We start from the raw sequence: 109,619 nt of genomic DNA on the forward strand, positions 1-109,619 counted from the left end.
ACCACCCGTCTGAGCATGTCGACGAAGGAGCCCGACAGCGGCAGGTTCGACCACGAGGTATCGGCGGTGACGTGGAACAGCACCACCATGCCGGCGCCGCGCTTCTCGCCGGTGACCAGCGGCGTGCCGTCGGTGAGCGTTGCCCAGGTGCGGTTGGCGAGCAGGCCGTCCGGCTCGGCGAGCACCTGGCGGCCGACCGTGACGTCGTTCGGCACCGGCACGTCGCGGAACGGCCCGTCCGGCGAGAAGCCGCCAAGCGTCTGCGGCTGCTCCCAGGACAGCGAGCCGCCCAGCACCCGGCCGCCGCGGCGCAGCGTCACCGGCACCAGATCGTCCGACCCATTGGCGAGGCGCGGGCCGGCGAAGCGGATCAGCACGCCGCCGCCCTCGATCCAGCGCTCCAGCCGCTGATGCACCTCCGGCGGGATGGTGCCGACATCCGACAGCACGATGACCGGCAGGCGTTGGTCGATGAAGCGCGCCACGGCTTCCGGCGTGGCGGCGCCGTCTGCGGTGCGGATGTCGGCGAAGGGGCCGAGCGCGCGGGTGAGATAATAGGACGGGGACAGCAGCGGCTGGCGCTGATCGGCGGTGACGCCGGAGACCAGGCCGACGGTGCGCCGGCGCCAGCGCTTGTCGAGCAGCTGGACGGCACCGGCGGATTCGACGCCGGCGATATCAAGTCTCGCAACTTCGTTGCGGATCTCGACGGGCATGTCGAAGCGCGCCTCGGTCTCGCGGGCGCCGGGCTCGAAACTGAACGGCGCCTCGCCGAGGGGCAGGCCGCGCATGTCGAGGGCGCGCACGGTGCCGGCGCGCGGCAGCGTGTCGCGATCGGCGCGCACCACCTTCACGGTGAGGGCGCCGGCGGCGTTGTCGGCGGCGGCGAGCGCCAGCGGTTCCTCGACGCCATCAGCCAGGGTGGTCAGCGGATGTGTGCCGGCGATGGTCGCCAGTTCGGCGGCGAAGCCTTCGGTGCCGGCATTGGCGCCATCCAGGCGCACGCCGTCGGACAGATAGACGATGCCGGCCTCGGGCGCGGTCTCCAGCGCCTTGCGCAGGCTGGCGAGCGCGGTGGCACGGTCCGGCAGGTAAGGCTGCGGCGACAGGGTGCGCAGCCGCTCGCGCGCCTCGCTCGGGGTCATCAGGCGCGGTTCGAGCGGCGGCTCGCCGGTGGGGATCAGCACGATGCCGCGGCCGGCGAGATCGGCATCGGCGACGACGCCCTCGGCGCTGACGCGGCGCGCCTCCCAGGTGGAGGCGGCGGTCCAGCCGGAATCGATCAGCAGCACCACGGGGCCGGAAGAGGAGGGGCCGGCGACCGGCGGATTCCAGATGGGCCCGGCGGCGGCGAAAATGACGAGGGCGGCGAGCAGCAGCCGCAGCACGGTGAGCCACCACGGCGTGCGGGCCGGGGTCTCCTCCTTGGGCGGGATGTCGAGCAGCAGCCGGGTCGGCGCGAAGGCGATGCGGCGCGGGCGCGGCGGCACCAGGCGCAAGAGGAACCACAGCAGCGGCAGCGCGGCGAGCGCGGCGAGCAGCAGCGGCGTGGTGAAGGCGAGAGGCAGGCCGAAGAGGTTCATCAATGGCCTCCTGACGCCGTCGCGGCCGGCTCGTGGACTTCACCGGCATGGGCGCCGCGCTCGTCGGAGGCGTCCTCGATGTCGCCGGCGGCGGCGTGCATCGATGCCGTCCCCGCCGCGCCGGCGGTCATGCGGGCGTGCAAAGCGAGCAGCAATTCGCTGGCTGGCCGGTCGGTGCGGTGGATGATGAAGCTCCAGGTCCGGCGCTCGGCCTCGCGGCGGATGATGGCGCGGTGGCGGGCGACGCGCTCGACATAGTCCTCGCGCACCGTCTCGGCGCGGCCGATGGTGAGCAGCGTGCCGGTCTCCGGCTCGCGGAACTCGACGCGGCCGGAAAACGGGAAGGTCTCCTCCGCCGGATCGCACACCTGCACCACATGGCCGTGGGCACCGGAGGCGGCGAGGCCGGCGAGGCTTTCCACCACCTCCGGCGTCGGGCTCCACAGGTCGCCGAGCAGCACCACCTCGGCCAGCGGCGAGGGGGAGAAGGAGGGGGGCAGGCTCTGCGGCAGGCTGGCGGCGTGGACGAGGGATTCCGCCATCTTCTCGACGATGCGGCGCGAGGCGGAGGGGCGCATGACGCCGGGAATGCCGACGCGCTCCCCGCCCTTCACCAGCAGTTCCGCCAGCGCGAAGGCGACGATGAGGGCGCGGTCGCGCTTGGTCTCCCACACCAAGGGCGAGGCGAACACCATGGAGGCGGAGAGGTCCGGCCAGATCCACACGGTGTGGGCGGCCTCCCACTCGCGCTCGCGGACATAGAGATGGTCGTCGCGGGCCGAGCGGCGCCAATCGACGCGGGCGGAGGGCTCGCCATCGACGAAGCGGCGGTACTGCCAGAAGTTCTCGCCGGAGCCGGCACGGCGGCGGCCGTGCAGGCCGTGATAGACGCTGGCGGCGATCTTGCGCGCCTCCAGCACCAGTCGCGGCATGGCGGCGACGAGGCCGGCGGCATCCTGCGCCGCACTCCTCACGGCATTGTCGGCATCAAGTTCCATCAACCCGTCCCATGCCACGCCACGTCAGGCACTGCGTGTTCAGCCGATCTTCGCCGCCAGCTTGGCGACGAGACCCGGTACCGTCTCGCCGTCGGCGCGGGCGGCGAAAGTGAGCGCCATGCGGTGCTTCAGCACCGGCTCTGCCAGCGCCACCACGTCGTCGACGGAAGGGGCGTAGCGGCCGTCCAGCAGCGCGCGGGCGCGCACCGCCAGCATCAGCGACTGCGAGGCGCGGGGGCCAGGTCCCCAGGCGATGAATTTGGAGAAGGCGCCGGCGTCCGGCCCCGGACGCGCCGAACGAACCAAAGTGAGGATCGCCTCCACCACCGATTCGCCGACCGGCAGGCGGCGGACCAGCCGCTGGGCGGCGGCGAGATCGTCGGCGGTCATCACCGCCTTGGGCTTGGTCTCCTCGGCGCTGGTGGTGTCGAACAGGATCCGGCGCTCGGCATCGCGATTGGGGTAATCGACGTCGATTTCCATCAGGAAGCGGTCGAGCTGGGCTTCGGGGAGAGGATAGGTGCCCTCCTGCTCCAGCGGGTTCTGGGTCGCCAGCACGTGGAAGGGCTTCGGCAGATCGTGCCGCACGCCGGCGACGGTGACATGGCCTTCCTGCATCGATTGCAGCAGCGCCGACTGGGTGCGCGGCGAGGCGCGGTTGATCTCGTCCGCCATCAGCAATTGGGCGAAGACCGGGCCGGGAATGAAGCGGAAGGAGCGCCGGCCGCCGGCCCCTTCCTCCAGCACCTCGGCGCCGAGGATGTCGGAAGGCATCAGGTCCGGGGTGAACTGCACCCGCCTTGCGTCGAGGCCAAGAACGGTGCCGAGCGTTTCCACCAGCTTGGTCTTGGCGAGGCCGGGCACGCCGACCAGAAGGCCGTGGCCGCCGGACAGGATGGTGATGAGCGTGCGCTCCACCACCGCCTCCTGGCCGAAGATGACCTGGCCGATGCCGGCCTTGGCGGCGCGGACATTGGCCGCCGTCGCCTCCGCCGAGCGGACGATCATGGCGTCGAGGGATTCGAAATTCTCGCCGGTCGCGGACGTCATGTCGTGCTCCTTCAACCTTGCTGCGGTGCCGCTTCGCGGGTGCCGCCAACCTCGTAGCAAGCAAGGGGCCAGACGTGGCCTCATGCCGCTTTGCGCCGGCCCGGCCGGCATCCGTCCCCGCCGCCAATGCTTTGCCGGTTACGTTGCGCTGCAAAACAACCTATTGCAATGCACGCATTCCGTTACCGCCGGGAAGCGGCGCGGGCTTCCTGACGGTGAAGCTTACGCTATCTTCGCATTGGGTCGACTATCAGGCGGGGCATCACGACTGCGCGATTACGGCCGTGTGACAGAGAAACAATCATGGCTTCAGATACTTCCGGGCGACTTGACGATTTCATGAGGTTGGTCGCCTCGGCCAAGGGCGAGGGCGGGCCGCCGCTGGAGCGCTGGAATCCGCCCGATTGCGGCGATATCGACATCCGCATCGACCGCGAGGGGGGCTGGCACCATGACGGGCGGCCGATCGGCCGGCCGGCGCTGGTGCGGCTGTTCGCCTCGGTGATGCGGCGCGAGGGTGAGCGCCATGTGCTGGTGACGCCGGTGGAGAAGCTCGGCATCACGGTGGAGGACGCGCCGTTCCTGGCGGTGGAGATGCGGGCGGCGAAGCCGGAGAACACCCCGGCGCAGCTTGCCTTCCGCACCAATCTCGACGACTGGGTGACATGCGACGCGGCCCACCCGCTGCGCTTCGACCGCCAAGCGGACGGATCGGCGCGCCCCTATATATATGTGCGTCGCGGCCTGTGGGCGCGGCTGACGCGGGCGGTGTTCCTCGACCTGGTCGAACAGGGAGAGGAGAGGGAGGTCGAGGGGCGGCGGCTGTTCGGCGTCGTCTCGTCCGGGGCGTTCTTCCCCATTGCCCCCGTGGACCCGAGCGCCGCCGACGAGATGGATGAGAACCGATGACTGCCGCCTTGCCGCTGACCGCCCTGCCGCTGCCGGCCATTTCCGATGCCTTGCGGACCACCTCGCCGCTGGTGGAGGATTTCGTCGCCCGCGCCCATGCGCGGCTGCTGCGGGCGCCGGATCTCGACGGCGCGGCGACGCGCGGCGACCACGAGCTGACGCCAGAGTTCAAGACTCTGGTGGCCAATGTGCGGGCGGCGGCGGTGCTGATCCCGGTGGTCGCCCGCCCCGAGCCGACGGTGCTGCTCACCCTGCGCTCGGCGCATCTGCCGAGCCATGCCGGGCAGATCGCCTTTCCCGGCGGCAAGGTCGATCCGACCGACCCCGACCCGCTGCACGCCGCGCTGCGCGAGGCGGAGGAGGAGGTCGGGCTCGACCGCGCACTGGTGTCGCCGCTCGGCTATCTCGACAGCTACCTGGCGCGCACCGGCTATCGCATCGTGCCGGTGGTGGGGCTGGTGCGGCCGGATTTCGGCCTGACTCTCAATCCTGGCGAGGTCGACGAGGCCTTCGAGGTGCCGCTCGCCTTCCTGATGAGCCCGCTGAACCACCGGCAGGAAAGCCGCGAATGGCTCGGGCTGATGCGCACCTTCCACGCGATGACCTATGACAAGCGGCGCATCTGGGGCATCACCGCCGGCATTCTGCGCAGCCTCTATGACCGGGTGTATGGCGGATGATACGGGTCGCCATCACCAACATCCTGTTGTTTCTGACGCCCTTCGTGCTGTTCGCGCTGTATCTGCGCTTCGGCCGGCGGGTGGATGCGGCGCTGTCGGGCTGGTCGACGCGGGCGCTGGCGGGCTGCTTGCTGGCCGGGGTGGCGCTGGTGGCGGCGAGCCTGCTGCTGTTCGAGGCGGAAACCCGCGGGCCGACCACCGGGCGCTACGTGCCGCCGACCTGGGAAGGCGGCAAGCTGACGCCGGGCCATATCGAATGAGGCCCCAGGCCCATGCGCTGATCGCTGCGCGCCCCGGCCTCGCCCGGCTGCTCGACGTGCTCGACCGCGACGGCGAAGAAGCGCGCATCGTCGGCGGGGCGGTGCGCGACTGGCTGGTGGGGCGGGATGTCGGCTGGCCTGCGCGCGGCGATGTCGACATCGCCACCACCGCGGTGCCGGACGAAGTGACGCGCCGGGCGCAGGCGGCGGGCTTCCGGCCCATCCCGACCGGCATCGAGCACGGCACGGTGACGGTGATCGCCGAAGGCCAGCCCTATGAGGTGACGACGCTGCGCGACGACGTGGCGACCGACGGGCGGCGGGCGCAGGTGGCGTTCGGCCGCGACTGGCGGGCGGATGCGGCGCGGCGCGATTTCACCATGAACGCGCTGTACCTGACGCGCGGCGGCGAACTGATCGACTTCACCGGCGGCGAGGCGGACGCCCGCGCGGGACGGGTGCGCTTCATCGGCGATGCCGACCAGCGCATCGCCGAAGACTATCTGCGCATACTCAGGCTGTTCCGCTTCCATGCCGGCTACGGCCATGGCCCGGTGGAACGCGAGGCGCTGGCGGCGGCGATACGCGGCAGGGACGGGCTGGCGCGGCTCTCCCGCGAGCGGGTGCGGGCGGAACTGATGAAACTGCTGGTCGCCGCGCGCGCCGGCGAAACCCTGAGGGAGATGGACGCCGCCGGGTTGCTGGAGCCGGTGCTCGGCGCGACCGGCGACGTGACGGCGTTCGCCCGGCTGGCCGCGATCGAGGCGGCGCTCGGCCTCGCCCCCGACGCGGTGCGCCGGCTCGGCGCGCTCGCCGTGCGCGAGGAGGCCGACGCGGCGGCTCTGGCGGAACGGCTGCGGCTGTCGCGCGCGGAAGCGTCGCGGCTGGCGGCGCTGGCCGGCCCGGCGCCGACGCCGGCCCTGTGCGAGAAGGGCCAGAAGGCGTTTCTCTACCGGATGGGGCGCGAGCGCTTCACCGACCGGGCGCTGATCGCCTTCGCCCGCTCCGGTGCGGCCATGGACGATGAAGGCTGGCGGGCGCTGCTGGCGATCGCGCTGGACTGGCCCATGCCGGCTTTTCCGTTGAAGGCGGCGGATTTCCTCGCGCGCGGGCTCGCGCCCGGCCCGGCGCTGGGCACGGCGATGAAGCGGGCGGAGGACGCCTGGATCGAGGCCGGCTTCCCGCAGGATCCGGCCGATCTCGACGCACTCCTCGAGGCGGTACTCGCCGACGACCGCTGAACCGCAGCGCATGCGATAGTGTTCCCCTTACCCAAGGGGAGGATTACCCATGGCCAATGAGGGCCTTCATGTCGCCCGGCAGATCTTCGTCAACCTGCCGGTGAAGGATCTGAAGCGCTCGGTGGCGTTCTTCACCGCGCTCGGCTTCAGCTTCAACCTGCAATTCACTGACGACAACGCCACCTGCATGATCATCGGCGAGAATTTCTTCGCCATGCTGCTGGTTGAGCCGTTCTTCAAAAGCTTCACCCACAAGGAAATCGCCGACACCGCAAAGACCACCGAGGTGCTGGTGGCGCTGCAGGTCGACGACCGCGCGGCGGTGGATGCGCTCGTGGCCAAGGCGCGGGCCGCCGGCGGCGCGGTGCCGCGCGCGCCGCAGGATCTCGGCTTCATGTATTCGCACGGCTTCGAGGATCCCGACGGACATACCTGGGAGGTGTTTCACATGAGCGAGATGCCGCCAGCCTGAGCCCCCGCGCCTCTGGCCGGCGCCGGTGAAGGGTGGTTGAATGGCACCCTTGCCGTCGTTTCGGGTGATGCCATGGTCGCCGCATGGGTGCGGGCTTTGTGGTTCGGTCTGCTGGCGGTGCCGCTGCTTCTGGCCGGCGCCGAAGCGGTGCGGGCCGACGAGGCGGAATGGCCGATCGAGGGCCGGCTTTTCGGCAAGCTGGAGCCGGGCGGCAACGGCAAGAAGCTCGATTTCAAGACCGCGCGCGACATTAGCGGCATTGCCTGCGAGGACGGCACGGCGCTGCCGCGCCTGTGCCTGATCGCCGACGACGAGGCGCAGGGCGTGCAGATCGTGATGGCGCGGCGGTATGAGGGCGAGGCCGGCGCCTTCATCCCGCTGATCACCGACCGCCTCGGCGGCGAGCCGCTGTCGCTCGACGCCGAGGGCGTTGCCTACGCCGATGGCGCCTTCTACGTCATCGGCTCGCATGGCCGGCCGCGCCGCGAGAGCGACCCGGCGGCAGCCAGCATCCGGGCCAAGGCGACCTGGCGGGTGTTCCGCATCCGCTTCGTGCCGGGCTCGGTGAACCGCAGCGGCGACATAAGGGGACCGCGCCCGACGGTGGAGGTTTCCACCGACCTGCCGGCCTTCCTGCGCTCGGTGCCGCAGTTGGCCGGCGCCTTCGACGCCAAGCTCTCCGAGCACGGGCTCAACCTCGAAGGCGTGGCGGTGCATGAGGGCCGGCTGTTCGCCGGCTTGCGGGCGCCGGTGGTGGAGGGACGGGCCGCGGTGGTTGCGGTGCCGCTTGCCGCGCTGTTCGGCGGCGAGGCGGGCAAGGCGGAGCTGATCACCTATGATCTCGGCAAGGACACGCTCGGCGCGCCGCGCGGCATTCGCGACCTGATCGCCTTCGGCGGTGGCTTCCTCATCCTCGCCGGGCCGCAGCTCGACCCGCCGGCCGGCCGGGCAGTGGCCTATGGCGACTACGCGGTCTACCGCGCCGCCACGGCCGGCGCCGGCGCGACGCTGGTGGCGAACCTGCCGGCCTTCGGCGGCGAGGGAAAGCCCGAGGCGCTGTTGCCGCTGAAGCACGAGGGTGGCGCGCTCAGGGCGGTGCTGCTGTTCGACGGGCCGCGCGAGGGTGGCGGCCGGATCGTGAGCTTCGAAATCCGCTAGCCGGCGCCGCCGGCTGCCTGAGGCCTGACGCCTGCTGCCCGGGGGCGCGGGCTCGCCTTCCGCGAGGCGATCGGGGCTTCTCGCGGGGGCGGCCGCGGCCGGGCATCGCGGTCACCGGGCCCGGCCGCCGGCTTGACCTCCGGACGGGTGGAGCCTAGCTTCCGCTCGGTTACGAAGGGGCGGTCGCAGCGGAATGTCGATTACATTCGTCGGGCTGACGCGGTTCAGCCTGGTCACCCAGGATTCGTTGACCTGGTTCGAATCCACGCGCTACCTCTCGCTGGAGGATGCCAAGAAACTGGTGTTCGACCAGGGCCGGCTGATGCTGCGGCTGGAGATTTTCCGCCGCTATGCCCTGCCGACCTATGCGGTGCTGACCAAGCAGCCGCAATCCTATGCGCTCATCATCATCAACGCGGACCTGCCGGCCTTCTGCCAGAAGCGGCTGCGGGAGATGATCGCGCCCTATCCCAATATCCGCATCGTCCAGGTGCGCGGGGGACAGAGCTTCAAGACGCCGCCGAAGCGGGTGTCGGTGGAACTCGCGGCCGGCGGGCGCCTGTTTTCCTACCGGTTCGACGACGACGATGCGCTGCCGCCCTCCTATATCGACATGATCCGCAGCCATGCCGAGACGCTCGCCGACGGCACGGTGATCTCCCCGATCAATGGCTGGACGATCGCGCCGGCGCCGGACGACGGCATCCAGATGCAGAGCAGCGAACTGCCCTGCCTGGCGCTGGGGCTGGGCGTGATCTCGTCGGCCGAGCGCTATCTGAGCGCCTTCCAGCTCGGCAACCACATGACGGTGCACAAGCGGTTTCCGGTGCACCTCATCTCGTCCGAGCGACCGCTCTGGCTGCGGACGCGGCACGGCTACAATGACAGCGTGAAGCGCCGGCCCGGCCCGCCGCCGGAAGACAAGCCGATGCTGGAGGCCTCCCTCGCGCTGAAGAAGGATTTTCCCTTCATCAACCTCGCCTCGCTGCGGGTGCTACATCAGCCGCCGGCAGCGTCGCCGGCCGCGGAACCGCGCCAGCTGGAGCCTTCATCCGAAGCCGGCACCCGAGCGCCGGGCATCGGCGGCGGCACCTGAGGGGCGCCCGGCTCCCGAGGTTTCGGCGAGACGGTCAGCCGGCCGTCACGGCCACTTCACCACCGGCGGCATGGAAGACAGGATCGATTCCACATTGCCGCCGGTCTTCAGCCCGAACACCGTGCCGCGATCGTGCAGCAGGTTGAATTCGACATAGCGGCCGCGGCGAATCAGCTGTTCCTCGCGCTCGGCCTCGGTCCACGGCGTTCCGAGGTTGGCGCGCACCAGGCGCGGATAGATATCGAGGAAGGCGAGGCCGACATCGCGGGTGAAGGCGAAATCGGCGTCGCGGTCGCCACTGTCCAGCCAATCGTAGAAGATGCCGCCGATGCCGCGCGGCTCCTGGCGGTGCGGCAGCCAGAAATACTCGTCGCACCAGGCCTTCAGCCGGCCATGATCGGCGACGGCATGGCCATCGCAGGCGGTCCGCATGGCGGCATGGAAGGCGAGGGCATCGGGATCTTCCTGCGAGCGGCGGCGGTCGAGCACCGGGGTGAGGTCGGCGCCGCCGCCGAACCACGCGCGCGAGGTGACGACCAGCCGCGTGTTCATATGCACCGCCGGCACATGCGGATTCGCCAGATGGGCGATCAGCGAGATGCCGGTGGCGTGGAAGCGCGGATCGGCCTCGGCGCCGGGAATCTGCTTGCGGAATTCCGGGGCGAATTCGCCGTAGACGGTGGAGCAGTGGACGCCGACCTTCTCGAAGAGCCGGCCGCGCATCATCGACATCACGCCGCCGCCGCCGCCGGCGCCGGAATGATCGGTGCGGGTCCACGGCTTGCGCTCGAAGCGGCCGGGTGCGCCGGGATAAAGCGCGGCGGGCGCCTCGTCCTCGAGCGCCTCGAAGGCGGCGCAGATGCGGTCGCGCAGCGTCTCGAACCAGTCGCGGGCGGCCGCCTTCAGCGGCTCCACCCGCGCCGGATCGAGCGGCGTGCCGGGGGCGTTGCGGGCGGCGTCGGCGATATTCGAGGCGGACATCGACAGGCTTCCTCTCTGCGCCGACGCTTCTAGAGTGTTTTGCGCTTTCGCGAAATGGCGTGCCGGCGCCGGGTTTCTTCGCGCGGCAGAGCCGCAGGCGCGGCGGGGACAACCCATCGATGCTGGCGGAGCGGCGGCGACTCGTGTTTGTTCCCGATTAGTTCGCACGTGTTCCCGATCGACATACTGCCGCCGCATCGAAGGCGGAAAAGGCTGCTCATGCTGACGCGTCTGCTTGTCTGGTTCGAGAACCGCCTCGACCCCTTCCGTCCCATGCCGCTGGCCCGCCCTCCCGAGGGGCTGTGGGCGTTCTACTGGCATTTCGTGCGACAGAGCGGGCCGATCTTCGTGCTGGCGCTGGCGGCGGCCTTCCTGGTGGCCATCGTCGAGGTGTCGCTGTTCCGCTATGTCGGGCAGATCGTCGACCTGCTGCAATCCTCCTCGCCCGGCGCGATCTTCGCCGACCATGGCGGGCTGCTGCTGTGGATGGCCTTCGTGGTGATGATCGCCCGGCCGGCGACGCAGGCGCTGCACGATCTGCTGGTGCGGCAATCGATCAACGCCAATTTCTCCAGCCTGATCCGCTGGCAATCCTATCGCTGGGTGGTGCGGCAGAGCCTCTCGTATTTTCAAAGCGACTTCGCCGGGCGCGTCGCCACCCGCGTCCTGCAGGCCGGGCCGGCGGTCCGCGGCTCGGTGGTCGAGGTGATCGACGCGCTTTGGTACGTCTCGGTCTACGCGATAAGCGCGGTGATCCTGTTCGCCGAGGCCGACTGGCGGCTGGCGGTGCCGATCGTCGCCTGGATCGTGCTCTATGTCGCGGCGCTGTCCTATTTCATTCCGCGGGTGCGGGCGCTGTCCAAGGCGATGTCGGAGACCAACTCCGCGCTGACCGGCCGCATCGTCGACAGCTACACCAACATCATGACGGTGAAGCTGTTCGCCCATGCCGACCGCGAGGACGCCTATGTCCGCGAGGCGACCGGCGCCCACAACGACGCCTTCCGCGCCCAGCAGCGCAAGATCACGGCCATGGCGATGAGCGTCAGCTGGCTGAACAGCCTGATGCTCGGCGCCATCGGCGGGCTCGGCGTGTGGCTGTGGTCGACCGGGGCGATCAATCTCGGCGCCATCGCGCTGTCGACCGGCCTCGCCATCCGCATCACGAACATGTCCGGCTGGATCATGTGGGTGGTGACCGGCGTGTTCGAGAATGTCGGCACCGTGCAGGAGGCGATCCTCACCATCGCCCGGCCGCATACGGTGGTCGACAAGCCGGGCGCTCCCGCCCTCGCCGTGCCGCGCGGCGAGATCCGCTTCGAGGATATCAGCTTCCATTACGGCAAGGGCTCCGGGGTGATCGAGAAGCTCGACCTCATGGTGAAGCCGGGCGAGCGCATCGGCCTCGTCGGCCCGTCGGGCGCGGGCAAGTCGACGCTGATGAACCTGCTGCTGCGCTTCTACGACCTCGAAGGCGGACGCATCCTGATCGACGGTCAGGACATTGCCGGCGTCGCGCAGGAAAGCCTGCGCGGCCATATCGGCGTGGTGACGCAGGACACCTCGCTGATGCACCGCTCGGTGCGCGACAATATCCGCTACGGCCATCCCGAGGCGGACGAGGAGGCGATCTGGCAGGCGGCGCGGCGGGCGCATGCGGCCGAGTTCATCGACGGGCTCGCCGACCCGCAGGGCCGCAGGGGCCTCGACGCGCATGTCGGCGAGCGCGGGGTGAAGCTGTCGGGCGGCCAGCGCCAGCGCGTCGCCATCGCGCGGGTGCTGCTGAAGGACGCGCCGATCCTGGTGCTGGACGAGGCGACCTCGGCGCTCGATTCGGAGATCGAGGCGGCGATCCAGTCCAACCTCGACGAGCTGATGCGGGGCAAGACCGTCATCGCCATCGCCCACCGGCTGTCCACCATCGCGCGGATGGACCGGCTGGTGGTGATGGACCATGGCCGCATCGTCGAGATGGGCAGCCACACCGAGCTGATCGCCCGCCGCGGCCTCTATGCCCGGCTGTGGCAGCGCCAGTCAGGCGGCTTCATCGACATGGAAGAAGATGTTGCGCAGAAGGATGTGGCGCAGAAGGATGTGGCGCAGAAGGAATTGGCGGCGGAGTGAGCCTCACCCTGCCGCCGCGCCGGCCGGGAAGTCCCTGAGCTGGCGCAGCGCCTCGCCGGCGATCATCGCGCCGGCGATCGCCACATTGAGCGAACGGGCCCCCGCCGCCAGCGGGATGAGCAGGCGCGCATCCGCCGCCGCGTGCACCGGCTCGGGCACGCCGGCGCTTTCGCGGCCGAGCAGCAGCACGTCCCCCGCCGCGAATCGGAAGTCGACATAGGGTATGGCGCCGCGCGTGGTGGCGAGCAGCAGCCGCGCCTGCCCGGCCAGCCGCCACGCCTCGAAGGCCTCGAAGCTCGCATGGCGCCTTATGGTCGCGCGGTCGAGATAATCCATGCCGGCGCGGCGGAATCCGGCATCGCCCACCGGAAAGCCGGCCGGCTCGATGATGTGCAACTCCAGCCCGAGGCAGGTGCCGAGCCGGGCGAGCGTGCCGGCATTCTGCGCGATGTCGGGCTGGTAGAGGGCGAGGCGGATCGACATGGCGGCGGTTCCGGACGGCTCCTGACCAAAGGGCGTCGGAAACGGCGGGATTGCGGCGACAGCATGGCAGCGACACGGCCGGGATGGACGAAGGGCACGGCAGGGGGCGGGGCGGACTGCCGCACTGCCGTCATCTGGACAAGGGGCTAGGAGGGTGCAATTAGAGGCAGTCGAAGGTAAGCCGACCGCGCGGTCGGCCGCACCGGCGTTACGTCATGCCGGGGCGGCGGCAGGCGGATCACGCAGCGGCGGCCAACCGTTCAGGCGGCGATCGGCTTCGGCGGCGACTGGCTCGGCGGATCGTGCATCGTTCGATGGGCGTGAGGGGAAAGGAAACACTCGTGGCATCAACCGAAACGGCGGAAACCACGCGCCGCGACTTCCTCTATATCGCGACCGGCGCCATGGGCGCGGTCGGGGCCGCCGCCCTGGTGTGGCCCTTCGTTTCGCAATTGCAGCCGGATGCCTCGGTGCTGGCGCTGTCCTCGACCGAGGTCGATCTCGGGCAGATCCAGGAAGGCCAGATCGTCACGGTGAAGTGGCGCGGCAAGCCTGTCTTCGTGTGGAACCGCACGCCGAAGGATATCGAGGAAGCCAAGGCGACCCAGCTTTCCGCGCTGCTCGATCCGGTGGCGCGCAACGCCAACCTGCCGGCCGACGCCCCCGCCACCGACGAGAACCGCGCCGCCAAGGACCAGGAGAAGTGGCTGGTCGTCATCGGCATCTGCACCCATCTCGGCTGCGTTCCCATCGGCCACATGGGCGAATATGACGGTTGGTTCTGTCCCTGCCACGGCTCGGAATATGACAGCGCCGGCCGGGTGCGCCGCGGTCCGGCGCCGGAAAATCTGGCCATTCCGCCGTATCATTTCGTGTCCGACACGAAGATCTCCATCGGCTGAGCCGAGCATCCGGGAAAGAGACAGATGAGCGGACACGCTACCTTCGAGCCGAAGAACCCGGCGCTCAAGTGGTTCGAGAGCCGGCTGCCCCTGGTCGGGCTGATCCATTCCTCCTTCATCGCCTATCCCACCCCGCGCAACCTGAACTACTGGTGGACCTTCGGCGGCATCCTGTCGCTGATGCTGGCCTGCCAGATCCTGTCGGGCGTGGTGCTGGTGATGCACTACACGCCGCATGTCACGCTCGCCTTCGATTCGGTCGAGCACATCATGCGCGACGTCTCCTATGGCTGGCTGCTGCGCTACATCCACGCCAACGGCGCCTCGATGTTCTTCATCGCCGTGTACATCCACATGTTCCGCGGCCTGTATTACGGGTCCTACAAGGCGCCGCGCGAGGTGCTGTGGATCCTCGGCTGCATCATCTACCTCCTGATGATGGCCACCGCCTTCATGGGCTATGTGCTGCCGTGGGGCCAGATGAGCTTCTGGGGCGCCACCGTCATCACCAACCTGTTCTCGGCCTTCCCGGTGGTCGGCCCGACTATCGTCGAGTGGCTGTGGGGCGGCTTCGCCGTCGACAACCCGACGCTCAACCGCTTCTTCTCGCTGCACTACCTGCTGCCGTTCATGATCGCCGGCGTGGTGGTGCTGCACATCTGGGCGCTGCACGTCGTCGGCCAGAACAACCCCACCGGCGTCGAGCCGAAGAGCCCGAAGGACACCGTGGCCTTCACCCCCTACGCGACCATCAAGGACGCGTTCGGCATGGTGTGCTTCCTGATCTTCTTCGCCTGGTTCCTGTTCTACATCCCGAACTATCTCGGCCATGCCGACAACTACATCCCGGCCAACCCGCTGGTGACGCCGGCCCATATCGTTCCCGAATGGTACTACCTGCCGTTCTACGCGATGCTGCGCGCGATCCCCTCCAAGCTCGGCGGCGTGCTGACCATGTTCAGCGCCATCATCGTGCTGTTCTTCGTGCCGTGGCTGGATACCTCGAAGGTGCGTTCCGGCGTCTACCGCCCGCTGTTCAAGCAGTTCTTCTGGATCTGGGTGGCGGTGTGCATCGGGCTCGGCTGGCTCGGTTCCAAGCCGGCCGAGGGCGGCTACATCGTCGCCGGCCGCATCCTGACCTTCTGGTACTTCGCGCACTTCCTGATCATCCTGCCGCTGCTCGGCCTGTTCGAGAAACCGAAGGCGGTGCCGGCCTCGATCACCGAGGCGGTGCTGGGCAAGTCCAAGGGGGGCGGCGTCCCCGTCGCGGCCGGCGCGAGCGCGCCGCAGACCAAGGGTTGAGCGGGAACCGAACGATGAACAAGCTGATATCCTCGCTCTCGATCTTCTCCTTCTCCCGCGCCTCGCTGCGGCGCGGCCTGATCGGCGCCGCCGTCACCGGCGCCGTGCTGGCCGGCAATGTGCTGGCCGGCGGCCCGGCCCCGGCGCTCGCCGCCGAGGGCGCGCCGAAGCCGCACCGCGAGAACTGGAGCTTCGCCGGCCCGTTCGGCAAGTTCGACCAGGCGCAGCTGCAGCGCGGCTTCCAGGTGTTCAAGGAGGTCTGCGCCTCCTGCCACTCCGCGCATCTGCTGGCCTTCCGCAACCTCGCCCAGCCGGGCGGGCCGCACTTCTCCGAGGAGCAGGCCAAGGTGGTGGCCGAAGGCTACCAGGTGCAAGACGGCCCGAACGATGCCGGCGACATGTTCGATCGCCCGGCGCGGCTGTCCGACCGCTGGCCTTCGCCCTTTCCGAACGAGCAGGCGGCGCGCGCCTCCAATGGCGGCGCCTATCCGCCGGACTTCTCGACGCTGGCCAAGGCCCGTACCTATGAGGTGGGCTTCCCCGGCTTCCTGATCGACATCTTCACCCAGTATCAGGAGCAGGGCCCGGACTACATCCACGCGCTGCTGAACGGCTATGTCGAGCCGCCGGAAGGCTTCACCGTGCCGGAGGGCGCGCATTACAACGCCTTCTTCCCCGGCCACGCCATCAAGATGCCGCAGCCGATCTCCGACGACCAGGTGACCTATACCGACGGCACGCCCCAGACCGTCGACCAGTATTCGCGCGACGTCACCGCCTTCATGATGTGGGTCGCCGAGCCGCATCTCGAAGCGCGCAAGCGCCTGGGCTTCCAGGTGATGATCTTCCTGATCGTGTTTGCCGGCCTGCTCTACTTCACCAAGAAGAAGGTGTGGAAAGCGGTCCACGATCACTGACCTGCCACGCCCGCTGCCATCGCGTCGAAGGGCCCCTTGCGGGGCCCTTTTACGTTGGGACATGTGGCGGCGGGTGTCAAAATGGAGGAGCCATCCGCCGCACTCCGAAGCCGTGCGGCGGTAGCTGGGCGGCGGCGGGATGCCGGGTTGACCGCGGCGAGGCGGCGGTGGCGCAGGCACAGTCCTTGGGGGCTCTAAGGTACCCGCCGGGCAAGCCGGACCACGAGGCCGATGTGATCGGAGATCCGGGCGCCGTCCGCCAGCGGATTGGGCGGCACGGCACTATCGAGCGGCGCCAGATCGCGGGTGACGGCCAGATGGTCGATGGACGCACCCGTCAGGCCGGGGATCTCGCCGCTGGTGACGACGGTGAACGACGGCCGCAGCGCGGCGGCGAGGGCGGTGGCCACGTCCTTCGGCGCCCGTGTGCGCGGGATGGCCTGATTGAATCGCCAAGCAGCAGCGTATCCGCGTGCGGCGTCTCGCGTTCCGGCAGGGCGCCCGGCGCGTGCGGGTGGCGGCGACGGTCTTCAAAAAGGCGCGCGGTTGCGCCGGCCGCACGCGACATGCGCCATCGACCAGGGGATGCAGACGCGGATGACGAGGAGCCGGCCCAGCGGCGTCGCGGTCAACCCGTGCACGAAGCGGCTGGAGGGCAGGCCGGGATGGCCGACATCGTCCGCCTGTTCCGAGCGGAGCCGGCTCCACAGCAGCACCTTGCGGCCACGGGCCTCATCGGCAGGCCGCCATCGGGATCGGCGGCGATGACGTGCCGGCCGGACGGCAGCTCGAGCGGCGCCTCGGTGCGGCAGGCAAGATCGGGAGCGTAGCGGGCGAGGAGATCGCGGCGCCGGCAGGCGAGGCGAGCCGGCGCCGGGCGACGCTCCACCGCCGCGCACGCAGCGTGCCGCCGGGGAGGGCGCTCACGCCTCGATCCGCTCGACGAAGATGCAGTCGTCCAGCGCGAACACCGCGCGGCCATATTGATCGGTGCCGGTCTCATGAGTGAACACCAGCCCCCATTCCGGGCGGCTGGTGCTGAGCTTCTTGGACGTCACTTCGCTGGTGAAGGTGACGGTGTCGCCGGCCAGCACCGGGCGCAGCCATTTGAGGTTCTTGAAGCCGGGGGAGGGGCCGATGCGCGGCGTCGGCTTGCCCTGGTCGCGCAGCACGGCGTGATGCCGGGCGATGGCCTGCGCGCGCAGCCGGGCGGCGACCGCGGCGGTGTGCCAGCCGGAGGCGGCGAGGCCGCCGAAATGCATGCGCGCGCCCACGGCGGCATCGAGGTGGAAGGGCTGCGGATCGAAGGCGCGGGCGAAGGCAATGATTTCGTCGGCGAAGAAGCTGTGCGCCCCGAGCGGGGTGGAGGTGCCGACGAGAATATCCTCGAAGAAGTCCATGCCCGCCTCCCTCACGCCGGCCGGAAACCGGGATTTCGCCGGCCGAACATGATCGGCCCGACGAGCTCGCAAACCGCATGGTTGTCGGCGTCGAGCAGCTCCAGCCGCATCTTGACGATCCCCATATCCGGCCGGCTCTTCGAGGAGCGGGTCTCCAATATGTGGCGGCGCAGCTTCAGCACCATGCCGGGGCGCACCGGGGCCAGAAAGCGCGTCTCCTCGATGCCCGGCGAGCCGAGGCAATCGGCATTGGCGAGCAGGCCGTCCACCAGCAGCCGCATGGCGATGGCGCATATGTGCCAGCCGGAGGCGCACAGCCCGCCGACGGCGCTTGCCTCGGCGGCGGCATCGTCGAGATGTAGCGGGTTGGGGTCGTATTTCCGCGCAAAGGCGACGATCTCCTCGCGCCCGACCACATAGCGCCCGCTTACCGCGACATGGCCCTCGTGGAAGTCTTCCCAAAAGAGCATCGGCGCCCGCTCCGTACCCGCGACTCTCGCCATTATGACAGGGGACGGGCGCCCCAAGGTCAAGCCATCCGGTCGAAATGAGCAGCCGGACCGGCGCGGCTCGACGGATATCAATCTGGCGCCGCAGCTCGATCGCCGCTTTGCGCTCTCGCCGATCCGGTTCGCCGTGCCCGGCTGGCGCGGGGCGGGGCGATGATTGGCGAGTTCGGCAAGCCGTTCGGCGGCAGCCGGGCGGCGATTTCCAGCACCTGAAGGTGCCGGAGGCGGCGGAGCTGATCGAGCCCGCACCGGTCTTCACCCTTACCCGCCTGTTCCAACGCCGCGCCGCTGGCCTCGGACGCATGGCCAGGATCGGACGGCGCGCCGGCCGGTTCGGTCCGAAGGGCGCCATCGCAGAGGTGCTGTCGCGGGAACTGCGGCCCGGCGGGGCGGCGGCTTGGCCGGATGGAGACGCCGAGGGTGAGGCCTTCCATTACCGCTTCGCCTGTCGCGGGATTTAGGCGCCGGAGCGGCTGCTCCGGATGCATTGCTTCGCCGAGCGGCGGGCGAGCGGCGGCGATTGCCGCCGTCGTCGCGCTCATGCAGGGTATGGATGCCGGCTGGAGCGGCAGCTTCGAGGGGCCGGACGAGAGGTTGGCGGCACCGGCGGGGTGAGCCGCCGGATCGCCGCCGCGGATCACCCGCCGATTCGATCGAGCGGTCGGATCGGCGGCAATGGCGGGGCAGCCCGGTGGTCCTGGGCGCCGCCGCCCTGCTCCGCCTCAGTTGGCGAAGCGGAAATGCAGCACGTCGCCATCGGCGACGACATAGTCCTTGCCTTCCAGCCGCAGCCGTCCGGCGTCGCGGGCGCCGGCCTCGCCCTTGCCCTTGACGTAGTCGTCATAGGCGATGGTCTCGGCGCGGATGAAGCCCTTCTCGAAATCCGAGTGGATCACGCCCGCCGCCGCCGGGGCCTTGGTGCCGGCGGTGATGGTCCAGGCGCGGGCTTCCTTCGGGCCGACGGTGAAATAGGTCACCAGCTTCAGCAATTCATAGCCGGTGCGGATGATGCGGTTGAGGCCGGGCTCCTCGAGGTCGATGGCCTCGAGATAGTCCTTCTGCTCCTCGGCGGGCAGCACGGCGATCTCGCTCTCGATCTTCGCCGAGACCACCACCGCCTTGGCGCCTTCCTCGGCGGCGCGGCCGAAGACTTCCGCCGACAGCGCGTTGCCGGCCTTGGCCGAGGCCTCCTCGACATTGCAGACGTAAAGCACCGGCTTGGACGAGAGCAGGCCGAGCATGCGGAAGGCCTTTTCCTCCTCCGGCTTGACGTCGACCAGACGGGCCGGCTTGCCGTCGCGCAGCAGCACGAGCGCACGGTTCATCAGCTCGAGCTGCTCCTTGGCGTCCTTGTCGCCGCCCTTCGCCTTCTTCTCCAGCGCGCCGGCACGCTTTTCCAGGCTTTCGAGATCGGCGAGCATCAGCTCGGTCTCGATGGTCTCGATGTCGGAGATGGGCGCGAGCTTGCCCTCGACATGGGTGACGTCGGAATCCTCGAAGCAGCGCACCACATGGGCGATGGCGTCGCATTCGCGGATATTGGCGAGGAACTGGTTGCCGAGGCCTTCACCCTTCGACGCGCCGCGCACCAGGCCGGCAATGTCGACGAAGGTGAGGCGGGTGGGGATGATCTGGGCCGAGCCGGCGATGGCGGCCAACGTCTCCAGCCGCGGATCGGGCACGGCGACGTCGCCGACATTCGGCTCGATGGTGCAGAACGGATAATTTGCCGCCTGCGCCGCCGCCGTCTGCGTGAGCGCGTTGAAGAGGGTCGACTTGCCGACGTTCGGCAGGCCGACGATGCCGCATTTGAAGCCCATGGTGCGATGCTCTTTAAGGATCTGGTCTGGTTGCCGATGTGGTTAGGCAAGCCGGAGCGCAAGCGCAAGCGCCGCGCTCATCAGCGGCCTATTTCGCCGGTGCGCCGGGCGGCTTGACGGTTCCGAAGCCCTGCGTGTCGAGGAGCAGGTGCAGCCGGCTCTGGAACTCGTCGATCCTGCCGGCGATCAGCAATTCGGCACAATCGGCGCAACCATCCGCCACCGCCTCCACCCATGCGCGCTCAGACTTGGCGAAATCGCCGAGCACGAAGGGCATGACCAGGGCCTTATCGCCGGGATGGCCGATGCCGAGGCGCACCCGGCCATAGTCGTTGCCGCAATGCGCGGTGATGGAACGCAGCCCGTTATGGCCGGCATTGCCGCCGCCGAACTTGGCGCGCACCTTGGCCGGCGGCAAATCGAGCTCGTCGTGAAAGACGAAGATGTTCTTGAGCTCGATCTTGTAGAAGCGGTGCGCCTCGGCGACCGCGCGGCCGCTTTCGTTCATGAAGGTCTCCGGCAGCAGCGCCAGCACCTTCGCGCCGCCGATCTCGCCTTCGCAGGCGGCACCCTGGAAGCGGCGGCGCCACGGCGAGAAGCGATGGCGGCGGGCGAGGGCGTCCACCACCATGAAGCCGATATTGTGCCGGTTGCCGGCATATTTCGGCCCGGGATTTCCGAGCCCGGCGAAGAGGAACATCTCTGGCCCCGTACCGCTGACACCAACGGCCGCTTAAACGCGAAGGAGCCGGAAGCGGGCTTCCGGCTCCAGATTCGGCCCCTCGCGCCCTGGTGGCGCGAAGAGGCGAGAGTTCGCCGCGGCCGATCAGGCCTTGGCAGCCTCGGCGGCAGCCGCGGCGGCCTCGTCGGCCTCGGCTTCCTTGAGGCCCGACGGCGCCACGATGGTGGCCAGCGTGTCGTCGCCATGGCCGGCCCAGGTCACACCGGCCGGCAGCGTGACGGTCGACAGGTGGATGGAATCGCCGAAAGCGGCGCCGGAGACATCGACCTCGATCGCCTCGGGAATGGCATCGGCCGGAACGTTCAGCGACACGGTGTGGGCGACGATGTTGAGGGTCGCGCCCTGCTTGAAGGCGGCGCCGGTGTCGGCACCGAGGAAATGCACGGGGACGTCGACGGTCAGGGTGGCGCCGACGGCGACACGCAGGAAGTCGATGTGCAGCGGGAAATCCTTCACCACGTCGAGCTGGTAGTCGCGCGGGATAACGCGGTGCTTCTCGCCGTCGATATCGACGTTGAACAGCGTGGTCAGGAAGTGGCCGGCATAGATGATCCGGTTGATCTCGACATGGTCGAGGGTGATGCCGACGGGGGCCTTCCCGTCGCCATAGATCACGGCGGGTACGCGACCGGCGCGACGCTCGGCACGGGCGGCCCCCTTGCCGCTCTTCGTGCGGGCCTGCGCCTTCAGTTCCTTGATGGCGGTCATGGCTAAAAGTCCTTGGTTGCAAAAGGAGAGGGCCGCTTGCGCGGCCCGGTCCCTTCAGGCTGGGTCTGATGGTGCCGCAGCGCGCCTCCAGGGGTGCGGAATGGCCACGGCGAGCGGGTCAATAGCAGCAAAAGCCTTCTGCAGCAATGCTTGCCTCACGCGGAAGCCGGCATGGAGGGCGCGGGCTGGATGCCGCGGCTCAGAACCTGCCGAGCACGCCGGCCTTCACCACGCCGCTGGCGTCGGCGCCGACCGGCGCCGAGCGCTGCACCGAGAGGAAACGTTCATAGCTGCCCATCGGCGCGCGCAGCTCCACGCCGGTGTTCACCGTCGAGGAACTGTCCATCTCCACCGTGGCGCCGAGCTTGTCGCCCTTGCCGAGACCGAGATTGTCGAGCGGCATGCTGTAGGTGCTGCCGACCGTGTAGCCGTCATACACCGAGGGCGTGCCGGTGGAGGCCGAGGCGCCGAGCTGACTGGTGCCGTAGACGGACAGATTGTCCATGGAATAGCCGACGCGGCCCTTCACCTCGCCACTGCCGCTGCCGGTCTGCCGGTTGGTCGGCGAGGAGACCGGCGCGCTCGCCGACATGCTGGTGGAGACGCCGATGCTGACCGGCCCGCGGTCGACGAACTGGACGCTGGTCGGCAGTTTGGCGGTCTTCGACGTCGCCACCGACTTGCGTTGGGGCAGCAGCGCATTCGGCGCCGGCTTCTCCGGCTCCAGCTCGGGCAGGCCGCCCAGGCCGAGATCGAGGCTCTCGTAGAGCGAGGGCGGAGTCCATTGCTCGATCGGGGTATCGGCGACCTGCGGTTCCGGCTCCGGCGCGTCGGCGGGACGCGGCGGCGGCACCGCCGTAGCGGCGGCTTCCGGCTCGTGCCGATCCTGCTGCGGGGTGACGATGACGGTCACGCCGGCCCAGGGATCGACCGGATCATAGGGCAGCGGGCCGCCCATCGACTGGGCTCCGGCCACCGCGGGGAACAGCAGCGCCGCAGCAGCGGCGCCGGCGAGCAGGCGAGTCGGCCTATGGCCGCGCAAGAAGGCGCGTAGCATCGGGTCGTCCCGTTTGATTCAACGAGCCCGACACATGCGGCTGAAAAGTGGAAGGAGCATGGCGCAGCGCGCACAGAATCGTGTGCGCTGCGGTAAGTGAGGGCGGAACCGACGAAAAATCGTCTCAGTTGAACAGGCTGGAGACGCTTTCCTCATGCGCGGTGCGCCCGATCGCCTCGGCCAGCAGGCTGGCGATGGAGATGACGCGGATGTTGCGCGCCACCCGGACCGCCTCGGTCGGCTGGATGGAATCGGTGATCACCAGCTCCTTGAGGTTGGAGGCGGTGACCCGGGCCACCGCGCCGCCGGACAGAACGCCGTGGCTGATATAGGCATGCACCTCGGTGGCGCCCCGCTCCAGCAGCGCGTCGGCGGCATTCACCAGCGTACCGCCGGAATCGATGATGTCGTCGACGAGGATGCAGCGCTTGCCGCGCACGTCGCCGATGACGTTCATCACCTCGCTCTCGCCCGGCCGCTCGCGGCGCTTGTCGACGATGGCGAGTTGGGCGTCGATGCGCTTGGCCAGCGCGCGGGCGCGCACCACGCCGCCGACATCCGGCGACACGACCGTGATGTCGTTGAGATCGAAACGCGACTTGACGTCCTGCACCATCACCGGGGCGGCGAACAGGTTGTCGGTCGGGATGTCGAAGAAACCCTGGATCTGCCCGGCATGCAGATCGACGGTGAGGACGCGGTCGGCACCGGCATGGGTGATCAGGTTGGCGACCAGCTTGGCGGAGATCGGCGTGCGGCCGGAGGAGCGGCGATCCTGCCTTGCATAGCCGAAATAGGGCAGCACCGCCGTGATGCGGCGCGCCGAGGAGCGGCGCAGCGCATCGATCATGATGAGCAATTCCATCAGGTGATCATTGGTCGGGAAGGAAGTGGACTGCAGCACGAACACGTCCTTGCCGCGCACATTCTCCTGGATCTCGACGAAGATCTCCATATCGGCGAAGCGCCGCACCACCGCCTTGGTCAGCGAGGTGGCGAGATAGGCGCCGATCGCTTCGGCGAGGGGGCGGTTGCTGTTGCCCGCGACCAGTTTGATCGACCCGTTATTGCTGGACATTCCGGCGCGCGCTCCAAGCCGTAGATTCACCGCGTAAGATCACCTCGCGGCCGTCTCACGGCCGTCGCGAGGTTCTGATAGGCGGGCCGGCCTGCCCTGTAAAGCCACACTGGCGCGGGATCTGGGCGAGGCCTGCACCCGGATGGCAAGGCGGTGATGCCTCCGCAGCATCGGGGTGGAGATCGTCCCGGCGACCGGGATCCGGGATTCGGCGAGCGGCCTTTGAAACGTCAGGGGCTGGCGGTGAGGGCGAGGGTCGAGGCGGATTCCGGCGCCGGCACCTCGTCGCCGGCCGCGGCAACCGGCGGGCCGTCATCGGTGCGCACCGGCTCATAGGGATCCTCGGTCGCAGCCGGCTCGGCCGCCGCCGCGGGCTCGCTGACCGGCTTGCGCGGCGCGGTCGGGTTCTCGGCGAGGCGGCTGGAAATCTCGGCCAGGCTTTGCGCGGCGATACGGTCCAGCATGGCCTGATCGACATTGGCCCAGACATCGCCGCCGGCCCCGGCGGGCTCGGCACCGGAGACGCGCAGCACCCGCTCGCGGTCCTTGTCATAGACGTCCCACGCCCAATCGACGCTGCCCTTGCCGTTCTCGACGACGGCGAGGAGATAGCCGCGCACCCGATAGGGCGCATTGCTGTCGCGGGAGGCGACCGGGATACGCCGGGCGCCGGCCTCGGCGGACAGGCTGGAGACCAGCTGGTCGAACACCGGCTCCGGAGGGCCATCGATCGATTCGAAGGCAAGCGCCTTGGCGCCGGCGGTGCGCGAGGCGACGGCGCGGGCCGGCTGCGCGCTTGAGGTCTCAGGGCTGGTGGCGCTCGCAACCGGCTTGCCGGCGCCGCCGGTCTGGCAGGCGGCCAGCCCAAGGGCGACGACGGTGGCCGCCGCTGCCGGCACGAGCTGACAAAACCGCCGGCCAAGCTGTTGGATCATCAAGCGCCGCCCCCTTGTGGGCCGGTCGCGGCGCATGACCGTACCGAAGCGATTCGGCGCGGCCGCGCCGTCGCCGGCACATCCGGCGCAAATCGTTAACGGGAATTAACGATAAGGTCCAGAGGGGCGCCCGTTAACGGCTCGTTACCGTTAACGGTGACGAGGAAGGTGCGGCCGAGGCACATGGCGGTTTCGGTCTCGCTGTCCATCAGGATCATGTGGGCGAACATGACCATGCCGGGCTCCAGCACCCAGGGATTGCCCTCGTAGAACATCGGCGGGTCCATCCAGGACGGGGTGAACTTGGCGCCGAGCGAATAGCCGCAGGCGGCCAGCCGGTGATCGGCGAGGCCGTGGCCGTCCATCACCTGCGCATGGGCGGCGAACACCTCGCCGGCGGTGCGGCCGGGCGCGATGGTGGCGGCGCAGGCCTCCAGCGCCAGCCGGGCGGCGTTGAACAGGTCGATGTGGCGGTCGCGGGGGCGACCCACGATCGCGGTTTCCATCATCGCCGCGTGATAATGACGGTAGGTGCCGGCCCATTCGAGGGTGATCTGGTCGCGCGCATCGAGGCGCCGGCGGCCGGACTTGTAGCGGCAGAGCAGGGCGTCGCGGGCGGAGCCGATGATGAACTCGTTGCCGGGGTAGTCGCCGCCCCCCTTGAAGACGGCGCCCTGCATGGCCGCGAGGATGTCGCCCTCGTCAGCACCGGCGCCGATCAGCTCGATGGCCGCCTGCCGGGCATCGAGCGCCAGCTGGCCGGCCTTGCGGACATAGAAGATCTCTTCCTCCGACTTCACCGCGCGCAGATAGTCGACGAGGCCGGACGCGTCGTCGAGGGCGGCGAAGCCGTCGAAGGCGGCGTCGAGCTTGCGGCCGTTGGCGGCGGTGAGGCCGTAGCTGTCATACTCGACGCCGATGCGGGCATGCGCGCCGCCGAGATCGGCCACCATGTCGCGCAATTGCTGCTGCGGCGTGGAGGTGGCGGAATCGCGCCAGATGCGGATGTCCTCGATGAGCGAGGTGTGCTGCGCCTGCCGAAGGTCCGCCGAGCGGGTGAGCAGGGCGAAGCGGCCGTCGGCGCCGAGCCAGAGCGACTGGAAGAAGCAGAAGCCGAACGTGTCGTAGCCGGTGAGCCAGTACATCGATTCCTGCTGGAACATCAGCATGCCGTCGAGCTGCCGCTCGGCCATCGCCGCCAGCAGGCGGTTCTTGCGGCGTTCGAATTCCAGTGTGGTGAAATGCAGGCTCATGGCTCAAGGCACCAGGGTGATGGCGGCGATCAGCCGGCCGTAATCGGGCTCGCCGCGATGGGTGGCGCGGCGATAGGAGTAGAAGCGGGTTTCGTCGGCATAGGTGTCGAGGCCGAGATCCTCGACCGTGCCGACGCCGAGGCGGGTCAGCCGGGCGGCGATGTAGCCGGGCAGGTCGAACATCGCGTGGCCGGCGCGCTCGGACGGTGCGAGGAAGCGGGTGTTCCCGGCCTCGAGGGCGGTGAGGTTGGCGACGAATTCGGGCCCGACCTCGTAGCTCGGCTGGCGGATCAGCGGGCCGATGGCGGCGACAACGCGCTCGCGCCGGGCACCGAGTTCCTCCATGCGGGCGAGGGTGGAATCGAGCACGCCGCCGACCGCGCCCTTCCAGCCGGCATGGGCGGCGCCGACGACGCCGGCCTGCGCATCGGCGAACAGAACCGGGCCGCAATCGGCGATGGCGATGCCGACCGCGACGCCGGGCGTATCGGTCGCCACCGCGTCGGCCTTGGGCCGCTCCTCCCACGGCGCGCGGGCCACGAGGCAGTCCGGCGAATGGATCTGCCAGGCGGTCAGCAGATGCGTCGGCGGCACGCCGAGCGCGGCGGCCATGCGGGCGCGGTTCTCGGCGACATTCTCCGCCGCATCGCCCGAGCCGGTGCCGCCATTGAGGCCGGCATACATGCCCTCCGACACGCCACCCTCGCGGGTGAAGAACGCGTGGCGGATGCCGGGCAGCGCCTTGAGGGCGGGGGATTCGACCTTCATGCGGTTTCGTCTCCGATGTTCCCGACGAACTCTTCGCCGGCCGCGAATCCGGCCGGGGTGCCGAGGGAAGGATGCACCAGCGCGAGCGCCTTGAAGAGGGCGCCCATGCCCTGTTCATGGGTGCCAGCGAGCCGAAGCGCGGCGGCATCGATGGCGGCGGCGGCTTCCGGGCCGGCATCGCGCTTGAGCCGCGCAGCGCGGGCAGGAAGGCCGAGGCGCTCCAGCCATTCGCCCTGGCCGACGGGGCCGAAGGCGCGGGCGCCGTTTTTCCGCGCGGCGACCGCCAGCGCGGCGAAGTCGACATGGGCGGTGAGATCGGCCGCGCCGGGATGGGCGAGCGGGTCGTCATAGACATGGGCACGCAGCGCCTGCAGCGTGTCGCCAAACCCGCCCAAGGGCTCGCGTTCACCCTTGTGGCCATAATCGACGAACAGCGCCGCGCCGCCGTCGCGCCCAAGGCGGGCGGCGACATGGGCGGCGACGCTCTGGCCGAGCGGGCAGATTTCCAGCACCGCGCCGGCCGGGGCGGCGAGCAGCCGCCGCTCGGCATCTGGCTCCAGCCGGGCGCCGGGGCGCAGGCCGAAGGCGAGGGCGCCGGCGCCGGGAGGGGAGGCCTCGTCGAGGCCGACCATGCGCTCGGCGATGCCCTCCGGGACCCGGACGAACTGGCGGATCGGCAGCGCGTCGACGAATTCATTGGCGAGGAGGATCAGCGGGCCGGCGGGCAGGTCCTCGACGCGGTCGGCCCATTCGACGGCGTGGCCGGCGAGGGCACGCTTCTGCACCTCGCGCAGGCGCGGGGACGCCTCGACCAGCACCAAGCGGGCGGCGTCGAGAAAGCCGGGGACGATGCGGGCGGCCCGCAAGGCGTCGGCCATCAAGGTGCCGCGGCCGGGGCCGAGTTCGGCGAGGGTGAAGGGCGCCGGGGAGCCGAGCCGCATCCAGCTATCGGCCGCCCACAGCCCGACGAGTTCGCCGAACATCTGGCTGATTTCCGGCGCGGTGACGAAGTCGCCACCCTGCCCGAACGGCTCGCGGGTGGAATAATAGCCGTGGCGGGGATGCAGCAGGCACGCGGCCATGTAATCGGCGATGGTGAGCGGCCCGTCCTCGACGATGCGGGCGGCGAGCTCATGCGCCAGCGGGGTCGACGCTCCGCTCATGCGGGTGCGCGCTCGTTCAGCGGCGGGCGGCGCGAGGAGTGCCAGGCGAGCCAGGCGCCGAACAGCACCATCGGCACCGAGAGCAGCATGCCCATGGTCAGCCAGCCGCCGGCGAGATAGCCGAGCTGCGGATCGGGCTCGCGCACGAATTCCACGACGATCCGCGAGAGGCCGTACAGCATGACGAACAGGCCGCCGACGATGCCAGGTCGCGCCAGTGCCTTGAAGCCATGGATCGCGACCTGGAGGATGACGAAGATGGCGACGCCCTCCAGCGCCGCCTCATAGAGCTGGCTCGGATGGCGCGGCTCGGGGCCGCCGGTCGGGAAGACGAAAGCCCAGGGCACGTCGGTGACGCGGCCCCACAGTTCCCCATTGATGAAATTGGCGAGCCGGCCGAGGAACAGGCCGATCGGCACCACGGCGGCGGCGATATCCAGCATCGACATCAGGGGCAGCCCGCGGCGCCGGCAGAACAGCGCCATGGCAAGGATGGAGCCGAGGAAGCCGCCATGGAAGGACATGCCGCCGTGCCAGACGGTGAGCGCCTCCATCGGGTGGGAAGCGTAATAAGGCAGGTTGTAGAACAACACATAGCCGAGCCGCCCGCCGAGGATGACGCCGAAGGCGATCCACACCACGGCGTCGTCGAACTCCTCCGGCGGAATGGCGGACGTGCCGCCCCACAGCGCCGGCGTGGCGCAGAACTTCTTCGCCAGCCACCAACCGATGAGCAGGCCGGCGACATAGGCAAGTGCGTACCAGCGGATGGCGAAGGGGCCGAGCTGGATCAGCACCGGATCGATGGCCGGGAAGGGCAGGACGAGAAGTGGGGGTGTCGCGATCAGCATGGAGCGTCCGGAATGCGGGACCGATGGCGGCGCGACCGGCCGCTGCACGACTCGTGCGGCGGCGACGCCGCCACGGTCTTGCCCCCCCGGCGTGACAGGATCAAGGCCGGAGATGCACCCGGGCCGCCCCCGCATGGCCGATCGAAGGCGCGTTTCACTGCCGCCGGGCATGTGGAACATGGGCGTGGGCGTCGCTGCGCCCTTGCGGTGCGGGCACTTGCGCCCCATTGTTGATCTTGAGGCGCCAAGCCGGGAGAAAATAGCCATGACCCAGACCACGAGCCGCATCTTCGATGATTTTGCGCGACTGATGAACGACGCCGCCGGCGTCGCCACCGGCGTGCGGCGCGAAGCCGAGACGGTGATGCGCGCTCAGGCTGAACGGGTCCTGCGCGAGCTCGACGTGGTGACGCGCGAGGAGTTCGACACGGTGAAGGATCTCGCTGCCGCCGCCCGCGAGGAAAACGAGAAGCTCGAGGCACGGCTGGCGGCGCTGGAAGCCCGGCTCGCCAAGCTCGAAACACCCGAGTGAGAGCTGTTGTGGACGCCGGGCCGCAATGCTTGCGGCGCCCGGCGAATCCCTGACACCTTCAATCTATTGATTGTCGAGAGGCGATCACCCACGAACGGTCGTAGCGAGGTACGGATTCAGCGCGATATAGTCGGATTACGGCGATTCGTTCGGAGAACGAAAGGGTTGCCGGCCTGCTGTCCGCGTTGCGTGCGTTCGACCCCCTCCCGCGTCCCAGCCTCGCGAGGTCGAGCATGACCTATACCGATTTCGAAGCCGACACCCGCCTCAACCCGCTCGATCTCGTCGAGCGCATGGCCGCGCTGAACGAATGGTCGTTCGAGCGATCGGCCGAGGACGAAATCACCATTTCGGTGGAAGGGCGGTGGACCGATTGCCATGTCTCCTTCCAGTGGATGGACGAGGTGGAAGCGCTGCACATCGCCTGTGCCTTCGATCTCAAGGTGCCGGAGAAGCGCAAGAACGAGGTGCTGCGCCTGCTCTCGCTGATCAACGAGCAGATGTGGGTCGGCCATTTCGACCTGTGGTCGAAGGAGGGCGTGATCATGTTCCGCCACGCCCTGCTGCTCGCTGGAGCGGAGGCGACCGACCGCCAGTGCGAAGTGCTGATGGAAGTGGCTGTGGAGGCGGTGGAACGCTATTTCCCGGCGTTCCAGTTCGTGGTCTGGGCCGGCAAGTCGGCGCGGGAAGCGATGGACGCCACTCTGTTCGAGACGGTCGGCGAGGCGTAACGGGACGTTAGCCCCCGACCGCCGCGCGGCGCCGTGGACACGGTACAGGTGGGGCAGCATTGATCGGGCGAATCCGGTAATTCCTCGCCCGATACCGCTGCGGCGGCGCAGACGTGCGAGGCGAACCTATGGCTTCTCTTTCCGACATTCCCGGCCGCGTCCTTTTGGTGGGCGCAGGCAAGATGGGCGGCGCCATGCTCCAGGGCTGGATCAGCCTTGGGCTGGAGCCGGCCCGCATCGCGGTGGTCGATCCCGGTCCGCCGCCGGAAGTGGCGGCGATGCTGGAGGCGCGCGGCGTGGCGCTCAACCCGCTCAATGGCGGGGTGCCGGCGGTGATGCTGCTGGCGGTCAAGCCGCAGGTGGCCCCCGACGTGCTCGCCAGGGTGGCGCCCCTCGCTGGGCCGGACACGCTGGTGGTCTCGGTGATGGCGGGCCGCACGCTCGCCTTTCTCGAGGGTTATTTCGCTCCGGGCACGGCGGTGGTGCGCTCGATCCCCAACACGCCGGCGGCGATCGGGCGCGGCATCACCGTCGCGGTGCCGAATGCGTCGGTCTCGCCGGAGCAGATGCGCATCGCCGATGCGCTGCTCAAGGCCACCGGCGGCTGCGAATGGGTGGAGCGCGAGGATCTGATCGACGTCGCCACCGCGGTGTCGGGATCAGGGCCGGCCTATGTGTTCCTTCTCGCCGAGGCGCTGGCCGAGGCCGGTACCAGGGCCGGGCTACCGCCTGACATGGCCGACCGGCTGGCGCGGGCCACCGTTGCCGGCGCCGGCGAATTGATCGTCCGCTCCGGCATCGACCCGGCGCAGCTGCGCCGCAACGTCACCTCGCCGAACGGCACCACGGCGGCCGCGCTCGCGGTGCTGATGGACGAGACGAAAGGGTTCGGGCCGCTGCTGACCGAGGCGGTCGCCGCTGCCGCCCGCCGCTCGCGCGAACTGGCGGGCTGAGCCGGCCGACACATCGACAGGGAGGATGTCATGAGCCTTGCACCCGCCACGACCATCGACATCGGCGATTTCCTGAAGATCGATGTCCGCATCGGCACCATCATCCAGGCCGAACCTTTTCCCGAGGCTCGCAAGCCGGCGCTGAAGCTGATGATCGACTTCGGCCCGCATGTCGGGGTGAAGAAGTCCACGGCACAGATCACCGTGCATTATGCGCCGGAGGATCTCATCGGCCGGCAGGTGGCGGCGGTGGTGAACTTCCCGCCACGCCAGATCGGGCCGGTCATGTCGGAGGTGCTCACCCTCGGTTTCCCCGATGAGGAGGGTGCGGTGGTGCTGTTCGCCCCCGACCGCGAAGTGCCGAACGGCGCAAGGCTGTTCTGAGGCCGCGCGGTCGGCTCATCCCGTCTCATCCGGCCTGATCTGGACATGCCACCAAGCCGGCCGCCGGTCGGTGAATGAATGCTCGGCGCGCACCAGTTCCGGCGAGGTGGCGTCGTCGAAAGTGCCGACCAGCAGCGCAACCACCGGGGCATCATCGAGCGCGCCGATCGTGCTGCCGCAAGTCGGGCAGAAGGCGCGGCTGGAGATATCCGAGGATCGATAGGTCGATGGACGGCCGGCCGGTCCGGTCCAGACGATGCGGTCGGCGGGAAATTCCACCCACAGCGCCGTGGGTGCGCCGGTGTGCCGCTGGCAGGTGCGGCACGAGCAGCTATGCGGGTTGCCGGCTGGGCCGACCGCTTCGAAGCGGATGCCGCCGCACAGGCAGCCACCCTGATAGCGCCGGATCATTCGCCGCCCGTCCTCACACCGGGATGCGGATCGTCGCCCTCAGGCCGCCGAGCGGGCTGTCGCCGAGGGTGACGTCGCCGCCATGCGCGCGGGCGGCATCGCGGGCGATGGTGAGGCCGAGCCCCGAGCCGCCGGCATCCTGGTTGCGTGCCTCGTCCAGCCGGAAGAACGGCCGGAACACTTCCTCGCGCCGCTCCGGCGGGATACCGGGGCCGTTATCGTCCACCGTCACGATCAGCCAGCGCTCGGCGCGGGCGCCGTTGATATCGATGCGATCGGCGTAGCGCCAGCCATTGGCAACCAGATTGGCCAGGCAGCGGCGGAAGGCGTCGGGACGCAGCGTCACCATCGGGTCGCCGGAAAAGGCGGAGGTGACGCTGGCGCCGTGGCGCTCGCCATTGATGCGGGCCTCCTCGATGAGGCGGGCGATGTCGGTGAGCACCGGCGGCTCGCCCATGTCGTCGCGGGCGAAGGCGAGATAGGCCTCCAGCATGCTCTGCAACTCGTCGACATCCTTGCGCAGGGCGTCGGTCTCGGCCTCGTTCAGGAAGGCCAGCTCCAGCTTGAAGCGGGTGAGGATGGTGCGCATGTCGTGGCTGACGCCGGCCAGCATGGTGGTGCGCTGCTCGATCTGCCGCTCGATGCGCCGCCGCATCTCCAGGAACGCCAGCGCCGCGCCGCGCACCTCGCGGGCGCCACGCGGCCGGAAGCCGGCGACGTCGCGGCCCTTGCCGAAGGCGATGGCGGCGTCGGCCAGCGCCTCGATCGGCTTGATCTGGTTGCGCAGGAACAGGATGGCGACGGCGAGCAGCACCAGCGAGGTGCCGACCATCCACACCAGGAAGATGTGCGAATTCGACAGATAGGCCTGGCTGCGGCGGGCGAAGATCCGCATCACCATGTCGTCGAACTGGATCCGCACCTCGATGAGGTTGGAATTGCCGACGGTATCGGTCCAGAACGGCCGGCGCAGCCGCTTGCCCAACTCCCCGGTGAAGTTGGAATCCAGAATGGAGAAGAACGGCTTGGGGCCCGGCGGCGGCAGGTGCTCGTCCGGCAGGAAGTCGACCGACAGGCCCATCGACGACTGGGCGATCTGCTTGATGCGCTCGCGGCCCTCGGACGTGGGAAAGGCGACGGCGAGATCGGCGATGGCGGAGATGTCCTGCGATACCGCGGCGGAAAGGCGGCGGGTTACGGTATTGTAATGACGCTCCATGAACACGAAGGCCAGCACCGATTGCAGGATCACCATCGGCGTGACGATGATGATCAGCGAACGGGCATAGAGGCCCTTCGGCATGACGCTGTTGAACCAGGAGCCGAAACGGGCATTGTTCGCCCGCAAGCGGGCATTGGCGCCGCACGCGGCTTCCCAGGCGACATGGGCACTTTTCGGCATCGCGCGATCGATGCGCGCGGCGAGGCGGGCATTTTTCGCCCGCATGCGCGCCGCGACATCGCGCAGGAAGTGGCGGGCGGCGCCCAGCCGCTGATCGTCGAGCAGGCTCAAGGCGCCACGACCAGCCGGTAGCCGATGCCGCGCACCGTCTGCAGATAAGCCGGGTTGGCGGGATCGCGCTCGATCTTGCGGCGCAGGCGGTTCACCTGCACGTCGACCGCCCTGTCGCCGGCGGAGATGCCCGGCGCCACCAGCGCCTGGCGCGGCACCGTCTCGCCGGGCCGCTCGCCGAGCACGCGCAGCATGTCGCGTTCACGGTCGGTGAGACGGACCAGCTCCCCGTCGCGCAGCAATTCGCCACGCTCCAGATGGAAGACGAACGGCCCGAAGCGCACCGATTCGATGGCCTGGGTCGGAGGGACGGTGGAGCGCTTCAGGATGTTGTTGATGCGCAGCAGCAGCTCGCGCGGCTCGAAGGGCTTGGCGAGATAATCGTCGGCGCCGATCTCCAGCCCCTTGATGCGGTCCTCGGTCTCCGAGCGGGCGGTGAGCATGAGGATCGGGACGGTCGATTCCGTGCGCACCAGCTTCGCGAGGTCGAGACCGCTCATGCCCGGCATCATCACGTCGAGGATCAGCAGGTCGAAGGTGAGGCCGGCGAGGCGGCCGCGGGCATCGTCCGCCGACTCGGCCGTCGTCACCCGGTAGCCCTGCTCGGACAGGAAGCGGGAGAGCAGGTCGCGGATGCGGCGGTCGTCGTCGACGATAAGCAGGTGCACGGCATCGTCGGCCGGCGTCGCCATGCGCGGCCGGGCGGAGGGGGAAGGGCCGGGATTGGCGGCGTCGAGCATGAAGGTCTCCTAGCGGGGACGGGCGGGCGCCTTGCCGGGGCGCGTGCCGCCCGAGACGGCGGCCAGGTCGGCGCGGACGATGAGCTTCTCCACCGCCGCCTGATCTTCGGCATCGATCATGGCGACAAGAAAGCGGCGGACATCCTCGCGCGCGCCCGGCGAGCAGGCGGCGAGCGCCTTTTCGATGCGCTGCGACTGGATGGCGACGAAATCGCGCGCCAGCGCCGCCCCCTTCGGCGTGAGATGCAGCAGCCGCTGGCGCCGGTCGGAGGAGCCGGCGCGGCTGTCGACGAAGCCGCCATCGACCAGCTCGCGCAGCACCCGGCCCAGACTCTGCTTGGTGATGCGCAGTATGTCGAGCAGATCGGTGACCCGCATGCCGGGGTGGCGGTTGACGAAATGCAGCACCCGATGATGGGCGCGGCCAAAGCCATAGCCCTGCAGCACCTTGTCCGGGTCGCTGACGAAGTTGCGATAGGCGAAGAACAGCAGCTCGATCAGGTCGATCTGGCTGCGCGGCGCGGCGTCGCCCGCTGCGGCGGGGTCGGGATCCGCCGCATTGGCGTGAGGCGGTTGCGAGACATTTATGTCAGCCATGTTGACTTTTTTCGTTATGATCGTTACCAAGAAGCCCTGTCTGACGAAAGGATCGTTCGGAAGCCTCGGAACGACCTTGCGTCGGACAGACGCGTCGGCGAGGCCGGACGGCAGTTCGTTCGACGGCGTTCACGATAGATGTACTTGGCCTGCGAAGCAAAATATGCGCGGAAAAACGCACGCGACCGGGTAGGACATGCTTTAAGGACAAGATGGGCGACGTCGCCGGATCATGGCAGGCGGCGAGCCCCGTTCGGGAGACAGTACCATGGCAAGCGAACCCTTCGACAAACGCAGTGGCTGGATCTGGTATGACGGCGCCTTCGTGCCGTGGACGGATGCCAAGGTCCATGTACTGACCCACGGCCTGCATTATGGCAGCTGTGTATTCGAGGGCGAGCGCGCCTATGGCGGCGAGATTTTCAAGCTGGATGAGCACACGATCCGGCTGAAGGAGAGTGCGCGCCTGCTCGACTTCGAGATTCCCTACAGCGAGGCGGAGATCAACGCCGCCTGCCGCGAGATTCTCGTCAAGCAGAACCTGGTCGATGCCTATCTGCGCCCGGTGGCGTGGCGCGGCTCGGACATGATGGGCGTTTCGGCGCAGCACAACCAGATCCACCTCGCCATCGCGGCGTGGGAATGGCCGAGCTATTTCGATCCGGCGGAGCGTCTGAAGGGCATCCGCATCGGCATGGCGAAATATCGCCGCCCCGATCCGCTGACCGCGCCCTCGACCTCGAAGGCGGCCGGCCTCTACATGATCTGCACCATCTCCAAGCACGCCGCCGAGCGCGAAGGCTATGCCGATGCGCTGATGCTCGACTGGCGCGGGCGCGTCGCCGAGTGCACCGGGGCCAACGTGTTCTTCGTGAAGGACGGGGTGATCCACACGCCGGAGGCGGACGCCTTCCTGAACGGCCTCACCCGCCAGACCGTGATCGAGCTGGCCAAGCGCCGCGGCATCGAGGTGCAGGAGCGGGCGATCATGCCGGAGGAGCTGTCGAGCTTCGACGAATGCTTCATCACCGGCACCGCCGCCGAGGTCACGCCGGTGTCGGAGATCGCCGGCACGCATTTCCAGCCCGGCCCGGTGACCAAGACGCTATTCGACGACTACACCGCGGCGGTGCAGCCGAAGAAGGCGGCCGCCTCGGCGGCCTGAGTTGCGGCGCCGCAGAACCCTTCAAATGCCGGCCTTCGGGCCGGCATTTTCGTGTGCGCTCAGCGAGCGGCCGCGACGACCGGGAACAGCACGCGCAGCCATGGCGCGCGCAGCCACAACCCGCCCCACATGAACAGGCCGAGATAGACGCTGAACAGCACATGGCTGAACAGCGGGTTGCCGACCCGCAGCTGCGTGGCGATGGCACCGCCGAGCAGACCGGTCATCAGCACCGCGCCGAGGAGGCTGGTGCGCGGGACGAGATACAGTGCCAGGCAACCGAGCTCGACGAGGCCGATCATCAGCGTGTGGCTGGCCGGCCAGCCCAGCGCGGCCATGGACTCGGTCGCCACGCTGGCGCCGGCCAGCTTGGGCCCGATCGAGGCGATCAGCAGGAAGGCGGCGAACAGGCCGGTGAGGATGTAGCCGGCCGGCACCATCAACGAGGAGGGCATGAGGGTTCTCCGATCCCGGGTTCAGCCGCGCAGCTCGACGCCATTGCCGTCGGGGTCGCGCAGATAGATGGATGGGCCTTCGCCGGCGGCGCCGTAGCGGAGGACGGCGGCATCGGCGGCGATGCCGTGGGCGGCGAGTTCCGAACGAATCCGCTCCGGCTCGAAGCCGGCGATACGCAGACACAGATGATCCAGGTTGCGCCCCTCCGCACCGGGAGCGGCACCGCCGCGCCGGCCGAGCGGGCCGTCGACGGCGACGAGGTCGATCAGTGCCCCACCGGCGCGCAACTGGACCATGCCGATCGCCTCCTGCCGCCGCTCGAGCGGGCAACCGAGAACCTGTGAGTAGAAGCGGGTGGCGACATCGAGATCGCCGACCCGCAGCACGACGTGATCGATGCCGTTGACCTGCATCGTCTCCTCCTTCCGGAAAGCGCTTGATCCGCGCCACGAATGATTTATCTCGATATCAAGATAAATGGAGATATCTCGATGTCAAGACAATCGGCGCCGACAGCCGACCATGTCGAGCAGCGGCGGCGGCAATGGGCGCGGGAATTGCCGGACGTGGATACGCAGGGCATGGCGGTGCTGGGACGGGCGCGCTGGATCACCCTGTGGGCACGCCCGCCGATCGAGGCAGTGTTCGCCGCCCATGGGCTCGATGCCGGGGAATTCGACGTGCTCTCAACACTACGGCGCGCCGGTCCACCCTATCGGTTGCGGCCGACCGAGCTGTTCCAGGCGCTGATGATCTCCTCCGGCGGGCTGACCGACCGGCTGGCGCGGCTGGAGAAGGCCGGGTTGGTGACGCGGCGGCCGAGCGAGAGCGATGCGCGCAGCCTGCTGGTGGAACTGACGGCGGAGGGCAGGGAGCGGGCGGAGGCGGCATTCCGCGCCGACATGGAGGTGGAGGCGGGGCTGCTCGCCGGGCTGACCGGCGAGGAGCGCGACCAGCTGGCCGGCCTTCTGGCAAAGCTCGCGGCCTCGATGGAAGCGGCGAAGCCGTAGCGGCTCAGGGGGTGCCGGCGGTCCACCGTTCCGCCGCCGCGTCGTCGGCCTCCTTGGCCGCGACCCAGCTCCTGGCTTCCGCGCGTTCTTCCAGTTTCCAGAACGGCGCGCGGGTCTTCAGCCAGTCCATGAGGAAGGCGGCGGCGTCGAAGGCGGCGCCGCGATGCGGCGAGGCGGTGACCACCAGCACGATGTTCTCGCCGGGGACGATGCGGCCATGGCGGTGGATCACCGTGGCGCCGAGCAGCGGCCAGCGCGCGCGGGCCTCGTCGACGAGGCGGCGGATCTCTTCTTCCGCCATGCCGGGATAATGTTCGAGCGTCAGCGCGACCAGACGGCTGCCGTTCGGCGCGGAATCGCCCGCATCGTCGGCGCGGCACAGGCCGGAAAAGGTGACGACGGCTCCGATATCGACCCGTCCGGCCGAGAGGGCGGCGACCTCGGCGGCGGTGTCGAAATCCTCGGCCTGGATGCGGACGGTGAAGCGGTCGTCGGGTGGGGCTGCAGCCGGCATGGCCTCAGCCTCCGGTCATCGGCGGAAAGAACGCGATCTCGCGCGCGCCGGCAATCGGCGCGTCCGGCCGGGCATGGCGGCGGTCGATGGCGGCGCGCACCACCCTGGGTTCCTTGAACGCCTCGGCATAGCCCTCGCCACGAGCGGCGAGGAAGGCGGCGAGTTCGGCGACGGTGCGCACCTCCTCCGGAGCCTCGACCTCCTCGGCCTCACGCCCAATGCGTTCCCGCACCCAGGCGAAATAGAGGATCTTCACGCTTCGTCCTCGATCAGGTGACGGGCACCGGCCCGGAAATAATCCCACCCGGTATAAAGTGTGAGCAGCGCCGAGATCCACAAGAGCACGATGCCGGCGAGGGTGGTGCCGGGTAGCAGCGCGTCGGCCGCCGGGCCGGCCAGCAGCACGCCGACCGCGACCAGCTGCGCCGTGGTCTTCCACTTGGCGAGGCGGGTGACGGGCACGCTGACCCGCAGCTCAGCAAGAAATTCGCGCAGGCCGGAAACCAGGATCTCGCGGCACAGGATGACCGCGGCCGCCCACAGCGACCAGCCGCGGATGGTGCCGTCCGACGCCATCATCAGCAGCGAGGCGGCGACCAGCAGCTTGTCGGCGATGGGATCGAGCATGCGGCCGATCGCCGATTGCTGCGACCAGATGCGGGCGAGATAGCCATCGAAGAAATCGGTGATGGCGGCGACGACGTAGATGCCGAGCGCCGCCCAGCGCAGCCAAAGGCCGCCGGCGAGGATATCGGCCCAGAACAGGCAGCCGACCAGCAGTGGCACCGCCACGCAGCGGGCATAGGTCAGCAGATTGGGGAGAGCATAGGTATGCGCCCGCTTGCTCCGCACAGATCCGGCCTGTGCGGGTTCGGTCACCGTATTGCGGGCGGGCGCGACGTCGACCATGACTCTGTCCGGTTCCTTGACTGGGACGTAACCACCCTGCGGGCGCACGTCAATCTACTGCGGGTATTTCACGGCAAAGTAACGGCCATCGCGCGGTGTCGCGCTGCTGTCGGCGTGCAGCCCGACCTCAACGAGGTCCGGCATGGAAAAAATCATACACGGCTCGCGCCGTGGCGGCATTCACCCCCGGCACCGCTTCGAGATCGGCGAGCGAGGCGCGCTCGATCGCCTTCAGCGTACCGAAATGATGAAGCAGCGCACGCTTGCGGGTGGGGCCGATGCCGGGAATCTCCTGCAGGCCGCCCTGGGCGATGTCCTTGCTGCGGCGGGCGCGGTGGGAGCCGATGGCGAAGCGGTGTGCCTCGTCGCGCAGCCGCTGCACGAAATAGAGCACCGGGTCGCGCGGCTCCAGCCGGAACGGCTCGCGGCCGGCAATGAAGAAGCTCTCGCGGCCGGCATCGCGGTCCGGCCCCTTGGCGACGCCGACCAGGGGCACGTCGGTCACGCCGAGCTCGGCCAGCGCCTCCGCCGCCGCCTTCAACTGGCCGGCGCCGCCGTCGATCAGCACCAGGTCGGGCCAGCCTTCCGGGGTGTCGCGAAAGGGCTCCTCCGTCACGCCTTCTTCCCTCTCGCCGGCAGGGAGAGGTGGCTTGCGAAGCCGGTCGGCGAGGGGGGAGGGTGGCTGATCGGTTGGCGTGGCTTCCCCCTCACCCCAGCCCTCTCCCCCTCGGGGAGAGGGAGCAGGGAGCGTGTTCGGGAGCGCGGTCGCATCGGGATTGGCGAGCGATTCCGTATCGCCGACCGGCGCAGGGGGCCTGTCGTCAGCCCGCGGCGCCTCGCGCAGCAGTCGCGAGAAACGCCGGCGCAGCACCTCGCGCATCATGCCGTAATCGTCGCCCGGCGCGAGGTCGGTGTTCTTGATGTTGAACTTGCGGTACTGGCTCTTGGCGAAGCCTTCCGGCCCGGCGACGATCATGCCGCCCACCGCGTTCGAGCCCATGATGTGGCTGTTGTCGTAAACCTCGATGCGGCGCGGACTCCTCGGCAGCGCGAAGGCGCGGGCGAGTTCGTCGAGCAGCCGCGCCTGGCTGGCGCTCTCGGCGAGCTTGCGGCCGAGTGCCTCGCGGGCGTTCTGCATGGCGTGCTCGACCAGTTCGCGCTTCTCGCCGCGTTGCGGCACCGCGATCTCGACCTTGTGACCGCTGCGCTCGCTCAAGGCCTCGGCAAGCAGGGCGCTCTCCTCCGCCGCATGGCTGAGCAGGATGAGCCGCGGCGGCGGCTTGTCCTCATAGAACTGCGCGAGGAAGGAGCCGAGCACCTCGCCGGGCTCCAGCGAACGGTCGGCGCGCGGATAGAGCGCGTGGTTGCCCCAGTTTTGCCCGGTGCGGAAGAAGAACACCTGCACGCAGGTGGCGCCGCCCTCCTGATGGATGGCGAACACGTCCGCCTCCTCCACCGAGCGCGGGTTGATGCCCTGCGAGCCCTGCACCGCGGAGAGCGCGGCGAGGCGGTCGCGCAGGGCGGCGGCGCGCTCGAATTCCAGTGTTTCCGAGGCCTGTTCCATCTCGCGGGCCAACTGCTCCTTCACCGCCCGGCTTTTGCCGGACAGGAAGTCGCGGGCCTCCTCGACATATTCGGCATAGTCGGTGTGGCTGACCTCGCCGGTGCAGGGACCGGCGCAGCGCTTGATCTGGAACAGCAGGCAGGGGCGGGTGCGCGCCTCATAATAGCTGTCCGAGCAGGAGCGGACCAAGAACGCCTTCTGCAGCGCGTTGATGGTGCGGTTCACCGCCCAGACCGAGGCGAAGGGGCCGTAATAGTCGCCCGGCTTCGAGCGGGCGCCGCGATGCTTGGTGATCTGCGGCGAGACGTGATCCCTGGTGATGAGGATGTAGGGGAACGACTTGTCGTCGCGCAGCAGCACGTTGAAACGCGGGCGCAACTGCTTGATGAGGTTGGCCTCGAGCAGCAGCGCCTCGGTCTCGGTCTGCGTTGAGATGAATTCCATCTCGGCGGTGGCCGACACCATGCGGAAGATGCGGTTGGTCAGCCCGGTCGGTCTTGTATAGGCGATGATGCGCTTCTTGATGCTCTTCGCCTTGCCGACATAGAGCACCGCGCCCTCGGCATCGAGCATGCGGTAGACACCGGCACCGATCGGCGCGTGCTTCACCGCCCGCAGAATGGCGGCACGGCCCGAGGCGAGCGAACCGGCCGCCGGCGCGGCCTCGTCCGGCTCGTCGAGAAGCAGCGGCGCCTCGTCCTCGATCTCCGCCATCTCGGCGTCGTCGATCTCCGGTTCGGGCGCGTTCGGGTGGGGGCGAGCGATCATGTGCGCCTAAAATATGGATTCGGGTCGGCCAGGAACAGGGGGCGCCGCGGTTCTACCGTGCCAGCACCGGGAGCGTGATGGGAGATATGCGCAAACTCGGTGCTGCGCCGGCGGCGAAATGGGACTAAGGGGACGGCATGTCCTCTTTGTCTGATGCTCCCGTCAAGCCCGCCGTTCCGCTCGCCGGCTATGCCTATGGCGCCGCGGGGGCGATCCTGTTCGCTTCCAAGGGCATCATCATCAAGCTCGCCTATGGCGAGGGCATCGACCCCGAGACGCTGCTGGCGTTGCGCATGGCGTTCTCGCTGCCGTTCTATCTGGCGATCGGCGCCCTTGCGCTGCGGTCCATGCGCGTGCGCGGCGAGCCGCTGCCGGGCTTCAGCATCTTCGCGCAATCGGCGGCCGTCGGCGCGCTGGGCTACTGGTTCTCCAGCTATGTCGATTTCCTCGGGCTGCAATATATCTCTGCCTCCTTCGAGCGGCTGATACTGTTCACCTACCCGCTTTTCGTGGTGCTGTTCGGGGCGCTGCTGTTCGGTCAGCCGATCCGGCTCAAGGCCCTGTGGACCTTCCTCATCGCCTATGGCGGATTGGCGCTGATCTTCATGGAAGGGCTGGCGACCGTCGGCACCGACGTGGCGCGCGGCGCGATGTTCGTCGGCATGGCGGCCATCAGCTTCGCGCTCTATCAGCTCATGGCCCGCAAGCTGCTGAACAGCATCGGCTCGGCGCTGTTCACCTGCGTGGCGATGATCTCGGCCTCGGTGCTGGCGCTGGGGCAGTTCGTCCTGATCCGCCCGATCGCCGGGCTGATGGTCTCGCCGCGGGTGCTGATGCTCTCCTTGCTCATCGCCATCGGCGCCACGGTGCTGCCGACCTTCCTGATGAACGCGGCGCTGAAGCGCATCTCGGCGCAGGCGAACTCGATGATCTCGACGGTGAGCCCGGTGGCGACCATGGTGCTGGCCTTCCTGGTGCTGGGCGAGACGGCGAGTCTGCTGGAATTTGCCGGTGCCGCGTTGGTGATGACAAGCGTCGGCTGGTTCACCCTGAGTGACCGGCGCGGATAGCCGGCTCCCTATCGCGGCGCCGGCCGCTAGTCGGGCACCTCGGTATCCGGGGTCTGCCAGGCGAGATGCTGGCCGCCATCGACGGTGAGCAACTGGCCGGTGATGCTTTCGGCCCGCGCCAGAAACAGCACCGCCTCGGCGATCTCCTCCGGCCTCGGCCCGCGGCCGAGCGGCACCGCCGCGCCCTGGCGCGCGAAATCCTCGGGGCTCTGGCGGATATTGGCGAGGGTCGGCCCGGGGGCGACCGCATTGACGCGCACGCGCGGGGCGAGCCCCTGGGCCAGCAACCGTGTCGCGGCCCAGAGGCCCTGCTTGGTCAGGCTGTAGGACAGGTAATGCGGCGTCGGTTTCAGCACACGCTGATCTATGAGGTTGACGACGACGCCCGTCCGGTCGGCCGGAAGTTGCGCGGCGAAGGCCTCGGCGAGGAAGACCGGGGCGCGCAGATTGACGGCGAAATGCCGATCCCACAGCCCGAGCACCAGCGCGCCGGCGGCATCGGGATGAAATTCCGAGGCATTGTTGACCAGCAATCGCAGCGTGCCGAAGGCGGCGCAGGCGGGAAGCAGACCCGCAACCGCATCGGCATCCGAGAGCTCGGCATGCAGCAGATGAGCACGGCCGCCACGCGCCTCGATCTCGGCACATGCGGCTTCGGCCGCCGGCTCCGGGCGCCGGGTATGAATGACCAGATCATAGCCCGCCGCCGCCAGAGCAAGGGAAATGGCGCGGCCGATGCGGACCGCGCCACCGGTGACGAGGGCGAGCGGGCGCGCGGCAGCAGAAGAAGGCGGAGCAGGTGAGGTCATGTCTCTTCATGAACCGGAGCGAGGAAGCTGTCCAACGCGGCGTCACCGGGAAAGGCGGTTTCAATCCTGAGCGTTAACGAACGGCTAACCATCATCCATGCGATATGACTGAAACTGCAGGATTTAATTCTTGGGAATGGATGTGGTTTTCATTCGTGGCGCCTGTATACGAACTGTTAATGATAATATCAGGTTACGAAATGCCATAAGACTTTGCTCATAATCTTATGTGACCGTCGACCCTATCGAATTGAACCCGGGTGCGCTGCTGCCCGGATGAATGGGAGACGATCATGAAAGCACTTCTCGCGGGCATCGCCCTCGCTGCGACGGTCGCCGTGCCGGCGTCCGCCGCCGACCTCAGCTACCCCGCTCCGGCCGCCTATGCCGCTCCGGTTCCCGTCTTTACCTGGACCGGCTTCTATCTCGGCGCCAATGCCGGCTATGGCTGGGGTGAGGCGGATTTCTCCGACGACACCAATGGCTTCCTTGGCGGTATCCAGGCCGGCTATAATTGGCAGTTCGCCGGTAGCCCGCTGGTCGTCGGCATCGAGACCGACATTCAGGCCACCAACATCGAAAGCCCCACTTTCTCGCTGGATTATTTCGGCACGGTGCGCGCCCGTCTCGGCTGGGCCGTCGACCAGTTCCTGATCTACGGCACCGGCGGCTTCGCCTATGGCCGCGGCAATTACGAATTGGCCGGCCTCTCCAACAAGCAGACCAACACCGGCTGGACGATCGGCGCGGGCGGCGAATATGCCTTCTCGCCGAACTGGAGCGTCAAGGCCGAGTATCTCTATGTCGATCTCGGCACCGAGACCTACGACACCATCGCCGGCCCGCTGGATATCGGCACCACCGCCAACATCCTGCGTCTCGGCGTCAACTACAAGTTCTGACAATCGCGCCGGAACGCCGGCGCTCTGTCATCCGGCAAGGCGGCTCCCGGTGGGGCCGCCTTTTGCGTTGGGGCCGGCGCGTGATCTGATTTGTTGCATTTTTGCTACGTCCTAGATCAAACGCTACGCAATCATGGCAAAAATGTAGCTGGGATTGCCTGGGAAGCGGGCGGGTCGCTACCTCCCGAAATCCAGCATCCAGGCGGGGTCGAGAGCGGTTCTCACCATTCGAGGCAGCCAGCTTGTGGCGGGTTCTCGCGGTTTTCGCCGCATTCCGGCCCTCGACATGACAAGCTGCCCTTCTATCTCACCCTCAACTGCATCGAGTTCAGCAGTTTTGCTCGGAGAGTACGTTATGAAGAAGATCCTCACCTCGGGCGTTGCCCTCGCCGCCCTCCTGGTTGCGGCTCCGGCCTTTGCTGCCGACATCGCGCAGCCCTACCCGACGAAGGCTCCGGTTGTTGCGCCCGTCCCGGTGTTCTCCTGGACCGGCTTCTATCTCGGCGCCAATGCCGGCTACGCCTGGGGCAGCAGCAACGGCTATGCCGACGATCTCGGCATTGATCCGGCGGGCTGGCTCGGCGGTGGTCAGGTCGGCTTCAACTACCAGCTCGGCAACAACGTCGTGATCGGCGTCGAAGCCGACATCCAGGGCTCCGGCATCGAGGACTCCGCCTTCGGCGTGAAGTCCGAGATGGAGTATTTCGGTACCGTTCGCGCCCGCCTCGGCTACGCGTTCGACACCGTGCTGCCTTATGTCACCGGCGGTTTCGCCTATGGCAGCAACAAGATCACCAACGAGGCGCTGGGCTGGAGCGAGAGCTCGACCCAGACCGGCTGGACCCTCGGCGCCGGCGTGGAATACGCCTTCCTGCCGAACTGGACCGTCAAGGCCGAATATCTCTATGTCGATCTTGGCGACGACTATTACGAGAACATCGGCGCCAATGCCGGTGTTAACCTGAACATCGCCCGCGTCGGTCTGAACTACAAGTTCTGATCGCGATCGGCGCCTACGGGCGCCGGCCACGCGTGTCTCAAGGCCCCGGGGTCAGCTCCGGGGCCTTTTTCATGGATTGTTGCGAAAGACCCCGCAACGAATTTGCCGCAACGACTTGGCCAAGCTGCTTGCGAAGCCACTTGCGTGCTTCAGGCCCGCGTTGCCTCGAAAGCGGGCACGCGTGCGGCGAAGGCGTCGAGCCAATCGACCAGCGCCGGGTGATCGGCCCGCCAGCCGCCCTCGAAGCGCAGGTCGAGATAGCCGAGAGCGCAGGCGGTGGCGATCTCCGCCACGTCGATGCCGGACGAGGTCGCCGCCTTGGCCGGCGGGGCCGATTCCAACACCTTCAGGGCGCGCGCCACCTTGCCGGCCTGATTGTCGATCCAGGCCGGGGTGCGCTGTTCCTCGCTGCGGAAGCGCACTTCATAGACCTGGAGCAGCGCGGCATCCATCAGGCCGTCCGCCAGAGCCTGTCCGACCAGCGCCTGGATGCGCGCCGGCCCGGGAGCGGGAAGGATGACACCGCCGCCGGCCACACCGTCCAGATATTCGAGGATCACCGGCGAATCGAAGATCGGCGTGCCCCCTTCGGGCAGCAGCACCGGAATCTTGCCGAGCGGGTTCTGTCGGCGCACGGAATCGGTGGGATCGGTGGTGTCGGCCCATTCGATGTCGAGATGGATCCCGCACAGGACGGCGCCGATCTTGACCTTGCGGCCGAATGGAGAGGGTTTGGACGAGCGGAGGATCATCGCTGGCTTCAGGCCTTCGGGGCGCATGCGGCAGCGCTCGCCCGCCCATTCGGCGCAGAGGAGCGTCGCGGCATCCGGCGACGGCGCCATGCCGCCGCTTCAGCGCAGACCTATCAGTCGGCGGCTTGCAGGTCGATGGCCTTGGGGCCCTTGCCGCGCTTGTCGGGTTCGACCTCGAAGCTGATGCGCTGGCCTTCGGCGAGCGCTCCAAGGCCCGAGCGGGTGACCGCCGAGACGTGCACGAAAACATCCCGCCCACCGTCGTCCGGGCGGATGAAGCCGTAACCCTTTTCCGTGTTGAAGAATTTGACGGTTCCCATCATTGCCATCGCGCCTGCTCCTTGCATCCGCCGGCATTGCTCGCCTGCCGCCGGGTCTTACGAACGGACAGGCTGAAGCAAGACCGATGCCGCGATGTGACGCCGAGGGCAAAAACCGGCATCCGGCGTGCAAGTGCGACGGCCGGACGCGGCGGATCAGCGCTCGGGAATCAGCCAGCCGACGCGCGAACGACCGACGCCGTCGCTCGCCATCACCGGCGCCAGGGCGGCAAGCACGGTGCGGATCTCGTCCGCGAGGGTGAAGGGCGGGTTGACCACGATCAGCCCGCAGCCGGACAGCACGCTGGCCTGGCGCACCGTCCTGAGGTCGAATTCGATGCGCAGGGTCTTGGGTATGGCGGCTCGGGCAATCTCGCGCTGGAAGGCATCGACCGCCCGCACGTCCTTGATCGGGTACCACAGCGCATAGATGCCGGTTGCCCAGCGCTTGTACGCCTCGGCGAGCGTGGCGGCGAGGCGGTGGAACTCGCCGGCTTCCTCGAAGGGAGGGTCGACCAGCACCACTCCGCGCCGCTCCTTGGGTGGCAGATAGGCGGTGAGCGACTGCCAGCCATCGGTGGGCAGCACTTTCGCGCGGAAATCATGCGCGACGTCGCCCAGCGCGGCCCGCACACCGGGCTCTGTCTCGCAGAACAGCAAGCGATCCTGCGGACGGGCGAGGGCGAGGGCGAAGAGCGGCGAGCCGGGATAGTGGCGCAAGGCGGACGGGTCGGTGTCCAGGCCGGGGTTGAACCCGGCGATGACCTGCTTCCAAGGAGCAAGCAGCGCCTCGATCTCCGGCTTGAATGGCGTGCGCAGCACCGCGCCGACACCGCTCTCCCACTCGCCGGTGCGCTGGGCCTCGTTGCCGGATAGATCGTAGAGCCCGGCGCCGGCATGGGTGTCGAGCACCCGGAAGGCGGCGTCCTTCTGGCCGAGATAGGCGAGGATGCGCGTCAGCACGACATGCTTGACGACATCGGCGAAATTGCCGGCGTGGAAGGCGTGGCGGTAATTCATCGAAAGCGTCCGGATCAGCCGCCGCGCATCGGCGGCATCACGACTCGCGGCGCCCGGCAGGCGCGCTTGTCGACCTCGGCACAGGACGTGAAGCCGAGCGACTTGTCGAGGCAGATGCGCACCTCGCGCAGCCGGCGGGAATCGCAGGTGACGGCGATCATGCCGGCATCGAGGCCGGGATTGACCGCGAGGAACGCCGCCTCGACATCGCCGGGCGAAACCATCCTGTAATCGTCGAGCTGGCGATATTCGGCCGGGATGACGATCGCCGCGCGAGCCTTGCGCACCGTATCGAAATAGGCGGTGGCATCGAGTCCGGAGCAGGTGCCGTGCTTGCGCCATTCATGGATCACCAGACGGCGGCTCGGCATCAGGTCGAGCATGGAGCGAACCACCGGCTCCGGCACGAAGGGGGCCGGCTTCTGGCAGTCTTCCGGCCAGCCGGAGGTGTTTTGCGGCCAGAGACCGTGCACCACGAAGGCGAAGGGGCGTCCGATCTTGCACTGGGCGGGGTCGGCTCGGTCGCCGGCGCTCTCGCAATAGGTGGGCGACCAGGAAAGGGCGAGCACATAATGGTCGAATTGGCCGGGCGTGCCGGGCTGCTGCGCCGCCGCCGGCGTAACGCCGCCGGTCAGCGAGGGAATAAGGGTGACGAGCGCCGCACAGAGGAGGGGAGAGGCAACAAGGGCGGCGCGGACAAGCCGCGCCGCGTCATTCAGCCTCACGGCAGCGCCATGCGGCAGTTGGGCGCGTAGGTCCAGGAACGGTCAAAACCCTGCACGCACCACTCGACGCCCCAGGAGAAGCCGATGAATCCGCCATCCTCGATGATCGAGTAATAGACCTTGTGACGGCTGCCGGTCGCCGATACGGCTTTGACCGCGCCGACCTTGCCGCCGACGTAGTGGCCGCCGGAATACACATGTCCCGCCGGCGCCGGAGTGCCGGAGACGATGACATCGGCCGAGCAGTAGCGGCGCGGCTGATATTCCGGTCCCCATGGCCGGAAAGCGATCTCGCGGATATCGTCGAAGCTGTCGATGGTGGCCGAAGAGGACCAATAGGTGCTTTCGGTCTCGGCGAAATGCTTCTGGATGCGCGACAGTGCCGCCGGGGTGTCGCAGGCGGGCACCTGGCCGCTATAGTTCGGTCCTGAGAGCCAGAAGTTCTTCTCGAGGAAGCTTGCCGCCTGGCCGGCGCCGGCAGAGGCGGCGAGCAGGGCGGCTCCCGCCAGCAGCCCCATTGCGCGGCGCGCCGCAACGCCCGCCTTCCGGCTCCGATGCCTGACCATGTCAACTCTCTCCAATGCGTTGACGCGACGATGCATCCCGTCCCGACACCGGTCAAGGACGGGCATGCAACACATCGGGCAAAATCCACTTCGCAAATACCGTGATCGGACCCTTCAGCGGAGCGAAGGCAGGTGTCCGGCGACGCGCAGGCCCGGCGGGCGGGCGGAGACGGCGCAGGGTTCGTCGAGAAAGATCCAGCTGGCGACATTCTGGTCCATGCCGCACACGGCGGTGCGCGGACCGGTGGAACCGGAAAGGCAGACGCGCGCGCCGTGCTGGTAATCGCGTCCGCCGGCGCGGCATTTGCAGTCGGCGAGGGCGCTGCCGCCGGTGGCCAGCAGCAGGGCGAGCGTTGCGGCGGCGTGGTGGATGGCGGGGGCGGTGGGCTTCGAGGCATGAGGGATGCGGGCATGCAACATGTGGGCACCCTCCCTGTTTCCGCGCGAGGCGCGGGCCGCCGCTCAGATGAGGCGGATCACATAGAGCTTACGCGTTGTCTCCACGACTTCCCATACGCCCTTGAAGCCGGGACGCAGCACGAAACTGTCGCCGGCGGCGAGGCGGACCGGCTCCTTGCCGTCCTCGTGCAGGATCGAGACGCCCGCCAGCAGGGAGCAGAATTCCCATTCCTCGTAATCGACGCGCCAGGCGCCGGGCGTCGATTCCCACACGCCGGCGAACAGCGCGCCGTCGGGCAGGGTCTCGAGGTTCCAGGTGCGGTGGAGCGGGTTGCCGGCGACGAGGCGCTCGGGTTGCGGGGCGGTCTCTTCCGGCGCACCGAGGGCGGCGAGATCGAAGGGAAGAAGAAAGGGCATCGGGAATCCGTGGCGGGGAGGAGAGCCGCGCAGCGCCTAGCCACGCGGCCCCGATCCTAGCTGAAGAAACCCTTGATTGTCGCCCAGATGCTTTTGGCCGGCGCTTCGCCGGTGGCGGAAGCCTCGACCGGTGCGGCGTCCTGCGGCGCGATCTGCGACTTGGCCACCACCTCGGGCGTGATCTGCGCGAACAGGGCGAGCTTTGCCAGCGTTGCTGGCCCGGCGAAGCCGTCGGCGTCGAGGCCGTTCTTGGCTTGATACTCCTTGACGGCTTTTTGCGTGCCGCTGCCGAATTTGCCGTCGGCGTCGAGGCCGAGCGCGGTCTGCAGCTTCTTCACCGTCTCGCCGGACGAGCCGACCTTCAGGAGAATGAGCTCGTAAAGACCGAGCGCCGCGAAGGTGTCCGGGCCGGCAATGCCGTCGGCGGCCAGCCCGTTCTTGCTCTGATACGCCTTCAGCGCCTCTTCGGTCTTCGGGCCGAACTGGCCGTCGGCGGGTAGGCCGAGCTTTTCCTGCAGGATTTTGACGGGAGTGCCGGCAAGGCCTTTTTTCAAGATCGACACGGCGATGTCCTCCTTTGCACGAGGCGCGCGCGACGCCGATGCCTCGGCTTCTGCGCGCATCCCGGATTGGAGATTAGGGCGCGATCGAGGGCGGCCAATATGAAACGTCGGGCATGCGACCGAAATCGCACGCCCGACGCTTCCCCGCGTACAGGACCGACGGCCGGCCGCCCCCCCGCCGCCGGTGCGAGGCGGGAGCCGGTCTATTCGGCAGGCGCCGGCTCGGCCTCGATCGATGCCGGCGGCAGGGCCTCCACCTCGGCATATTTGGCACAGGCGAGCAGGAAGCCGGCCACCATCACATAGGCCAGCGACACGCCGGGCGTGACGGCGATGCCGACCATCTCGCCATGCATGAAGCCGAAGAAGGTGAGCACCGCGCCGGCGAGGGCGAAGGCGGCGGCATGGGTGAATTTGCGGTCGATGACGAAGACGCCGATGGCGCCCAGCACCAGCCCGACCAGGATGGCGCCGCCGCCCATCACCTCAAGCCCGTGATAGAGCACGCCGACCGCGCCGAGCTTCTCCATGCCGATGGCATGGGCGGAAGTGCCGGCCATGCCGAGCGAATTGTCGATGAGCAGCTTCGCCCAGGCCGCAAGGTGAGGGGTCAGCGCCAGGATCACCGCCGGCGCGTGGCGCGACGGCGTGGTCTGGAACGCCTGGGCGCCGATGAGCATGCCGATATAGAGCAGGATCGGCGAGATGGCGACGACCGGCACCAGCGCCAGCAGCACGGCGATGATGCCGAACCAGGAGAGAATGATGACCATCAGCCCGGTGGCGGCGGAATAGCCGATGCGCCCGCCCATCGATTTCCAGCCGGGATGGCCGATATAGACGGCGTTGATGAAGGGGTTGCCCATCAGGCAGCCGATCAGGCTGACCACGCCGTCGGCGGTGAGCACGCGGGTGGTGGGATAGTGGTCGCCGGCGGCCTCGGCACTCTCCACATTGTCCATCGCCTCGACGAGGTCGTAAATGCCGAAGGGGATGGCGGTGATCAGGATGATGCCGAGATAGTTGAAGCCGTGGAAGACGTGGTCGAAGGCCGGCAGCGGAACCGAGAAGCCGAAATTGACGAAGGAGGCACCGAGCTTTTCGAGGCTCATGCCGCCATAGCCGAGGCCGAACAGGTTGGAGCCCCAGGCGATGATCATGCCGACCGCGATGGCGACGAGGCCGGCGGGAATCCCTTTGGGATATTTCACGCCGCCGAACCAGCTCACCATGATGATGGCGAAGCAGGTCAGACCGATGACCGGGGTCATGAAGATCTCGAAGGCCGGGCGCATGGAGATGAACGCCACCGACACGCCGGCGAGCGTGCCGAGCAGGGCGGCGCGCGGGGTGATCTTGCGGATGTAGGGCGCCACGAAGCCGCCGATCATCAGGATGAAGCTCTGGAAGAACACCCAGACGAGGCCAGCCTCCCAACCCTGGATCGGGTCGCCGGAGGCGGCCCCGATCGGCAGCATGATGACGAAGACCACGACGAACATGTGCGGCACCGAGATGCCCGAGGGCAGGGCACAGACGTCGTCGCGGCCGGTCTTCTTGGCCAGCTGGTAGCCGAGAAAGGCATAGTAGGCGGTGGACAGGAACATCATCAGCCCGACCGCCGGCAGGATGCGGCCGAACACGATCTCGGACGGCATCTTCAGCACGAATTGCAGCAGGCCGGTCAGCACCAGCATATTGACGAGGATGTTGGTACCGAAGCCGAACAGGGCGTTCCAGTCGCCCTTGGTCCATAGGATGGGCCGCATGCCGGTGCGCATGGGCGAAAGCGGAGACATCGATGTCTCGGACATGCTGGGGGCTCCTCGATGGGGCGTGGCGGAGAGGCGCATGCGCAGGCAATGGCGACCGGCCGGCCGGGCCGGCGGCAGGCACGGCGGTCAGGCGGCCGCGGCGGCGCCTCCAGCGGAGGCGGTGTCGAGGGCGGCAATGAAGGCGGTGCTGTCCGACACCCAGCCGAAGATGCCGCCCTGCGCCTTGATCATGTCGAGGCCGACGCGGTGGAACTCCGGGAAATAGGAGGCGCAGCAATCGGATAGCGCGACGCAGCGATAGCCGCGGTCATTGCCTTCGCGGATGGTGGTGTGGACGCAGACCTCGGTGGTGACGCCGCAGACCAGGAGCGTGTCGATGCCGCGGTTCTTCAGCATCAGTTCGAGGTCGGTCTGGTAGAAGGCGCCCTTGCCGGGCTTGTCGAGCACCGGCTCGCCCTCGATCGGGTAGAGTTCGGAAATGATATCGTGGCCGGCCTCGCCGCGGATGAGGATGCGGCCCATCGGGCCGGCGCAGCCGATACGGGTGGTCGGCTCGCCGCGCTCGACCTTGGCAGGCGGGGCATCGGCCATGTCGGGGCGGTGACCTTCCCGCGTATGGATGACCAGCATACCGGCCTCCCGTGCGGCGGCCAGCGCGTTTTTGCAAGGTTTCACAGCGGCTTGCAGCAGCGAGACGTCGTTGCCCAGCGTTTCGCCGAAGCCGCCGGGTTCGAGGAAGTCGCGCTGCATGTCAATGATGACCAGGGCGGTGCGCGCCGGATCGAAAGCTAGCGGCGCAGGCTCGGCGGCGAGGACGGGCATGGGCATCTCCGCGGATCGACGTCCAGGATGGAGACGAGGCCGGTGGACGCTTCAGCCGATCTCGTCCGTTGTATACGGAAATGTATGCATCAAGCATGCCATGCATAAAATTAAAGCGTATATGAGATTATCTCATTGATATAAATAGATAATAAGTTTTGGCGCTTCGCGCGGCCAAATTCAATTCTGCACAGAATCTGTTCACATTGGACGTGGTGTGCGATGTGGGCGGCCAGAATCGTGATCGAGGTCCGCTCGGCTTTCCCCGTTGGCGAGGGCCGGGGTAAAAGATGGACTGCCGGCGCATCTCGGAAACGCTCCATGCTCATCGCCCATCTCTCCGACCCGCATCTGCGGCCGAAAACCCATCTCTACCAAGACCTTGTCGATTCAAATGCCATGTTCGAGGCGGCCCTCGACCAGCTCGCCAGGCTCGATCCGCGGCCGGATGTGGTGCTGCTGACCGGCGATGTGGTCGACGAAGGCATGGCGGAGGAATATGCGGTGGCGGCGGAGATGCTGGCCGGCATCGGCCTGCCGCTGCTGGTGATTCCAGGCAATCACGATGAGCGGGAGGCATTCCGCGCCTGTTTCGCCGGACATCCTTATCTTGCCAAGGCCGGGCCGCTGCATTTCGCGGTGGGTGATCTGGGACCGGTGCGCCTCGTCGGGCTGGATGTCACCGTCCCCGGCGAGCATTACGGTGAGGTGGCCGATGAGGCCAGATTCTGGCTGGACTCGGTGCTCGCGGCCGAACCGGACCGGCCGACGCTGGTGATGATGCACCAGCCGCCCATTGTCAGCGGCATCCCCTATATCGACGACTATAATTGCCGGGGCGGCGACCGCCTCGCGGCGGTGCTCTCCCGCCACGGGCAGGTCGAGCGGGTACTCTGCGGGCATGTCCATCGCTTCATGCAGGCGCGGTTCGGCGGCACGCTGCTGGTGACGGCGCCGAGCACGGCGACCGCCATCGCGCTGCGCCTGCGTCCCGATGCCGAGCCGGCCTCCTTCCTCGAGCCGCCGGCCATGCTGCTGCATCACTGGACCGAAACTACCGGCCTGGTGACTCACTACCTGCCGATCGGGCGGTTTCCCGGTCCCTATCCGTTCTTCTGAACGGCGGCGTCCGAGGCCCTTTCCACGGCGGGGGCGAGACCCCATATTCCCGCCCATGGCCAAAGCTGCACGTCCCGGCGGATTCGGAGAGCGCTCCCAGCGCGCCTTCGAACCCGCGCAACCCGCCACGCTCGATCCCGCGCTCGCCGAAAAGCTCGGCGTGGCGCCGACGTCTGGCGCCTCCGCAACCGTCGCCGCGCTCTCGGCCCTGATCGAGGGCGGCCGCCCGGAGGTCGACGGGCAGGTGTGGATGCCGCACCGTCCGGCGCGGCCGGAAAAATCGGAAGGCGGCGTCCGGTTCGTCATCAAGTCCGACTACACGCCATCCGGCGACCAGCCGCAGGCGATCGACGAACTGGTGGCTGCGGCGGAGCAGGGCGAGCGCGACCAGGTGCTGCTCGGCGTCACCGGCTCGGGCAAGACCTTCACCATGGCCAACGTCATCGAGCGGCTGCAGCGCCCGGCCCTGGTGCTCGCGCCGAACAAGACGCTGGCGGCGCAGCTCTATGGCGAGTTCAAGAGCTTCTTCCCCGACAATGCGGTGGAGTATTTCGTCTCCTATTACGACTACTACCAGCCGGAAGCCTATGTGCCGCGCACCGACACCTTCATCGAGAAGGAATCGTCGATCAACGAGCAGATCGACCGCATGCGCCACTCGGCCACCCGTTCGCTGCTGGAGCGCGACGACGTCATCATCGTCGCCTCGGTGTCCTGCATCTACGGTATCGGCTCGGTCGAGACCTATGCCTCGATGACCTTCAAGATCGAGGTCGGCGACCGCATCGACCAGCGCGGCATCCTCGCCGACCTCGTGGCGCTGCAATATAAGCGCATCCAGGGCGATTTCGCCCGCGGCACGTTTCGCGTGCGCGGCGATGTCATCGAGATCTTCCCGGCGCATTACGAGGACCGCGCCTGGCGCGTCTCGCTGTTCGGCGACGAGGTGGAGAGCATTCAGGAGTTCGACCCGCTCACCGGGCAGAAGTCGCAGGACCTGAAATTCGTGAAGGTCTATGCGAACTCGCATTATGTGACGCCGCGTCCGACGCTGATCCAGGCCATCCAGGGCATCAAGGCCGAGCTGAAGATGCGGCTCGACGAGCTCAACGCCATGGGCCGCTATCTCGAGGCGCAGCGGCTGGAGCAGCGCTGCACCTTCGACCTCGAGATGATGGAGGCGACCGGCTCCTGCGCCGGCATCGAGAACTATTCGCGCTGGCTCACCGGCCGCCGGCCCGGCGAGCCGCCGCCGACGCTGTTCGAATATGTGCCGGACAACGCGCTGATCTTCTGCGACGAGAGCCACGTGACGATCCCGCAGATCGGCGCCATGTATCGCGGCGACTTCCGCCGCAAGGCGACGCTGGCGGAATATGGCTTCCGCCTGCCGAGCTGCATGGACAACCGGCCGCTGCGCTTCGAGGAATGGGAGGCGATGCGGCCACAGACGGTGCATGTTTCCGCGACCCCGGGCCCGTGGGAGATGGAACATTCCGGTGGTGTGTTCGTCGAGCAGGTGATCCGCCCGACCGGCCTGGTCGACCCGCCGGTGGAGGTGCGCCCGGCGCGCACGCAGGTGGACGACCTGCTCGGCGAGGTGCGGCAGGTGGCGGCCAAGGGTTACCGCACGCTGGTGACGGTGCTCACCAAGCGCATGGCCGAGGACCTGACCGAATATCTGCACGAGAACGGCGTCCGCGTGCGCTACATGCATTCGGACATCGACACCATCGAGCGCATCGAGATCCTGCGTGACCTGCGCCTCGGCGCCTTCGACGTGCTGATCGGCATCAACCTGCTGCGCGAGGGGCTCGACATTCCCGAATGCGGGCTGGTCGCCATTCTCGACGCCGACAAGGAAGGCTTCCTGCGCTCGGAGACCTCGCTGATCCAGACCATCGGCCGCGCGGCGCGGAACGTGGATGGCCGGGTGGTGCTCTATGCCGACAACGTCACCGGCTCGATGGAGCGGGCGATGGCGGAGACCGAGCGCCGCCGCGCCAAGCAGATCGCCTGGAACAACGAGCACGGCATCACGCCGGAGAGCGTGAAGAAGGCGATCGGCGACATCCTCAACAGCGTCTATGAGCGCGACCATGTGACGGTCGACACCGGCCTCGCCGAGGCGCCGGCGGCCTATGGCAACAATCTCGCGGCGGTCATCGCCGATCTCGAGAAGCGGATGCGCGCGGCGGCGGCCGATCTCGACTTCGAGCAGGCGGCGCGGCTGCGCGACGAGATCAAGCGGTTGCAGGCGACCGAGCTGGCGATCTCCGACGACCCGCTGGCGCGGCAGGACGCCATCGACGACCGCACCGGCGGCTATCGTGGCGAGCGGAAATATGGCCGCTCGGCCAACCTGCCGGAGAAGGCAGGGGGCGGCAGGTCGGGCGGCAAGTCGGGGCCGCGTTCCTCGCCGGGGCATGTGTCGTCCGGCCATGCGGCGCGGGCTGACGAGGCGCAGGCGGCCTATGAGGCGGGTGACGGGACGCGTGGCGCCTCGCGCATCGTCAGGCCGTCGCTCGACGACATGGGGCCGGGCACCGACCGCACCGAGCCGCTGAGCGCCAGCGAGTGGACCCGGCCGGAGCGGCCGGACCCGATGACCAAGGGCTACCGCAAGGGCGGGCGTCGCGCGCCGAAGCGGTGAGCGGGCGCCGGCAGGCGTTTCGGACCGTGGCCGAGGGATGCGTCAGAACACCTTCTTCAGCCAGATGCAGGCATGGCCGGGCGGGAAATCGTCGATCTGTCCAAAGCGCTGATAGCCCTGCTTCTCGTAGAACTCGGGCGCCTGGAAGCTGTAGGTGTCGACAAAGGCGCCGAGGCAGTCGCGGTGGCGGGCTTCCGCCTCGGCCTCGGCCAGCAGGGCGCGGCCGAGGCCGCGTCCCCTCGCATCGTCCGACACCCACAGCCAGTCGATAAACATCCAGCGGTAGAAGGTTCGCGCCTTCAGTCCTGCTCCGGCCGCGCCGTTCCCGTCACGGGCGATGGCCCACAGGTCACGGTAATCCGCTGCCCCCGCCCTGTCGTTGTTGTAGATGTCGAGCCCACGGTCGATCAGCGCCCGTACGTCGCTGTCGGGATCGGACTCTATGGCTATCCTCATGGGGTGGTCACTTCCGGCTGCGGTCTCTGCTCGTATGCGCGGAAGGCGCGACGCGTGGCAAGCGACGTTAGCTTTTCGGGTCATTCGCGGCAACAATGGATGGTGGCACTGTCGAGGGGAGGGGAGGGTTCCATGGGTTTCACGCAGGCGATATCGAGCGTGCTCGGCAAATATGCGACCTTCGAGGGGAGGGCGCCGCGCTCGGAATATTGGTGGTGGGCGCTGTTCACCATCCTGCTGAACTGGGTGCTCGGCCTGGCCGATCTCGCGCTGTTCGGCGCGTTTTCGTTCATCGCGACCGGCGACGTGCACATGTTCACGCCGCTCACCACCCTCGTCGGCGTCCTGCTGATCCTGCCGTCGATCGCGGTGGGCGCGCGTCGCTTCCACGACATGGATCGAACGGGCTGGTGGCTGCTGATCGGCCTGACCGGCATCGGCGCGGTGGTGATCTTCTTCTGGTTCATGTTCAAGGGAACCGAGGGGCCGAACCGCTTCGGGCCGGACCCGCTGGCCCGGTACTGAGGCGAACGATCCAGACAAGAAAAAGCCTCCATGACGGGTTGTCCGCCATGGAGGCTTTCGCCGAAGGTCTGCCGCGCCCGGCTGGCCGGGCGCGCGGCCAGGGAAGGCCTCAGCCGCCCTGCTGGATGGCGCTTACCGTCCACTCGCCTCCGCCGGCGGGGCGGGTGAAGGTCCAGAATTCCACCACCGATTCCAGGCGGTCGGGATCGCCCTGCACCAGGCGGCCGCTGGCACGCTCGATCACCGTGTCCTTGAGCTGGTAGCGCATGGCGACGGTGGCGAAGTCGCGGCCATCCTCGCTCCACGCCTCGGAGAGATCGCCCTGCAGCAGCTTCACCTCGCCAAGGCGATTCTGCAGGCCGTCCTGCGCATAGCCGTCGAGTTCCTCGGCCACATAGCCGAGCATTTCCGGCGTCATCAGCTGCGACAAGGTGGCGCGGTCGTCGCGGCTATAGGCATCCTGCACCTCGGCAAGCTTGCGCTCGAACGCGTCGAAATCGGAACCCTGAAGCTGCAGCGGCCGGCCGCGCGGGCGGCTGGCGAAGCCGGAGCGACCGGCCGCCGCGGCGTTCGACGCGGGAGCTGAGCTTCCGCCGCCGAACATGTCGCGCGCCAGCGGGGCGCCGGGCTGCGGACCCGATTGCGGGCCCTGCGCCGTGGCCGGGCTGTTGCGCGAGGCGAACCAGCGCATCGCCAGCCGGACGACGATGAAGATCAGCGCGACCTGCAGCAGCAGGCCGAGAATGCCGGCGAGACTGCCGAGGCCGGAGAAGAAGCCGCCGCCCATGAGCAGGCCGAACAGGCCGGCGCCGAGCAGGCCGCCCATCAGCCCGCCCATGAAGCCGGGACGGTTGAAGAAGCCGCCCTGCCGCGCCGGCGCGGCCATGCCGGCATTGGGGACGCCGGGATTGGTGGCGCCGGGCTGGGTGGCCGAGCGCTGCATGGTCTGTGCGGAAGGGGCGGTGGGGGTGGGGGCGGGAGCGGACCAGGTGCGCGCGCCGCGGCTTCCCATGCTCCTGCCGCCACCCGCGCGGGCATCGGCATCGGGAATGACGGCGATCAGGCTGCCGGCCACGATCAGCGCCGCCGCGCCGGCACGCGCGGCGGTGGCCAGGGTAGGCAGGCGGAACAGGGTCTTGATGCGCATGGCCTCTCTCGGAACTGACACGGGGGTCACAATGTGACGCTGCGTCAGCATATGGGGAGGCCATGGCCATTTGTCACCTCCCCGGCCGATCAAGCCTGCGGGAGGGCGACGCTCAGAAGCCGAGCTGCGTCTCGATGGCGGCGATGGAGCCGATCGGTGCCGGCGGTACGTTGGAAGCCTGCTTCTCGGCGGAGGTCTCGACAGCGCGGGGGACCGTCTTGAGGGCGGCGGCGGGCTGGCGGAGCGCGGCGGGAACTCGTTCCTCGGCGCGATTCCTGACGGCGGACATAACTCGATCCTCTTTTGCACGCGATACGCGGTTACGCGAATGCGACGTCTCTCACGGTAGGCACGACACCTTTATGGACCCGCAATCCTGAATGAGGACTGACCAGTCCGTTCATGGTCCCGGCTATTTCGTTCAGAATCGCGGCGGGTTCTAGGCGAATAGCGGGTAACTCAACGGCAATGGCTGCCGAGGTGTGGATTTGGGGGTGCTGCGGCCAAATGGCCACACCCCGGCATGCTAATTGCTAAGTTGCGTCGATCACGGGAGCGAATTAGCCATGTCTTTTGCCCTCACCCTCGCCCAGCCGGATGCCGAACCCGAAGTCGATGCCGGGATCGATCATTCGCTGCGCGACGACATCCGTATGCTGGGTCGCGTGCTTGGCGATACGCTGCGCGACCAGGAAGGCGAGCCGACCTACGATCTGGTGGAAACCATCCGCCGGGTCTCGACCCGCTTCCATCGCGAGGACGACGAGGGCGCGCGGCATGAGCTGGAGGAGATCCTGCTCGGCCTCGACCCCGACGAGACCATCTCCATCGTTCGCGCCTTCAGCTATTTCTCCCATCTCGCCAACATCGCCGAGGACCAGCATGTGATCCGTCGCGGCCGCGCGCTGGCCGCCGCCGGCCAGGGGCCGCGCCCGGGCACATTGGCGAACGCCATCGAGCGGGCGATGGAGGAGGGGGTCTCGACGGAGGGCCTGCGCAAGTTCTTCGACACCGCGCTGGCGAGCCCGGTGCTGACCGCGCACCCGACCGAGGTGCGCCGGCGCAGCACCATGACGCATGAGATGCGCATCGCCGAACTGCTCGCCGAGCGCGAGCGCACCATCGAGCCGACACCGGAAGAGTTCGCGCTGATCGGCGACGAGCTGCGCCGGCGGGTGCTGACGCTGTGGCAGACCAACCTGCTGCGCAAGACCAAGCTGACGGTGCTGGACGAGGTTGCCAACGGTCTCGCCTATTACGACTACACATTCCTCAGGCAATTGCCGCGGCTTTATGCGTCGCTGGAGGACCGGCTCGCCGGCATCGAGGACGCCGGGCCGGAGGCGCCGGAGGTGGGCTCCTTCCTGCGCATGGGCAGCTGGATCGGCGGCGATCGCGACGGCAACCCCTTCGTCACCGCCGATGTCACCCGCGAAACCATGCGCATGCAGGCCGCGCAGGCGGTGCGCTTCTATCTGCAGGAGCTGGACGAGCTTGGTGCCGAGCTGTCGATCAGCACCATCCGCGTCGCGGTGTCGGACGATCTGCTGGCGCTGGTCGATTCCTCGCCCGATCTCTCCCCGCACCGGCGCAACGAGCCCTATCGCCTCGCCGTCACCGCCATCATCGGGCGGCTCAAGGCCACCGCCTTCCGGCTGGAGGTCGCCGACCTCGTCGGTGTGACCGTGCCGCCGAAGGTGCGTGCCTACGCCTCGGCGGCCGAGCTGCGCGCCGATCTCGACGTGATCGCCGGCTCGCTCAAGACCCACAAGTCCGGCGCCATCGCCCGCGGCAAGCTGCGCGAGCTGCGGCGCGCGGTCGACTGCTTCGGCTTCCATCTCGCCATTCTCGATTCCCGGCAGAACTCGGACGTGCATGAGCGCTGCATCGCCGAGCTGTTCGAGGTGGCGGCACCCGGCACCGGCTACAAGAGCCTGCCGGAGGGTACCCGCGTCGCGCTGCTGCTGCGCGAGCTGACCACCGCGCGCCCGCTCACCTCGCCCTTCGCCAGCTATTCCGAGGAGACCGTCGGCGAGATGGAGATGCTGCGCACCTGCGCCCGCATCCACAGGATCTACGGCGCCGAGGCGTTGCAGACCTGCATCATCTCAAAGGCCGAAGGCGTCTCAGACATGCTGGAGCTGGCGCTGCTGCTGAAGGAGGTCGGCCTCGTCGACCCGGCCGGCGCGGCGGCGGTGAACATCGTGCCGCTGTTCGAGACCATCGAGGACCTGCGCAACTCCGCCAAGGTGATGGAGCAGATGTTCCGCCTGCCGGAATACCGCAAGCTGGTCGACAGCCGCGGCGGCATGCAGGAGGTGATGCTCGGCTATTCCGACAGCAACAAGGATGGCGGCTTCGTCACCTCCGGCTGGGAGCTCTACAAGGCGGAGATCGAACTGATCGAGGTGTTCAAGCGCCACGGCGTGCGGCTGCGGCTGTTCCACGGCCGCGGCGGCTCGGTCGGCCGCGGCGGCGGGCCGAGCTATGACGCCATCCTCGCCCAGCCCGGCGGGGCGGTGCAGGGGCTGATCCGCATCACCGAGCAGGGCGAGATCATCTCCTCCAAATATTCCAACCCGCAGGTGGGACGCGGCAACCTCGAGACCCTCGCCGCCGCGACGCTGGAGGCGACGCTGCTCTCCGGCGACGCCAAGGCGCCGCGCGAGGAATATCTCACGGTGATGGAGGCGCTGTCCGACGCCGCCTTCAAGGCCTATCGCGGCCTCGTCTACGAGACCCCGCGCTTCGAGGACTATTTCTGGGAATCGACCGTCATCAACGAGATCGCGACGCTGAACATCGGCTCGCGCCCGGCCTCGCGCAAGAAGACGCGGCGCATCGAGGACCTGCGCGCCATTCCCTGGGTGTTCTCCTGGGCGCAGTGCCGGCTGATGCTGCCGGGCTGGTATGGCTTCGGTACCGCCATCCGCGAATGGCTGGCCAAGAACCCGGACGGCTTGCCGCTGCTGCAGGAGATGTATCGCGAGTGGCCGTTCTTCCGCACCCAGCTCTCCAACATGGACATGGTGCTGTCGAAGAGCTCGATCGCCATCGCCTCGCGCTACGCCAAGCTGGTGGAGGATGTCGAACTGCGCGAGAGCATTTTCGGGCGTATCCGCGCCGAGCACCAGGCGGCGATCGAGGCGCTGCTGTCGATCTCCGAGCAGGAGAAGCTGCTCGGCTCCAACCCGCTGCTCGACCGTTCGATCCGCGCCCGCTTCCCCTATATCGACCCGCTCAACCACGTGCAGGTCGAGCTGCTGCGGAAGTACCGCGCCAACGATACCGACGAGAAGGTGCTGCAGGGCATCCAGCTGACGATCAACGGCATTTCGGCGGGGCTGCGCAATTCGGGGTGAGCCTCAGCCGGGCGGCGTCGGCGTCGCCTCCGGGGCGAGGTTCGGCGCCACCCGCGACATCAGGAACGCCGCCTTGATCAGCGCGGCATTGCCGGCGGCCTCGTCGCCGTTCGGCAGATGCTTGCCGTCCTCCAAGCCGATGCGGCCGTCGAGGCCGCGCAGCAGCGCGTCACGGTAGAGCGGCCAGACGGTGGCGTCCAAGCCGTGCTGCAGGATCGGCAGGTCGAGGCTGGCGCGGGCGAGCACGGTGCGGATGCCGGCGGCGACCGCCAGCCCTTCCGCTTCGTCCTGCTCGTTGATCTCGATGAGGACGCGCAGGCATTTCGGGGCCTCGGCGAGCTTCACGAAGCGCTCGGCATCGGCGACCGACCACAGCCCGGCCTCGACGCCGATGCCGCGCTCGAGCGCCAGTGCGATCATTTCCGGCGCATCGTCCTCGATGAGATTTACCGACACATAGTCCGGCCGCTCGGTCCAGGCGGCCACCGCGTCGAGCCGTCCGCGGCCGCCGGGGGCGATGCCGCCATGCGTCGACAGGCCCACCGGCACGCCGGGCACGCGGGCGCGGATGGCGGCCAGTGCGGCGGCGACGTCGGCCGGGTCGAGCGTCTCGGCCCCGCTCGCGTCGCGCGGGTGCACATGCAGCTCGCCGGCACCGGCGGCGACCACCATTTCCGCCTGGAAGGCGAGCTCGGCGGGGGTGAACGGCGTGTCGGCGTGAAACGCCTTGTCACGCGAACCGTTGAGGCAAGCCTGCAGCATGGGCAATTCCTGTCGGCTGTGGGATCCACCCCTTCAACCCGCGTGGAAGCCCATTCGTTTCAAGCGCGAAACGCTTCTCTCCAATGATTGCAGAAATTCCGAGCGGTCGCGCGGCGAAAACGGCCGGGGACCGCCGGTGACCGCGCCGGCCTCGCGCAGATCCTGCATCAGATTGCGGGTGGCGAGCTGCAGGCCGATGGAAGAGGCGGTGAAGGCCTTGCCGCTCGGCGCCAAGGCTTCCGCTCCCTTGGCCACCACCCGGGCGGCGAGCGGCACGTCGGCGGTGATGACGATATCACCGGGCTCCACCCGCTCGACGATCCAGTCGTCGGCGACGTCGGCGCCGGCCGGCACGATCACCCGCTCGATCCAGTCGGTGCGCGGCGTGTTGACGAAGCTGTTGGCGACCACGAACACCTTCAGCCGGTGGCGCTCGGCGACGCGATAGGTCTCGTCCTTCACCGGGCAGGCGTCGGCGTCGATATAGATGATGATGGATTTCGCCAAGGTATTGATTTGCAGCTGGTGGGGACGGCTCAAGAAAGAAGGGCTGCCCGCGAGGGCAGCCCTTCCCATGTCAGACCGCGGCCCGGCCAGGTAACCGTCCGAAGGACGGTGCTTTGTGTCGCATCACGCGGCACGGACCTCGCTAGAGGCAAGAGTCCAGGTCACGGATACCGACGACCGCGGATCAAGACGATCAGACACTGGATCACCTCCTTTCGATTGTTGACGACGAGATGAGCTTAACGTGATTCGCGCCCACGTCATCCTCCCTTGCGGCACGACTGTTCACATCGGGTTGCGGTGTGACATGTTCGGTGAGCGGAGCGGCGCCTGATCGGCCCGAACGAGGCTCCATGTCTGGATTCGAGCGCCGTTGCCGATCGATCGGAACGGCCTCTCGATGCGGGAGGTGACGATGCGCAGTGCCTATGGCTATGCCCTGAACAGGCCGCTTGGATGGATTCTGGCCGCGGCGCTGATGGCGACGCCCGCCCTCGGCCAGCAGGCTTCCGACACGCAGGCGCCGGAAGCCCCGAGCGCCATTGCCGGCGCGGCGAAGTCGGCGACCTCCACGCACTGGATGGTCGCCACCGCCAACCCGCTCGCCAGCCGGGCCGGCGCGGCGGCGCTGCGCAATGGCGGCAACGCCATCGACGCGCTGGTGGCGGCGCAGGCGGTGCTCGGGCTCGTCGAGCCGCAATCCTCCGGCCTCGGCGGCGGCGCGCTGCTGGTCTATTGGGACGCGGCGGCGAAGCGCCTCACCACCTTCGACGGCCGCGAGACCGCCCCCCGCGCCGCGACGCCGACGCTGTTCCAGGATGCCAAGGGCGAGCCGCTGAAATTCATGTCCGCCGTGGTGGGCGGCCGGTCGGTCGGCACGCCCGGCACGCCGCGGCTGCTGGAATTCGTGCACCGGCGCTACGGCCACATCGCCTGGGCGCATCTGCTCCGTCCGGCGGTGCGGCTTTCCGAGGAGGGCTTCCCGGTATCGCCGCGCCTCTCCAAGCTGATCGCCGAGGACGCCGAGACGCTGAAGGCCAATCCGGCCACCGCCGCCTATTTCTTCGACGACAAGGGCGCGCCGCTCGCCGTGGGCGCCACGCTGAAGAACCCGGCCTATGGTGACACGCTGCGCCAGCTCGCTCGCTACGGCTCGGCCGCCTTCTATCGCGGCCCGATCGCCCGCGACATCGTGCGCACGGTGCGCGGCGCGGGCAATCCCGGCGTGATGACGCTGGAGGATTTGCGCGCCTATCGGGTGAAGGAGCGGGCGCCGGTCTGTGCCGATTATCGCGAGGTGGATGTCTGCGGTATGGGGCCGCCGAGCTCCGGCGCCCTGACCGTCGGGCAGATCCTCGGCATGCTGCAATCCTACGATCTCAAGGCGCTGGGGCCGGAATCGCCGGAGGCCTGGCGGCTGATCGCCGATGCCTCGCGCCTCGCCTTCGCCGACCGCGACCGCTACATGGCCGACCAGGACTATGTGCCGATGCCGACCAAGGGGCTGCTGGCGCCGGACTACCTCAAGAGCCGCGCCGAACTGCTGCGGGGCGACGACGCGCTGCCGGAAGTGGCGCCGGGCAACCCGACCTGGGACCATGCCATGATGGCGCCGAAGCGGGCCGACGACGAGGCGATCGAGCTGCCCTCGACGACGCAGATCACCATCGTCGACGCGGCCGGCAACGTCGCCTCGATGACCTCGACCATCGAGGCCGGCTTCGGCTCGCGGCTGATGGTGCGCGGCTTCCTGCTCAACAACGAACTGACCGACTTCTCCTTCCGCTCGCAGCGCGACGGGGTGCCGATCGCCAACCGCGTCGAGCCCGGCAAACGCCCGCGCTCCTCCATGGCGCCGACCATCGTGATGAAGGACGGCAAGCCGCTGCTGGCGCTGGGCTCGCCGGGCGGCAGCCAGATCATCGGCTATGTGGCGAAGACGCTGATCGCCCATCTCGACTGGGGCATGGACCTGCCCGCCGCCATCGCCGCGCCCAACGTGCTGGCGCGCTTCGACACGGTGGAGATCGAGGAGGGCACCCCGGCCGAGGCGCTGGAGCCGAAGCTCGCCGCGCTGGGCTTCAAGGTGAAGAAGGCGCCGATGACCTCCGGCGTGCAGGCGGTGCTGATCGGGCCGAACGGGCTGACCGGCGCCGCCGATCCGCGCCGCGAGGGTTCGGTGATCGGCGAGTGACCGCGCCGCGTGGGAGGGTGTGCGACCCTAGTGGCTGATCATCCACGGGCGCGCCGAGGGGAAGCTCTTGGCGCCGCTCGCCGAGGTGGCGGTGCGGTTCTTCTTTGTGCGGCTTTTCATACCGCCCGAGCAGCAGGAGCAGCCGGCGGCATGCTTCGCGCGCTCCTGCTTCTCGCGGTAGCCGTCGACGCTCATCGGCGCATGGCGGGCCTGCTCGTTGGTGGCGTGAGCGGTCCGGTCGGCGCGCGACAGGCCGGAGAAATGCGGCGCGGTGAGCAACACCCGCGGCGCGAGGCTTCCGCAATCGGGACAGGGCTGCGGCGCCTGATATTCGCTCATCGGTCGGAGCACGGTGAAGTCGCCGCAGTCGTCGCAAAGATATTCGTAGACGGGCATGAGCCTTTTCCTCGGGCGTTTCCTCGATAGAGGCGGGGCGGCGTCGCCACCGTCCCGCCGGCCGGACGTTCAATTTGGGGGTCAAAGGTCCGGCGAGAGCGGCATGTCGACCGACCCGTCGATGAACTTGGTCGGACCGGCTGCCGAAGGCTTGATGTCGAAGTCGAAGATCTCGGTCGGCAGCCACAGGGTGGCGCAGGAATTCGGGATGTCGACGACGCCCGAGAAGTGGCCCTGCACCGGCGCGACGCCGAGGATCGAATGCGCCTGCGCACCCGAGTAGCCGAATTTCTTCAGGTATTCGATGGCGTTGAGGCAGGCCTGCCGATAGGCGACATTGGCGTCGAGATAGTGCTGCGTGCCGCTCTCGTCGACCGAGATGCCCTCGAAGATCAGGTAATCCTTGTAGTTCGGCGTGATCGGCGACGGCTTGAAGATCGGGTTCTTGATCCCGTACATCTCCATGCCGTTCTTGATCAGGTCGACCTTGATGTGCAGCCAGGCGCCGAACATCTCGATGGCGCCGCAGAAGGTGATCTCGCCGTCGCCCTGCGAGAAGTGCATGTCGCCCATGGAGAGGCCGGCGCCGTCGACATAGACCGGGAAGTAGATCTTCGAGCCGCGCGACAGGTCCTTGATGTCGCAATTGCCGCCATGCTCGCGCGGCGGCACGGTGCGCGCGCCCTCGGCCGCCACCTTGTCCCAGGCGTCGCCCTTGCCGAGCTTGCCGAGATGCGCGGTCTTGGCGAAGGGCGGGTTGGCGAGCGGCGGCACGCGGGTCGGGTTGGTGTCGATCAGCGCCTGCTCGCGGGCGTTCCAGGTGTCCAGCAGCTTCTGCGAGGGCAGGGTGCCGATCAGGCCGGGATGGATCAGGCCGGCGAAGCCGACGCCCGGCACGTGGCGCGAGCGGGTGAACATGCCCTCGTAATGCCAGATCGACTTCTGGGCGAACGGGAAGTGGTCGGTGAGGAAGCCGCCGCCGTTCTTCTTGGAGAAGAAGCCGTTGAAGCCCCATTCATGCCCTTTCAGCGTGCCGGCGTCGAGGATGTCGACGACGAGCAGGTCGCCCGGCTTGGCGCCCTTCACGCCGATCGGACCGGAGAGATAGTGCACGGTGGACAGGTCGACGTCGCGGATGTCGTCGGCGGAATCGTTGTTGGCGATGGCGCCGCCGGTCCAGTCCACCGTCTCGACGAGGAAATCGGCGCCGGGCTCCACCCAGGTGGCGATCGGAATGTCCGGGTGCCAGCGATTGTGCAGATAGTCGTTTTCCGTGGCCGGCTTCGACAGATCGACCGAGATCAGTGTTTCAGGCATGGCGAACTCCGTTCCCCTTGGGCTGCATGCGGAAGAGCTTGAAAATCGGGGCGCCGGCCTTGAGGCCGGAGCCGGGCCTCAGACGGAGAGGAAGCGCGCGACCTTGGCCTCGTCGACATCGGCGCGCAGGTCCTCATGGACGATCTCGCCGTTCTCGATCACCAGCACCCGGTCGGCGATGTCGAGGGCGAAGGACAGCACCTGCTCGGAGACGACGATGGACAGGCCGCGCTCGTCGCGGATGCGCTTAAGCGTGCGGGCCATCTCGCGGATGATCGAGGGCTGGATCCCCTCGGTCGGCTCGTCGAGCAGCAGCACCTTCGGAGCGGTCGCGAGCGCGCGGGCGATGGCGAGCTGCTGCTGCTGGCCGCCGGAGAGATTGCCGCCGCGCCGGCCCTTCATCTCCAGCAGCACCGGGAACAGCTCGTAAAGGTCCGGCGGGACCTTCGAGGCGCCGCGCGGGATCAGGCCGGTCTCGATGTTCTCCTGCACCGTCATGGTGGAGAAGATCATGCGGCCCTGCGGCACATAGGCGATGCCGTTGGCCACGCGCTCATAGCTCTTGAGCCGGGTGATGTCGGTCTCGCCGATGGAGACCGCGCCGCTCTTGGTGGGCACGATCCCCATCAGCGACTTCATGAGCGTGGTCTTGCCCATGCCGTTGCGGCCCATGATGGCGACGATCTCGTTCGGCGCGACGTTGATGTCGAGGCCGTGCAGCACCTCGCTCTGGCCGTAGGAGACATGGAGGTCGGCGATGTTGAGCATGGCGAGCCCCCTCAATGCCCGAGATAGACTTCGACGACCTTTGGGTCCGCCTGGACCTTGGCCATCGAGCCTTCCGACAGGATCCGGCCCTGGTGCAGCACCGTCACCTTGTGGGCGATATCCTCTACGAATTTCATGTCGTGCTCGATCACGATCACCGAGCGGTCCTTGATGATGCGGTTGAGCAGTTCGGCGGTCTTCTTGCGCTCGGAGACGCTCATGCCGGCGACCGGCTCGTCGAGCATCAAGAGTTCCGGGTCCTGGATGAGCAGCATGCCGATCTCCAGCCACTGCTTCTGGCCGTGCGAGAGATACTCGGCGCGCTGGTCGAGCTGGTCGGCGAGGAAGATGGTCTCGGCAACCTCCTGCACCCGCTGCTTCACCGCCGCGTCGCGGCGGAAGGTGAGGGCGCCCCTGACGGTGCGGCCCTTCGGGTAGGAGATTTCCAGATTCTCGAAGACGGTGAGGTCTTCATAGATCGACGGGTTCTGGAACTTGCGGCCGACGCCGGCGCGGACGATCTCGTGCTCCTTCATCCGGGTCAGCTCGCGCTCCTTGAAGCGGATCGAGCCGGCGGTCGCCTTGGTGCGGCCGCAGATGAGATCGAGCACCGTGGTCTTGCCGGCGCCGTTGGGGCCGATGATCACCCGGATTTCGTTCTCGTCGACATAGAAGGACAGGTCGTTGACTGCCTTGAAGCCGTCGAAGGAGACGGTGAGCCCCTCCACCGCCAGCACGAAGTCCTTGTTCATCTGGTCGCTGATGACATTGGCGTTCATGGTTCCGGCTCCTATTCCGCAACGGCAGGGGCGGCGGGGAGGACCGGCTCGGCGGCCGGAGGGGTGGCGGCGCGCTTTGCCGGCCCGCCGAAAAGCGGACCAAGGCGCGGGGCGACATAGGTCTGCCAGAGACCGGCGAGGCCGTTGGGGAAGATCAGCACCACGGCGATGAACAGGCCGCCGAGGCCGAACAGCCACAGCTCCGGGAAGCTCTCGGAGAAGGAGGTCTTCGCCCAGTTGACCAGCAGCGTGCCGTAGATGGCGCCGAGGATGGACAGGCGCCCGCCGACCGCGGTGTAGATCACCATCTCGATCGACGGCACGATGCCGACGAAGGAGGGCGACATGAACCCGACCTGCAGGGTGAACATCGCGCCGCCGATCGCCGAGAGCGACGCGGCGAGGCAGAACACGAACACCTTGAAGCTGGAGACGTCATAGCCGGAGAAGCGGACGCGATCCTCCTTGTCGCGCATGGCGACGAGGATGCGCCCGAGCTTGGATGACTTTACGTAATAGGCGAGCAGGATGCAGGCGATAAGCAGCCCGACGCAGACGAAGTAGAGGACGGTCTTGGCGGCGTCGGTGCGGATGTCCCAGCCGTTGAGGGTGCGCAGGTCGGTGATGCCGTTGATGCCGCCGGTATAGCCCTGCTGGCCGATGATCAGGATGGTCATGATCGCGGCGAGCGCCTGGGTGATGATGGCGAAATAGACGCCGCCCACCCGTCGCTTGAAGAGCGCGAAGCCGATGACCAGCGCGAACACCGCCGGCACCGCCACCACCGCGAGCGTGGTGAAGCCGAAGCTGCGGAACGGCTCCCAGAACCACGGCAGGGCGGTGATCTGGTTCCAGTCCATGAAGTCGGGGATGCCCGGCGTGGTCTGGATCTTGGTGTTCTCGACGCTGGAGGCTTCCAGCTTGAGGAACATCGCCATGCAATAGCCGCCGAGGCCGAAGAACACGCCCTGGCCCAGCGAGAGGATGCCGGCATAGCCCCAGCACAGCACCAGGCCGAGCGCCACGAAGGCGTAGGTGAGGTACTTGCCGACGAATTGCAGGCGGAAATTGTCCAGCGTCAGCGGCAGGACGACCAGCAGGAGGATCGCGAGGATCACGATCCCGATCATGTCCTGCGGGCGCAGGAAGAAGGTGCGGCCGGATGTGGGGGAGGGTGTGGTCATGCGCGGCTCCTCAACGACGGACCTTGATGACGAACAGACCCTGCGGCCGCAGCATCAGGATGACGACCACGCCGAGCAGCGTGAGGACCTTGGCCATCGAGCCGGACAGGAAGAATTCCATGGTCGATTGCGCCTGCGAGATGGTGAAGGCGGAGGCGATGGTGCCGAGCAGGCTCTGCGCGCCGCCGAAGACGACGACCAGGAAGGTGTCGACGATGTAGAGCTGGCCGGAGGTCGGGCCGGTGGAGCCGATCATGGTGAAGGCCGAGCCGGCGACGCCGGCGATGCCGCAGCCGAGGCCGAAAGTGTAGCGATCGACCTTCTCGGTGTTGATGCCGACCGCGCCGGCCATGACGCGGTTCTGCACCACCGCGCGCACCTGCTTGCCCCAGCTCGACTTGTACATGAGCAGGGCGACGGCGACGGTGATGGCGATGGTGAGGCCCATGACGAACAGGCCGTTGATCTGCACCTCGACCACCTCGGTGACGGGAAGCGAGCCCATCATCCAGCCCGGCAGCTCGACGCCGACCTCGCGCGGGCCGAAGACCGAGCGATAGACCTGCTGAAGAATGAGGCTGAGACCCCAGGTGGCGAGCAGGGTGTCCAGCGGGCGTTTGTAGAGATGGCGGATCATCAGCCATTCCGTCGCCATGCCGAGTGCGCCGGACGCGAGGAAGGCCAGGATCATCGCGATGAAGAAATAGATGCCGAACAGCGACGGCAGGTAGTTCAGGAAGAACTGCGAGGTGAAATAGGTGACATAGGCGCCGAGAATCATGAACTCGCCATGCGCCATGTTGATGACGCCCATCTGGCCGAAGATGATGGCGAGGCCGAGCGCCATCAGCACGAAGACGGAGAACAGGATCAGGCCGGCGAAGCCCTGCATCAGGAAGATGGAGCTGAGCTCGGCCAGCGAATAGTCGGAAAACATCAGGAATCCCCCGGCGTGCGCCCCGATGGCGCGGTTCTCGACAACCGAAAGAACCCCGGAGAGGGCGGAACCCTCTCCGGGCGACGGCGCAGCCGATCACTGGTAGCCCTTGGGGAACGGATCCGGCTCGATCAGTTCCGGCGTCTCGAACACCACCTTGAACTGGCCGTCGAGCTGCGCCTGGCCGACGCGGGTCTTCGACCACAAATGGTGGTTCGGGTGGATCTTGACGTATCCTTCCGGCGCCTTGTTGAACTCGATACCGGCCGAGGCCTCGGCGATCTTGTCGACATCGAAGGAGCCGGCCTTCTCTACGGTCATCTTCCACAGCCACGGGCCGAGATAGGCGGCCTGCGTCACGTCGCCGATCACCGTCTTCTCGCCCCACATCTTCTTGAAGGCGGCGACGAAGTCCTTGTTGTTCGGGTTGTCGAGCGACTGGAAGTACTTCATGCAGCTATAGGCGCCGGCGATGTTGTCGCCGCCGATGCCGTCGATCTCGTCCTCGGTGACGGAGATGGTGAGCAGCGTCTGCTTGTTGAGGTCGATGCCGGCGGCCTTGAGCTGCTTGTAGAAGGCGACGTTCGAGCCGCCGACGACGGCGCAGTAGATCACGTCCGGCTTGGTCAGCTTGATCTTGTTGATCACCGAGTTGAACTGGGTGTGGCCGAGCGGGAAATATTCCTCGCCCGCCACCTTGCCGCCGAGATGCGCCTCGATGTGCTTGCGGGCGATCTTCATCGAGGTGCGCGGCCAGATATAGTCGGAGCCGATCAGGTAGAAGCTCTTGGCGCCCTTGGTCTTGTTGACCCAGTCGAGGCCGGCGAGGATCTGCTGGGTAGCCTCCTGGCCGGTGTAGATGACGTTCTTGGACTGCTCGAGGCCTTCATAGAAGGTGGGGTAATAGAGCATGCCGTTATACTGCTCGAACACCGGCAGCACCGCCTTGCGCGAGGCCGAGGTCCAGCAGCCCATCACCGCCGCCACCTTGTCGTTGACCAGCAGCTTCTTGGCCTTCTCGGCGAAGGTCGGCCAGTCGGAGGCGCCGTCCTCCTGGATGAACTTGATCTTGCGGCCGAGTACGCCGCCCATGGCATTGATCTGCTCGATGGCGAGCTTCTCCGCCTGCACCGAGCCGGTCTCGGAGATCGCCATGGTGCCGGTGACGGAATGGAGGATGCCGACCGTGACTTCCGTGTCGGTCACGGCAAGGCCAGTCGTGTTGACCGCCGACGTCGCCGGTGCCTGGGCAAAGGCCGAAGTAGAAAACAGGGCGGTGGACGAAAGCAGAGGCGCCGCGGGAAGGGCGGCAAGACCTTTCAGAATTCTGCGGCGCGTCGAAGAAAAATTATCCGAGCCGTCATTATGCGAAGACATACGATCCCCTCCACGGGTTTGACGTGGCCTCAACAAGCTTGCCGATGTGCTTGTGTTGAGGCGATGGTGGGGAACGATGCCGTGCCGCAGCAATACGTCGATTGACGTATAGGGGTTTGCCGGCGTCCGCCTCACCATGTCTGCGAGGTTGGCGGATATAGAATCCACCGATCGGGCTATTTGTTTTTACGCGCGTGCGCGCAGGGGCGCGTGCGGGACGGGGAGGTTTCTACTTTTCGAATGATCGGATAGTGGCGCCGGCCGGCGTCGCCCGACGGTGGCTCCATTTTCGATTTCGGCGCGAGTGCATGGGTTCGATGGTCGCGCGGCACAATCCTGGCGTGCGTGGTGTGTTTTTTGCTGGCGTGCGACCGGCCCGGACGTGGCTGGCGGCAGAACAGGGCGTGGGAGGAACGGGGAGGGAATGGCGAGCGGCGGGGCGGCGAGGCAGGGAACCATGGCGGCCGAGCAGAGGATCGTGCGCGTGCGACGCCGCTACAACCAGTGGGTCGTCAACGAGACGCTCGAGGATTATGCGCTGCGCTTCACCGCCAAGAGCGCCCGGCGGTGGTCGGCGCTGCGGGTCGCCAATACCGCCCTCGGGGCGGTATCGTTCCTGGCGCTGGAGGCGATCGGCGGCGCGGTGACGCTGAGCTACGGCTTCCACAACGCCGTTGCCGCCATCCTCGTCGTCTGCGTGCTGATCTTCGCCACCGGCCTGCCGATCAGCTATTACGCCGCGAAATACGGCGTCGACATCGATCTGCTCACCCGCGGCGCCGGCTTCGGCTATATCGGCTCGACCGTCACCTCGCTGATCTACGCCTCCTTCACCTATCTGTTCTTCGCCATCGAGGCGGCGATCATGGCGCTGGCGCTGGAGATGTGCTTCGGCGTGCCTCTGATGGTGGGCTATTTCATCAGCGCGCTGGTGGTGATTCCGCTGGTGACGCACGGCATCACCTTCATCAGCCGCTTCCAGCTCTGGACCCAGCCGGTCTGGGTGCTGCTCAACATCGTGCCCCTCGTCTTCGTGCTCCATGCCGGCGGGGACGCGCTGGAAGGCTGGACGCGCTATACCGGGCGGCTCGGCGCGCCCGACGGCTCGTTCGATCCGCTGCTGTTCGGCGCCGCGGCCACGGTGATCTTCGCGCTGGTGGCGCAGATCGGCGAGCAGGTGGACTTCCTGCGCTTCCTGCCGCGCCGGGCGCCCGGGCGGAGCGCGGCGGCCCGCAACACGCTGTGGTGGCTCGCCCTGCTTTCGGCCGGCCCCGGCTGGATCGTGGTCGGCGGCATCAAGATGCTGGCGGGATCCTTCCTCGCCTATTTCGCGCTCACCCACGGGGTGCCGTTCGTGCATGCGGCGGAGCCGACGCAGATGTATCTCGTCGCCTTCGAGATCGGTCTGTCGCCGCAGACGGCGCTGGTCGCCACCGGGCTGTTCGTCATCCTGGCGCAGTTGAAGATCAACGTGACCAACTCCTATGCCGGCTCCATCGCCTGGTCGAACTTCTTCTCGCGGCTGACCCACAGCCATCCCGGCCGGGTGGTGTGGCTGGTGTTCAACGTCACAATCGCGCTGATGCTGATGGCGCTGGGCATCTACAAGGTGCTGGAACAGATCCTCGGCCTCTATGCCATCGTGGCGGTGGCCTGGGTGGCGGCGCTGGTGGCCGACCTCGTTGTCAACAAGCCGATGGGCTGGAGCCCGCCCGGCATCGAGTTCAAGCGGGCGCATCTCTACGACATCAACCCTGTGGGGGTCGCCGCCGTGATGGCGGGCACCGGCATCGCCGTGCTGGCCTTCGCCGGGCTGTTCGGCGCGACCCTCCAGGCTTTTGCTCCCTTCGTGGCGCTGGTGGTGTCCTTCGTCACCGCCTGCGGCGTCGCCTGGGGCACCGGCGGGCGCTATTACCTCGCCCGCCGCGCCTCGAAGAAGTGGGAGGGGCGCACGACGCTGAAGTGCTGCATCTGCGAGCACAAGTTCGAACCGGAGGACATGGCCCATTGCCCGGTCTATTCCGGGCCGATCTGCTCGCTGTGCTGTTCGCTGGATGCGCGCTGCCACGACCGCTGCAAGGAGGGCGCGCGGTTTCCCGACCAGATCCTCGCCATGCTGAGCGCGACATTGCCGATGTGGGCGGTGGCGCGGATCAACTCGCGGCTCGGCCACTATATCGGCGTGCTGTCACTACTGGCGCTGGTGATCGGCGCCATTCTGGGTGTGATCTATTTCCAGGCCGCGCTCTCGCCGCCCGCCGAGCGCGACGCCATCGGCGGCATGTTGTTCACCCTCTACTTCATCCTGCTGATCATCGCCGGCGTCGCTGCCTGGCTGTTCGTGCTGGCGCAGGAGAGCCGTCGTGTCGCCCAGGAGGAGAGCAACCGCCAGACCGCGCTCCTGATGCGCGAGATCGAGGCGCACAAGCGCACCGATGCCAAGCTGCAGAAGGCCAAGGAGGTGGCCGAGGCCGCCAATCTCGCCAAGAGCCGCTACGTTGTCGGCATCAGCCATGAGCTGCGCACGCCGCTCAACGCCATTCTCGGCTATGCGCAGCTGCTCGAGCGCGATGCCGCCATCCCGCAGCACCGGCGCGACTCGATCCGGGTGGTGCGGCGCTCGGCCGAGCATCTCTCCGGCCTCATCGACGGCCTGCTCGACATATCGAAGATCGAGGCCGGGCGGCTGCATCTCACCCGCGACGAGGTGCGGATCGGCGATTTCCTCGACCAGCTGGTTGACATGTTCCGCCTGCAGGCGACTGCCAAGAGCATCGATTTCGTCTATGTCCGGCCCGAGCGGCTGCCGGCGGTGGTCTATACCGACGAGAAGCGGCTGCGGCAGATCCTGATCAACCTCTTGTCCAACGCCATCAAGTTCACCGATTCCGGCCGGGTGGCGCTACGCGTCGCCTATCGCAACCAGGTGGCCGAGTTCGAGGTGGAGGACACCGGCATCGGCATTCCCAAGGCCGACCACACGCGGATCTTCGAGCCCTTCGAGCGCGGCGAGCGGGCCGGTACCTATTCCACCGCCGGCATCGGGCTCGGCCTGACCATCACCAAGCTGCTGACCGAGATCATGGGCGGGGAGATCGCGCTCACCTCGGCGCCGGGCGTCGGCAGCCTGTTCCGGGTGAAGCTGATGCTGTCGGAAGTGGCGCGGCCGAGCCGCACCGCCGCGCTGCCGCACCGCCGGATCGCCGGTTATGCCGGGCGTCGGCGCACCGTGCTGGTGGCCGACGACGACAGCGCGCATCGCGACCTCATGCACGAAGTGCTGGTGCCGCTCGGCTTCACCGTCCTCGCCGCTGCCGATGGCGTGGCGGCGCTGGAGATGGTGCGGCAATGGGAGCCGGAACTGGTGCTGCTGGATATTTCCATGCCGGGGCTGAACGGCTGGGAGGTGGCGCGGCAGCTGCGCGATGAAGGTTTCGTGCGGGTGCGCATACTGATGATCTCCGCCAATGCCGGCGAGATCATCGGCGAGGGCCTCGATGCCCGGCATCACGACGACCAGATGGCCAAGCCGGTGCAGCTCGCCGCGCTGCTGGAGAAGCTCGAAAAGCTGCTGGAGCTCACATGGATCGTCGACGGGCAGGTTCCGCCGCCGGCGCCGGTGCGGCCGCAGGTGCTGCGGCCGCCGGCGGGCGCGCATATCGAGGATCTGATGAAGCTCGGCGAAATCGGCTATGTGCGCGGCATCCAGGCGAAGCTCACCGAGATCGAGGCCGCCTCGCCGGACAATGGCGCCTTCGTCTCGCATATGCGGGATCTGATGGACACGTTCGACCTCAAACAATACATGGCCGTCCTGGAGGCGTTGCGCAGCAATGATGCATAGCGTGGAGCGCCGCGACATCGTCCTGGTGGTGGACGATTCGCCGGAAACCCTGAGCCTCTTGACCGATGCGCTCGAAGCCGCCGGTGCCACCGTGCTGGTGGCGGTGGAGGGCGCCAATGCGCTCGCCCTGGTCGAGCGGATCACCCCCGACGTCATCCTGATGGACGCGGTGATGCCGGGCATGGACGGCTTCGAGACCTGCCGCCGGTTGAAGAGCAACAAGGCGATCGCCCATGTGCCGGTGATCTTCATGACCGGCCTGTCGGAAACCGAGCAGATCGTGAAGGGGCTGGAGGCCGGCGGCGTTGACTATGTGACCAAGCCGATCTCCCCCTTCGAGCTGATCGCCCGTATCCGGGTGCACCTCGCCAATGCCCGGCAGACCCACAGCGCGCGGGCGGCGCTCGATGCCTCCGGCCGCTTCCTGCTGTCCGCCACGGCGGAAGGGCGCGTGCTGTGGAGCACGCCGCAGGCCACGGCGCTGCTGACCGCCGTCACCGTCTCGCCGCCGGGCGACGCCTTCCTGCTGCCGGAGCCGGTGCGGCGCTGGCTGGCCGGCCGGCGCGGCGATGGTGCGCCAGGTGCCGGACGCGAGGCGATCGATCTGCCGGTGGAGGGCTCGGCGCGACGGCTGCGCCTCTCCTATGTCGGGCAGATCGGGCCGGACGAACTGCTGCTGCGCATTGTCGAGGATGAGGGGCTGGCACCGGAACAGGTGCTCAAGGCCAAGCTCAATCTCACCCTGCGCGAGGCCGAGGTGCTGATGTGGCTGGCGCGCGGCAAGGCGAACCGCGATATCGGCGAGATCCTCGGCCTGTCGCCGCGCACGGTGAACAAGCATCTGGAGCAGATCTATTCGAAGATCGGCGTCGAGAACCGGGCGGCGGCGACGGCGCTGGCGGTGACCGCCCTCACGCCGCGCTAGCGGCCGGGCGGGCGGTCCAGCCGCAGGCCCCGGCCTAGGCAGTGGCCCCCTAAATTTGCCGGCCGGCTAGGAGCGTGATTCAACCCCTCTTGATAGGGGAGAGAGAGAGATGCGCCGTCACGAACTGAGCGACGAGGAATGGGCGATCATTGCCCCGCTGTTGCCGAACAAGCCGCGCGGGGTCGCGCGGGTGGATGACCGCCGGGTGATCAATGGCATTCTCTGGCGGTTCCGGACCGGCGCGCCGTGGCGGGATGTGCCGGAGCGCTACGGTCCGCACACCACCCTCTACAACCGTTTCGTGCGCTGGCGGGCCGCCGGGGTCTGGGATCGGCTGCTGGAAGCGGTTTCCGCCGCTTATGACGGCGACATCGTGATGATCGACAGCTCCTGTGTTCGCGTTCACCAACACGGCGCCGCGATCAAAAAGGGGGCGCTGACGATCGTTGCATGGGACGCTCCCGGGGCGGGCTGACCACCAAGATCCACGCTCTGGTCGACGCTGAGGGGCGTCCAATCCACCTCCTGCTCACCGCCGGGCAGGCCGGCGACGCACCGGCCGGGCGTGAACTGCTGGCGCGGCTCGCGCCGGGCGGCATCCTGCTGGCCGACAAGGCCTATGACACCGACGCCATCCGAGCCGAGACGGCGGAGCGTGGCGGATTCGCCAATGTACCGCCTCGTACGATCCGAACGCGCAGCTTCGCCTTCAGCCCGTGCCTCTACCGCCAAAGGAACCTTGTCGAGCGCTTCTTCAACAGGATCAAGCAGATGCGGGGCCTCGCAAGCCGCTACGACCGGCGGCCGGACAACTTCCTCGCAGCCCTCAAGCTCGCCGCAGTCCGCATCTGGATCAATGCGTTATGAGTCCGCTGCCTAGCCGGCGACCCCGCGTCCGATGGGGGCGAGGCGATCGAGGTCGGCATCGGTGAACAGGCGGGAGCGGGTGAGAAAGCGCACGCCGCGGCCGTTTTCCAGGCTGAACATGCCGCCGCGTCCCGGTACCACGTCGATGATCAGCTGGGTGTGCTGCCAGTAGTCGAACTGCGACGGGCTCATATAGAACGGGGTGCCGCCGATCTCGCCGAGCCGTACGTCCTCGTCGCCGACGATGTAGTCGCCCTGCGGGTAGCACATGGGCGAGGAGCCGTCGCAGCAGCCGCCGGACTGGTGGAACAGCACCGGCCCGTATTCCCCGCGCAACTCGGCGATGAGCGAGAGCGCCGCCTCGGTGGCGAGCACGCGGGCCATCACGCCGTCGGTGGCGGCGTGCGGATCGGCGGCGAGGGCGTCGGTCATGGTCTCCTCCCATATGGCGCCGCGGCCGCTACTTTTTGGCTCGACGTTGTTTCCGGCGCGCGCGGCTTCGATGATGAGGCCGCCTTCTTGGATGGGCAAGCGTGGCGGCGGCGCCGGCAGGTTCGCCGAACGGCGGGCCGCCGTCCGGCGCGGCGTCGGCGCTCAGGCGGCGATGTCGAGCACGATGCGGCCGTCGATCTTGCCGGCGTGCATGCGCGCGAAGATGTCGTTGATGTCCTCGAGCCTGCCCCGCTCGACCGTCGCCTTCACCTTGCCCTCGGCGGCGAATGCGAGCGATTCCTCAAGGTCGAGCCGGGTGCCGACGATGGAGCCGCGCACGGTGGTGCCGTTGAGCACCATGTCGAAGATCGGCAGGTCGAAGGCGCCGGGCGGCAGGCCGTTCGCCACCAGCGTGCCGCCGCGGCGCATCATGCCGAGGGCCTGGCTGAACGCCTTGGGCGAAACCGCGGTGACCAGCACGCCATGGGCGCCGCCGATCTCCCTCTTCAGCACCGCGACCGGATCCTGCTCCAGCACGTTGACGGTGACGGCGGCGCCGAGCTCGCGCGCTAGGTCGAGCTTGTCGTCGGCGACGTCGACCGCCGCGACGTTCAGGCCCATGGCCCTGGCGTACTGCACCGCCATGTGGCCGAGCCCGCCGATGCCGGAAATCACCACCCAGTCGCCGGGCTTGGTGTCGGTCATCTTCAGGCCCTTATAGACCGTGACGCCGGCGCAAAGCACCGGGGCGATGTCGACGAAGCCGATGTTCTTCGGCAGATGGCCGACATAGTTGGGGTCGGCGATGACGTAGTCGGCGAAGCCGCCATTCACCGAGTAGCCGGTGTTCTTCTGCTCCTCGCACAGCGTCTCCCAGCCGCCGAGGCAGTGGGGGCAATGGCCGCAGGCGGTATAGAGCCAGGGCACGCCGACGCGGTCGCCCTCCTTCACATGCTTGACGCCGGCGCCGACGCCGGAAACGTAGCCCACGCCTTCATGACCGGGGATGAAGGGCGGGTTCGGCTTCACCGGCCAATCGCCCTCGGCGGCGTGAAGATCGGTGTGGCACACGCCCGACGCCTGGATGCGGACCTGGATCTCGCCGGGGCCGGGCTCGGGGACTGGCACTTCCTCGATGACGAGGGGCTTGCCGAAGGCGCGGACCACCGCCGCTTTCATCGTCTTTGCCATGAACGCTCTCATCTCCGTTCGCGCCGGCGCCGGATGCGCCGGCCGACATGGTTCCGGCGGGATGGAAGCGCATTCCATCCCGCCGATCCTTGATCTGACCCCGCATACGGGTGCCGGAATGGCCGGGATCAGAAGAAGCCGAGCTTCTTCGGCGAGTAGCTGACCAGCAGGTTCTTGGTCTGCTGATAGTGGTCGAGCATCATCTTGTGGGTCTCGCGCCCGATGCCGGACTGCTTGTAGCCGCCGAAGGCCGCATGGGCCGGGTAGGCGTGGTAGCAATTGGTCCACACGCGGCCGGCCTGGATGGCACGACCGAAGCGATAGGCGCGGTTGCCGTCGCGGGTCCACACGCCGGCGCCGAGGCCGTAAAGCGTGTCGTTGGCGATGGAGAGCGCCTCGTCCTCGTCCTTGAAGGTGGTGACCGAGACGACCGGGCCGAAGATCTCCTCCTGGAAGATCCGCATCTTGTTGTGACCCTTGAACACGGTCGGCTTCACGTAATAGCCGCCGGCAAGGTCGCCGCCGAGAGTGTTGCGCTCGCCGCCGGTGAGCACCTCCGCCCCTTCCTGCTTGCCGATGTCGATATACGACATGATCTTTTCGAGCTGCTCGGAGGAGGCCTGCGCGCCGATCATCGTCGCCGGATCGAGCGGCGAGCCCTGCACGATGGCCTCCACCCGCTTCAGCGCCTTCTCCATGAAGCGGTCATAGATGCTCTCGTGGATGAGCGCGCGCGAGGGGCAGGTACACACCTCGCCCTGGTTCAGCGCGAACATCACGAAGCCCTCGATCGCCTTGTCGAAGAAATCGTCGTCCTCGGCGGTGACGTCCTTGTGGAAGATGTTGGGCGACTTGCCACCGAGTTCCAGCGTCACCGGGATCAGGTTCTGGCTGGCATACTGCATGATCAGCCGGCCCGTCGTGGTCTCGCCGGTGAAGGCGATCTTGGCGATGCGCGGATTGGAGGCCAGCGGCTTGCCGGCCTCGAGGCCGAAGCCGTTGACGACGTTGAGGACGCCGGGCGGCAACAGGTCGCCGACCAGTTCCAGCAGCAGCAGGATGCTGGCGGGGGTCTGCTCGGCGGGCTTGAGCACCACGCAATTGCCGGCGGCCAGCGCCGGGGCCAGCTTCCACACCGCCATCAGGATGGGGAAGTTCCACGGGATGATCTGGCCGACCACGCCGAGCGGCTCGTGATAGTGATAGGCGACCGTGTCGTGATCGATCTCCGAGAGCGCGCCTTCCTGCGCGCGCACGCAGGCGGCGAAATAACGGAAGTGATCGATGGCGAGCGGGATATCGGCGGCGGTGGTCTCGCGAATCGGCTTGCCGTTGTCCCAGGTCTCGGCGAGGGCGATGGTGTCGAGATTGTCCTCCATGCGATCGGCGATCAGATTGAGGATCCGCGCGCGCTCGGCGGCCGAGGTCTTGCCCCAGGCCTCCTTGGCCTTGTGGGCGGCGTCGAGCGCCTTCTCGATGTCGTCCTTGTCGGAGCGGGGAATTTCACAAATCTTGCCGCCGGTGATCGGCGAGGTGTTGTCGAAGTAGCGGCCATTCACCGGCTCGACGAACTGGCCGCCGATATAGTTGCCGTAGCGGGCCTTGAAGGGCGACTGGCGGGTGATGGCGATTTCCGGCTTGTTCATTGTGGGTTCCTCCCATGTTGGGTGAGCCCTGGATTGCACCGCCTGTGCCAGAGTTCTGTCGCGATGCAAAAAATCGTTGATGCGCCACGGCAAAATATTGAAATGATTGGTGTAAGAATTCAGTTCACATTCGTTTCAAAACAAAGGGTGTGGACCATGTGCCGGAACTTTGCCACAACTGTCGGATAGAACAACAATAACTAGAACAGGTGTTGCAAAATGCGACACACCGGGAGGAACCTATGCGAGCCGACACGGGGTCGAAGGCGGTGTCCACCGCCCGCAGGCAGTTCTTCAACGAGGGGCGGCCGCCGCAATCGCTGGTCGCCGAGCCGATCCTGCGCTCGTGGCGGCGCTGCGCCGATCTCGGCCTCGACAACCAGATTCTGCCCTCGCTGGTGCCGCTGACCGAGGGTGAACTGCGCCGGGCCAGCGAGCGCAACGAGCGGCTGCGTCGCCTCAGCCGGCCGGAGATCGAGAGCCTCTATGCCGAGGCGATGCAGACCGGCTGCGTGATCATCCTCACCGACGCCTCCGGGCTGATCCTGGAATCGCGCGGCCACACCGCCTTTGCCTCGCGGGCCGCGCAGGTGGCGTTGCGGCCCGGTGTCGACTGGAGCGAAAGCGCGACCGGCACCAATGCGGTCGGCACCGCGCTGCTGGAAGGCCGGCCGATCGCCGTGCATGGCGGCGAGCATTATTTCGACCCGCACGGCATCCTGAGCTGCTCGGCCGCGCCGATCATGGACCCGTTCGGGCGCGCGGTCGGGGTGCTCGACCTCTCCGGCCCAGCGGCGGTGGACCATCGTCACGCCCTCGGCCTGGTGCGCCTCGCCGCCGAGCAGATCGAGCATCGCTTCTTTGACGAAGGGTTCGCCGGCCTGCAGGTGCTCAGGCTCGGTGCCGACCGGGCGCTGCTCGGCACGGCGCGCGAGGGCGTGCTGGTATTCGACGACGGGCGACTGGTGGCGGCGAACCGGCATGGGCTCGGGCTGTTCGGCATCGACTGGTCGGCCCTCGGCAGCCGCCGCGTGGACGAACTGGTCGAGCGGCTGCCGCAGGGAGCGGGCATCGCCCGCATGGAGACGGCGGGTCGCGGCGTGCTGTTCGGGCGAATGGACGGCGAAGAGGCGACCCCGTCCCGCATCCGCGGCGCGCGCATGACCCCACGCGGCCTGCCGCAGTTCGGCGAGCTGCTGTTGCGCGAGGAGGATGAGCGGGCGCTGCTGCGCGCGGTCAAGATGATCGACGCCGGCGTGCCGGTGCTGATCCAGGGCGAGACCGGCACCGGCAAGGAGATGGCGGCGCGCGAGGTGCATCGCCGCGGGCCGCGCGCCGCGGCGCCCTTCGTCGCGGTGAACTGCGCGGCGATCCCGGAGACGCTGATCGAGGCGGAGCTGTTCGGCTATGAGGAGGGCGCCTTCACCGGCGCCCGCCGCCACGGCCGCAAGGGGCTGCTGCGCGAGGCGGAGGGGGGCGTGCTGTTCCTCGACGAGATCGGCGACATGCCGCTCTCCCTGCAGTCGCGCCTGCTGCGAGTGTTGCAGGACCGCGAGGTGCTGCCGCTGGGCGGCGGCCGTCCGGTAAGCGTCGATTTCGCGCTGGTCTGCGCCACCCACCGCCACCTCAAGGCGCTGGTCGAGAGCGGGACGTTCCGCTCCGACCTTTATTTCCGCATCGCGCACTACACCATCGAGCTGCCGGCGGTGCGGGACCTGACGGACCGGCTCGCCACGGTGCGCGAGCTCTGGCGCCGGGTGGCCCGCGACGAGAGGCTGGCGCTGACGGCGGCCTGCGAGGAACGGCTGGCCGCCTATGACTGGCCCGGCAATTTCCGCCAGCTGGTCGGGGTGCTCCGGATGCTGGCCGCACTGGCCGAGCCGGGCCAGCCGGTGGGTACCGACCTGCTGCCGGAGGAAGTCGCCGCGCATGCGCGCCCGCAGCCGGCTCGCGCCATCGCCGGTGCGACGGCATCCGACCCGGCCGATCTCGACGCCATCGAGCTCGCGGCGATGCGGCGCGCGCTGGAGGCCCATGGCGGCAATGTCTCCAAGGCGGCCCGAGCGCTCGGTATCAACCGCTCGACGCTCTATCGGCGGCTGCTGAGCACGCATTGAACCCGGCACCGGTTGCCGGAAAAGCGAGGGTGCCGACCGGCCCTCTCTAGCCGTCGCCGCGTTCCAGGGAGGCGTGGTCGCTCTTGGGTACTTCAGGGTTGCCCTCGACGCGGTCGCGGTGCAGTGACGCGCGGGCGAGCAGCATCAGCGTGATCGGGGTGGTGATGGTAACGAAGAGGGCGATCAGCACCTCGTGCACCACCGGGCGGCTCTGCAGCACGCTGAAGCAGAGGATCGAGCCGATCAGCAGGCTGCCGACGCCGAGCGTGGCGCCGAGCGTCGGGGCGTGGACGCGGGCATAGAAGCTGTTCAGGCGGATGAGGCCGATGGAGCCGATCAGGGCGATGGCGGCGCCGACCACCATGAGCGCGGAGACGACGAGGGCGGCCCAAAGCGGAAGTTCGGGAGCGGTGCTCATTCGATCACCTCGCCGCGCATGAGGAACTTGGCCAGGGCCACCGTGCCGGAGAAGCCCACCAGCCCGATCGCCAGCGCTGCCTCGAAATAGAGCGTGGTGCCGGAGCGGATGCCGATGGTGAGCAGCAGCAGCATGGCGTTCACATAGAAGGTGTCGAGCCCGAGGATGCGGTCCTGCGCGCGCGGCCCGACCAGGATGCGGCAGGCGGCGCAGGCCATGGCGAGGCCGATGAGCATCTGCGCCAGGGTGAGCGACCAGCCGAGGATGAGGACTTCGAGCGGTGCGGTCATTCGAAGATCTCCATCAGCAGGCGCTCATAGCGGAGCTTGATGAGGTCGATCCAGCTCTGCTCGTCGACGAGATCGAGCACATGCAGCAGCAGCGTGCCGCGCGCCGGGTCGTGATTGACCCACAGCGTGCCGGGCGTGCAGGTGAGGATGATCGCCAGCACCGCGAGGCCGTATTCGCTGCGCAGATCGAGCTGGACGGTCATGAAGCCGGCATGGTCGCTGTGCCGGTTGCCGCGCAGGATGATGGTGCCGACCGCGAGATTGGAGCGGAACACGTCCACCAGCACCCGCAAGGCGAGGCGCAGCATCGCCATGGGCCGTCGCAGCCGCACCGGCTCGGGATCCAGCGCCGTCATCGCCCAGGTGGCGCCAAGGGCGACGAGGGAGCCGAACACGATGTGGCCGGGCGTCAGCGACTGTTGCAGCAGCAGCCACATGGCGAGCAGGGCCAAAAACAGCAGCGGGAAGGGAATGACCCGGCGCAGCAGGCTGGAGGCGCGGTTCATGGCTTGCCCTCCGTACCGAGAGTGGGACGCAGCGGCACCGTGCCGGCCGGCGCGATGCCGAGAATATCGCGCGCATATTCCTGCGGCCAGTAGAGCAGCTGGGCGGTGGCGTCCATGTAGCGCATCGCCGGCCCTCCCAGCACGGTGAGCGTGACGCAGAGCGCCAGCAAGGCGCCGATCGGGGCGGCCTCCACCGCACGCACCCGCGGGATGGCGCCCTCGCGCGGCATCCACAGCGTGCGGATGCCGGTGCGGGTCATGGCGATCAGCGTGGCGAAGCCGGTGAGCATCATCAGCGCGATCAGCAGCCAGTGCGAGAACGAGATCGATCCGGCCTCGTTGATCAGCGCCGACAGCATCGCGACCTTGCCGATGAAGCCGGAGAGCGGCGGCAGCCCGGCCAGCAGCGCGGTGCAGGCGACGAAGGCGCCGCCGAGCAGGGCGATGGTCGCGGGGATGGCGACGCCGACCTCGCCCTCATCGTCGTCTTCCTCGTCGTCGCTCTCGCCGTCGCCATAGGCCTCCATGGTCACGGCGAGCACGTCGGCGCCGGCATCGCGGCCGCGCTCGATCAGCTCGATCAGCAGGAAGAAGGCCGAGATCGAGAGGGTCGAGGTGATGAGATAGAACAGCGCGCCGGAAATGACGGCGCTGTTGGTGGTGCCGATGGCGGCGAGAATGGTGCCGGAGGAAACCAGCACGCTGTAGCCGGCCAGGCGCAGCATCGATTGCGAGGCAAGCACGCCGATGCCGCCGAAAGCAATGGTCGCCATGCCGCCATAATAGAGCCAGTCGGCGCCGAAGCCGGCCGAGTTCCCCGCCTCGCCGCCGAAGCACAGCAGGAACAGCCGCAGGATCACATAGACGCCTACCTTGGTCATGATGGCGAACATGGCGGCGATCGGGGCGCAGGCCGCGGCATAGGTGGTCGGCAGCCAGAAGCACAGCGGCCACATGCCGGCCTTGATGAGGAAGGCGACGCCGAGGATCGCCGCCCCGGTCTCGAACAGCGCCCGGTCGTCGATGTTCAGCGACGGCACCAGCCGGGCCAGATCGGCCATGTTCAGCGTGCCGGTGACGCCGTAGATGATCGCCACCCCGATGAGGAACAGCGAGGAGGCAACGAGGTTCACCGGGATGTAGTGCAGTCCGGCCTTGACCCGCGCCGTGCCGGATCCGTGCAACACCAGCCCGTAGGAGGCGGCGAGCAGCACCTCGAAGAACACGAACAGGTTGAACAGGTCCCCGGTGAGGAAGGCGCCGTTCAGGCCGGCGAGCAGCAGCAGGAACAGTGTGTGGAAGCGCGGCCCGGCCTTGTGCCAGCGGGCGAGCGAATAGACGAGGGTAGAGCCGCCGAGCACCGCGGTCAGCACCAGCATCAGCGCCGACAGCCGGTCGACCACCAGCACGATGCCGAACGGCGCCGGCCAGTTGCCCAGCGGGTAGACCATCACGGTGGCATCGCCGTCGGACTGGATGGTCGCCGCGCCGATCAACAGCAGCACGGCGACGGCCAAAAGCGCCACCACGGTGACGAGACTCAGCGTCATCTTGAGCTGCCGCCGACGCTCGTCGAACAGCAGCATGGCCGCCCCCACCGCCAGCGGCAGCAGGATCGGGACGATGACCAGGTGCTCGGCGAGGGAGTGCCCCATCAATCCTCCCGCCCGTTGACGTGGTCGGTGCCGGTGAGGCCGCGTGCTGCCAGCAGCAGCACCAGGAACAGCGCGGTCATGGCAAAGCCGATGACGATGGCGGTGAGCACCAGCGCCTGCGGCGTAGGATCGGCCATGGTGGCGGGATCGCCGACCCCCGGCACCGACAGGATCGGCGGGGCGCCGATCTTCAGCCGGCCCATGCTGAAGATGAACAGGTTGACCGCATAGGAGAGCAGCGACAGGCCGATGATCACCTGATAGGTGCGCGGCCGCAGCAGCAGCCACACGCCCGAGCCGGCGAAGACGCCGATGCCGACGGCGAGCACCATTTCCATCTATTCGCCCTCCGCCGTGCGGCTCGATCGCGTGCGGCGCAGCGACTGGTGCGCCAGCGCCACCAGCATGAGCAGGGTCGCGCCGACCACCACCGCGAAGATGCCGAGATCGAACATCAGGGCGCTGGCCACCGGGAATTTGCCGACGACCGGCCAGTCGAGATAGCGCATATGGGTGGTGAGGAACGGATAGCCGAACCACCAGGAGCCGGCGCCGGTCGCCGAAGCGACGAGCAGGCCGAGCCCCATCCAGCGCAGCGGCAGCACGCGCAGATGGTCCTCCACCCAGCGGGTGCCGGCGGCCATATACTGCACGATGAAGGCGATGGAGAGGGTGATGCCGGCGGCAAACCCGCCGCCCGGCAGGTCGTGCCCGCGCATGAACAGGTAGACGGCGAAGGTGGCGATCACCGGGAACAGCCACTGCATGACGAGGCGCGGAATCCTGAGATAGTCCGCCACCGTGTCGCCGGGCGACCGGTCGGGGGCGGCCTCGTCATACGCGTCCTGGAGGCGCTGCTGCTCCGGCGCGCCGACGCTCTCCGGCGCCGGGCGGAAGCGGCGCAGCAGCGCATAGACGGTGAGGCCGACAAGGCAGAGCACCACGACCTCGCCCAGCGTGTCGAAGCCGCGGAAGTCGACCAGGATGACGTTGACGACATTGGTGCCGCCGCCGCCGACATAGGCGCGCTCGACGAAGTAGCGCGACACGCTCTCGCCGAGCGGACGCGTCATCACCGCGTAGGAAATCACGGCGATGCCGATGCCGACGGTGACGGCGATGGCGAGATCGGTATAGCGGCGCACCAGCACGGCGGGCGGCGGGCTGGTGGGATAGGGCTCCTCGATGCGCTTGGGCAGCCAGCGCAGGCCGAGCAGCAGCAGCACGGTGGTGACGATCTCCACCAGGAGCTGGGTGAGCGCAAGATCCGGCGCCGACAGCCAGGCGAAGGTGACGGAGCTTACCAGGCCGGCGCCGCCGAGCAGCACCAGGGCGGCGAAGCGGTGGAACTTCGCCTGCCAGGCGGCGGCGATGGCGCAGCCAGCGCCGATCGCCCACAGCAGCGCGAAGGCGGGGTCGAAGGGAGTGAGCGGCAGCGTGCCTTCCGACACCATGCCACGCAGCCACAGCGGCGAGACGGCGGCGGCCAGCGCCACCACCACCACGATGCGCAATTGCGGCTGCAGCCGCCTGCTGCCGAAGGCGCGCTCCAGCGTGCGGGCAAGCTGCCAGGAGATCACCACCAGGATGCGCTCGAAAATGCGCTGGCCCTTCAGCTCGCGCACCAGCGGCGGGCCTTCGACGCCGCTGTCGAGATAGGCCCTGAGCCCGAGGAACAGCAGCACGCCGCCGATCATGGCGATGACGCTCATCACCAGCGCCCAGGTGACGCCGTGCCAGATGGCGAGGCTGTAATAGGGCAGGTCCGGGCCAATGACGGCGCGGGCGGCATTGGCGAGCAGCGGCCCGACCGTAAAGCTCGGCACCACGCCGATCAGCAGGCAGATAAGCACCAGCAGCTCGATGGGAAAGCGCATCCAGTGCGGTGGCTCGTGCGGCTTGCGCGGCAGATCGGTCGCCGGCGGCCCGAAGAACACGCCGATGATGAAGCGCAGCGAATAGGTGACGCTGAAGATGCCGGCGAGCGTCGCCCAATAGGGCAGGCTGTCGTCGAGCAGCGAGCCGGTATGGTTCTCGACCGCCTCGGCGAAGAACATTTCCTTGGACAGGAAGCCGTTGAGCAGCGGGATGCCGGCCATGGACGCCGCCGCTACCATGGCGAGCGTGCCGGTAATGGGCATGTAGCGGAACAGCCCGGACAGCTTGCGCAGATCGCGCGTGCCGGTCTCGTGGTCGATGATGCCGGCGGCCATGAACAACGACGCCTTGAAGATGGCGTGGTTCACGGTGTGGAAGATCGCCGCCACCGCCGAGAGCGGGCTGCCGAGCCCGAGCAGCAGGGTGATCAGCCCGAGATGGCTGATGGTGGAATAGGCGAGCAGGCCCTTGAGGTCCTGCTGGAAGATCGCCGCATAGGCGCCGAGCAGCAGGGTGACGAGCCCGGCGGGAACGACAAGGTAGAACCAGGTGTCGGTGCCGGCGAGCACCGGCCATAGCCGGGTCATCAGGAAGATGCCGGCCTTCACCATGGTCGCCGAATGCAGATAGGCCGAGACCGGGGTCGGCGCCGCCATGGCATGCGGTAGCCAGAAATGGAACGGGAACTGCGCGCTCTTGGTGAAGGCGCCGAGCAGCACCAGCACCACCACCGGCACATAGAGGGGGCTCGAGCGGATCAGCCCGCCGGCGTTCAGCACCTCGTCCAGCTCGTAGCTGCCGACGATGCGGCCGATCAGCAGCACGCCGACCAGCAGGCAGAGCCCGCCGGCGCCGGTGACGGTGAGGGCCATGCGTGCGCCGTCGCGGGCGGCGGCGGTGTGGTGCCAGTAGCCGATCAGCAGGAAGGAGAACAGGCTGGTGAGTTCCCAGAAGAAAACCAGCTGAACGAGGTTGCCCGACAGCACCACGCCCAGCATCGCCCCCATGAAGGCGAGCAGGAAGGAGAAGAAGCGCGGGACCGGATCCTCGGCCGACATGTAGTAGCGGGCATAGAGCGCCACCAGCGCGCCGATGCCGAAGACGAGCAGGGCGAACAGCCAGGCGAGCCCGTCCAGCCGCAGGCTGACATTTATGCCCAGCATCGGCAGCCATTCGAGGACCAGCCGCACCGGCTCGCCGCGTTCAGCCGAGCCGTACATGAGGACGATGAGGGCGCAGCCAACGACGGCAATGGCGCCCGCCAGGAAGGCGGCGGTGTTGCGGGCATGGGTGGGAAGGAAGGCGGCGAGCGCGCTCCCCGCGAATGGCAGCAGCAGCGCGAGGAGGAGAAGCTGGCCGTTGGACATGGTGAAGCCGCCTCCTCGCCCCGGCCGGGAATCCTCGATCTTGCGCGATTTCGCCCATTATGGTTGATTTGCGCGGACATAGGCAAGGCGGAAACGATGGATCTGTCGCCTGAACAATGCCGCGCCGCACGCGGCCTCCTCGACTGGACGCAGGAGCGCCTTGCCGCCCGCGCCGGTGTGTCGCGTTCGACCGTACGCGATTTCGAGTGCCACCGGCACGTGCTGCATCGTGGTACCGAGACGTTGCTGATCCGCACCTTGCAGGAGGCCGGGGTGGTGCTGCTGCCGCCCGGCGAGCAGGGGCACGGGGTGCGGATGCGCTGAGAGCGCCGCCGCTTGACAGCGTGATGGCAAGGCCCTAGCGCCTTGCCATCGGCCGGTTGTCGGCCCGCCAGCCTGCATCCCCGCGCCTGCGACCAGCGAGCCTTTCCATGAAGCCGAAGGATCTGACCGCCTATGTCGCCCTCGCGGTGATCTGGGGCCTGTCTTTCGTGGTGGTCCTGCGGGTGGTGCAGGCGTTCGGCTGGGTCGGCGCGGTCACGCTGCGCGCCTTCGTGGCGGCCGGCACGCTGCTCGTCATCGCCGCCATAACCCGGCGCCGCCTGGATTTCTCGGTCGGCTGGCCGCGGCTCGCGATCGTCGGGGCGACGACCGTCGCGCTGCAGCTCGCCGGCCTGAACTACGCGATGCCGATGATCGGAACCGCGATGTCGGCGATCCTGGTGGCGACCATTCCGCTGTTCTCGATGCTGATCGCCCAGCTCGCCGGCATCGAGCGGTTGAGCACACCGCGCAAGGCCGGGCTGCTGCTCGGCTTCGTGGGCGTGATGCTGCTGGTGGGCTTTCCGGCGGCGCCGCTCACGGCGTCGTTCATCATCGGCTGTCTCTGCTCCCTCGCTTCCGCCTTCTTCGCCGCGCTGGGATCGAACTATGTCGGCCACCGCCTCAGCCATGTCGGGGCGTGGGAGGTGACGATCGGCTCGTTTCTCACCGGCGGCGCCATGCTGCTACCGATGCTGGCCTTCGTGCCCGTTCCCGGCTCGCCCGTGCCGCTGGACTACCTCCTGCTGTTCATCGCCGGCGCGCTGATGAGCGGGCTGACCTATCTGCTGTATTTCTGGCTGGTCGGCCGGCTCGGCGCCACGCGGGCGGTCAGCGTCGAGTTCGCGGTGACGCTGGTCGCGGTGGCGATCGGTGCCGGGCTGCTGGGCGAGCCGCTTTCGATGCTGCAGATGATCGGCGCGGCGACCGTGGTGTGCGGCTGCGCGCTGGTGCTCGGCCTTTTCGGCCGAAGCGGGCCGCGGCTGGCGACTTCCTGACCGGTTCAGGCGTCGCCGAGCACATGATCGCGAAACAGCGCGAGGTCGATATTGCCGCCGCTGAGCGGCAGCCCGACGCGGCGGCCGGCCATGGCGTCGCGCTCCCGCATCAGCGCGGCGAGCGGGGCGGCGCCGGCGCCTTCCGCCAGCTGATGCGTATCGGTCCAATAGGCGCGGATGGCGGCGGCGATCTCGTCGTCGCTCACGGTGACGATGCGCGAAACGCCCTCGCGGATGATGGCGAGCGCGGCCGGATCGGGAATGCGCACGGCAAGCCCATCGGCGAAGGTGTCGGCACGTTCGGTCTCGACCGGCTGGCCGGCGGCCAGCGAGCGCGCATAGGCCGGCGCGCCGGCGCTCTGCACGCCGATGATTTCGGTGGACAGGCCGAGCAGGTCCCGCACCAGGATGGCGCCACAAATGCTGGAACCGAGGCCGATCGGCACATAGAGCGCCTCGAGCTTCGGCGCGAGGCGGAACAGTTCCAGCGCCCAGCTGGCGACGCCGAGCACCAGATCCCGGTGGAAGGACGGCGCGAAATGGAGGCCGTGCAGCTGCGCCAGCCGCATCGCCTCGATTTTCGCCGCGTCGAAATCGGCGCCGTGCTCGATCAGCTCGGCACCCAGCGCCCGCATCGCGGCGTTCTTTTCGACGCTGTTGCCCTCCGGCACGACGATGGTGACCGGCACGCCGAAGCGCCGGCCGGCGAAGGCGAGCGACTGGCCGTGATTGCCGCGCGTCGCCGAGATCAGGCCGTTGGGTGCCAGTTCGTCCCGCGCCAGCCGCTCGACATGGATGAGGCCGCCGCGCACCTTGAAGGCGCCGGTGGGCGTGAGGTTCTCATGCTTGACCCAAACCTCCACGCCGGTGCGCTCCGCCAGCAGCGGCCAGGCATAGGCCGGCGTCGGCGCGAAGACCTCGTGGATCCGCCGGCTGGCCGTCTCCAGTTCGTCGAGCGTGAACATCGTCGTCTCCCGTCATTCCTGCCGGGGGAATAGACGGGAGACGGCGGCAAGGAAATCCATTTTCGCCGCGGCGCGTGCGGGCGGGCCTCACGAGGCCAGCGCGCGGTCCGGTACCCGCTCGGCGGCGAGCGGCGGCGGCCCGGCGATCTCGGCGCGCAGCCGCGGCAGCGCGGCCGGATAGGCCTGCTGCAGGAAAGCGATCAATTTCTCGCGCACCTCGCAGCGTATGTCGAAGGTGCGGCCGGAATTGCTGGCGCTGACCAGGATGCGCACCTCCATCACGCTCTCCCTGAAATCGGTGACCTGGACGTTCACCACCTTGCGATCCCAGAGCGGGGAGGCGCGCACGATCTCCTCGACCTTGGCACGCACCGCATCGACCGGCACGCCGTAGTCCAGATAGATCATCACCGTGCCGATCAGCGCCGAGCCTTCGCGCGTCCAGTTCTGGAACGGTTGCTCGATGAAGTAGCTAAGCGGCAGGATGAGGCGCCGCCAGTCCCAGATGCGGATCACCACATAGGTGGAGGTGATCTCTTCGACATTTCCCCATTCACCCTCGACCAGCAGCGCGTCGTCGATGCGGATCGGCTGGGTCACGGCGAGCTGGATGCCGGCGATAAGGTTCTTCAGCACCGGCTGCAGCGCCAGGCCGACCACCAGGCCGGCGGCGCCGGCCGAGGCCAGCAGCGATACGCCGTATTGCTGCACGCTCTCGAAGGTCATCAGCGCGGCGGAGAGCGCGACGGTGAAGATGATCGCCGCCGCCACCCGGCGCAGGATGCGGGTCTGGGTGACGTGCTTGCGGGCGAGGAGGTTGTCTTCGGCATCGAGCTTGAAGCGCCGAAGATAGACCGTCACCCAGATGTGCAGCGCGGTGTGGGCGAGCCAGGCGACAAGCGCGATCGAGCAGAGCAGCAGGATATGGCGGACCCAGAAGGTGCCCTGCAACGACAGCGGCGCCACGGGCGCGGCGATGCCGAGCATGATCACGATGGCGGCGAGACGCGTCGGCCCCTCGGTACGCGAGACCAGCGAGCGCCAGAACAGGTCCATGTCCCGCACGAGGCGGGTGATCACCCGAAAGGCGATCCGGTGCAGGATGATGCCGACCACGATGGCGATGGCGAAGAACAGCAGGCTGACCAGCCAGTCGGGGGCCCAATAGAGCAAGCCTTCGATCTCGTCCGCCAGACGCCGCACTGTGAGCATACATCCCCTCCGCCTAAGTCGGGCTAACGTGCCGTCGATAGCTCGGTTCCGCCGCGATGCGATATTTTGCTGCGATGCGGCAGAAATTTGCGGCGGATCATTTTGTGGTCGTCGACGGTAGCCTATGCTGGACGCTGACCGACGGCGGCCGACACGGTGTCGCGCCCGCCGATCGGGCAAAGAGCGGGCTGGTGCCCGCACGGGCGTGCCGTTCGGCACGTCGGAGAGGGCGAGACATGAGCGACACGGAAGCGACGGACCCCGCGGCCGGCGGGGCTGGACAGGCGCCCGTTCTCGTCGATCTGGCCCTGCAGGGAGGCGGCTCGCACGGCGCCTTCACCTGGGGCGTGCTCGACCGGCTGCTGGAAGAGCGCTGGCTGACCATCGACGGCATTTCCGGCACCTCCGCCGGCGCCATGAACGCCGCGGTGCTCGGCTATGGCTATGCGAAGGGCGGCGCCGAGGGCGCCCGCGAGGCGCTGGCGCATTTCTGGGGAGAGGTCTCGAAGGCGGCGCGCTTCAGCCCGTTCCAGCGCGGGCCGATGGACCGGCTGCTGGGGCGCTGGACGCTGGACAACTCGCCGATGTTCGTCGCCATGGACCTGATGTCGCGGCTGGTTTCGCCTTACGACCTCAATCCGGGCGGCAGCAATCCGCTCCGCGGCATTCTCGAGCAGCTTGTCGATTTCGAGCTGCTGAAAGCCTCGCCGATCAAGCTGTTCATCACCGCCACCAGCGTGCGCACCGGTCGCGGCCGGGTGTTCCGCAATGCCGAGATCACGCCGGAGGTGCTGCTCGCCTCCGCCTGCCTGCCCACCATGTTCCAGGCGGTGGAGATCGACGGCGAGGCCTATTGGGACGGCGGCTATTCCGGCAACCCGACCATGACGCCGCTGGTGCGCGAGCTGGATTCCGACGACACCATCCTGGTGCCGATCAACCCGGTCGAGCGCGAGGGCACGCCCGACAACGCCCGCGACATCCTCAACCGGCTGAACGAAGTGTCATTCAACGCCGTGCTGCTGAAGGAGCTGCGCATGATGGCGCTGATGCGTAAGGTTGCCGATCCCGGCAATTCCGAGGGCGCGCAATGGGCCAAGATGCGCATCCACATGGTGCCCAATCCGGTGATGGGCTCGCTCGGCTATTCCTCGAAGCTCAATGCCGAATGGGAGTTCCTCAGCATGCTGCGCGACGAGGGACGCAAGGCGGCGCAGAGCTTCCTCGACACCCATGGGGACGATATCGGCAAGCGGTCCACCCTCGATATCGACCAACTGATCGAGGGAGTGTGAGCCATGGGCGCAACCTTGGGTCTCATCGGCATTCTCGTCGGCCTCGGCCTGCTGATCGCCTTCGCCTTCCGCGGCTGGACGGTGCTGTTGCTGGCGCCGATCGCGGCGCTGGTCGCCGCCGCCTTCGCCGGCGAGCCGCTGCTGGCGCACTGGACGCAGACCTTCATGGGCAGCGCCGCGCGCTTCGTGGCGCAGTTCTTTCCGCTGTTCCTGCTCGGCGCACTGTTCGGCAAGATCATGGACGACAGCGGCTCGGTCACCGCCATCGCCAATTTCATGACCGAGAAGCTCGGCGCCGAACGGGCAGTGCTGGCGGTGGTGCTGGCCGGCGCCTTCGTCACCTATGGCGGCGTGAGCCTGTTCGTCGCCTTCTTCGTGCTGGCGCCGATGGGCCTTGCGCTGTTTCGCGCCGCCGGCGTGCCGCGCCGCCTGATGCCGGCCGCCATCGCGCTCGGCACCTCCACCTTCACCATGTCGGCGCTGCCCGGCACGCCCTCGATCCAGAACGCGATTCCCATGCCGTTCTTCGGCACCACGCCGTTCGCCGCGCCGGGGCTCGGCATCCTCGCCTCGGCGATCATGCTGGGGTTCGGCCTGTGGTGGCTGCGACATGCCGAGGCCAAGGCGCGTCGCGCCGGCGAAGGGTTCGGTGCCGACGAGCCGGCACCGGTCGATGCCGCCGCCGAGGATCCGCTGGTGCGCGAACGCGCTACCACCGCGCGCGAGTTCGATCCCGCCGAGATCCACAACGGCGTCCACGCCTATACGAACCCGCCGATCGTGCTGGCGGCGCTGCCGCTGATCGTGGTGGTGGCGGTGAACCTCATCATGTCGATGGCCGTGCTGCCCAATCTCGACACCGCCTATCTTGCCGAGCCGCGCTGGGGCGGGACCTCGCTGGCGGCGGTCGGCGGCGTGTGGTCGGTGGCGGTGGCGCTTACCGCCGCCATCCTTGCGGCGCTCGCCACCAACTGGCGGCGGCTGCCGGGGCTGCGGGCCACCATCGATGCCGGTGCCAATGCCTCGGTGCTGCCGGTCTTCTCGGTGGCGAGCCTGGTCGGCTTCGGCGCGGTGGTGGCGGCGCTGCCGGCCTTCGAGCTGGTGCGCGAATGGGTGCTCGGCATCGAGGGCGGACCGCTGGTCTCGCTGGCGGTGGCCACCAACATCCTCGCCGCGCTCACCGGCTCCGCCTCCGGCGGCCTCACCATCGCGCTCGACGCGCTCGGGCCGACCTTCATGCAGATCGCCGGGCAGACCGGGCTGGATCCGGCCCTCATGCACCGCGTGGCTGTGATCGGCTCCGGCACGCTCGACAGCCTGCCGCATAATGGTGCGGTGGTGACATTGCTGGCGGTCTGCGGCACAACCCATCGCGAGAGCTATTTCGACATCGTGATGGTCGGTATCGTCGGCGCCATTGTCGCCCTTGTTGCGGTCATCGTCGTGGGCTCGGCGGTCGGGTCGTTCTGACCCGGCGGCGCCACCAGCGGCAGCACGCGAGGACCGATGTCGACGATCCAGATCTCCGGCCTGCTTACCTTCACCATCTCCATCCTGGTGTTCTTCGCCGGCTCCGGCATCAACAAGGCGATCGAGCCGCTGCGCCGATTCAACATTCCCGAGGCGGTGACGGGCGGCCTGCTCGCCGCGCTGGCGACGCTGCTCGCCTATCGCCTGTTCGGCGTGGAGATCCGCTTCGCTCTCGAAGCGCGCGACATGCTGCTGCTGTATTTCTTCACCGGCATCGGCCTCAACGCCCGGCTGTCCGACCTGATCTCCGGCGGCCGTCCGCTGCTGATCCTTCTGGCGCTGACCCTGGTGTTTCTCATCATCCAGAATCTGATCGCCGCCGGCAGCGTCGCCCTGCTCGGCCTGCCGGAGGGGATCACGGTGTTCCTCGGCTCGGCCTCGCTGATCGGCGGCCATGGCACCACCATCGCCTGGGCGCCGCTGATCGCCCAGCGCTTCGGCTTCGCCAGTGCGATGGAGGTGGGCATCGCGGTAGCGACGCTCGGGCTAGTGGTGGCGAGCCTCGTCGGCGGGCCAATCGCCAAATATCTGCTCAGTCGTCATGACCTGCACGGCCCGCGCTCCGACGAGACGGTGGTCGGCCTGCCCGACAAGCCGAATCCGGCCGTCGGCGACGACGTGAACCATGTGAGCCTTCTGCGCACCATCCTGGTGATGAACGTCGCCATCCTGATCGGCTTCGGCGTCGAGACGCTGATGGAGGACGTGGCGCTGAAGCTGCCGCTGTTCGTGATTTGCCTGCTGGTCGGCATCGTGCTGACCAACAGCGTGCCGCGCCTGCTGCCGAACATCGTCTGGCCGACGCGTTCGCGGGCGCTGGCGCTGGTGTCCGACCTGTCGCTCAACGTGTTCCTCGCCATGTCGCTGATGAGCATGCAGCTCTGGACGCTGGGCGGTCTCGGCCTCGTCCTGGTCCTCGTGCTGGCGGTCCAGACCTTGGCGGCGGTGGCCTACATCATCTTCGTGGTGTTTCCGGCGATGGGGAAGAATTACGAGGCGGCGGTGCTCTCCGCCGGCTTCACCGGCATCAGCCTCGGCGCGACCCCGACCGCCATCGCCAACATGACGGCGGTGACCAAGACCCACGGGCCGGCGACGCGCGCCTTCATCGTGCTGCCGCTCGTTTCCGCCTTCTTCATCGATATCATCAATGCTGTGGTCATCGGCTTCATGGCCCGCTGAACGCGGGCGATGGGTCGGTCCATGACCCGCCATTGGCGGGCGATGACCTTCGCTCCCCGGCCCGCCATTGGCGGAGCCGGGGGCCTCGATGCAGGGATGACATGATGATCAATCGACGTTCGCTTCTCGCCGGGCTGTTCTCGGTTGCCGCGCTGGCGCCGCTGGCGCTGGGCTCCGCGAGCGAGGCCGAGGCGCAGGGCCGGCCGATGGTGCCGCCGCCGCCTCCGCGCCGGGAGCGGCGGCCGCCTCCGCGCCGCGGCTACACATGGGTGCCCGGCCACTGGAACTGGCGTCGCGGGCCGGGCTGGGTGTGGCAGCCGGGCTATTGGGAGCCGAATCGGCGTGGTTTCACCTATGTCGGCCCCCGCTGGGTGCTGCGGCGCGGCGCCTGGGTCTACGAGCCGGGCCGCTGGGTGCGCAGCTGGTGATCCCTTCTCTCTCGTGAGAGCAGTGCCCCGGCCGGGCGGCATGGCTGCCCGGCCGGTTCGCGGCCTGTCGATCGTGGCCTGCTTGCTTTCGGCCTATTGCCTGGACGGATCGCCGGCGGTGTTCTTGATCACCTGGCCGAATTGGTTTACCTGCGCTTCATAGGTGCGTCGTGTCGCCGGGTCGAAGATCGCAATGGGCGCACTGATGGCGACGCTGGCGGCGCTTCCCACCGTCTGGCCGACGCCCATGGCCACCGTGCCGATGCGATCGCCGAGGCTCATATCGGAATCCGTCACCGTCTGCCCGGCCACCAGCCGGGTGCCGATGAGCCGCACCACTTCCGGCGACTCGGCGAAGCGGCCGTGATTGAGCATGTCACCGGTGCGCAGCGCGGTGAGGTCCACTACCGTGATGCCGGCCTTCTCAAGCTCGGCATAATATTGGCTGGGATCGATCTGGCCCAGGCGATCGACACTGCCGGCGATGCGCCGCGACAGCTGCAGGGCGCGATCGTCACGCGAGGTGAAGACGGTGAACCGCGCCGTCGGATGGTTCAGCGCGCGCCACTGCGAGGCGAACACGTCCACGTCCACATCCGGCGAGGCGAGGATGACGTCGGTGATCTTCGGCGGCAGCCGGCCGCGACGGATCGACATCTGCCGCAACCCTTCCATGGCGAGCCAGGCTCCCATGGAATGCGCCATGATGGTGACGTCCTTGACCTCCGGGTCGGTGGCTACTTGCCAGACCGTCTCTTCAAAAGCGTCACGCGAATAGATGGTGCTCTCGCGGTCGAACAAATAGTCGAACACCCGGGCGCGCGAGGGCCAGGTGAACAAGACCGGCGTCGCATCGGCCTTGGAATCATGGGAGATCTGCGCGAAGCGGTAGACCGCGTCTTCGAAACGGTTGTTGAAGCCATGCACGAAGATCAGCACCCGCCGGCTGGGCGAGAGATGGTCGTGCAGCCAGCGGCGCGATGATTTCAGTCCGTCGAGCGGCCTGGCCTCCAGGGTGGCGAAATCGGTCTGCGGGTTCGGCGGCAGCCGGCGCGGCCACTGTACCTCGCCGAGCCGGCGATTCTGGTCCGGCGGGATCGACACCACGAAGGAGGTCAGCGCCACCTGCCGGCCGCGCTCGCCGGTGAACAGGATGCCCGGATCGTCGGAGGGCGCGCGGGTGGTGGCGACCAGCATGTCGACCGTGGTGGCGTCCGGAGCCGTCTCGACCACCGGCGCCAGCACGCCGACCGGACGGTTGGCGCAGCCGGCAAGCAGGATGCCGGCACAGGCGGCGAAGACAAGCCGGACCGCCATTCCTGCCATATGTCGCGTGGTCTTGGGCTCTGCGACCCGCATACTCTCACGCTACCCCGTTCGCCGACGGACAATCGGCTTGCACGCCACCTCGCGAGCGTCATCGATATCGAAACGGGTAACACCGCTCAAGCATCGGGGGTATCATTCAACCTCCGGAGGGATGGAATCCTGCCGATAGTTGCATCGCGGCACCAAGGCCAAGGAGCAGCAGCAGCAACAGCGTACCCGCGACGGGCCAGCGGCGGAGGGTCTCGTCGGTATGCTCGACCGCATCGACGAGCCGGCGGACGGCCGGCATGAGACGCGCGGCAAGGACGATCAGATCGCCCTCGGGAATATCGGGAATCCGAAGCGCCGAGCGCCGCAGGGCAAAGGCGAGGGCGGCGCCGAGCAGCATGGGCCAACTCGCGGTCCACAGCGCCTCCGGCGCGAAGACGGCGGCGTAGGCCGTGCCTGTCGACGGCAGCAGCAGACCGGCGACGAGGAAGGAGGCGGCGGCCGTGGCAAGGAAGGGCAGCAGCAGCCCCGGGGGCGGCCGCGTTCTGGCATCGGGCGCCGAAAGCCGGGAAAGACGGCGCAGGAAATGCAGCATCAGCAAGGTGCTGCCGGTCGCCGAGAGTGTAACCGCAAGCGCGGCGATGCCCTCGCCGAACAGATCCTTCACCGCATATTTGGCGAGCGCGCCGGAGGTGAACGGCAGGCCCGCCAGCGCCAGTGCCAGCACCGCCATGACGGCGAATGCCGGGCGGGCGGGCGGTCCGCCGGCGGTGGTCACTCCGACGCCGAGAAACAGCGCGCCTTTCACCAGCATATGGTGCAGGGCGTAGAAGGCGGCGAGAACCGGTGTCGCTTCGCTGCCGGAGGCGAGGCCGGCGCCGGCGATCGCGGCGACCACGCCCATCTGGCTCACCGTTGAATAGGCGAGCACCACTTTCGGGCGCGGCTGGGCCAGGCCGATCGCGAGGCCATAGAAGGCGGTGAACAGGCCGAGGACGATCAGCGCCTCGCACCAGCCTCCAAGCGGAGCGCCGAAGGGCAGGAAGCGGATGAGGCCGACGACGCCGGCCTTGACGACGATGCCCGAGAGTACGGCGGAGGCGGGCATCGGCGCGACCGGATGGGCGAGCGGCATCCAGACATGCAGCGGCACCAGCCCCATCTTCAGCCCGAAGCCGAGCACCAGCAAGACCAGGATGGCATCGCGGAGCGGCGAGGTGGCAATGCCGGCCACCGCCTGGGCGATGGACGGGTTGCCGCCGCCGGGAACGCCGATGGCCATCACGACGAAGGCGAGCAGCAGGAACGCCTCGCCCAGCAGCGCCAGCGCCATGTAGACGAGGCCGGCGCGCTGCGCCGCCGGCGTCGCCTCATGGGCGACGAGGCCGTAGGCGGCGAGGCTGGCCACGGTGAAGAACAGGTAGAAGCTCGTCATATCGGCGACGAGGCACAGCCCGAGGCTGCCCGCCATGGTGAGCAGCCACCACACCGCGAAGGCCGTCCGCCGGGACGATACCGCCAGATAATTGGCCGCATAGCTACCGGCCGCACACCACAGCAGCGCGCTGGAGCCGAGCAGCATCGCGCCGGGGGTATCGAGCGCGAGGGTTAGGCGCAAGGGGTCGGGTGTCAGCACCAGTGAGCCGCCGGGGGCGAAGATGGCCGCCGCCAGCGCCGCCAGCGGCGCGAGCGGCAGGAGCCCGAGCAGGCGGTCGCGCATCGTCGGCCACAGCGCCGCGGCGGCGAGGACGAGGGGCAGGGCGAAGCTCGCCGCGACGAGAAGGCCGGTCACGGCAGCGCCTCCATAGCCTCGAGCGGTCGCCCGACCGCCAGCAGCGCGAAGGGGCGAAGCGGCACGAAGCCGAGCGCCAGCGCGCAGAGCGCCAGCGCCAGCACCGCGCCCTGCCGGTAGAACGCGACCGGGACGACCGCCGGCGTGCCCTCGGCCAGCGCATTGCCAAGGGCGCGAAACACATAGAAGGCCGCAAGGATGCCGCCGGCGAGGATGACGATGGCGATCCACCACGCGCCGGCCTCGACAGCAGCGGTCAACAGCAGCAGCTTGGCGACGAAGCCGCCGCTCGGCGGCAGGCCCATCAGCGACAGGCCGGCGATGGCGAAGGCGACGAGCGTCACTGGCTGCCGGCGGGCGAGGCCGGCGAATTCGTTCACCCGGTCATGCCCGAGCGCTTCGTAGATCAGGCCGGCGGCGAGGAACATCGCCGCCTTGGCGATGCCGTGCGAGACCAGTTGCAGGATACCGCCGGTCCAGCCGATATCCAGCCAGGGGTCTTGCCCCGGCATTAGCGGGAACATTAGGAACAGATAGCCGATCTGCGCCAGGGTCGAATAGGCGATCATCAGCTTAAGCCGTTGCTGGCGCAGCGCTAAAATACTGAACAGCAGGATCGCCGCGCCGCCGAGCCCAGCCAGGATCTGCGCCGGCGCGGTGGCGGCGGACAGGGGCAGCAGGTCGACCCATAGCCGCAGGATGATGAGGAACGGCGCCTTCACCACCAGTGCCGAGAGCACCGCGCTCGCCGGGGCCGGGGCGCTGGCATGGGCGGGCGGCAGCCAGAGATGCAGCGGGAACAGGGCGGCCTTGGCCATCAGGCCCACGGTCATCAGCGCCAGGGCGGCGAGGGTCACCGGCTCGGCCTGGGCGATCTCGCGCAGGCCGGCGAGATCGAGCACCGCGTAGCGGCCGTAGATCAGGCCGACGCCGAGCAGATAAAGTACCGAGCCGGCGAGGGCGAACAGCAGGTAGCGCAGCGCCGCGATGAGGGCGTCGCGGCTGCCATCGAGGGCGACGAGCGCCACGGCACTGAAGCTAAGCATCTCCAGCGCCACGAAAAAATTGAACAGGTCCTGGGCGGTGAAGGCGAGGTTGAGCGCCGACCACAGCGCCAGCAGCAGGGCCCAGAAACTGAAGCGGCCACGCATGCCCGCCCCCTCCGCCGGGGCCCAGGCGCAGATGGCGACGCCGACCATGACCAGCGCCGTCAGCGCCAGCAGAACCGCGCCTACACCATCTGCGCGCAGGGTCAGGCCGAGCGGCGGCAGCCAGCCGCCGAGCGCATAGACCAGCGGCGCGTCGCGGGTCATGACCTCGTAAGCTATTGATAACGAAAGATATAATCCGATCGCGACAAAGGGGGCGGCGACCCGTTCCGGCCGCTGCCGGCGCTCCAGCAGCAGCAGGGCGCACAGGCCGATGACCGGCGCCAGCACCGCCCAGACCGGCAACAGGCTGACCGTCATGGCTGCTCTCCCGGCTCCGACAGCCGCGCCAGCAAGGTGGCGGCCAGCGCGGTGGCGGCGAAAGCGACCACAATCCCAGTGATCACAATGGCTTGCGGGACAGGGTCCCCGGGCAGGCCCGCCGCGGCCGCCCGGCGCGCCACCACCCCGAAAAACAGGAAGACCCCGGCGCCGACGAGGTTGAAGGCGAGCAGCTTGCGCAGGGCGGTGGGGTGTACGATCAGGCCGAAAAGGCCGATCCCGACCAGCAGCGCGCCGGTGAGGCCGAGGATCGTGGCGCTCATCGCCCGGCCTCCGGCTCGGGCGGGCCGGCGACCAGCACGACCAGCGCCACGACGACCGAGGCGGCGAGGGCGAGCTCGACCGCGACGATCATCGGCTTGGCCACCGGTTCGGGCCAGGCGAGGAAGCTGCCGGTGGCGGCGAGGCCGACCGCCCCGGCGGCGATGAAGGCGAGCGGGCCGATGGCGAGGGCGATGCCGGTCCATCCGCCGCCGGTGCGCGGCGCCGGCGCCAGCCCGGCCATGATGGCGAGCAGCCACAGGGCGGCGACGAGGGTGCTCGCCTGGAACTTGCCGCCCGGGGCATCGGCGCCGACCCAGAACAGGTAGATGGCGAAGACGAGGCCGGCAGGGACGAGGAGGCGGGCGAGGAACACCAAGGCGGGGGAGGGCCCGGCCGTCGGCCAGGGCACCGGCCGGCCGCCCCAGCCGCGATCCGCCCCCAGCACCCGGATGCCGACCACCGCGATCAGCAGCACCGCGATCTCCAGCAGGGTGTCGAGGGCGCGATAGGCGATGAGCACGGCAGTGACGGGGTTGCCGATGCCGAGGGCCGGCAGCGGCTCCACCACCGCCGCCGCCAGGCTCGGCGCCGGCTCGGGCAGGGCGAGCAGCAGGCCGCCCAAGGCGAGGGCGACCAGCGCCGCGAGCAGGCCGGCGAGGATGCGCAGCCGCGGCCCCGCCGGCTCGCCCAGCGACACCTTGCGGTGCAGGCGGGCGTTGAGCCGCAGCAGCAACAGCCCGGTGGCGCCGCCACCGATGGCGGCCTCGGTCAAGGCGACGTCGACGGCCTCCAGCGCCACCCAGGCGAGGGCGAGGAAGAGGCCGAAGGCGAAGAAGCCGAACAGGGCGGCGCGGGTCGAGGTCGTCAGCACGACGACCAGCGCGCCGAGAACCAGCGGAAAGGCAAGGGCGAGCGCCAGCAGCTCATTCATCGGCCGCCCCCTCCCGCCGGAGGTGGAAGCGCGCCAGCATCTGTCCGGCGGCGGTGCTGCCGGCGACCACCAGCAGCCAGACCAGCAGCAGCTTCAGCGCCATCCAGAGGCTGTCCGCCTGCGGCATCAGGCCGAGCGCGATCAGGCCGAGGCCGAGCGAATCCGCCTTGGTGAGCGCATGCAGGCGCGACAGCGGATCGCCAAAGCGCAGCAGGCCGACCGTGCCGGCGAGGAAGAACGTCGCGCCCGCCAGCACCAAAGCGAGGGTGAGAAGATCGGCGATCATCGCTTCCCCATCGGTTCGCGCGGCGCGGCCGGCGGCGCGCCGGCGGCATCGATGCGGGCGGGATGGCCGGAGCGGCTCATCGCGGCGGTGCCGAGTGCCGCCAGCACGGCGAGGGTGAGGGCGACATCCACCAGCGCCGGGCTGGCCTGCGCCACCGACAGCAGCAGGCAGACCCCCGCGCCGGCGGTGCCGGCGAGCTGCACCGCCATCATGCGGTCGACCGCGCTCGGGCCGCGCAACAGCCGGAGAAGGCCGAGGCCGGCGGTGGCGGCGACGAAGGCGGCCATGGCGACCAGAAAGCCGGTCATGCCGCGTTCTCCGTGGTGCGGAAGGCCGGGGCCCGGTCCTTCACGCAGGAAATGGCGGGATGAATGGCCGTGCGTGCCTGGGCCGCACGGCCGGCGCCCTCGCGGAGCCAGCCGCCGTACAGATTCGAGCCGGCGCGGTCGCCGAAACCTCCCCCACACCCGGCACGCGCGGGCCGGGACGCTTCCCCCTCAAGCGAAAACATCGCCGCCACACGCGCGGGAGGCGAAGGTGTCCGGCGAATGGCGGGCCGCGGGTGTCGCGCCATGTCGGAGCTGGAAAGCTGGCGCCGGCGGGAAGCCGGGCGGACGGAGGCCCCGCAGCCGATGCGCGAGCCGATGACCGGAGAGAGCGCAGGCCGGCTCATGCCGCATCCTCCGCACCGAGGGCGCGGCGGAAATGCGCCTCGTCCTCGGCGAGGACGGCGACGACGGGGGCGTGGATGTCGAGGCAGTGCACCAGCCAGTCGTCGCCCTCCTCGGCCTCCAAGGCCAGGGCGCCGGGCTGCAATCCCATCAGCGCGCGCAGGGCGTCGCGGGCGGGCCGGGCGGGGTGCGCGGACGGTAGCGCAGGAGGCCCGGGGCCAGCGGCAGCGAGGGCGAGAAGGCGCGGCGCGCCACATCGATGCCGCCGGCCACCATGGAGACGGCGAGACGGCCGATGAAGCGGAGCAGCGCTACCGGGGCCGGCCGCAGCGGGCGCGGCGGCAGCAGGGCGAGGCTGACCCGCGCGGCGACGCCGGCGGCGAGGAGCCCGGGCAGCACCATGGCGAGGCTGCCATCGGTCAGCACCAGCCAGAGCAGCAGGAAGCCGGCGCCCCGCGCCGTGAAAGCAGCCATTCGGCGACGGGTCCGCAGGGAGGGGCCGCGATTCGTCACCGGCCACCGCTCCACGAGCGATGCGCGCCGGCCGCGTCGCGGCGTATCGCAGCAACGGCCGGGCCGGAGACCGGCACCGCGACGCAGGCCCGCAGGCGGTTGGGCATGATGCTTCCCTCAGCCGCGCATGATCGTCACACCATCATGATGCCATCGATGTTGCAACTGCGAACGATACCGGACCCAGCCGGCAACCACGACAAAGTGCGGTGTGTCTTTACCATAGGGTTTATCCGAGGATAGGCCGTGGTGGCAAAAGCGTGCACCATCGCACCGGCGGCGGTATTCCTTAGGTACCGGCCCCCAACCCCAGCCGAGCGTCGTCCAAGCGGGACGCAAGCGAGAAGCGATCGTCATGTCGAACCGCACTGCCATGAGAAAGTCCTGCCCCGGCCTCTGCGTCGCGCTCGGCGTGGCGCTGCTGACAGCGGCCTGCTCGCAGGAGGAGGCGGCGGCGCCGCCGCAGGTGCGGCCGGTGCGGGTGATCACCGTGGCAGAGGCGCCGGCGCGCGAGTTGGTGTCGGTCACCGGCACCATCCAGGCCGAGGACGAGGCGGCGCTGGCCTTCCGCATCGGCGGGCGGATGATCGAGCGGCTGGTCAATGTCGGCGACCGGGTGACCGCCGGCCAGGTGGTGGCGCGGCTCGACCCGCAAAACGCGCTCAACACCCTGCGCTCGGCGCAGGCGGCGGTGACGGCGGCGGAGGGCCGGCTGGTGCAGGCCTCCAACCATTACGACCGGCAGGAGCGGCTGCTGCAGAACGGCTTCACCACCCGGGCGCTCTATGACGAGGCGCGGCAGGGCCGGCTGGCGGCGCAGGCGCAGGTCGACGACGCACAGGCGCAGCTGAAGATCGCCGAGGACAATGTCGGCTACACCGAATTGAAGGCAGACGCCCCCGGCGTGGTGACGGCGCGCGGCGCCGAGCCCGGCGAGGTGGTGCAGGCCGGGCAGCTGATCGTGCAGCTGGCACGGCAGGGCGGGCGCGACGCGGTGTTCGACGCCTCGGCGCAACTGATGCGGCAGGTGCCGGCCGATCCGCTGATCGCCGTGTCGCTCGCCGACAATCCGGCGGTGACCGCGATCGGCCGGGTGCGCGAGGTGGCGCCGCAGGCCGACCCGATCACCCGCACCTTCCGCGTGCGGGTGGGGCTCGACAACCCGCCCGAGGCGATGCGGCTCGGCTCCACCGTGACAGGCCGGGTCGACATCGAGAGCGGCAGCGGGATGGAAGTGCCGGCCTCGGCGCTGACCGCCGTCAACGGCCGGCCGGCGGTGTGGGTGGTCGATCCCTCCACCGCCACGGTGGCGCTGCGCAATGTCGAGGTGGCGCGCTTCAACCCGGCGACGGTGGCGATCGCCTCCGGCCTCGCGGTGGGCGACGTGGTGGTGACCGCCGGCGTGCAGGCGCTGCATCCCGGCCAGAAGGTGCGCCTGCTGGGCGCCGCGCCGGCGGCCGCCTCGGGGGCGACGGGTTCGTGATGCGGTTCAACCTGTCGGAATGGGCGATCCGCGAGCGTTCGCTGGTCGTGTTCTTCATGCTGGTGGTGGTGGTCGCCGGCATCGGTTCGTATTTCCGGCTCGGGCGAGCCGAGGACCCCTCCTTCGTCATCAAGACCATGGTGGTGCAGGCCGCGTGGCCCGGCGCCTCGACGGAAGACATGCTGCAGCAGGTGACCGAGCGTCTGGAGCGAACCCTGCAGGAGACCCCGCATCTCGACCGCCTGCGCTCCTATACCAAGCCGGGCGTGACGACGATCTTCGTCGATCTCGAGGGCAAGACCACCGCGGCGGAAGTGCCCGATGTCTGGTACCACGTGCGCAAGAGCGTCGCCGACATGCGGCACACCCTGCCGCAGGGCGTGGTGGGGCCGGGCTTCAATGACGAGTTCGGCGACACGTTCGGGCTGATTTACGGCTTCACCGCCGACGGCTTCACCCATCGCGAGCTGCGCGACTATGTCGAGCAGGTGCGCTCGCGCCTGTTGCAGGTGCCGGACGTCTCCAAGATCGAGATCCTCGGCGCCCAGGACGAGCGCATCTTCGTCGAGTTCTCGATGGAGGAGCTCGCCAGCCTCGGTATCAACCGGCAAGCGCTGGTGGCGGCGCTGCGCAGCCAGAACGTGGTGCAGCCCTCCGGCACCCTCCAGACCGGCGACGAGACGCTGGCCCTGCAGGTGTCGGGCGCCTTCGACAGCGAGCGCGACATCGCCAACATCAACTTCGCCGTCGACGGGCGCATGCTGCGGCTCGCGGACATCGCCACGGTGCGGCGCGGCTATGCCGACCCGCCGCAGCCGATGTTCCGCGTCAATGGCGAGCCGGCCATCGGCCTCGCCATCGCCATGCGCGACGGCGGCGATATCCTGCGGCTCGGCGCCAACATCAAGACGGTGGTCACCGAGGTCACCGGCGACCTGCCGGTCGGCATCGGCGTCACCCTGGTGGCCGACCAGGCGGTGACGGTGGAGCACGCCATCGGCGAGTTCATGGAATCGCTGTGGCAGGCCATCGCCATCATCCTGGTGGTCAGCTTCATCGCACTCGGCGTGCGGCCTGGCCTGGTGGTGGCGCTGTCGATCCCGCTGACGCTGGCGGCGGTGTTCTGTGTCATGGACCTCGCCGGCATCGACATGCAGCGCATCTCGCTCGGCGCGCTGATCATCGCGCTCGCCCTGATGGTCGACGACGCGATGACGACCACGGACGCCACCATCAACCGGCTGGCGCTCGGCGAGAAGCCGGAAGTGGCGGCAACCTATGCCTTCAAGACCTATGCCTTCGCCATGCTGGCCGGCACGCTGGTGACCATTGCCGGCTTCGTGCCGATCGGCTTCGCCGCCTCCTCGGCCGGCGAATACACCTTCTCGCTGTTCGCGGTGGTGTCGATCGCGCTGCTGGTGTCCTGGCTGGTGGCGGTGCTGTTCGCGCCGCTGATCGGCATGGCGCTGCTGAAGCCGCCGAAAACCACCGGCACAGGCGAGCCGGGGCGGGTGATGCGGATCTATCGCGGCTTCCTGTCGGCGGCGCTCGCCGCACGCTGGGCGACCATCGCGGTGACGGTGGTGCTGTTCGTCGGCGCGGTGCTGCTGCTGCCGCTGATCCCCAGCCAGTTCTTTCCGTCCTCCGACCGGCCGGAGCTGCTGGTCGACCTGACCCTGCAGCAGAACGCCTCCATCCATGCCACCGAGACCGCCATGGAGCGGCTGGACGCGGCGCTGAAGGCCGATCCCGACGTCGAGCGCTGGAGCGGCTATGTCGGGCGCGGCGCCATCCGCTTCTACCTGCCGCTCAACGCGCAGCTGCCGAACGATTTCTTCGGCCAGGCGGTGGTGGTCGCCAAGGACACGCCGGCGCGGATGCGGCTGCAGGCCAAGCTGGAGACGCTGCTCGCCAACGAGTTTCCCGGCGTGGTCGCCCGCGTCTCGCCGCTGGAGCTTGGCCCGCCGGTCGGCTGGCCGGTGCAGTACCGCGTGCTCGGACCGGATCTGGCGCAGGTGCGCGACATCGCCCTCAAGCTGGCGCAGGTGGTCGCCTCCAACCCGCAGGCGACGCAGGTCAATTATGACTGGATCGAGCCGGCCCGCGAGGTGCGGATCAAGGTGGACCAGGACGAGGCGCGCCGCCTCGGGCTCTCCTCCGAGACCATCTCCAGCGTGCTGAACACGGTGATCTCCGGCGCGCCGGTGACTCAGGTGCGCGACGACATCTATCTGGTCAATGTGGTGCTGCGCGCCACCGACGAGCAGCGCCTGTCGCTCGACAACCTGCGCACGCTGCAAATGCCGATCCCCGGCGGGCGCACCGTGCCGCTGTCGCAGTTCGCCACCTTCGACTACGCCCAGTCCTACCCGCTGGTCTGGCGGCGCGACCGGGTGCCGAGCCTCACCGTGCAGGCCGACGTGACGCCGGGCACGCTGCCCGACGAGGTGGTGCGCGCGCTCGCCCCGAAGATCGCGGCGCTGAATGCCGACCTGCCGCGCGGCTATCGCATCGAGACCGGCGGTACTGTCGAGGAGAGCGCCAAGTCGCAGGCCTCGGTGGTGGCAGTGGTGCCGCTGATGCTGTTCATCATGCTCACCGTGCTGATGTTCCAGCTCCGGCGTTTCTCGCTGACCTTCATCGTGATCTCGGTGGCGCCGCTGGGGCTGATCGGCGTGGTGGCGGCGCTGCTCGTCTCCAACCGGCCGCTCGGCTTCGTCGCCATTCTCGGCGTGCTCGCCTTGCTCGGCATGATCATCAAGAACGCGGTGATCCTGATCGGCCAGATCGAGGCCGAGCGGGCGGCGGGGAAACAAGTGCGCGAGGCCGTGCTCGATGCCTCCAGCGCCCGCTTCCGGCCGATCATGCTCACCGCCGTCTCCACCGTGCTCGGCATGATCCCGATCGCGCCGACGGTGTTCTGGGGGCCGATGGCGTTCGCCATCATGGGCGGGCTCATGGTCGCCACCGTGCTGACGCTGATCTTCCTGCCGGCGCTCTATGTGGCGACGATGCGGGAGAGGCCCGCCTCGGCCTAGCCGGGCGGCAAGGCCTTCGCGGCACGACCTTCGCGTCACGACCTTCGCGTCACGGCGGCGGTGCGGCCGCCGGGGCCGCACAAAGGTCGTGCAACGGTGCCGGCGGGAGGCCGTTCGGGGACTCCGGCCGGCGAATGGGTGCTGCCCCTATTGTTGGCGCGATTCGCCGGCGGTATGAAGGTGTTGCTGATTCACCCTGGGGGAGCCTCATATGGTTCGCGTTGTTGCCGTTTCTCTTGTCGCGCTTTCGCTCGCCGCCTGCACCACCACCGAGAAGCGGGCCGGTACCGGCGCCCTGATCGGCGGCGGCGCTGGCGCCATCATCGGCGGCATTGCCGGCGGCGGCACCGGTGCTGCGGTGGGCGCGGCGGTCGGCGCCGGCACCGGCGCGGTGGTCGGCGCGGCGACCGCGAACTGATCGACCCCGCCGGCTTCACATGCAAACGGCCGCGCATCGCGAGATGCGCGGCCGTTTCATTTGGCCGGCCGGAGGCCGCGCTCAGTGGCGCGGCTGGGCGATGGCGCCTTCGACCCGCTCGGCGATGTAGGGGAAGAACGGATTCGACGACATGCGGGTCAGCGCATCGACGCTGACGATCAGCGCCCCGCGCTCGCCGCGCACCGCCATTGCCCCGAGCTCCAGACCGAAATCCTCGGTGCCGTCCGGCTGCGAGCCATAGAGATTGTCGCTCTCCGGGAAGGGCAGGGCGACATGGGAGAGCGAGAACACGTCCGGCGGATAGAACAGGCCGAGCGGGCGATCGACGCTGGTGGTGGCGCCGGCGGGGGTGAGCCGCTCCAGCACCTCGCCGCTGTCCGGGCTCACATTGGTGATCATCGACAGGGTGAAATGGCGCGGCGCCGGCGGCACCTGCCGGCCGAGCGCGGCGGCCGAGGTCCAGCCGCGCAGCAGCGGGCCGAGCTTGGTGTTGCGGTTGAGATCGAACAGCACCAGCTCGCTGCCATTGTCGGGCAGCAGGCCGTAGAAGGCGGTGACCACGGCACGGGTGGAGACGGTGAAGTCCAGCGCCGACTGGAAGGTGAGCGCCGGCGGCAGGTCCTTCAGCCCGCCGGCCCGCGCCCGGCGGGCGATGGAATCCTGCAAGGCGGCGGTGAGCAGGTAGGACTGCCGCGCGCCGTTCACCGGAAACGAGTTGTACTTGAACGGGTTGAACTCCGGCAGCACCGACAGCCACGCCGCCTTGGCGAAGGCGGGCAGGAACGCCGGCAGGCCGGCGAGGCCGGCGAAGCGGGCGAAACGGGTGATGCCGATCATCGGCGACAGCAGGATCAGCCGGTCCGGCCGCGCCATCGCCGGATCGTCCAGCGCATCGAGGGCGTATTTCAGCGCCAGCGCGCCGCCATTGGAGAAGCCGACCAGATGCAGTGGCGCCTGCGGGGCGAGGCGGTGGGCCTCGCGCACCGCGAGGCGGGTGGCGGCGAGCCAGTCCTCCCAC

Annotated in this window: 112 protein-coding genes (2 of these 112 only partly in view); 38 read left to right on the plus strand and 74 right to left on the minus strand. The window is 68.4% G+C overall.

Going from position 1 to position 109,619, the window contains the following annotated elements:
- The 3 genes in view from J2X65_RS05245 to J2X65_RS05255 are tightly spaced (at most 39 nt apart) and all read right to left on the minus strand, a layout consistent with a single transcriptional unit that may run on beyond the window.
- On the minus strand, positions 1–1,583 hold the 5' portion of the coding sequence (locus J2X65_RS05245) for a DUF4159 domain-containing protein (RefSeq protein WP_310198991.1). The gene continues 1,348 nt to the left of window position 1, outside the view; only the first 1,583 of its 2,931 coding nucleotides appear in the window; its start codon is at positions 1,581–1,583; its stop codon lies off the left edge, out of view.
- Positions 1,583–2,581, minus strand: coding sequence for a DUF58 domain-containing protein (locus J2X65_RS05250; RefSeq protein ID WP_310198993.1), 999 nt, complete (start codon positions 2,579–2,581; stop codon positions 1,583–1,585). Before J2X65_RS05250 ends, J2X65_RS05245 begins: the two co-directional genes overlap by 1 nt.
- A gap of 39 nt (positions 2,582–2,620) precedes the next feature.
- Complete coding sequence (locus J2X65_RS05255) at positions 2,621–3,631, minus strand: MoxR family ATPase (protein WP_310198996.1); 1,011 nt, start codon at positions 3,629–3,631, stop codon at positions 2,621–2,623.
- Positions 3,632–3,934: 303 nt separating this feature from the next.
- On the opposite strand from J2X65_RS05255, the gene J2X65_RS05260 reads away from it, so the two are divergent.
- From J2X65_RS05260 to J2X65_RS05290, 7 genes are all read left to right on the plus strand, one after another.
- Entirely contained in the window at positions 3,935–4,540 is a 606-nt protein-coding gene (locus tag J2X65_RS05260) for a DUF1285 domain-containing protein (RefSeq protein WP_310198998.1), read from the plus strand.
- On the plus strand, positions 4,537–5,220 hold the full coding sequence (locus J2X65_RS05265; protein ID WP_310199001.1) for a CoA pyrophosphatase: 684 nt from the start codon (positions 4,537–4,539) through the stop codon (positions 5,218–5,220). The genes J2X65_RS05260 and J2X65_RS05265 overlap by 4 nt, the downstream gene beginning before the upstream one ends.
- Positions 5,217–5,480, plus strand: a complete 264-nt coding sequence (locus J2X65_RS05270; protein ID WP_310199004.1) for a DUF6111 family protein — start codon at positions 5,217–5,219, stop codon at positions 5,478–5,480. The genes J2X65_RS05265 and J2X65_RS05270 overlap by 4 nt, the downstream gene beginning before the upstream one ends.
- Positions 5,477–6,721 carry a CCA tRNA nucleotidyltransferase gene (locus J2X65_RS05275; RefSeq protein ID WP_310199006.1) on the plus strand — a complete coding sequence of 415 codons (1,245 nt, stop codon included), beginning with the start codon at positions 5,477–5,479 and terminating at the stop codon, positions 6,719–6,721. Before J2X65_RS05270 ends, J2X65_RS05275 begins: the two co-directional genes overlap by 4 nt.
- Positions 6,722–6,770: 49 nt before the next feature.
- A complete protein-coding gene (locus J2X65_RS05280) occupies positions 6,771–7,193 on the plus strand; it encodes a VOC family protein (RefSeq protein WP_310199008.1) in 423 nt (140 codons plus the stop codon).
- A 72-nt stretch (positions 7,194–7,265) separates the two neighbouring features.
- On the plus strand, positions 7,266–8,351 hold the full coding sequence (locus J2X65_RS05285) for a DUF3616 domain-containing protein (protein ID WP_310199010.1): 1,086 nt from the start codon (positions 7,266–7,268) through the stop codon (positions 8,349–8,351).
- A gap of 193 nt (positions 8,352–8,544) precedes the next feature.
- On the plus strand, positions 8,545–9,447 hold the full coding sequence (locus tag J2X65_RS05290) for a glycosyltransferase (RefSeq protein ID WP_310199011.1): 903 nt from the start codon (positions 8,545–8,547) through the stop codon (positions 9,445–9,447).
- 45 nt (positions 9,448–9,492) lie between these two features.
- Here J2X65_RS05290 and hemF read toward each other — a convergent pair whose 3' ends face one another.
- On the minus strand, positions 9,493–10,428 hold the full coding sequence (gene hemF / locus J2X65_RS05295; protein ID WP_310199013.1) for an oxygen-dependent coproporphyrinogen oxidase: 936 nt from the start codon (positions 10,426–10,428) through the stop codon (positions 9,493–9,495).
- 219 nt (positions 10,429–10,647) lie between these two features.
- Here hemF and J2X65_RS05300 point away from each other — a divergent pair, with 219 nt between their 5' ends.
- A complete protein-coding gene (locus J2X65_RS05300) occupies positions 10,648–12,552 on the plus strand; it encodes an ABC transporter ATP-binding protein (protein ID WP_310199015.1) in 1,905 nt (634 codons plus the stop codon).
- Positions 12,553–12,555: 3 nt separating this feature from the next.
- On the opposite strand, the gene J2X65_RS05305 is transcribed toward J2X65_RS05300, so the two are convergent.
- Complete coding sequence (locus tag J2X65_RS05305; protein ID WP_310199017.1) at positions 12,556–13,035, minus strand: tRNA (cytidine(34)-2'-O)-methyltransferase; 480 nt, start codon at positions 13,033–13,035, stop codon at positions 12,556–12,558.
- 341 nt (positions 13,036–13,376) lie between these two features.
- Here J2X65_RS05305 and petA point away from each other — a divergent pair, with 341 nt between their 5' ends.
- Genes petA through J2X65_RS05320 form a run of 3 tightly spaced genes read left to right on the plus strand, consistent with a single transcriptional unit; the run spans position 13,377 to position 16,156 of the window.
- Positions 13,377–13,937: a ubiquinol-cytochrome c reductase iron-sulfur subunit gene (petA, locus tag J2X65_RS05310; RefSeq protein WP_310199019.1), complete on the plus strand. Its 561-nt coding sequence runs from the start codon at positions 13,377–13,379 to the stop codon at positions 13,935–13,937.
- A gap of 24 nt (positions 13,938–13,961) precedes the next feature.
- Positions 13,962–15,239, plus strand: a complete 1,278-nt coding sequence (locus J2X65_RS05315) for a cytochrome b/b6 (RefSeq protein ID WP_310199021.1) — start codon at positions 13,962–13,964, stop codon at positions 15,237–15,239.
- A 14-nt stretch (positions 15,240–15,253) separates the two neighbouring features.
- Positions 15,254–16,156, plus strand: a complete 903-nt coding sequence (locus J2X65_RS05320) for a cytochrome c1 (protein ID WP_404977667.1) — start codon at positions 15,254–15,256, stop codon at positions 16,154–16,156.
- Between the two features lie 194 nt (positions 16,157–16,350).
- On the opposite strand, the gene J2X65_RS05325 is transcribed toward J2X65_RS05320, so the two are convergent.
- The 15 genes from J2X65_RS05325 to lgt all read right to left on the minus strand — a co-directional run bounded on the left by J2X65_RS05325 (position 16,351) and on the right by lgt (position 28,440).
- The gene (locus J2X65_RS05325) at positions 16,351–16,566 is read right to left on the minus strand and encodes a hypothetical protein (protein WP_310199024.1); all 216 of its coding nucleotides are present in this window, start codon (positions 16,564–16,566) and stop codon (positions 16,351–16,353) included.
- Positions 16,567–16,686: 120 nt separating this feature from the next.
- A complete protein-coding gene (locus J2X65_RS05330) occupies positions 16,687–16,872 on the minus strand; it encodes a hypothetical protein (RefSeq protein WP_310199026.1) in 186 nt (61 codons plus the stop codon).
- Positions 16,873–17,079: 207 nt separating this feature from the next.
- Positions 17,080–17,556: a MaoC/PaaZ C-terminal domain-containing protein gene (locus J2X65_RS05335; RefSeq protein WP_310199028.1), complete on the minus strand. Its 477-nt coding sequence runs from the start codon at positions 17,554–17,556 to the stop codon at positions 17,080–17,082.
- 11 nt (positions 17,557–17,567) lie between these two features.
- Positions 17,568–18,026: a MaoC family dehydratase gene (locus J2X65_RS05340; protein WP_310199030.1), complete on the minus strand. Its 459-nt coding sequence runs from the start codon at positions 18,024–18,026 to the stop codon at positions 17,568–17,570.
- 110 nt (positions 18,027–18,136) lie between these two features.
- Positions 18,137–18,499, minus strand: coding sequence for a hypothetical protein (locus J2X65_RS05345; protein WP_310199032.1), 363 nt, complete (start codon positions 18,497–18,499; stop codon positions 18,137–18,139).
- A 288-nt stretch (positions 18,500–18,787) separates the two neighbouring features.
- Positions 18,788–19,885, minus strand: a complete 1,098-nt coding sequence (ychF, locus tag J2X65_RS05350) for a redox-regulated ATPase YchF (protein WP_310199033.1) — start codon at positions 19,883–19,885, stop codon at positions 18,788–18,790.
- An 88-nt stretch (positions 19,886–19,973) separates the two neighbouring features.
- The gene (gene pth, locus J2X65_RS05355) at positions 19,974–20,585 is read right to left on the minus strand and encodes an aminoacyl-tRNA hydrolase (RefSeq protein ID WP_310199035.1); all 612 of its coding nucleotides are present in this window, start codon (positions 20,583–20,585) and stop codon (positions 19,974–19,976) included.
- A 126-nt stretch (positions 20,586–20,711) separates the two neighbouring features.
- Positions 20,712–21,335, minus strand: a complete 624-nt coding sequence (locus J2X65_RS05360) for a 50S ribosomal protein L25/general stress protein Ctc (RefSeq protein ID WP_310199037.1) — start codon at positions 21,333–21,335, stop codon at positions 20,712–20,714.
- A gap of 199 nt (positions 21,336–21,534) precedes the next feature.
- Positions 21,535–22,392: a hypothetical protein gene (locus tag J2X65_RS05365; RefSeq protein WP_310199040.1), complete on the minus strand. Its 858-nt coding sequence runs from the start codon at positions 22,390–22,392 to the stop codon at positions 21,535–21,537.
- Between the two features lie 124 nt (positions 22,393–22,516).
- On the minus strand, positions 22,517–23,470 hold the full coding sequence (locus tag J2X65_RS05370; RefSeq protein ID WP_213363626.1) for a ribose-phosphate pyrophosphokinase: 954 nt from the start codon (positions 23,468–23,470) through the stop codon (positions 22,517–22,519).
- Positions 23,471–23,700: 230 nt separating this feature from the next.
- The gene (locus J2X65_RS05375; protein WP_310199043.1) at positions 23,701–24,405 is read right to left on the minus strand and encodes a hypothetical protein; all 705 of its coding nucleotides are present in this window, start codon (positions 24,403–24,405) and stop codon (positions 23,701–23,703) included.
- A gap of 95 nt (positions 24,406–24,500) precedes the next feature.
- Positions 24,501–25,658, minus strand: a complete 1,158-nt coding sequence (locus tag J2X65_RS05380; protein WP_310199045.1) for a Xaa-Pro peptidase family protein — start codon at positions 25,656–25,658, stop codon at positions 24,501–24,503.
- 3 nt (positions 25,659–25,661) lie between these two features.
- Positions 25,662–26,426 carry a peptidoglycan editing factor PgeF gene (pgeF, locus tag J2X65_RS05385; RefSeq protein ID WP_310199047.1) on the minus strand — a complete coding sequence of 255 codons (765 nt, stop codon included), beginning with the start codon at positions 26,424–26,426 and terminating at the stop codon, positions 25,662–25,664.
- Positions 26,423–27,589 (minus strand): SAM-dependent methyltransferase, encoded by a 1,167-nt coding sequence (locus J2X65_RS05390; protein ID WP_310199049.1) that lies wholly within the window; start codon positions 27,587–27,589, stop codon positions 26,423–26,425. The genes pgeF and J2X65_RS05390 overlap by 4 nt, the downstream gene beginning before the upstream one ends.
- Positions 27,586–28,440 (minus strand): prolipoprotein diacylglyceryl transferase, encoded by an 855-nt coding sequence (lgt, locus tag J2X65_RS05395; protein WP_310199051.1) that lies wholly within the window; start codon positions 28,438–28,440, stop codon positions 27,586–27,588. Before lgt ends, J2X65_RS05390 begins: the two co-directional genes overlap by 4 nt.
- A gap of 265 nt (positions 28,441–28,705) precedes the next feature.
- Between lgt and J2X65_RS05400 the strand changes: the two genes are divergently transcribed.
- From J2X65_RS05400 to J2X65_RS05415, 4 genes are all read left to right on the plus strand, one after another.
- On the plus strand, positions 28,706–28,972 hold the full coding sequence (locus tag J2X65_RS05400; protein WP_213363620.1) for an accessory factor UbiK family protein: 267 nt from the start codon (positions 28,706–28,708) through the stop codon (positions 28,970–28,972).
- A 233-nt stretch (positions 28,973–29,205) separates the two neighbouring features.
- A complete protein-coding gene (locus J2X65_RS05405; protein ID WP_310199054.1) occupies positions 29,206–29,703 on the plus strand; it encodes a YbjN domain-containing protein in 498 nt (165 codons plus the stop codon).
- Between the two features lie 128 nt (positions 29,704–29,831).
- Positions 29,832–30,656, plus strand: coding sequence for a pyrroline-5-carboxylate reductase (proC, locus tag J2X65_RS05410; protein WP_310199056.1), 825 nt, complete (start codon positions 29,832–29,834; stop codon positions 30,654–30,656).
- Positions 30,657–30,686: 30 nt separating this feature from the next.
- The gene (locus tag J2X65_RS05415; RefSeq protein ID WP_310199058.1) at positions 30,687–31,040 is read left to right on the plus strand and encodes a tRNA-binding protein; all 354 of its coding nucleotides are present in this window, start codon (positions 30,687–30,689) and stop codon (positions 31,038–31,040) included.
- Positions 31,041–31,055: 15 nt separating this feature from the next.
- On the opposite strand, the gene J2X65_RS05420 is transcribed toward J2X65_RS05415, so the two are convergent.
- The 4 genes from J2X65_RS05420 to J2X65_RS05435 all read right to left on the minus strand — a co-directional run bounded on the left by J2X65_RS05420 (position 31,056) and on the right by J2X65_RS05435 (position 34,301).
- Positions 31,056–31,451, minus strand: coding sequence for a GFA family protein (locus tag J2X65_RS05420; RefSeq protein WP_310199060.1), 396 nt, complete (start codon positions 31,449–31,451; stop codon positions 31,056–31,058).
- Between the two features lie 13 nt (positions 31,452–31,464).
- Positions 31,465–32,853 carry an ATP-binding protein gene (locus J2X65_RS05425; RefSeq protein WP_310199399.1) on the minus strand — a complete coding sequence of 463 codons (1,389 nt, stop codon included), beginning with the start codon at positions 32,851–32,853 and terminating at the stop codon, positions 31,465–31,467.
- A gap of 107 nt (positions 32,854–32,960) precedes the next feature.
- Positions 32,961–33,704, minus strand: coding sequence for a response regulator transcription factor (locus tag J2X65_RS05430; RefSeq protein ID WP_310199062.1), 744 nt, complete (start codon positions 33,702–33,704; stop codon positions 32,961–32,963).
- A gap of 9 nt (positions 33,705–33,713) precedes the next feature.
- On the minus strand, positions 33,714–34,301 hold the full coding sequence (locus J2X65_RS05435) for a MarR family transcriptional regulator (protein WP_310199064.1): 588 nt from the start codon (positions 34,299–34,301) through the stop codon (positions 33,714–33,716).
- A 268-nt stretch (positions 34,302–34,569) separates the two neighbouring features.
- Here J2X65_RS05435 and J2X65_RS05440 point away from each other — a divergent pair, with 268 nt between their 5' ends.
- Complete coding sequence (locus J2X65_RS05440) at positions 34,570–35,466, plus strand: branched-chain amino acid aminotransferase (RefSeq protein WP_310199066.1); 897 nt, start codon at positions 34,570–34,572, stop codon at positions 35,464–35,466.
- Positions 35,467–35,525: 59 nt separating this feature from the next.
- On the opposite strand, the gene J2X65_RS05445 is transcribed toward J2X65_RS05440, so the two are convergent.
- Positions 35,526–35,921, minus strand: coding sequence for a DoxX family protein (locus J2X65_RS05445; RefSeq protein ID WP_310199068.1), 396 nt, complete (start codon positions 35,919–35,921; stop codon positions 35,526–35,528).
- A 21-nt stretch (positions 35,922–35,942) separates the two neighbouring features.
- Positions 35,943–36,335, minus strand: a complete 393-nt coding sequence (locus tag J2X65_RS05450; protein ID WP_310199070.1) for a VOC family protein — start codon at positions 36,333–36,335, stop codon at positions 35,943–35,945.
- 78 nt (positions 36,336–36,413) lie between these two features.
- Between J2X65_RS05450 and J2X65_RS05455 the strand changes: the two genes are divergently transcribed.
- On the plus strand, positions 36,414–36,932 hold the full coding sequence (locus J2X65_RS05455; protein WP_310199072.1) for a MarR family transcriptional regulator: 519 nt from the start codon (positions 36,414–36,416) through the stop codon (positions 36,930–36,932).
- Between the two features lie 4 nt (positions 36,933–36,936).
- Here the strand turns inward: J2X65_RS05455 and J2X65_RS05460 are convergent, their stop codons facing one another.
- From J2X65_RS05460 to uvrC, 4 genes are all read right to left on the minus strand, one after another.
- The gene (locus J2X65_RS05460) at positions 36,937–37,446 is read right to left on the minus strand and encodes a molybdenum cofactor biosynthesis protein MoaE (protein WP_310199074.1); all 510 of its coding nucleotides are present in this window, start codon (positions 37,444–37,446) and stop codon (positions 36,937–36,939) included.
- A gap of 4 nt (positions 37,447–37,450) precedes the next feature.
- A complete protein-coding gene (gene moaD, locus J2X65_RS05465; RefSeq protein WP_310199075.1) occupies positions 37,451–37,702 on the minus strand; it encodes a molybdopterin converting factor subunit 1 in 252 nt (83 codons plus the stop codon).
- Entirely contained in the window at positions 37,699–38,355 is a 657-nt protein-coding gene (gene pgsA / locus J2X65_RS05470; RefSeq protein WP_310199077.1) for a CDP-diacylglycerol--glycerol-3-phosphate 3-phosphatidyltransferase, read from the minus strand. The genes moaD and pgsA overlap by 4 nt, the downstream gene beginning before the upstream one ends.
- Before the next feature lie 127 nt (positions 38,356–38,482).
- Entirely contained in the window at positions 38,483–40,687 is a 2,205-nt protein-coding gene (gene uvrC, locus J2X65_RS05475) for an excinuclease ABC subunit UvrC (protein ID WP_310199078.1), read from the minus strand.
- 137 nt (positions 40,688–40,824) lie between these two features.
- Between uvrC and J2X65_RS05480 the strand changes: the two genes are divergently transcribed.
- On the plus strand, positions 40,825–41,757 hold the full coding sequence (locus J2X65_RS05480) for a DMT family transporter (RefSeq protein WP_310199080.1): 933 nt from the start codon (positions 40,825–40,827) through the stop codon (positions 41,755–41,757).
- A 26-nt stretch (positions 41,758–41,783) separates the two neighbouring features.
- On the opposite strand, the gene J2X65_RS05485 is transcribed toward J2X65_RS05480, so the two are convergent.
- Entirely contained in the window at positions 41,784–42,566 is a 783-nt protein-coding gene (locus tag J2X65_RS05485; RefSeq protein ID WP_310199081.1) for an SDR family oxidoreductase, read from the minus strand.
- Positions 42,567–42,859: 293 nt separating this feature from the next.
- On the opposite strand from J2X65_RS05485, the gene J2X65_RS05490 reads away from it, so the two are divergent.
- Both J2X65_RS05490 and J2X65_RS05495 read left to right on the plus strand, forming a co-directional pair.
- Complete coding sequence (locus J2X65_RS05490) at positions 42,860–43,468, plus strand: porin family protein (RefSeq protein WP_310199083.1); 609 nt, start codon at positions 42,860–42,862, stop codon at positions 43,466–43,468.
- 355 nt (positions 43,469–43,823) lie between these two features.
- Positions 43,824–44,468 (plus strand): porin family protein, encoded by a 645-nt coding sequence (locus J2X65_RS05495; protein ID WP_310199085.1) that lies wholly within the window; start codon positions 43,824–43,826, stop codon positions 44,466–44,468.
- Positions 44,469–44,617: 149 nt separating this feature from the next.
- Here J2X65_RS05495 and J2X65_RS05500 read toward each other — a convergent pair whose 3' ends face one another.
- The 10 genes from J2X65_RS05500 to J2X65_RS05545 all read right to left on the minus strand — a co-directional run bounded on the left by J2X65_RS05500 (position 44,618) and on the right by J2X65_RS05545 (position 51,833).
- Positions 44,618–45,220, minus strand: a complete 603-nt coding sequence (locus J2X65_RS05500; protein ID WP_310199400.1) for a glutathione S-transferase family protein — start codon at positions 45,218–45,220, stop codon at positions 44,618–44,620.
- A gap of 113 nt (positions 45,221–45,333) precedes the next feature.
- Entirely contained in the window at positions 45,334–45,549 is a 216-nt protein-coding gene (locus J2X65_RS05505; RefSeq protein WP_213363602.1) for a cold-shock protein, read from the minus strand.
- Positions 45,550–45,696: 147 nt separating this feature from the next.
- Entirely contained in the window at positions 45,697–46,560 is an 864-nt protein-coding gene (locus tag J2X65_RS05510) for a 23S rRNA (adenine(2030)-N(6))-methyltransferase RlmJ (protein ID WP_310199088.1), read from the minus strand.
- 14 nt (positions 46,561–46,574) lie between these two features.
- On the minus strand, positions 46,575–47,285 hold the full coding sequence (locus J2X65_RS05515; protein WP_310199091.1) for a ribonuclease T2: 711 nt from the start codon (positions 47,283–47,285) through the stop codon (positions 46,575–46,577).
- Positions 47,282–47,851: a hypothetical protein gene (locus J2X65_RS05520; RefSeq protein WP_310199092.1), complete on the minus strand. Its 570-nt coding sequence runs from the start codon at positions 47,849–47,851 to the stop codon at positions 47,282–47,284. The genes J2X65_RS05515 and J2X65_RS05520 overlap by 4 nt, the downstream gene beginning before the upstream one ends.
- Positions 47,852–47,965: 114 nt before the next feature.
- Complete coding sequence (locus tag J2X65_RS05525) at positions 47,966–48,271, minus strand: hypothetical protein (RefSeq protein ID WP_310199093.1); 306 nt, start codon at positions 48,269–48,271, stop codon at positions 47,966–47,968.
- Positions 48,272–48,313: 42 nt separating this feature from the next.
- The gene (locus tag J2X65_RS05530) at positions 48,314–48,667 is read right to left on the minus strand and encodes a cupin domain-containing protein (RefSeq protein ID WP_310199095.1); all 354 of its coding nucleotides are present in this window, start codon (positions 48,665–48,667) and stop codon (positions 48,314–48,316) included.
- 56 nt (positions 48,668–48,723) lie between these two features.
- The gene (locus tag J2X65_RS05535) at positions 48,724–49,290 is read right to left on the minus strand and encodes a peptidoglycan-binding protein (RefSeq protein ID WP_310199097.1); all 567 of its coding nucleotides are present in this window, start codon (positions 49,288–49,290) and stop codon (positions 48,724–48,726) included.
- A gap of 143 nt (positions 49,291–49,433) precedes the next feature.
- Positions 49,434–51,044 carry a regulator gene (locus tag J2X65_RS05540; RefSeq protein ID WP_310199099.1) on the minus strand — a complete coding sequence of 537 codons (1,611 nt, stop codon included), beginning with the start codon at positions 51,042–51,044 and terminating at the stop codon, positions 49,434–49,436.
- An 87-nt stretch (positions 51,045–51,131) separates the two neighbouring features.
- Positions 51,132–51,833, minus strand: a complete 702-nt coding sequence (locus J2X65_RS05545) for a cysteine hydrolase family protein (RefSeq protein WP_404977668.1) — start codon at positions 51,831–51,833, stop codon at positions 51,132–51,134.
- Between the two features lie 315 nt (positions 51,834–52,148).
- On the opposite strand from J2X65_RS05545, the gene J2X65_RS05550 reads away from it, so the two are divergent.
- Positions 52,149–52,946 carry a phosphodiesterase gene (locus J2X65_RS05550; RefSeq protein WP_310199102.1) on the plus strand — a complete coding sequence of 266 codons (798 nt, stop codon included), beginning with the start codon at positions 52,149–52,151 and terminating at the stop codon, positions 52,944–52,946.
- 55 nt (positions 52,947–53,001) lie between these two features.
- Complete coding sequence (uvrB, locus tag J2X65_RS05555) at positions 53,002–55,599, plus strand: excinuclease ABC subunit UvrB (RefSeq protein WP_310199104.1); 2,598 nt, start codon at positions 53,002–53,004, stop codon at positions 55,597–55,599.
- A gap of 42 nt (positions 55,600–55,641) precedes the next feature.
- Here the strand turns inward: uvrB and J2X65_RS05560 are convergent, their stop codons facing one another.
- The gene (locus J2X65_RS05560; RefSeq protein ID WP_310199106.1) at positions 55,642–56,055 is read right to left on the minus strand and encodes a GNAT family N-acetyltransferase; all 414 of its coding nucleotides are present in this window, start codon (positions 56,053–56,055) and stop codon (positions 55,642–55,644) included.
- A gap of 132 nt (positions 56,056–56,187) precedes the next feature.
- Here J2X65_RS05560 and J2X65_RS05565 point away from each other — a divergent pair, with 132 nt between their 5' ends.
- Positions 56,188–56,580, plus strand: a complete 393-nt coding sequence (locus J2X65_RS05565; RefSeq protein ID WP_310199108.1) for a DUF805 domain-containing protein — start codon at positions 56,188–56,190, stop codon at positions 56,578–56,580.
- Between the two features lie 109 nt (positions 56,581–56,689).
- Here the strand turns inward: J2X65_RS05565 and J2X65_RS05570 are convergent, their stop codons facing one another.
- Together J2X65_RS05570 and J2X65_RS05575 are read right to left on the minus strand one after the other, a co-directional pair.
- A complete protein-coding gene (locus J2X65_RS05570; RefSeq protein ID WP_310199110.1) occupies positions 56,690–57,727 on the minus strand; it encodes a TIM44-like domain-containing protein in 1,038 nt (345 codons plus the stop codon).
- 112 nt (positions 57,728–57,839) lie between these two features.
- A complete protein-coding gene (locus J2X65_RS05575; protein ID WP_310199112.1) occupies positions 57,840–58,016 on the minus strand; it encodes a hypothetical protein in 177 nt (58 codons plus the stop codon).
- Positions 58,017–58,293: 277 nt separating this feature from the next.
- Here J2X65_RS05575 and ppc point away from each other — a divergent pair, with 277 nt between their 5' ends.
- A complete protein-coding gene (gene ppc, locus J2X65_RS05580) occupies positions 58,294–61,089 on the plus strand; it encodes a phosphoenolpyruvate carboxylase (protein ID WP_310199114.1) in 2,796 nt (931 codons plus the stop codon).
- A 3-nt stretch (positions 61,090–61,092) separates the two neighbouring features.
- On the opposite strand, the gene J2X65_RS05585 is transcribed toward ppc, so the two are convergent.
- A complete protein-coding gene (locus J2X65_RS05585; protein ID WP_310199116.1) occupies positions 61,093–61,851 on the minus strand; it encodes a 3-keto-5-aminohexanoate cleavage protein in 759 nt (252 codons plus the stop codon).
- A gap of 33 nt (positions 61,852–61,884) precedes the next feature.
- Entirely contained in the window at positions 61,885–62,358 is a 474-nt protein-coding gene (locus J2X65_RS05590) for a YaiI/YqxD family protein (protein WP_310199118.1), read from the minus strand.
- 415 nt (positions 62,359–62,773) lie between these two features.
- On the opposite strand from J2X65_RS05590, the gene ggt reads away from it, so the two are divergent.
- The gene (gene ggt, locus J2X65_RS05595; protein ID WP_310199120.1) at positions 62,774–64,552 is read left to right on the plus strand and encodes a gamma-glutamyltransferase; all 1,779 of its coding nucleotides are present in this window, start codon (positions 62,774–62,776) and stop codon (positions 64,550–64,552) included.
- 27 nt (positions 64,553–64,579) lie between these two features.
- Here the strand turns inward: ggt and J2X65_RS05600 are convergent, their stop codons facing one another.
- The 7 genes from J2X65_RS05600 to urtA form a co-directional block, all read right to left on the minus strand.
- Positions 64,580–64,948, minus strand: coding sequence for a zinc ribbon domain-containing protein (locus tag J2X65_RS05600; protein ID WP_310199122.1), 369 nt, complete (start codon positions 64,946–64,948; stop codon positions 64,580–64,582).
- 81 nt (positions 64,949–65,029) lie between these two features.
- The gene (gene fmdA, locus J2X65_RS05605; protein ID WP_310199124.1) at positions 65,030–66,265 is read right to left on the minus strand and encodes a formamidase; all 1,236 of its coding nucleotides are present in this window, start codon (positions 66,263–66,265) and stop codon (positions 65,030–65,032) included.
- A 78-nt stretch (positions 66,266–66,343) separates the two neighbouring features.
- The gene (gene urtE / locus J2X65_RS05610) at positions 66,344–67,033 is read right to left on the minus strand and encodes an urea ABC transporter ATP-binding subunit UrtE (RefSeq protein WP_310199126.1); all 690 of its coding nucleotides are present in this window, start codon (positions 67,031–67,033) and stop codon (positions 66,344–66,346) included.
- Positions 67,034–67,044: 11 nt separating this feature from the next.
- The gene (urtD, locus tag J2X65_RS05615; RefSeq protein ID WP_310199128.1) at positions 67,045–67,812 is read right to left on the minus strand and encodes an urea ABC transporter ATP-binding protein UrtD; all 768 of its coding nucleotides are present in this window, start codon (positions 67,810–67,812) and stop codon (positions 67,045–67,047) included.
- An 11-nt stretch (positions 67,813–67,823) separates the two neighbouring features.
- The gene (gene urtC / locus J2X65_RS05620; RefSeq protein WP_404977670.1) at positions 67,824–68,942 is read right to left on the minus strand and encodes an urea ABC transporter permease subunit UrtC; all 1,119 of its coding nucleotides are present in this window, start codon (positions 68,940–68,942) and stop codon (positions 67,824–67,826) included.
- 64 nt (positions 68,943–69,006) lie between these two features.
- Positions 69,007–69,933, minus strand: a complete 927-nt coding sequence (gene urtB / locus J2X65_RS05625) for an urea ABC transporter permease subunit UrtB (protein WP_310199132.1) — start codon at positions 69,931–69,933, stop codon at positions 69,007–69,009.
- Positions 69,934–70,029: 96 nt separating this feature from the next.
- Positions 70,030–71,310, minus strand: a complete 1,281-nt coding sequence (gene urtA, locus J2X65_RS05630; protein ID WP_310199134.1) for an urea ABC transporter substrate-binding protein — start codon at positions 71,308–71,310, stop codon at positions 70,030–70,032.
- Positions 71,311–71,767: 457 nt separating this feature from the next.
- On the opposite strand from urtA, the gene J2X65_RS05635 reads away from it, so the two are divergent.
- From J2X65_RS05635 to J2X65_RS05645, 3 genes are all read left to right on the plus strand, one after another.
- Positions 71,768–75,154 (plus strand): ATP-binding protein, encoded by a 3,387-nt coding sequence (locus J2X65_RS05635; RefSeq protein ID WP_310199402.1) that lies wholly within the window; start codon positions 71,768–71,770, stop codon positions 75,152–75,154.
- Positions 75,144–76,079: a response regulator gene (locus J2X65_RS05640; protein ID WP_310199136.1), complete on the plus strand. Its 936-nt coding sequence runs from the start codon at positions 75,144–75,146 to the stop codon at positions 76,077–76,079. The genes J2X65_RS05635 and J2X65_RS05640 overlap by 11 nt, the downstream gene beginning before the upstream one ends.
- 109 nt (positions 76,080–76,188) lie before the next feature.
- A protein-coding gene (locus J2X65_RS05645; protein ID WP_310199138.1) for an IS5 family transposase occupies positions 76,189–76,946 on the plus strand; the annotation gives its coding sequence in 2 pieces (ribosomal slippage) (positions 76,189–76,501 and positions 76,501–76,946; 759 coding nt in all).
- Between the two features lie 9 nt (positions 76,947–76,955).
- Here the strand turns inward: J2X65_RS05645 and J2X65_RS05650 are convergent.
- The 3 genes from J2X65_RS05650 to adh form a co-directional block, all read right to left on the minus strand.
- Positions 76,956–77,378 (minus strand): DUF779 domain-containing protein, encoded by a 423-nt coding sequence (locus tag J2X65_RS05650; protein ID WP_310199140.1) that lies wholly within the window; start codon positions 77,376–77,378, stop codon positions 76,956–76,958.
- A 162-nt stretch (positions 77,379–77,540) separates the two neighbouring features.
- Positions 77,541–78,569, minus strand: a complete 1,029-nt coding sequence (gene adhP, locus J2X65_RS05655; protein ID WP_310199141.1) for an alcohol dehydrogenase AdhP — start codon at positions 78,567–78,569, stop codon at positions 77,541–77,543.
- Between the two features lie 128 nt (positions 78,570–78,697).
- The gene (gene adh / locus J2X65_RS05660; RefSeq protein ID WP_310199143.1) at positions 78,698–80,215 is read right to left on the minus strand and encodes an aldehyde dehydrogenase; all 1,518 of its coding nucleotides are present in this window, start codon (positions 80,213–80,215) and stop codon (positions 78,698–78,700) included.
- Between the two features lie 242 nt (positions 80,216–80,457).
- Between adh and J2X65_RS05665 the strand changes: the two genes are divergently transcribed.
- A complete protein-coding gene (locus J2X65_RS05665; RefSeq protein WP_310199145.1) occupies positions 80,458–82,332 on the plus strand; it encodes a sigma-54-dependent Fis family transcriptional regulator in 1,875 nt (624 codons plus the stop codon).
- A 46-nt stretch (positions 82,333–82,378) separates the two neighbouring features.
- Here the strand turns inward: J2X65_RS05665 and mnhG are convergent, their stop codons facing one another.
- Genes mnhG through J2X65_RS05695 form a run of 6 tightly spaced genes read right to left on the minus strand, consistent with a single transcriptional unit; the run spans position 82,379 to position 88,446 of the window.
- Complete coding sequence (gene mnhG, locus J2X65_RS05670; RefSeq protein WP_310199147.1) at positions 82,379–82,750, minus strand: monovalent cation/H(+) antiporter subunit G; 372 nt, start codon at positions 82,748–82,750, stop codon at positions 82,379–82,381.
- A complete protein-coding gene (locus J2X65_RS05675; RefSeq protein ID WP_310199149.1) occupies positions 82,747–83,040 on the minus strand; it encodes a K+/H+ antiporter subunit F in 294 nt (97 codons plus the stop codon). The genes mnhG and J2X65_RS05675 overlap by 4 nt, the downstream gene beginning before the upstream one ends.
- On the minus strand, positions 83,037–83,546 hold the full coding sequence (locus J2X65_RS05680; protein ID WP_310199150.1) for a Na+/H+ antiporter subunit E: 510 nt from the start codon (positions 83,544–83,546) through the stop codon (positions 83,037–83,039). Before J2X65_RS05680 ends, J2X65_RS05675 begins: the two co-directional genes overlap by 4 nt.
- Entirely contained in the window at positions 83,543–85,201 is a 1,659-nt protein-coding gene (locus J2X65_RS05685; RefSeq protein WP_310199152.1) for a monovalent cation/H+ antiporter subunit D, read from the minus strand. The genes J2X65_RS05680 and J2X65_RS05685 overlap by 4 nt, the downstream gene beginning before the upstream one ends.
- Positions 85,201–85,539: a Na+/H+ antiporter subunit C gene (locus tag J2X65_RS05690; RefSeq protein WP_310199154.1), complete on the minus strand. Its 339-nt coding sequence runs from the start codon at positions 85,537–85,539 to the stop codon at positions 85,201–85,203. Before J2X65_RS05690 ends, J2X65_RS05685 begins: the two co-directional genes overlap by 1 nt.
- Positions 85,540–88,446, minus strand: coding sequence for a monovalent cation/H+ antiporter subunit A (locus tag J2X65_RS05695; protein WP_310199156.1), 2,907 nt, complete (start codon positions 88,444–88,446; stop codon positions 85,540–85,542).
- 96 nt (positions 88,447–88,542) lie between these two features.
- On the opposite strand from J2X65_RS05695, the gene J2X65_RS05700 reads away from it, so the two are divergent.
- Together J2X65_RS05700 and J2X65_RS05705 are read left to right on the plus strand one after the other, a co-directional pair.
- On the plus strand, positions 88,543–88,770 hold the full coding sequence (locus J2X65_RS05700) for a DNA-binding transcriptional regulator (RefSeq protein ID WP_213363565.1): 228 nt from the start codon (positions 88,543–88,545) through the stop codon (positions 88,768–88,770).
- Between the two features lie 107 nt (positions 88,771–88,877).
- A complete protein-coding gene (locus tag J2X65_RS05705; protein ID WP_310199160.1) occupies positions 88,878–89,765 on the plus strand; it encodes a DMT family transporter in 888 nt (295 codons plus the stop codon).
- A 5-nt stretch (positions 89,766–89,770) separates the two neighbouring features.
- On the opposite strand, the gene J2X65_RS05710 is transcribed toward J2X65_RS05705, so the two are convergent.
- The gene (locus tag J2X65_RS05710) at positions 89,771–90,730 is read right to left on the minus strand and encodes a threonine dehydratase (protein ID WP_310199162.1); all 960 of its coding nucleotides are present in this window, start codon (positions 90,728–90,730) and stop codon (positions 89,771–89,773) included.
- Positions 90,731–90,817: 87 nt separating this feature from the next.
- Positions 90,818–91,942, minus strand: a complete 1,125-nt coding sequence (locus J2X65_RS05715) for a mechanosensitive ion channel domain-containing protein (RefSeq protein ID WP_310199164.1) — start codon at positions 91,940–91,942, stop codon at positions 90,818–90,820.
- 236 nt (positions 91,943–92,178) lie between these two features.
- On the opposite strand from J2X65_RS05715, the gene J2X65_RS05720 reads away from it, so the two are divergent.
- From J2X65_RS05720 to J2X65_RS05735, 4 genes are all read left to right on the plus strand, one after another.
- Positions 92,179–93,237, plus strand: coding sequence for a patatin-like phospholipase family protein (locus tag J2X65_RS05720; RefSeq protein WP_310199166.1), 1,059 nt, complete (start codon positions 92,179–92,181; stop codon positions 93,235–93,237).
- 15 nt (positions 93,238–93,252) lie between these two features.
- Positions 93,253–94,707 carry an SLC13 family permease gene (locus J2X65_RS05725; RefSeq protein ID WP_310199404.1) on the plus strand — a complete coding sequence of 485 codons (1,455 nt, stop codon included), beginning with the start codon at positions 93,253–93,255 and terminating at the stop codon, positions 94,705–94,707.
- A 36-nt stretch (positions 94,708–94,743) separates the two neighbouring features.
- Entirely contained in the window at positions 94,744–95,949 is a 1,206-nt protein-coding gene (gene gltS / locus J2X65_RS05730; protein WP_310199168.1) for a sodium/glutamate symporter, read from the plus strand.
- 104 nt (positions 95,950–96,053) lie between these two features.
- Positions 96,054–96,377, plus strand: a complete 324-nt coding sequence (locus J2X65_RS05735) for a hypothetical protein (RefSeq protein ID WP_310199170.1) — start codon at positions 96,054–96,056, stop codon at positions 96,375–96,377.
- A gap of 93 nt (positions 96,378–96,470) precedes the next feature.
- Here J2X65_RS05735 and J2X65_RS05740 read toward each other — a convergent pair whose 3' ends face one another.
- From J2X65_RS05740 to J2X65_RS05780, 9 genes are all read right to left on the minus strand, one after another.
- A complete protein-coding gene (locus J2X65_RS05740) occupies positions 96,471–97,703 on the minus strand; it encodes an alpha/beta hydrolase (RefSeq protein WP_404977671.1) in 1,233 nt (410 codons plus the stop codon).
- Positions 97,704–97,842: 139 nt separating this feature from the next.
- Positions 97,843–99,486, minus strand: a complete 1,644-nt coding sequence (locus J2X65_RS05745; protein WP_310199174.1) for a complex I subunit 5 family protein — start codon at positions 99,484–99,486, stop codon at positions 97,843–97,845.
- Positions 99,483–100,955 carry a proton-conducting transporter membrane subunit gene (locus J2X65_RS05750; RefSeq protein WP_310199176.1) on the minus strand — a complete coding sequence of 491 codons (1,473 nt, stop codon included), beginning with the start codon at positions 100,953–100,955 and terminating at the stop codon, positions 99,483–99,485. Before J2X65_RS05750 ends, J2X65_RS05745 begins: the two co-directional genes overlap by 4 nt.
- Positions 100,952–101,239: an NADH-quinone oxidoreductase subunit K gene (locus J2X65_RS05755; RefSeq protein ID WP_310199178.1), complete on the minus strand. Its 288-nt coding sequence runs from the start codon at positions 101,237–101,239 to the stop codon at positions 100,952–100,954. Before J2X65_RS05755 ends, J2X65_RS05750 begins: the two co-directional genes overlap by 4 nt.
- Positions 101,236–102,171: a hydrogenase subunit MbhD domain-containing protein gene (locus tag J2X65_RS05760; protein WP_310199180.1), complete on the minus strand. Its 936-nt coding sequence runs from the start codon at positions 102,169–102,171 to the stop codon at positions 101,236–101,238. Before J2X65_RS05760 ends, J2X65_RS05755 begins: the two co-directional genes overlap by 4 nt.
- Entirely contained in the window at positions 102,164–102,457 is a 294-nt protein-coding gene (locus J2X65_RS05765) for a monovalent cation/H(+) antiporter subunit G (protein WP_310199182.1), read from the minus strand. Before J2X65_RS05765 ends, J2X65_RS05760 begins: the two co-directional genes overlap by 8 nt.
- Positions 102,454–102,765: a monovalent cation/H+ antiporter complex subunit F gene (locus J2X65_RS05770; RefSeq protein ID WP_310199184.1), complete on the minus strand. Its 312-nt coding sequence runs from the start codon at positions 102,763–102,765 to the stop codon at positions 102,454–102,456. Before J2X65_RS05770 ends, J2X65_RS05765 begins: the two co-directional genes overlap by 4 nt.
- A 361-nt stretch (positions 102,766–103,126) precedes the next feature.
- Positions 103,127–103,279 (minus strand): hypothetical protein, encoded by a 153-nt coding sequence (locus tag J2X65_RS05775; RefSeq protein ID WP_310199186.1) that lies wholly within the window; start codon positions 103,277–103,279, stop codon positions 103,127–103,129.
- Positions 103,279–103,602 (minus strand): Na+/H+ antiporter subunit E, encoded by a 324-nt coding sequence (locus J2X65_RS05780; RefSeq protein WP_310199188.1) that lies wholly within the window; start codon positions 103,600–103,602, stop codon positions 103,279–103,281. Before J2X65_RS05780 ends, J2X65_RS05775 begins: the two co-directional genes overlap by 1 nt.
- Before the next feature lie 412 nt (positions 103,603–104,014).
- Between J2X65_RS05780 and J2X65_RS05785 the strand changes: the two genes are divergently transcribed.
- From J2X65_RS05785 to J2X65_RS05795, 3 genes are all read left to right on the plus strand, one after another.
- Complete coding sequence (locus J2X65_RS05785) at positions 104,015–105,124, plus strand: efflux RND transporter periplasmic adaptor subunit (protein ID WP_310199190.1); 1,110 nt, start codon at positions 104,015–104,017, stop codon at positions 105,122–105,124.
- Positions 105,124–108,162, plus strand: coding sequence for an efflux RND transporter permease subunit (locus tag J2X65_RS05790; RefSeq protein ID WP_310199406.1), 3,039 nt, complete (start codon positions 105,124–105,126; stop codon positions 108,160–108,162). Before J2X65_RS05785 ends, J2X65_RS05790 begins: the two co-directional genes overlap by 1 nt.
- 211 nt (positions 108,163–108,373) lie before the next feature.
- Positions 108,374–108,580, plus strand: coding sequence for a glycine zipper domain-containing protein (locus tag J2X65_RS05795; RefSeq protein ID WP_310199192.1), 207 nt, complete (start codon positions 108,374–108,376; stop codon positions 108,578–108,580).
- A gap of 81 nt (positions 108,581–108,661) precedes the next feature.
- Here the strand turns inward: J2X65_RS05795 and J2X65_RS05800 are convergent, their stop codons facing one another.
- A protein-coding gene (locus tag J2X65_RS05800) for an alpha/beta fold hydrolase (RefSeq protein ID WP_310199194.1) crosses the window boundary here: on the minus strand, positions 108,662–109,619 show its 3' portion. Its footprint extends 506 nt past the window's final position; the window shows 958 of its 1,464 coding nt (coding positions 507–1,464); its start codon lies off the right edge, out of view; it ends in the stop codon at positions 108,662–108,664.

The organism is Ancylobacter sp. 3268, from assembly GCF_031456575.1.
Taxonomy (GTDB): Bacteria; Pseudomonadota; Alphaproteobacteria; order Rhizobiales; family Xanthobacteraceae; genus Ancylobacter.

Excerpts from the sequence above, each read along its gene's own strand:
- J2X65_RS05250 (WP_310198993.1), bottom strand. The coding sequence starts at position 2,581 with ATGGAACTTGATGCCGACAATGCCGTGAGGAGTGCGGCGCAGGATGCC.
- J2X65_RS05255 (WP_310198996.1), bottom strand. The coding sequence starts at position 3,631 with ATGACGTCCGCGACCGGCGAGAATTTCGAATCCCTCGACGCCATGATC.
- J2X65_RS05260 (WP_310198998.1), top strand. The coding sequence starts at position 3,935 with ATGGCTTCAGATACTTCCGGGCGACTTGACGATTTCATGAGGTTGGTC.
- J2X65_RS05265 (WP_310199001.1), top strand. The coding sequence starts at position 4,537 with ATGACTGCCGCCTTGCCGCTGACCGCCCTGCCGCTGCCGGCCATTTCC.
- J2X65_RS05270 (WP_310199004.1), top strand. The coding sequence starts at position 5,217 with ATGATACGGGTCGCCATCACCAACATCCTGTTGTTTCTGACGCCCTTC.
- J2X65_RS05275 (WP_310199006.1), top strand. The coding sequence starts at position 5,477 with ATGAGGCCCCAGGCCCATGCGCTGATCGCTGCGCGCCCCGGCCTCGCC.
- J2X65_RS05280 (WP_310199008.1), top strand. The coding sequence starts at position 6,771 with ATGGCCAATGAGGGCCTTCATGTCGCCCGGCAGATCTTCGTCAACCTG.
- J2X65_RS05285 (WP_310199010.1), top strand. The coding sequence starts at position 7,266 with ATGGTCGCCGCATGGGTGCGGGCTTTGTGGTTCGGTCTGCTGGCGGTG.
- J2X65_RS05290 (WP_310199011.1), top strand. The coding sequence starts at position 8,545 with ATGTCGATTACATTCGTCGGGCTGACGCGGTTCAGCCTGGTCACCCAG.
- hemF (WP_310199013.1), bottom strand. The coding sequence starts at position 10,428 with ATGTCCGCCTCGAATATCGCCGACGCCGCCCGCAACGCCCCCGGCACG.
- J2X65_RS05300 (WP_310199015.1), top strand. The coding sequence starts at position 10,648 with ATGCTGACGCGTCTGCTTGTCTGGTTCGAGAACCGCCTCGACCCCTTC.
- J2X65_RS05305 (WP_310199017.1), bottom strand. The coding sequence starts at position 13,035 with ATGTCGATCCGCCTCGCCCTCTACCAGCCCGACATCGCGCAGAATGCC.
- J2X65_RS05315 (WP_310199021.1), top strand. The coding sequence starts at position 13,962 with ATGAGCGGACACGCTACCTTCGAGCCGAAGAACCCGGCGCTCAAGTGG.
- J2X65_RS05320 (WP_404977667.1), top strand. The coding sequence starts at position 15,254 with ATGAACAAGCTGATATCCTCGCTCTCGATCTTCTCCTTCTCCCGCGCC.
- J2X65_RS05335 (WP_310199028.1), bottom strand. The coding sequence starts at position 17,556 with ATGGACTTCTTCGAGGATATTCTCGTCGGCACCTCCACCCCGCTCGGG.
- J2X65_RS05340 (WP_310199030.1), bottom strand. The coding sequence starts at position 18,026 with ATGCTCTTTTGGGAAGACTTCCACGAGGGCCATGTCGCGGTAAGCGGG.
- J2X65_RS05345 (WP_310199032.1), bottom strand. The coding sequence starts at position 18,499 with ATGGAAGGCCTCACCCTCGGCGTCTCCATCCGGCCAAGCCGCCGCCCC.
- ychF (WP_310199033.1), bottom strand. The coding sequence starts at position 19,885 with ATGGGCTTCAAATGCGGCATCGTCGGCCTGCCGAACGTCGGCAAGTCG.
- pth (WP_310199035.1), bottom strand. The coding sequence starts at position 20,585 with ATGTTCCTCTTCGCCGGGCTCGGAAATCCCGGGCCGAAATATGCCGGC.
- J2X65_RS05360 (WP_310199037.1), bottom strand. The coding sequence starts at position 21,335 with ATGACCGCCATCAAGGAACTGAAGGCGCAGGCCCGCACGAAGAGCGGC.
- J2X65_RS05365 (WP_310199040.1), bottom strand. The coding sequence starts at position 22,392 with ATGCTACGCGCCTTCTTGCGCGGCCATAGGCCGACTCGCCTGCTCGCC.
- J2X65_RS05370 (WP_213363626.1), bottom strand. The coding sequence starts at position 23,470 with ATGTCCAGCAATAACGGGTCGATCAAACTGGTCGCGGGCAACAGCAAC.
- J2X65_RS05375 (WP_310199043.1), bottom strand. The coding sequence starts at position 24,405 with ATGATCCAACAGCTTGGCCGGCGGTTTTGTCAGCTCGTGCCGGCAGCG.
- J2X65_RS05380 (WP_310199045.1), bottom strand. The coding sequence starts at position 25,658 with ATGAGCCTGCATTTCACCACACTGGAATTCGAACGCCGCAAGAACCGC.
- pgeF (WP_310199047.1), bottom strand. The coding sequence starts at position 26,426 with ATGAAGGTCGAATCCCCCGCCCTCAAGGCGCTGCCCGGCATCCGCCAC.
- J2X65_RS05390 (WP_310199049.1), bottom strand. The coding sequence starts at position 27,589 with ATGAGCGGAGCGTCGACCCCGCTGGCGCATGAGCTCGCCGCCCGCATC.
- lgt (WP_310199051.1), bottom strand. The coding sequence starts at position 28,440 with ATGCTGATCGCGACACCCCCACTTCTCGTCCTGCCCTTCCCGGCCATC.
- J2X65_RS05400 (WP_213363620.1), top strand. The coding sequence starts at position 28,706 with ATGACCCAGACCACGAGCCGCATCTTCGATGATTTTGCGCGACTGATG.
- J2X65_RS05405 (WP_310199054.1), top strand. The coding sequence starts at position 29,206 with ATGACCTATACCGATTTCGAAGCCGACACCCGCCTCAACCCGCTCGAT.
- proC (WP_310199056.1), top strand. The coding sequence starts at position 29,832 with ATGGCTTCTCTTTCCGACATTCCCGGCCGCGTCCTTTTGGTGGGCGCA.
- J2X65_RS05415 (WP_310199058.1), top strand. The coding sequence starts at position 30,687 with ATGAGCCTTGCACCCGCCACGACCATCGACATCGGCGATTTCCTGAAG.
- J2X65_RS05420 (WP_310199060.1), bottom strand. The coding sequence starts at position 31,451 with ATGATCCGGCGCTATCAGGGTGGCTGCCTGTGCGGCGGCATCCGCTTC.
- J2X65_RS05425 (WP_310199399.1), bottom strand. The coding sequence starts at position 32,853 with ATGCCGAAAAGTGCCCATGTCGCCTGGGAAGCCGCGTGCGGCGCCAAT.
- J2X65_RS05430 (WP_310199062.1), bottom strand. The coding sequence starts at position 33,704 with ATGCTCGACGCCGCCAATCCCGGCCCTTCCCCCTCCGCCCGGCCGCGC.
- J2X65_RS05435 (WP_310199064.1), bottom strand. The coding sequence starts at position 34,301 with ATGGCTGACATAAATGTCTCGCAACCGCCTCACGCCAATGCGGCGGAT.
- J2X65_RS05440 (WP_310199066.1), top strand. The coding sequence starts at position 34,570 with ATGGCAAGCGAACCCTTCGACAAACGCAGTGGCTGGATCTGGTATGAC.
- J2X65_RS05445 (WP_310199068.1), bottom strand. The coding sequence starts at position 35,921 with ATGCCCTCCTCGTTGATGGTGCCGGCCGGCTACATCCTCACCGGCCTG.
- J2X65_RS05450 (WP_310199070.1), bottom strand. The coding sequence starts at position 36,335 with ATGCAGGTCAACGGCATCGATCACGTCGTGCTGCGGGTCGGCGATCTC.
- J2X65_RS05455 (WP_310199072.1), top strand. The coding sequence starts at position 36,414 with ATGTCAAGACAATCGGCGCCGACAGCCGACCATGTCGAGCAGCGGCGG.
- J2X65_RS05460 (WP_310199074.1), bottom strand. The coding sequence starts at position 37,446 with ATGCCGGCTGCAGCCCCACCCGACGACCGCTTCACCGTCCGCATCCAG.
- pgsA (WP_310199077.1), bottom strand. The coding sequence starts at position 38,355 with ATGGTCGACGTCGCGCCCGCCCGCAATACGGTGACCGAACCCGCACAG.
- uvrC (WP_310199078.1), bottom strand. The coding sequence starts at position 40,687 with ATGATCGCTCGCCCCCACCCGAACGCGCCCGAACCGGAGATCGACGAC.
- J2X65_RS05480 (WP_310199080.1), top strand. The coding sequence starts at position 40,825 with ATGTCCTCTTTGTCTGATGCTCCCGTCAAGCCCGCCGTTCCGCTCGCC.
- J2X65_RS05485 (WP_310199081.1), bottom strand. The coding sequence starts at position 42,566 with ATGACCTCACCTGCTCCGCCTTCTTCTGCTGCCGCGCGCCCGCTCGCC.
- J2X65_RS05490 (WP_310199083.1), top strand. The coding sequence starts at position 42,860 with ATGAAAGCACTTCTCGCGGGCATCGCCCTCGCTGCGACGGTCGCCGTG.
- J2X65_RS05495 (WP_310199085.1), top strand. The coding sequence starts at position 43,824 with ATGAAGAAGATCCTCACCTCGGGCGTTGCCCTCGCCGCCCTCCTGGTT.
- J2X65_RS05500 (WP_310199400.1), bottom strand. The coding sequence starts at position 45,220 with ATGATCCTCCGCTCGTCCAAACCCTCTCCATTCGGCCGCAAGGTCAAG.
- J2X65_RS05505 (WP_213363602.1), bottom strand. The coding sequence starts at position 45,549 with ATGGCAATGATGGGAACCGTCAAATTCTTCAACACGGAAAAGGGTTAC.
- J2X65_RS05510 (WP_310199088.1), bottom strand. The coding sequence starts at position 46,560 with ATGAATTACCGCCACGCCTTCCACGCCGGCAATTTCGCCGATGTCGTC.
- J2X65_RS05520 (WP_310199092.1), bottom strand. The coding sequence starts at position 47,851 with ATGGTCAGGCATCGGAGCCGGAAGGCGGGCGTTGCGGCGCGCCGCGCA.
- J2X65_RS05525 (WP_310199093.1), bottom strand. The coding sequence starts at position 48,271 with ATGTTGCATGCCCGCATCCCTCATGCCTCGAAGCCCACCGCCCCCGCC.
- J2X65_RS05530 (WP_310199095.1), bottom strand. The coding sequence starts at position 48,667 with ATGCCCTTTCTTCTTCCCTTCGATCTCGCCGCCCTCGGTGCGCCGGAA.
- J2X65_RS05535 (WP_310199097.1), bottom strand. The coding sequence starts at position 49,290 with ATGCGCGCAGAAGCCGAGGCATCGGCGTCGCGCGCGCCTCGTGCAAAG.
- J2X65_RS05540 (WP_310199099.1), bottom strand. The coding sequence starts at position 51,044 with ATGTCCGAGACATCGATGTCTCCGCTTTCGCCCATGCGCACCGGCATG.
- J2X65_RS05545 (WP_404977668.1), bottom strand. The coding sequence starts at position 51,833 with ATGCCCATGCCCGTCCTCGCCGCCGAGCCTGCGCCGCTAGCTTTCGAT.
- J2X65_RS05550 (WP_310199102.1), top strand. The coding sequence starts at position 52,149 with ATGCTCATCGCCCATCTCTCCGACCCGCATCTGCGGCCGAAAACCCAT.
- uvrB (WP_310199104.1), top strand. The coding sequence starts at position 53,002 with ATGGCCAAAGCTGCACGTCCCGGCGGATTCGGAGAGCGCTCCCAGCGC.
- J2X65_RS05560 (WP_310199106.1), bottom strand. The coding sequence starts at position 56,055 with ATGAGGATAGCCATAGAGTCCGATCCCGACAGCGACGTACGGGCGCTG.
- J2X65_RS05565 (WP_310199108.1), top strand. The coding sequence starts at position 56,188 with ATGGGTTTCACGCAGGCGATATCGAGCGTGCTCGGCAAATATGCGACC.
- J2X65_RS05570 (WP_310199110.1), bottom strand. The coding sequence starts at position 57,727 with ATGCGCATCAAGACCCTGTTCCGCCTGCCTACCCTGGCCACCGCCGCG.
- J2X65_RS05575 (WP_310199112.1), bottom strand. The coding sequence starts at position 58,016 with ATGTCCGCCGTCAGGAATCGCGCCGAGGAACGAGTTCCCGCCGCGCTC.
- ppc (WP_310199114.1), top strand. The coding sequence starts at position 58,294 with ATGTCTTTTGCCCTCACCCTCGCCCAGCCGGATGCCGAACCCGAAGTC.
- J2X65_RS05585 (WP_310199116.1), bottom strand. The coding sequence starts at position 61,851 with ATGCTGCAGGCTTGCCTCAACGGTTCGCGTGACAAGGCGTTTCACGCC.
- ggt (WP_310199120.1), top strand. The coding sequence starts at position 62,774 with ATGCGCAGTGCCTATGGCTATGCCCTGAACAGGCCGCTTGGATGGATT.
- J2X65_RS05600 (WP_310199122.1), bottom strand. The coding sequence starts at position 64,948 with ATGCCCGTCTACGAATATCTTTGCGACGACTGCGGCGACTTCACCGTG.
- fmdA (WP_310199124.1), bottom strand. The coding sequence starts at position 66,265 with ATGCCTGAAACACTGATCTCGGTCGATCTGTCGAAGCCGGCCACGGAA.
- urtE (WP_310199126.1), bottom strand. The coding sequence starts at position 67,033 with ATGCTCAACATCGCCGACCTCCATGTCTCCTACGGCCAGAGCGAGGTG.
- urtD (WP_310199128.1), bottom strand. The coding sequence starts at position 67,812 with ATGAACGCCAATGTCATCAGCGACCAGATGAACAAGGACTTCGTGCTG.
- urtC (WP_404977670.1), bottom strand. The coding sequence starts at position 68,942 with ATGATCGGGATCGTGATCCTCGCGATCCTCCTGCTGGTCGTCCTGCCG.
- urtB (WP_310199132.1), bottom strand. The coding sequence starts at position 69,933 with ATGTTTTCCGACTATTCGCTGGCCGAGCTCAGCTCCATCTTCCTGATG.
- urtA (WP_310199134.1), bottom strand. The coding sequence starts at position 71,310 with ATGTCTTCGCATAATGACGGCTCGGATAATTTTTCTTCGACGCGCCGC.
- J2X65_RS05635 (WP_310199402.1), top strand. The coding sequence starts at position 71,768 with ATGGCGGCCGAGCAGAGGATCGTGCGCGTGCGACGCCGCTACAACCAG.
- J2X65_RS05640 (WP_310199136.1), top strand. The coding sequence starts at position 75,144 with ATGATGCATAGCGTGGAGCGCCGCGACATCGTCCTGGTGGTGGACGAT.
- J2X65_RS05650 (WP_310199140.1), bottom strand. The coding sequence starts at position 77,378 with ATGACCGACGCCCTCGCCGCCGATCCGCACGCCGCCACCGACGGCGTG.
- adhP (WP_310199141.1), bottom strand. The coding sequence starts at position 78,569 with ATGGCAAAGACGATGAAAGCGGCGGTGGTCCGCGCCTTCGGCAAGCCC.
- adh (WP_310199143.1), bottom strand. The coding sequence starts at position 80,215 with ATGAACAAGCCGGAAATCGCCATCACCCGCCAGTCGCCCTTCAAGGCC.
- J2X65_RS05665 (WP_310199145.1), top strand. The coding sequence starts at position 80,458 with ATGCGAGCCGACACGGGGTCGAAGGCGGTGTCCACCGCCCGCAGGCAG.
- mnhG (WP_310199147.1), bottom strand. The coding sequence starts at position 82,750 with ATGAGCACCGCTCCCGAACTTCCGCTTTGGGCCGCCCTCGTCGTCTCC.
- J2X65_RS05675 (WP_310199149.1), bottom strand. The coding sequence starts at position 83,040 with ATGACCGCACCGCTCGAAGTCCTCATCCTCGGCTGGTCGCTCACCCTG.
- J2X65_RS05680 (WP_310199150.1), bottom strand. The coding sequence starts at position 83,546 with ATGAACCGCGCCTCCAGCCTGCTGCGCCGGGTCATTCCCTTCCCGCTG.
- J2X65_RS05685 (WP_310199152.1), bottom strand. The coding sequence starts at position 85,201 with ATGGGGCACTCCCTCGCCGAGCACCTGGTCATCGTCCCGATCCTGCTG.
- J2X65_RS05690 (WP_310199154.1), bottom strand. The coding sequence starts at position 85,539 with ATGGAAATGGTGCTCGCCGTCGGCATCGGCGTCTTCGCCGGCTCGGGC.
- J2X65_RS05695 (WP_310199156.1), bottom strand. The coding sequence starts at position 88,446 with ATGTCCAACGGCCAGCTTCTCCTCCTCGCGCTGCTGCTGCCATTCGCG.
- J2X65_RS05700 (WP_213363565.1), top strand. The coding sequence starts at position 88,543 with ATGGATCTGTCGCCTGAACAATGCCGCGCCGCACGCGGCCTCCTCGAC.
- J2X65_RS05705 (WP_310199160.1), top strand. The coding sequence starts at position 88,878 with ATGAAGCCGAAGGATCTGACCGCCTATGTCGCCCTCGCGGTGATCTGG.
- J2X65_RS05710 (WP_310199162.1), bottom strand. The coding sequence starts at position 90,730 with ATGTTCACGCTCGACGAACTGGAGACGGCCAGCCGGCGGATCCACGAG.
- J2X65_RS05715 (WP_310199164.1), bottom strand. The coding sequence starts at position 91,942 with ATGCTCACAGTGCGGCGTCTGGCGGACGAGATCGAAGGCTTGCTCTAT.
- J2X65_RS05720 (WP_310199166.1), top strand. The coding sequence starts at position 92,179 with ATGAGCGACACGGAAGCGACGGACCCCGCGGCCGGCGGGGCTGGACAG.
- gltS (WP_310199168.1), top strand. The coding sequence starts at position 94,744 with ATGTCGACGATCCAGATCTCCGGCCTGCTTACCTTCACCATCTCCATC.
- J2X65_RS05735 (WP_310199170.1), top strand. The coding sequence starts at position 96,054 with ATGATCAATCGACGTTCGCTTCTCGCCGGGCTGTTCTCGGTTGCCGCG.
- J2X65_RS05740 (WP_404977671.1), bottom strand. The coding sequence starts at position 97,703 with ATGGCAGGAATGGCGGTCCGGCTTGTCTTCGCCGCCTGTGCCGGCATC.
- J2X65_RS05750 (WP_310199176.1), bottom strand. The coding sequence starts at position 100,955 with ATGACGGTCAGCCTGTTGCCGGTCTGGGCGGTGCTGGCGCCGGTCATC.
- J2X65_RS05755 (WP_310199178.1), bottom strand. The coding sequence starts at position 101,239 with ATGAGCGCCACGATCCTCGGCCTCACCGGCGCGCTGCTGGTCGGGATC.
- J2X65_RS05760 (WP_310199180.1), bottom strand. The coding sequence starts at position 102,171 with ATGAATGAGCTGCTGGCGCTCGCCCTTGCCTTTCCGCTGGTTCTCGGC.
- J2X65_RS05765 (WP_310199182.1), bottom strand. The coding sequence starts at position 102,457 with ATGATCGCCGATCTTCTCACCCTCGCTTTGGTGCTGGCGGGCGCGACG.
- J2X65_RS05770 (WP_310199184.1), bottom strand. The coding sequence starts at position 102,765 with ATGACCGGCTTTCTGGTCGCCATGGCCGCCTTCGTCGCCGCCACCGCC.
- J2X65_RS05775 (WP_310199186.1), bottom strand. The coding sequence starts at position 103,279 with ATGGGATTGCAGCCCGGCGCCCTGGCCTTGGAGGCCGAGGAGGGCGAC.
- J2X65_RS05780 (WP_310199188.1), bottom strand. The coding sequence starts at position 103,602 with ATGGCTGCTTTCACGGCGCGGGGCGCCGGCTTCCTGCTGCTCTGGCTG.
- J2X65_RS05785 (WP_310199190.1), top strand. The coding sequence starts at position 104,015 with ATGAGAAAGTCCTGCCCCGGCCTCTGCGTCGCGCTCGGCGTGGCGCTG.
- J2X65_RS05790 (WP_310199406.1), top strand. The coding sequence starts at position 105,124 with ATGCGGTTCAACCTGTCGGAATGGGCGATCCGCGAGCGTTCGCTGGTC.
- J2X65_RS05795 (WP_310199192.1), top strand. The coding sequence starts at position 108,374 with ATGGTTCGCGTTGTTGCCGTTTCTCTTGTCGCGCTTTCGCTCGCCGCC.